The 114,883-nt window shown below is 71.7% G+C and carries 109 protein-coding genes and 1 riboswitch (1 of these 110 cut by a window edge); of the genes, 73 read left to right on the top strand and 36 right to left on the bottom strand.

What is annotated here, in order from left to right; translation table 11 throughout:
- The first annotated feature begins 7 nt into the window (after nt 1-7).
- The 3 genes from ctaC to BLW32_RS18905 all read left to right on the top strand — a co-directional run bounded on the left by ctaC (nt 8) and on the right by BLW32_RS18905 (nt 2,422).
- Nucleotides 8-1,138 carry an aa3-type cytochrome oxidase subunit II gene (ctaC, locus tag BLW32_RS18915; protein ID WP_435594888.1) on the top strand — a complete coding sequence of 377 codons (1,131 nt, stop codon included), beginning with the start codon at nt 8-10 and terminating at the stop codon, nt 1,136-1,138.
- A 3-nt stretch (nt 1,139-1,141) separates the two neighbouring features.
- Nucleotides 1,142-1,573 (top strand): cytochrome c oxidase subunit 4, encoded by a 432-nt coding sequence (locus BLW32_RS18910; RefSeq protein WP_068521058.1) that lies wholly within the window; start codon nt 1,142-1,144, stop codon nt 1,571-1,573.
- 126 nt (nt 1,574-1,699) lie between these two features.
- Complete coding sequence (locus BLW32_RS18905; RefSeq protein ID WP_068739209.1) at nt 1,700-2,422, top strand: hypothetical protein; 723 nt, start codon at nt 1,700-1,702, stop codon at nt 2,420-2,422.
- 1 nt (nt 2,423) lies between these two features.
- On the opposite strand, the gene BLW32_RS18900 is transcribed toward BLW32_RS18905, so the two are convergent.
- From BLW32_RS18900 to ctaE, 5 genes are all read right to left on the bottom strand, one after another.
- The gene (locus tag BLW32_RS18900; RefSeq protein WP_231857274.1) at nt 2,424-3,005 is read right to left on the bottom strand and encodes a nitroreductase family protein; all 582 of its coding nucleotides are present in this window, start codon (nt 3,003-3,005) and stop codon (nt 2,424-2,426) included.
- An 86-nt stretch (nt 3,006-3,091) separates the two neighbouring features.
- Nucleotides 3,092-4,717, bottom strand: a complete 1,626-nt coding sequence (gene qcrB / locus BLW32_RS18895; RefSeq protein ID WP_068521051.1) for a cytochrome bc1 complex cytochrome b subunit — start codon at nt 4,715-4,717, stop codon at nt 3,092-3,094.
- Nucleotides 4,717-5,898: a cytochrome bc1 complex Rieske iron-sulfur subunit gene (gene qcrA, locus BLW32_RS18890; RefSeq protein ID WP_068521049.1), complete on the bottom strand. Its 1,182-nt coding sequence runs from the start codon at nt 5,896-5,898 to the stop codon at nt 4,717-4,719. The genes qcrB and qcrA overlap by 1 nt, the downstream gene beginning before the upstream one ends.
- Nucleotides 5,895-6,812 carry a cytochrome bc1 complex diheme cytochrome c subunit gene (gene qcrC / locus BLW32_RS18885; protein ID WP_068739205.1) on the bottom strand — a complete coding sequence of 306 codons (918 nt, stop codon included), beginning with the start codon at nt 6,810-6,812 and terminating at the stop codon, nt 5,895-5,897. Before qcrC ends, qcrA begins: the two co-directional genes overlap by 4 nt.
- Before the next feature lie 38 nt (nt 6,813-6,850).
- On the bottom strand, nt 6,851-7,465 hold the full coding sequence (ctaE, locus tag BLW32_RS18880) for an aa3-type cytochrome oxidase subunit III (protein ID WP_074850712.1): 615 nt from the start codon (nt 7,463-7,465) through the stop codon (nt 6,851-6,853).
- A 266-nt stretch (nt 7,466-7,731) separates the two neighbouring features.
- On the opposite strand from ctaE, the gene BLW32_RS18875 reads away from it, so the two are divergent.
- From BLW32_RS18875 to BLW32_RS18855, 5 genes are all read left to right on the top strand, one after another.
- Nucleotides 7,732-8,064, top strand: a complete 333-nt coding sequence (locus tag BLW32_RS18875; RefSeq protein ID WP_068521042.1) for a hypothetical protein — start codon at nt 7,732-7,734, stop codon at nt 8,062-8,064.
- A gap of 23 nt (nt 8,065-8,087) precedes the next feature.
- Entirely contained in the window at nt 8,088-9,134 is a 1,047-nt protein-coding gene (gene trpD, locus BLW32_RS18870) for an anthranilate phosphoribosyltransferase (RefSeq protein ID WP_068739203.1), read from the top strand.
- The gene (locus BLW32_RS18865; RefSeq protein ID WP_225535782.1) at nt 9,131-9,598 is read left to right on the top strand and encodes an aminoacyl-tRNA deacylase; all 468 of its coding nucleotides are present in this window, start codon (nt 9,131-9,133) and stop codon (nt 9,596-9,598) included. The genes trpD and BLW32_RS18865 overlap by 4 nt, the downstream gene beginning before the upstream one ends.
- 71 nt (nt 9,599-9,669) lie before the next feature.
- On the top strand, nt 9,670-10,521 hold the full coding sequence (locus tag BLW32_RS18860; protein WP_068521038.1) for an HpcH/HpaI aldolase/citrate lyase family protein: 852 nt from the start codon (nt 9,670-9,672) through the stop codon (nt 10,519-10,521).
- A 22-nt stretch (nt 10,522-10,543) separates the two neighbouring features.
- Nucleotides 10,544-11,458, top strand: coding sequence for a hypothetical protein (locus tag BLW32_RS18855; protein WP_068739201.1), 915 nt, complete (start codon nt 10,544-10,546; stop codon nt 11,456-11,458).
- Nucleotides 11,459-11,462: 4 nt separating this feature from the next.
- Here the strand turns inward: BLW32_RS18855 and BLW32_RS18850 are convergent, their stop codons facing one another.
- Both BLW32_RS18850 and BLW32_RS18845 read right to left on the bottom strand, forming a co-directional pair.
- A complete protein-coding gene (locus BLW32_RS18850) occupies nt 11,463-11,738 on the bottom strand; it encodes an Lrp/AsnC family transcriptional regulator (RefSeq protein WP_068521033.1) in 276 nt (91 codons plus the stop codon).
- Nucleotides 11,739-11,771: 33 nt separating this feature from the next.
- Nucleotides 11,772-13,601 (bottom strand): DEDD exonuclease domain-containing protein, encoded by a 1,830-nt coding sequence (locus tag BLW32_RS18845; protein ID WP_068739686.1) that lies wholly within the window; start codon nt 13,599-13,601, stop codon nt 11,772-11,774.
- Nucleotides 13,602-13,722: 121 nt separating this feature from the next.
- On the opposite strand from BLW32_RS18845, the gene BLW32_RS18840 reads away from it, so the two are divergent.
- From BLW32_RS18840 to BLW32_RS18820, 5 genes are all read left to right on the top strand, one after another.
- Nucleotides 13,723-13,968, top strand: coding sequence for a hypothetical protein (locus BLW32_RS18840; RefSeq protein ID WP_068739198.1), 246 nt, complete (start codon nt 13,723-13,725; stop codon nt 13,966-13,968).
- Nucleotides 13,969-14,089: 121 nt separating this feature from the next.
- A riboswitch (cyclic di-AMP (ydaO/yuaA leader) is annotated at nt 14,090-14,239 on the top strand.
- Between the two features lie 14 nt (nt 14,240-14,253).
- The gene (locus tag BLW32_RS18835) at nt 14,254-14,931 is read left to right on the top strand and encodes a C40 family peptidase (RefSeq protein ID WP_068521028.1); all 678 of its coding nucleotides are present in this window, start codon (nt 14,254-14,256) and stop codon (nt 14,929-14,931) included.
- A gap of 60 nt (nt 14,932-14,991) precedes the next feature.
- Entirely contained in the window at nt 14,992-16,035 is a 1,044-nt protein-coding gene (locus BLW32_RS18830) for an NlpC/P60 family protein (RefSeq protein WP_139286263.1), read from the top strand.
- A 43-nt stretch (nt 16,036-16,078) separates the two neighbouring features.
- Nucleotides 16,079-17,797 carry an acyl-CoA dehydrogenase family protein gene (locus BLW32_RS18825; protein WP_068739196.1) on the top strand — a complete coding sequence of 573 codons (1,719 nt, stop codon included), beginning with the start codon at nt 16,079-16,081 and terminating at the stop codon, nt 17,795-17,797.
- A gap of 36 nt (nt 17,798-17,833) precedes the next feature.
- On the top strand, nt 17,834-18,964 hold the full coding sequence (locus BLW32_RS18820) for a glycosyltransferase family 4 protein (RefSeq protein ID WP_068739194.1): 1,131 nt from the start codon (nt 17,834-17,836) through the stop codon (nt 18,962-18,964).
- 72 nt (nt 18,965-19,036) lie between these two features.
- Here the strand turns inward: BLW32_RS18820 and BLW32_RS18815 are convergent, their stop codons facing one another.
- Nucleotides 19,037-20,839, bottom strand: a complete 1,803-nt coding sequence (locus BLW32_RS18815) for an AMP-dependent synthetase/ligase (RefSeq protein ID WP_068521021.1) — start codon at nt 20,837-20,839, stop codon at nt 19,037-19,039.
- A 122-nt stretch (nt 20,840-20,961) separates the two neighbouring features.
- Here BLW32_RS18815 and BLW32_RS18810 point away from each other — a divergent pair, with 122 nt between their 5' ends.
- From BLW32_RS18810 to BLW32_RS18775, 8 genes are all read left to right on the top strand, one after another.
- Nucleotides 20,962-21,354 carry a hypothetical protein gene (locus BLW32_RS18810; RefSeq protein WP_068521018.1) on the top strand — a complete coding sequence of 131 codons (393 nt, stop codon included), beginning with the start codon at nt 20,962-20,964 and terminating at the stop codon, nt 21,352-21,354.
- On the top strand, nt 21,347-21,811 hold the full coding sequence (locus tag BLW32_RS18805) for an SRPBCC family protein (RefSeq protein WP_074850709.1): 465 nt from the start codon (nt 21,347-21,349) through the stop codon (nt 21,809-21,811). Before BLW32_RS18810 ends, BLW32_RS18805 begins: the two co-directional genes overlap by 8 nt.
- On the top strand, nt 21,811-23,040 hold the full coding sequence (locus tag BLW32_RS18800) for an ArsA family ATPase (RefSeq protein ID WP_068739193.1): 1,230 nt from the start codon (nt 21,811-21,813) through the stop codon (nt 23,038-23,040). The genes BLW32_RS18805 and BLW32_RS18800 overlap by 1 nt, the downstream gene beginning before the upstream one ends.
- Nucleotides 23,033-23,494, top strand: coding sequence for a hypothetical protein (locus BLW32_RS18795; protein WP_068739191.1), 462 nt, complete (start codon nt 23,033-23,035; stop codon nt 23,492-23,494). The genes BLW32_RS18800 and BLW32_RS18795 overlap by 8 nt, the downstream gene beginning before the upstream one ends.
- Nucleotides 23,491-24,441, top strand: coding sequence for an ROK family protein (locus BLW32_RS18790; protein ID WP_068739189.1), 951 nt, complete (start codon nt 23,491-23,493; stop codon nt 24,439-24,441). The genes BLW32_RS18795 and BLW32_RS18790 overlap by 4 nt, the downstream gene beginning before the upstream one ends.
- A gap of 74 nt (nt 24,442-24,515) precedes the next feature.
- Nucleotides 24,516-25,226 (top strand): lysophospholipid acyltransferase family protein, encoded by a 711-nt coding sequence (locus BLW32_RS18785; protein WP_068521010.1) that lies wholly within the window; start codon nt 24,516-24,518, stop codon nt 25,224-25,226.
- An 11-nt stretch (nt 25,227-25,237) separates the two neighbouring features.
- Complete coding sequence (locus BLW32_RS18780; RefSeq protein WP_068739187.1) at nt 25,238-25,714, top strand: polyadenylate-specific 3'-exoribonuclease AS; 477 nt, start codon at nt 25,238-25,240, stop codon at nt 25,712-25,714.
- 27 nt (nt 25,715-25,741) lie between these two features.
- A complete protein-coding gene (locus BLW32_RS18775) occupies nt 25,742-27,139 on the top strand; it encodes a class II 3-deoxy-7-phosphoheptulonate synthase (RefSeq protein WP_068521006.1) in 1,398 nt (465 codons plus the stop codon).
- Here the strand turns inward: BLW32_RS18775 and BLW32_RS18770 are convergent, their stop codons facing one another.
- Nucleotides 27,140-28,096, bottom strand: a complete 957-nt coding sequence (locus tag BLW32_RS18770; protein WP_068739185.1) for a DUF998 domain-containing protein — start codon at nt 28,094-28,096, stop codon at nt 27,140-27,142.
- A 147-nt stretch (nt 28,097-28,243) separates the two neighbouring features.
- On the opposite strand from BLW32_RS18770, the gene BLW32_RS18765 reads away from it, so the two are divergent.
- Complete coding sequence (locus tag BLW32_RS18765; protein WP_068739184.1) at nt 28,244-30,118, top strand: acetate--CoA ligase; 1,875 nt, start codon at nt 28,244-28,246, stop codon at nt 30,116-30,118.
- Between the two features lie 2 nt (nt 30,119-30,120).
- On the opposite strand, the gene BLW32_RS18760 is transcribed toward BLW32_RS18765, so the two are convergent.
- From BLW32_RS18760 to pknB, 3 genes are read right to left on the bottom strand one after another with little or no spacing between them, the layout of a single operon-like run.
- Nucleotides 30,121-31,230: a YdcF family protein gene (locus BLW32_RS18760; RefSeq protein WP_068739182.1), complete on the bottom strand. Its 1,110-nt coding sequence runs from the start codon at nt 31,228-31,230 to the stop codon at nt 30,121-30,123.
- A gap of 40 nt (nt 31,231-31,270) precedes the next feature.
- Nucleotides 31,271-32,038: a GTP pyrophosphokinase gene (locus tag BLW32_RS18755; protein ID WP_068739180.1), complete on the bottom strand. Its 768-nt coding sequence runs from the start codon at nt 32,036-32,038 to the stop codon at nt 31,271-31,273.
- Between the two features lie 16 nt (nt 32,039-32,054).
- Nucleotides 32,055-34,265, bottom strand: a complete 2,211-nt coding sequence (pknB, locus tag BLW32_RS18750; protein ID WP_068520997.1) for a Stk1 family PASTA domain-containing Ser/Thr kinase — start codon at nt 34,263-34,265, stop codon at nt 32,055-32,057.
- A 98-nt stretch (nt 34,266-34,363) separates the two neighbouring features.
- Here pknB and BLW32_RS18745 point away from each other — a divergent pair, with 98 nt between their 5' ends.
- Complete coding sequence (locus BLW32_RS18745) at nt 34,364-34,744, top strand: Rv2175c family DNA-binding protein (RefSeq protein ID WP_068523178.1); 381 nt, start codon at nt 34,364-34,366, stop codon at nt 34,742-34,744.
- 168 nt (nt 34,745-34,912) lie between these two features.
- Here BLW32_RS18745 and BLW32_RS18740 read toward each other — a convergent pair whose 3' ends face one another.
- The 7 genes from BLW32_RS18740 to BLW32_RS18710 form a co-directional block, all read right to left on the bottom strand.
- Nucleotides 34,913-35,470: a LysR family transcriptional regulator gene (locus tag BLW32_RS18740; RefSeq protein ID WP_068739178.1), complete on the bottom strand. Its 558-nt coding sequence runs from the start codon at nt 35,468-35,470 to the stop codon at nt 34,913-34,915.
- A gap of 290 nt (nt 35,471-35,760) precedes the next feature.
- Nucleotides 35,761-37,269, bottom strand: coding sequence for an alpha-(1->6)-mannopyranosyltransferase A (locus BLW32_RS18735; protein ID WP_068739176.1), 1,509 nt, complete (start codon nt 37,267-37,269; stop codon nt 35,761-35,763).
- A gap of 27 nt (nt 37,270-37,296) precedes the next feature.
- Nucleotides 37,297-38,091 carry an iron ABC transporter ATP-binding protein gene (locus BLW32_RS18730; protein WP_231857273.1) on the bottom strand — a complete coding sequence of 265 codons (795 nt, stop codon included), beginning with the start codon at nt 38,089-38,091 and terminating at the stop codon, nt 37,297-37,299.
- Entirely contained in the window at nt 38,088-39,116 is a 1,029-nt protein-coding gene (locus BLW32_RS18725) for an iron chelate uptake ABC transporter family permease subunit (RefSeq protein WP_173677335.1), read from the bottom strand. The genes BLW32_RS18730 and BLW32_RS18725 overlap by 4 nt, the downstream gene beginning before the upstream one ends.
- A complete protein-coding gene (locus BLW32_RS18720) occupies nt 39,103-40,068 on the bottom strand; it encodes an ABC transporter permease (RefSeq protein ID WP_068739682.1) in 966 nt (321 codons plus the stop codon). Before BLW32_RS18720 ends, BLW32_RS18725 begins: the two co-directional genes overlap by 14 nt.
- Nucleotides 40,069-40,121: 53 nt before the next feature.
- On the bottom strand, nt 40,122-41,114 hold the full coding sequence (locus BLW32_RS18715; protein ID WP_068739172.1) for an ABC transporter substrate-binding protein: 993 nt from the start codon (nt 41,112-41,114) through the stop codon (nt 40,122-40,124).
- A gap of 123 nt (nt 41,115-41,237) precedes the next feature.
- Nucleotides 41,238-42,326: a polyprenyl synthetase family protein gene (locus BLW32_RS18710; protein WP_068739170.1), complete on the bottom strand. Its 1,089-nt coding sequence runs from the start codon at nt 42,324-42,326 to the stop codon at nt 41,238-41,240.
- Nucleotides 42,327-42,410: 84 nt separating this feature from the next.
- Here BLW32_RS18710 and metF point away from each other — a divergent pair, with 84 nt between their 5' ends.
- Both metF and BLW32_RS18700 read left to right on the top strand, forming a co-directional pair.
- Nucleotides 42,411-43,283, top strand: coding sequence for a methylenetetrahydrofolate reductase [NAD(P)H] (metF, locus tag BLW32_RS18705; protein WP_231857289.1), 873 nt, complete (start codon nt 42,411-42,413; stop codon nt 43,281-43,283).
- 226 nt (nt 43,284-43,509) lie between these two features.
- Nucleotides 43,510-43,932, top strand: a complete 423-nt coding sequence (locus BLW32_RS18700; protein WP_068739168.1) for a hypothetical protein — start codon at nt 43,510-43,512, stop codon at nt 43,930-43,932.
- A 13-nt stretch (nt 43,933-43,945) separates the two neighbouring features.
- Here the strand turns inward: BLW32_RS18700 and BLW32_RS18695 are convergent, their stop codons facing one another.
- Genes BLW32_RS18695 through BLW32_RS18685 form a run of 3 tightly spaced genes read right to left on the bottom strand, consistent with a single transcriptional unit; the run spans nt 43,946 to nt 46,838 of the window.
- Nucleotides 43,946-44,656, bottom strand: coding sequence for an LppM family (lipo)protein (locus BLW32_RS18695; protein ID WP_139286262.1), 711 nt, complete (start codon nt 44,654-44,656; stop codon nt 43,946-43,948).
- The gene (locus BLW32_RS18690) at nt 44,653-46,227 is read right to left on the bottom strand and encodes a phytoene desaturase family protein (protein WP_068739164.1); all 1,575 of its coding nucleotides are present in this window, start codon (nt 46,225-46,227) and stop codon (nt 44,653-44,655) included. The genes BLW32_RS18695 and BLW32_RS18690 overlap by 4 nt, the downstream gene beginning before the upstream one ends.
- Nucleotides 46,224-46,838, bottom strand: coding sequence for a GNAT family N-acetyltransferase (locus BLW32_RS18685; RefSeq protein ID WP_068520979.1), 615 nt, complete (start codon nt 46,836-46,838; stop codon nt 46,224-46,226). The genes BLW32_RS18690 and BLW32_RS18685 overlap by 4 nt, the downstream gene beginning before the upstream one ends.
- A 230-nt stretch (nt 46,839-47,068) precedes the next feature.
- Here BLW32_RS18685 and BLW32_RS18680 point away from each other — a divergent pair, with 230 nt between their 5' ends.
- The 22 genes from BLW32_RS18680 to BLW32_RS18575 all read left to right on the top strand — a co-directional run bounded on the left by BLW32_RS18680 (nt 47,069) and on the right by BLW32_RS18575 (nt 73,476).
- Nucleotides 47,069-47,482: an SAV_6107 family HEPN domain-containing protein gene (locus tag BLW32_RS18680; RefSeq protein WP_082791155.1), complete on the top strand. Its 414-nt coding sequence runs from the start codon at nt 47,069-47,071 to the stop codon at nt 47,480-47,482.
- A 106-nt stretch (nt 47,483-47,588) separates the two neighbouring features.
- A complete protein-coding gene (locus tag BLW32_RS18675; RefSeq protein ID WP_068523172.1) occupies nt 47,589-48,008 on the top strand; it encodes an SCO2097 family morphological protein in 420 nt (139 codons plus the stop codon).
- A 757-nt stretch (nt 48,009-48,765) separates the two neighbouring features.
- Complete coding sequence (mraZ, locus tag BLW32_RS18670; RefSeq protein ID WP_068523171.1) at nt 48,766-49,197, top strand: division/cell wall cluster transcriptional repressor MraZ; 432 nt, start codon at nt 48,766-48,768, stop codon at nt 49,195-49,197.
- Nucleotides 49,198-49,350: 153 nt separating this feature from the next.
- A complete protein-coding gene (rsmH, locus tag BLW32_RS18665; RefSeq protein WP_068739163.1) occupies nt 49,351-50,358 on the top strand; it encodes a 16S rRNA (cytosine(1402)-N(4))-methyltransferase RsmH in 1,008 nt (335 codons plus the stop codon).
- The gene (ftsL, locus tag BLW32_RS18660) at nt 50,355-51,209 is read left to right on the top strand and encodes a cell division protein FtsL (RefSeq protein ID WP_068520971.1); all 855 of its coding nucleotides are present in this window, start codon (nt 50,355-50,357) and stop codon (nt 51,207-51,209) included. Before rsmH ends, ftsL begins: the two co-directional genes overlap by 4 nt.
- On the top strand, nt 51,206-53,176 hold the full coding sequence (locus tag BLW32_RS18655) for a peptidoglycan D,D-transpeptidase FtsI family protein (protein WP_082791154.1): 1,971 nt from the start codon (nt 51,206-51,208) through the stop codon (nt 53,174-53,176). The genes ftsL and BLW32_RS18655 overlap by 4 nt, the downstream gene beginning before the upstream one ends.
- A gap of 24 nt (nt 53,177-53,200) precedes the next feature.
- A complete protein-coding gene (locus tag BLW32_RS18650; protein WP_068520969.1) occupies nt 53,201-54,739 on the top strand; it encodes a UDP-N-acetylmuramoyl-L-alanyl-D-glutamate--2,6-diaminopimelate ligase in 1,539 nt (512 codons plus the stop codon).
- The gene (locus tag BLW32_RS18645) at nt 54,736-56,259 is read left to right on the top strand and encodes a UDP-N-acetylmuramoyl-tripeptide--D-alanyl-D-alanine ligase (RefSeq protein ID WP_068520966.1); all 1,524 of its coding nucleotides are present in this window, start codon (nt 54,736-54,738) and stop codon (nt 56,257-56,259) included. The genes BLW32_RS18650 and BLW32_RS18645 overlap by 4 nt, the downstream gene beginning before the upstream one ends.
- A complete protein-coding gene (gene mraY, locus BLW32_RS18640) occupies nt 56,256-57,335 on the top strand; it encodes a phospho-N-acetylmuramoyl-pentapeptide-transferase (RefSeq protein WP_068520964.1) in 1,080 nt (359 codons plus the stop codon). Before BLW32_RS18645 ends, mraY begins: the two co-directional genes overlap by 4 nt.
- Nucleotides 57,336-58,805, top strand: a complete 1,470-nt coding sequence (murD, locus tag BLW32_RS18635) for a UDP-N-acetylmuramoyl-L-alanine--D-glutamate ligase (protein WP_068739161.1) — start codon at nt 57,336-57,338, stop codon at nt 58,803-58,805.
- Entirely contained in the window at nt 58,802-60,496 is a 1,695-nt protein-coding gene (gene ftsW, locus BLW32_RS18630; RefSeq protein ID WP_068739158.1) for a putative lipid II flippase FtsW, read from the top strand. Before murD ends, ftsW begins: the two co-directional genes overlap by 4 nt.
- Nucleotides 60,490-61,587, top strand: coding sequence for an undecaprenyldiphospho-muramoylpentapeptide beta-N-acetylglucosaminyltransferase (gene murG, locus BLW32_RS18625; protein ID WP_068739156.1), 1,098 nt, complete (start codon nt 60,490-60,492; stop codon nt 61,585-61,587). Before ftsW ends, murG begins: the two co-directional genes overlap by 7 nt.
- 44 nt (nt 61,588-61,631) lie before the next feature.
- Nucleotides 61,632-63,071, top strand: a complete 1,440-nt coding sequence (gene murC / locus BLW32_RS18620) for a UDP-N-acetylmuramate--L-alanine ligase (RefSeq protein ID WP_068739154.1) — start codon at nt 61,632-61,634, stop codon at nt 63,069-63,071.
- Entirely contained in the window at nt 63,068-63,772 is a 705-nt protein-coding gene (locus BLW32_RS18615; RefSeq protein ID WP_068626850.1) for a cell division protein FtsQ/DivIB, read from the top strand. Before murC ends, BLW32_RS18615 begins: the two co-directional genes overlap by 4 nt.
- A 180-nt stretch (nt 63,773-63,952) precedes the next feature.
- The gene (gene ftsZ / locus BLW32_RS18610; RefSeq protein ID WP_068520955.1) at nt 63,953-65,116 is read left to right on the top strand and encodes a cell division protein FtsZ; all 1,164 of its coding nucleotides are present in this window, start codon (nt 63,953-63,955) and stop codon (nt 65,114-65,116) included.
- Between the two features lie 59 nt (nt 65,117-65,175).
- The gene (gene pgeF, locus BLW32_RS18605) at nt 65,176-65,919 is read left to right on the top strand and encodes a peptidoglycan editing factor PgeF (protein ID WP_068739152.1); all 744 of its coding nucleotides are present in this window, start codon (nt 65,176-65,178) and stop codon (nt 65,917-65,919) included.
- A 122-nt stretch (nt 65,920-66,041) separates the two neighbouring features.
- Nucleotides 66,042-66,716, top strand: coding sequence for a cell division protein SepF (locus BLW32_RS18600; protein ID WP_068739150.1), 675 nt, complete (start codon nt 66,042-66,044; stop codon nt 66,714-66,716).
- A gap of 22 nt (nt 66,717-66,738) precedes the next feature.
- Nucleotides 66,739-67,029 carry a YggT family protein gene (locus tag BLW32_RS18595; RefSeq protein ID WP_068739148.1) on the top strand — a complete coding sequence of 97 codons (291 nt, stop codon included), beginning with the start codon at nt 66,739-66,741 and terminating at the stop codon, nt 67,027-67,029.
- Between the two features lie 163 nt (nt 67,030-67,192).
- Entirely contained in the window at nt 67,193-68,017 is an 825-nt protein-coding gene (gene wag31 / locus BLW32_RS18590; RefSeq protein ID WP_068520947.1) for a DivIVA-like cell division protein Wag31, read from the top strand.
- A 35-nt stretch (nt 68,018-68,052) separates the two neighbouring features.
- Entirely contained in the window at nt 68,053-68,655 is a 603-nt protein-coding gene (locus BLW32_RS18585) for a hypothetical protein (protein WP_068739146.1), read from the top strand.
- A 269-nt stretch (nt 68,656-68,924) separates the two neighbouring features.
- Nucleotides 68,925-72,041 carry an isoleucine--tRNA ligase gene (gene ileS, locus BLW32_RS18580; RefSeq protein ID WP_068739681.1) on the top strand — a complete coding sequence of 1,039 codons (3,117 nt, stop codon included), beginning with the start codon at nt 68,925-68,927 and terminating at the stop codon, nt 72,039-72,041.
- 82 nt (nt 72,042-72,123) lie between these two features.
- Nucleotides 72,124-73,476, top strand: coding sequence for a DNA polymerase IV (locus BLW32_RS18575; RefSeq protein WP_231857288.1), 1,353 nt, complete (start codon nt 72,124-72,126; stop codon nt 73,474-73,476).
- A gap of 1 nt (nt 73,477) precedes the next feature.
- On the opposite strand, the gene BLW32_RS18570 is transcribed toward BLW32_RS18575, so the two are convergent.
- The 4 genes from BLW32_RS18570 to BLW32_RS18555 form a co-directional block, all read right to left on the bottom strand.
- A complete protein-coding gene (locus BLW32_RS18570) occupies nt 73,478-74,080 on the bottom strand; it encodes a hypothetical protein (RefSeq protein WP_068739145.1) in 603 nt (200 codons plus the stop codon).
- Between the two features lie 35 nt (nt 74,081-74,115).
- Nucleotides 74,116-75,732, bottom strand: coding sequence for an HNH endonuclease signature motif containing protein (locus tag BLW32_RS18565; protein WP_074851035.1), 1,617 nt, complete (start codon nt 75,730-75,732; stop codon nt 74,116-74,118).
- Nucleotides 75,733-75,822: 90 nt separating this feature from the next.
- A complete protein-coding gene (locus BLW32_RS18560; RefSeq protein WP_068739141.1) occupies nt 75,823-76,218 on the bottom strand; it encodes an SRPBCC family protein in 396 nt (131 codons plus the stop codon).
- A gap of 9 nt (nt 76,219-76,227) precedes the next feature.
- Nucleotides 76,228-76,863, bottom strand: a complete 636-nt coding sequence (locus BLW32_RS18555) for a hypothetical protein (protein ID WP_068739139.1) — start codon at nt 76,861-76,863, stop codon at nt 76,228-76,230.
- A 57-nt stretch (nt 76,864-76,920) separates the two neighbouring features.
- Between BLW32_RS18555 and BLW32_RS18550 the strand changes: the two genes are divergently transcribed.
- Both BLW32_RS18550 and BLW32_RS18545 read left to right on the top strand, forming a co-directional pair.
- Nucleotides 76,921-77,586 carry a DUF6891 domain-containing protein gene (locus BLW32_RS18550; RefSeq protein ID WP_068739137.1) on the top strand — a complete coding sequence of 222 codons (666 nt, stop codon included), beginning with the start codon at nt 76,921-76,923 and terminating at the stop codon, nt 77,584-77,586.
- Between the two features lie 113 nt (nt 77,587-77,699).
- Entirely contained in the window at nt 77,700-78,848 is a 1,149-nt protein-coding gene (locus BLW32_RS18545) for a CaiB/BaiF CoA transferase family protein (RefSeq protein WP_068739135.1), read from the top strand.
- 7 nt (nt 78,849-78,855) lie between these two features.
- Here the strand turns inward: BLW32_RS18545 and BLW32_RS18540 are convergent, their stop codons facing one another.
- The 3 genes from BLW32_RS18540 to BLW32_RS18530 are packed head-to-tail and all read right to left on the bottom strand — an operon-like array spanning nt 78,856 to nt 81,854.
- Nucleotides 78,856-79,503: a potassium channel family protein gene (locus BLW32_RS18540; RefSeq protein ID WP_173677389.1), complete on the bottom strand. Its 648-nt coding sequence runs from the start codon at nt 79,501-79,503 to the stop codon at nt 78,856-78,858.
- A gap of 19 nt (nt 79,504-79,522) precedes the next feature.
- Nucleotides 79,523-80,884, bottom strand: a complete 1,362-nt coding sequence (locus BLW32_RS18535; protein ID WP_068739133.1) for a TrkH family potassium uptake protein — start codon at nt 80,882-80,884, stop codon at nt 79,523-79,525.
- Nucleotides 80,885-80,909: 25 nt separating this feature from the next.
- The gene (locus BLW32_RS18530) at nt 80,910-81,854 is read right to left on the bottom strand and encodes an asparaginase (RefSeq protein WP_082791153.1); all 945 of its coding nucleotides are present in this window, start codon (nt 81,852-81,854) and stop codon (nt 80,910-80,912) included.
- 104 nt (nt 81,855-81,958) lie between these two features.
- Between BLW32_RS18530 and BLW32_RS18525 the strand changes: the two genes are divergently transcribed.
- Nucleotides 81,959-82,456 (top strand): WKL family lipoprotein, encoded by a 498-nt coding sequence (locus tag BLW32_RS18525; protein ID WP_139286259.1) that lies wholly within the window; start codon nt 81,959-81,961, stop codon nt 82,454-82,456.
- A 4-nt stretch (nt 82,457-82,460) separates the two neighbouring features.
- Here BLW32_RS18525 and BLW32_RS18520 read toward each other — a convergent pair whose 3' ends face one another.
- A complete protein-coding gene (locus BLW32_RS18520; RefSeq protein WP_074850705.1) occupies nt 82,461-83,441 on the bottom strand; it encodes a hypothetical protein in 981 nt (326 codons plus the stop codon).
- Nucleotides 83,442-83,468: 27 nt separating this feature from the next.
- On the opposite strand from BLW32_RS18520, the gene lspA reads away from it, so the two are divergent.
- The 10 genes from lspA (at nt 83,469) to dnaE (ending at nt 97,009) form a co-directional block, all read left to right on the top strand.
- Nucleotides 83,469-84,059: a signal peptidase II gene (gene lspA / locus BLW32_RS18515; protein ID WP_068520925.1), complete on the top strand. Its 591-nt coding sequence runs from the start codon at nt 83,469-83,471 to the stop codon at nt 84,057-84,059.
- Nucleotides 84,052-84,978 carry an RluA family pseudouridine synthase gene (locus BLW32_RS18510; RefSeq protein WP_068520924.1) on the top strand — a complete coding sequence of 309 codons (927 nt, stop codon included), beginning with the start codon at nt 84,052-84,054 and terminating at the stop codon, nt 84,976-84,978. Before lspA ends, BLW32_RS18510 begins: the two co-directional genes overlap by 8 nt.
- Nucleotides 84,975-85,628, top strand: coding sequence for a hypothetical protein (locus tag BLW32_RS18505; RefSeq protein ID WP_068739125.1), 654 nt, complete (start codon nt 84,975-84,977; stop codon nt 85,626-85,628). The genes BLW32_RS18510 and BLW32_RS18505 overlap by 4 nt, the downstream gene beginning before the upstream one ends.
- Before the next feature lie 30 nt (nt 85,629-85,658).
- Nucleotides 85,659-86,243: a hypothetical protein gene (locus tag BLW32_RS18500; RefSeq protein WP_068739123.1), complete on the top strand. Its 585-nt coding sequence runs from the start codon at nt 85,659-85,661 to the stop codon at nt 86,241-86,243.
- 85 nt (nt 86,244-86,328) lie between these two features.
- Nucleotides 86,329-87,696 (top strand): DUF1731 domain-containing protein, encoded by a 1,368-nt coding sequence (locus BLW32_RS18495; protein ID WP_074850701.1) that lies wholly within the window; start codon nt 86,329-86,331, stop codon nt 87,694-87,696.
- Nucleotides 87,697-87,781: 85 nt separating this feature from the next.
- The gene (locus BLW32_RS18490) at nt 87,782-88,414 is read left to right on the top strand and encodes a TetR/AcrR family transcriptional regulator (RefSeq protein ID WP_068739121.1); all 633 of its coding nucleotides are present in this window, start codon (nt 87,782-87,784) and stop codon (nt 88,412-88,414) included.
- Nucleotides 88,411-90,144, top strand: a complete 1,734-nt coding sequence (locus BLW32_RS18485) for an ABC transporter ATP-binding protein (RefSeq protein ID WP_068739119.1) — start codon at nt 88,411-88,413, stop codon at nt 90,142-90,144. Before BLW32_RS18490 ends, BLW32_RS18485 begins: the two co-directional genes overlap by 4 nt.
- The gene (locus BLW32_RS18480) at nt 90,141-91,970 is read left to right on the top strand and encodes an ABC transporter ATP-binding protein (protein WP_068739117.1); all 1,830 of its coding nucleotides are present in this window, start codon (nt 90,141-90,143) and stop codon (nt 91,968-91,970) included. The genes BLW32_RS18485 and BLW32_RS18480 overlap by 4 nt, the downstream gene beginning before the upstream one ends.
- 99 nt (nt 91,971-92,069) lie before the next feature.
- Entirely contained in the window at nt 92,070-93,374 is a 1,305-nt protein-coding gene (locus BLW32_RS18475) for a serine/threonine-protein kinase (protein WP_068739115.1), read from the top strand.
- A gap of 80 nt (nt 93,375-93,454) precedes the next feature.
- Nucleotides 93,455-97,009 carry a DNA polymerase III subunit alpha gene (gene dnaE / locus BLW32_RS18470; RefSeq protein WP_068739113.1) on the top strand — a complete coding sequence of 1,185 codons (3,555 nt, stop codon included), beginning with the start codon at nt 93,455-93,457 and terminating at the stop codon, nt 97,007-97,009.
- A gap of 7 nt (nt 97,010-97,016) precedes the next feature.
- On the opposite strand, the gene BLW32_RS18465 is transcribed toward dnaE, so the two are convergent.
- The 3 genes from BLW32_RS18465 to BLW32_RS18455 form a co-directional block, all read right to left on the bottom strand.
- The gene (locus BLW32_RS18465; RefSeq protein WP_068739111.1) at nt 97,017-98,501 is read right to left on the bottom strand and encodes a MutS-related protein; all 1,485 of its coding nucleotides are present in this window, start codon (nt 98,499-98,501) and stop codon (nt 97,017-97,019) included.
- Nucleotides 98,498-100,012 carry a MutS-related protein gene (locus BLW32_RS18460; protein WP_068739109.1) on the bottom strand — a complete coding sequence of 505 codons (1,515 nt, stop codon included), beginning with the start codon at nt 100,010-100,012 and terminating at the stop codon, nt 98,498-98,500. Before BLW32_RS18460 ends, BLW32_RS18465 begins: the two co-directional genes overlap by 4 nt.
- 128 nt (nt 100,013-100,140) lie before the next feature.
- Entirely contained in the window at nt 100,141-100,392 is a 252-nt protein-coding gene (locus BLW32_RS18455; RefSeq protein WP_068739677.1) for a hypothetical protein, read from the bottom strand.
- An 80-nt stretch (nt 100,393-100,472) separates the two neighbouring features.
- On the opposite strand from BLW32_RS18455, the gene aroC reads away from it, so the two are divergent.
- Genes aroC through aroB form a run of 3 tightly spaced genes read left to right on the top strand, consistent with a single transcriptional unit; the run spans nt 100,473 to nt 103,411 of the window.
- Nucleotides 100,473-101,678, top strand: a complete 1,206-nt coding sequence (gene aroC, locus BLW32_RS18450; RefSeq protein ID WP_082791180.1) for a chorismate synthase — start codon at nt 100,473-100,475, stop codon at nt 101,676-101,678.
- On the top strand, nt 101,678-102,295 hold the full coding sequence (locus BLW32_RS18445) for a shikimate kinase (protein WP_068739107.1): 618 nt from the start codon (nt 101,678-101,680) through the stop codon (nt 102,293-102,295). The genes aroC and BLW32_RS18445 overlap by 1 nt, the downstream gene beginning before the upstream one ends.
- Before the next feature lie 3 nt (nt 102,296-102,298).
- On the top strand, nt 102,299-103,411 hold the full coding sequence (gene aroB, locus BLW32_RS18440; protein WP_068520897.1) for a 3-dehydroquinate synthase: 1,113 nt from the start codon (nt 102,299-102,301) through the stop codon (nt 103,409-103,411).
- Nucleotides 103,412-103,414: 3 nt separating this feature from the next.
- Here aroB and BLW32_RS18435 read toward each other — a convergent pair whose 3' ends face one another.
- The gene (locus BLW32_RS18435) at nt 103,415-103,735 is read right to left on the bottom strand and encodes a hypothetical protein (RefSeq protein ID WP_068739105.1); all 321 of its coding nucleotides are present in this window, start codon (nt 103,733-103,735) and stop codon (nt 103,415-103,417) included.
- Nucleotides 103,732-104,400, bottom strand: a complete 669-nt coding sequence (locus BLW32_RS18430) for a TetR/AcrR family transcriptional regulator (protein WP_068739103.1) — start codon at nt 104,398-104,400, stop codon at nt 103,732-103,734. Before BLW32_RS18430 ends, BLW32_RS18435 begins: the two co-directional genes overlap by 4 nt.
- Before the next feature lie 109 nt (nt 104,401-104,509).
- Here BLW32_RS18430 and BLW32_RS18425 point away from each other — a divergent pair, with 109 nt between their 5' ends.
- The 7 genes from BLW32_RS18425 to nusB all read left to right on the top strand — a co-directional run bounded on the left by BLW32_RS18425 (nt 104,510) and on the right by nusB (nt 110,984).
- Complete coding sequence (locus BLW32_RS18425) at nt 104,510-104,965, top strand: nitroreductase/quinone reductase family protein (protein WP_068739101.1); 456 nt, start codon at nt 104,510-104,512, stop codon at nt 104,963-104,965.
- Nucleotides 104,966-105,005: 40 nt separating this feature from the next.
- A complete protein-coding gene (locus BLW32_RS18420) occupies nt 105,006-107,762 on the top strand; it encodes a helix-turn-helix transcriptional regulator (RefSeq protein ID WP_068739099.1) in 2,757 nt (918 codons plus the stop codon).
- A gap of 79 nt (nt 107,763-107,841) precedes the next feature.
- Nucleotides 107,842-108,207 (top strand): YciI family protein, encoded by a 366-nt coding sequence (locus BLW32_RS18415; RefSeq protein ID WP_068520888.1) that lies wholly within the window; start codon nt 107,842-107,844, stop codon nt 108,205-108,207.
- Between the two features lie 37 nt (nt 108,208-108,244).
- The gene (locus BLW32_RS18410; RefSeq protein WP_068739096.1) at nt 108,245-108,781 is read left to right on the top strand and encodes a YceI family protein; all 537 of its coding nucleotides are present in this window, start codon (nt 108,245-108,247) and stop codon (nt 108,779-108,781) included.
- A 46-nt stretch (nt 108,782-108,827) separates the two neighbouring features.
- Nucleotides 108,828-109,907: a M24 family metallopeptidase gene (locus BLW32_RS18405; protein ID WP_068739094.1), complete on the top strand. Its 1,080-nt coding sequence runs from the start codon at nt 108,828-108,830 to the stop codon at nt 109,905-109,907.
- A 15-nt stretch (nt 109,908-109,922) separates the two neighbouring features.
- Nucleotides 109,923-110,486, top strand: a complete 564-nt coding sequence (gene efp, locus BLW32_RS18400) for an elongation factor P (RefSeq protein ID WP_068520882.1) — start codon at nt 109,923-109,925, stop codon at nt 110,484-110,486.
- On the top strand, nt 110,487-110,984 hold the full coding sequence (nusB, locus tag BLW32_RS18395) for a transcription antitermination factor NusB (protein WP_068520880.1): 498 nt from the start codon (nt 110,487-110,489) through the stop codon (nt 110,982-110,984).
- A gap of 4 nt (nt 110,985-110,988) precedes the next feature.
- Here nusB and BLW32_RS18390 read toward each other — a convergent pair whose 3' ends face one another.
- Complete coding sequence (locus BLW32_RS18390; protein WP_170181072.1) at nt 110,989-112,986, bottom strand: FAD-dependent oxidoreductase; 1,998 nt, start codon at nt 112,984-112,986, stop codon at nt 110,989-110,991.
- Between the two features lie 69 nt (nt 112,987-113,055).
- On the opposite strand from BLW32_RS18390, the gene pyrR reads away from it, so the two are divergent.
- The 3 genes in view from pyrR to BLW32_RS18375 are tightly spaced (at most 52 nt apart) and all read left to right on the top strand, a layout consistent with a single transcriptional unit that may run on beyond the window.
- A complete protein-coding gene (gene pyrR / locus BLW32_RS18385; RefSeq protein WP_074850698.1) occupies nt 113,056-113,643 on the top strand; it encodes a bifunctional pyr operon transcriptional regulator/uracil phosphoribosyltransferase PyrR in 588 nt (195 codons plus the stop codon).
- Nucleotides 113,640-114,596: an aspartate carbamoyltransferase catalytic subunit gene (locus BLW32_RS18380; RefSeq protein ID WP_068739091.1), complete on the top strand. Its 957-nt coding sequence runs from the start codon at nt 113,640-113,642 to the stop codon at nt 114,594-114,596. The genes pyrR and BLW32_RS18380 overlap by 4 nt, the downstream gene beginning before the upstream one ends.
- Nucleotides 114,597-114,648: 52 nt before the next feature.
- Nucleotides 114,649-114,883 carry the 5' end (the start) of a dihydroorotase gene (locus BLW32_RS18375; RefSeq protein WP_068739089.1) on the top strand. 1,079 nt of this gene lie beyond the right edge of the window, so 235 of the gene's 1,314 nt are visible here — the first part of the coding sequence; its start codon is at nt 114,649-114,651; its stop codon lies beyond the right edge, outside the window.

The following is a 114,883-nucleotide window of genomic DNA, read 5'->3' as shown; positions in this document are numbered from 1 at the left end:
ACTGACCGTGTTTCAGCAGGAAGGCGCGACATTGGCACCCGGAAGTAACGCCCACGGTGGGGCCGCGTCCTGGCGTAAGCGCCTGGTTCTGGCCGCCGGGCTCGTCGCTGGCATGTTCGCTCTGGCGGGCTGCTCGGCCGACGAGGTGATGCGTTTCGGTTGGCCCGAGGGTGTGACCCCCGAGGCCCGTGACATGACTGAGCTGTGGAGCTGGTCCGTCGTCGCCGCCCTCATCATGGGTGTCCTCGTCTGGGCCCTCACGTTCTGGACCATCACGTTCCACCGGCGCAAGGCGGACTCGCCCGATTTCCCCCGGCAGACCGCGTACAACGTGCCGCTGGAGCTGCTGTACACCGCGATCCCGTTCCTCATCATCGCGGTCCTCTTCTACTTCACCGTGGTCGTGCAGACCAAGGTCGAGAAGATCGAGGACAACCCCGGCGTGACGGTCGACGTCACCGCCTTCCAGTGGAACTGGCGTTTCGCGTACCGCGAGGTCACCCTCGACGGCAACAAGATCAAGCTCGAGCGGGAGAACCCGTACGGCAAGCAGCCCGACATCGCGAAGCTCAACGAAGAGGCTGCGAAGATGAAGGAGCACGGCCACATCGAGGTGCAGCCCGAGCGCGGCCCGAACCACGGCCGTTTCCAGGAGATCCGCGACTACCTGAAGTTCAGCACCGTCGAGGTGCAGGGCTCGTCCGCCGAGATCCCCGTGCTGGTGCTGCCGACCGACACCCGCGTCCAGTTCGATCTGGCCTCGGCCGACGTCGTGCACTCCTTCTACGTCCCGCAGTTCGCCTTCAAGCGCGACGTCATGCCGAACCCGGTGCAGAACCACACCCAGAACAAGTTCCAGGTGTCCAGCATCGACCGGCCCGGCGCCTTCGTCGGCCGCTGCGCCGAGATGTGCGGCGACTACCACTCCATGATGAACTTCGAGATCCGCGCCGTGACGCCGGAGAACTTCAAGAAGTACATCGAGGCGCGTCAGGGCGGCAAGGACAACGTCGCCGCGCTCGAGTCGATCGGCGAGGTGGGCGTCTCCACCAGCACGTTCCCGTTCGACACCCGCCGCACCGGCCGCACCCCGTCGGGCAACAGCACCGCGCCCGTCAACGCAGAAGGAGCGAACTGACCCATGAAGGTCGAAGCGAAACTCTTCGAGTTCCTCACCGCGTTCTTCTTCCTCGCGGGCATCCTGTACACCGTCGCGACCGCGATCTGGGGCCCCGGCTACGGCTACGGCGCCGTCGAGTGGGTCGGCGTCACCGGCATGTTCCTCACGGGCGGCCTGACGCTGATCATCGGCACGTACTTCCGGTTCGTGTCCAACCGCGTCGACACCCGCCCCGAGGACTACGAGGACGCCGAGGTGTCCGACGGTGCCGGCGAGCTGGGCTTCTTCAGCCCGCACTCGTGGTGGCCCATCCTGCTCTCGGCCTCGGTCGCCGTGGTCGGCATCTCCGTCGCCCTGCAGCTCTACTGGCTGTGGTTCTTCGGCGGCCTGCTCGTCGTCGGCGCCGCGTGGGGCCTCGTCTTCGAGTACCACAAGGGTCCCGAGAAGCACTAGGACACGGTCTTCAGCGACGCCCGCCCCGGTTCTGAGAAACTCAGTTCACCGGGGCGGGCGTCGCTCGTTCGGCGGTGTTCACCGCGGCGTCTCCTGCGGGTCGTCTCGGCCTGATTGCATGCACCCATGACGCAGGCCAGGGCCGGGCTGTCCGTACGCAAACTCACCGCCGACGAGGTGCGCGGCAGGGGAGGGACCGTCGCTCCGCAGAAGACGAAGTACGACTTCTCCGAGGCGGAGCCCGAGGCGTACGGCGGAGGGGCGTACGGCACCGTCGGGCACATCGGTGTGGTCGTCGCCCCTGAGCGCGCGTATCTGGCCGTCGACACCGTCGGCAGCCCCCGCACCTCCGAGGACTTCCGCGCGGCCGCCGAGGCCCTCTACGCGGCCGCCTACGGTGTGAAGGTGCGCAACAAGGCCCTCTACCGGCGCGGCACCCCGGGCGCCGACGACGCCGACCGCAGCGACTTCCGGATGCCCCCGCTCGAGCGCCTCCGCGGCGAGGTGGCGCCCCACGACACCGACACGGCCCGCTGGACACTGCTCCTGCGCCGGCCCGCGTGGATCGACGAGGCCGAGGTGGGCGACGTGCTCGAACAGCTCGAGGTCAGCAAGGGCCTGAGCCTCGCCCGCGTGCGCTGCCTGGACCTGCCGGCAGCGTCGTACCTGCAGACCCGCGTCGACGGCCGGTGGTCCGCCGCGCTGCTCCCGACCGCGAAGGCCTTCGCCGTGCAGCTGCGCGAGCAGAGCCTGGCGGCCGTCGACGGTGCGTGGCACGAGGTCTGCCTCGGCGAGCCCGGCGCTCCGGTGGGGGAGAACAGCTACCTGCTGCGACTGCGCCTGGCCTGAATCACCGGGGTTCGTCGGCGCGGACGCGCGTCCAGGTCACGTCGCCCCGGCTGCGCCGCTCACGTGCGACCCCGGCGACGGTGCCCGCCGCGTGCGCCGCGACCCCGAACGCCGTCATCGACGTGACCTCCCACTCCCGCGGCACCGCGAACTCGGCGGCGACGGCTTCGCGGTCGAAGGCCCGGAACTGGTGGGCGTCGATGCCGATCGACAGGGCCTGCAGCGTCATGTGCGCGACGGCCTGGCCGAGGTCGTAGCGGGAGAACTCCGAGTACTCCCAGTCCGTGTCCTCGACGAGCACCCGGGCGAGGTTCACGACGATCGCGGAGGCGTCCGGCGCCCACCGGGCGGAGCTCCCGGCGAGATGGCGCACGATGCGCGCGTGCACGGCATCGCCGTGGCGGCCCACGACGAACGCCCACGGCTGCGAATTGCCCGCGGAGGGCGCGAGGCGGCCGGCATCCAGGATCGTGTCGAGCGCGTCGTCGCTGATCTCCGCCCCGGGCTCGAACGCCATCGGGCTGTGCCGACGGAGGACGGCGGGATGGATCGCCGGCACGACCGGGATCTCGCAGGTACTCACGGCGTCCATTGTGCGCGCCGGGCCCCCGGAAACGACTGCGGCCCCTCCCCCGCGTGGGGGAGGGGCCGCAGTGGCGTTGTCAGGACCTACTCGACGTCGATCTTGCCGCCGTTGTCCTGGACCTTCTTGAGGGCCTCGAGCGCCTTGACCTCGTTCGCGTGGTCGCGGGCGGCGTTGTCGCGCTGCTCCTCGGGCGAGTCGGCCCGCAGGAACGAGCCCGTGCCGGGCTGGCCGGCGGCGCCGAGCTGGTTGGCCTTGGTCGGGACGACCGCGCCCTCGTAGGGGAGCGGCACGGCGTGGCCGTGGTCGTCGATCGGGCCGAGCGGCTGGTGGAGCTCGATGAACTCACCGTTCGGGCGACGCACGATGACGCCGGTCTCGATGCCGTGCTCCAGCACCGCGCGGTCGGCGCGCTGCAGGCCGATGCAGAACCGGTAGGTCAGCCAGTAGGCGACCGGCGGCAGCACGACCAGGCCGATGCGGCCGATCCACGTCATCGCGTTGAGCGAGATGTGGAACTTCAGCGCGATGACGTCGTTCACACAGGACAGCGTGAGAACGATGTAGAACGCGAGGGCCATGGCGCCGATCGCGGTACGCACCGGCACGTCGCGGGGACGCTGCAGGATGTTGTGGTGCGCATCGTCGCCGGTGAGCTTCTTCTCGATCCACGGGTAACCGAACATCAGGCCCACGATCACGCCGATGATGATCGCCACGAACGCGGCGCCCGGGACGGTGTGGCCCCAGAAGTAGAGCTCCCACGCCGGCCACAGACGGGCCAGGCCGTCCGTCCACATCATGTAGACGTCGGGCTGGACACCCGCGGAGACCTTCGCCGGATCGTAGGGGCCGATCGTCCACACGGGGTTGATCGTGAAGATGCCCGCCATGAGGGCGAGGATGCCGAAGGTGGCGGCGAAGTACGCGCCGGTCTTGACCGCGAAGACGGGGAGGATGCGGACACCCACCACGTTCTCCTCGGTGCGGCCGGGACCTGCGAACTGGGTGTGCTTCTGGTACCAGACGAGGGCCAGGTGGCCCGCGATGAGCGCCAGGATGATGCCCGGGAACAGCAGGATGTGCAGCACGTACAGGCGCGGGATCAGCAGCTCGCCGGGGAAGTCCCCGCCGAACAGGGCCCAGTGGACCCAGGTGCCGACCACGGGGAGGCCGACGACGATGCCGGACATCGCGGCGCGGACGCCGGTGCCCGAGAGCAGGTCGTCCGGGATCGAGTAGCCGAAGAAGCCCTCGAACATCGCGAGCATCAGCAGCGCGCAGCCGATGACCCAGTTGGCCTCACGCGGGCGGCGGAACGCACCGGTGAAGAAGATGCGGGCCATGTGGATGATGATCGACGCGGCGAACATCAGGGCGGCCCAGTGGTGGATCTGGCGGACGAACAGGCCGCCGCGCACCTCGAACGAGATGTCCAGGGTGGTGGCGTAGGCGCGCGACATCGCGACGCCGTGCAGCGGCTCGTAGGCGCCCTCGTAGTGGACCTCCGACAGCGACGGGTCGAAGAACAGGGTGAGGTACACGCCCGACAGCAGCAGGATCACGAAGCTGTACAGCGCGATCTCGCCCAGCATGAACGACCAGTGCGTGGGGAAGACCTTGTTGATCTGGCGACGGATCCCGGGCGCGAAGTGGTACCGCGAATCCAGATCGTTGGCCTGGTGGCCGATCCGATCTCCGAGTGTGGTCATCAGTGCGTCGCCTCCCAGAAGGCCGGTCCGACCTGTTCGATGAAGTCGCCGTTGGCGACCATGTAGCCCTGCTCGTTGACCGAGATCGGCAGCTGCGCGAGCGCGCGGGCGGCGGGGCCGAAGACCGGCTTGCCGTACTCGAGCGCGTTGAACTGCGACTGGTGGCAGGGGCAGAGGATGCGGTTGGTCTGCTGCTCGTACAGCGACGTGGGGCAGCCGAAGTGGCTGCAGACCTTGGTGTAGGCCCAGTAGTCGCCGTAGTTGAAGCTCTCCTGGCCCTCACGCTTGATCGCGCGGACGGCGTCCTCGGGGCGCAGGCGGATCAGCATGACGGGGTTGCGGATGCCCTTGAGGCCGTGGAGCAGCTTGAGGCGCGACTCCTCGGTCTCGCCGAAGCCGTCCGAGACGCGCCACGGGAACACCGTCATCATGCCGCCGGCGTCGAGGTCCTCCGCCTTCACGAGCTTGACCTTGTAGGGATCGCCCACGTCGTTGCGCAGGAAGACCGGCTCGTGGTTGAGCTCGTTGGAGAAGTCGTTCTCGAGCGAGTTCCAGTACGGCGACCAGCCGGTGTGCCACAGCGGCGAGGCCTCGCGCTTGGCCCACGGGTTCTTGACGAGGCCGCCGATGAAGCCGGCCGCGGCACCGAGGCCGAGCACGCCGACACCGAATCCGGCCGAGGCCATGATCATCTTGCGGCGGGGGAGGGTCGAGGTCTCCAGCGCATCCTTGAACAGCGCGGCCGTGGTGGTCTTGTCCACCTTGGACGAGCCGCCCGCGTCATGCCGCTGCTGGACGGCGATCTCCTCGGGGATGAACTTCTTGGTGAACTGCACGGTGCCCGCGAAGACGCAGAGCAGCGACAGCCCGAAGGTGATGCCCAGCATCGGCGTGTACAGCGTGTACCACCAGTAGTGGGCGTCGTCGATGCCCTGGTACTTCCACGGCCAGAAGAGGAAGACACCCAGGAGCGCGGCGCCGAAGACGCCGGCCAGGACGAACCACAGGGCGACGGTGCGCTCGGCGCGCTTCTCGGCGCGGGTCCCGGGGACGGGCCAGCGGGGCTCGCGGTAGACCAGCTCGACACCGTCGAGGTTGGTACCGAGCTTCACCAGCTCCTCGTGGGACAGGTTGTCCAGTTCGTCGTCCGACGGGACGTTGTTCAACGGCTTGGCGGTCAATTCCTGCTCCCAACCCACATCGCGGCGCCGACGACGGCGATCATCCCGGTCACCCACATCACCATGCCCTCGGACGCGGTACCGAAACCGCCGAGGCCGTGGCCGCCGGGGGACTGGGTCTCGCCGACGTTCTTGATGAAGCCGATGATGTTCTTCTTCTCTTCAGGCGACAGTGCACGGTCCGAGAACTTGGGCATGTTCTGCGGGCCGGTCAGCATCGCGGCGTAGATCTCCTGCTCGTTGGCGGGATCCAGCGGGGGCGCGAACTTGCCACCGGACAGGGCGCCGCCCCGGCCGGTGAAGTTGTGGCACGAGGCGCAGTTGAGGCGGAAGAGCTCGGCGCCGGCGCCGAGGTTCTTGCCGCGCAGCGACTCCTGCGCGATGACGCGGTTGCCGTTCTCGTCGCGCTTGATCGAGCCGTCCGGGTTGTACTCCCAGACGATCGACGGGCCGCCGCCGATCGACTGGATGTAGGCGCCCATGGCGTCGATCTGCTTCGCGTCGAACTTGGCGGGCTTGCGCACGATCTGCGACGAGTTGACCGTCGCGGGCATGCGGCCCGAGTGCACCTGGAAGTACACGGCCGAATCGCCGACACCGACGAGGCTGGGACCGCGGTCCTTCACGCCCTCGAGGCTGGCGCCGTGGCAGCTGATGCACGAGGTCTCGTACAGGCGCTTACCGTTCTCCACCTGCGCGGCGTCGAAGTCGTCGGCGATCGCGACCTGCGGGGTCGGGCTGGCGATCGTGGCGACACCGCCCGCGGCGAGGAGGCCGCCGACCAGCAGCGCCGCGCTCGCGAATTTGCGGCGGAGCTTGCGCTGCTTCCGGGCCTTCTGTGCCGAGGCGACGGACGCGCGCCCGGCACCGTCGGGCTCGCCTCCCTCGGCGGGCTCAAAGTTGGCTGAACTCATCTGCTATCCCTCTGTGATGGCGACTGAGATAAACGTCTTTAGCGAATGATGTAAATGACGGCGAAGAGGCCGATCCACACCACGTCGACGAAGTGCCAGTAGTAGCTGACGACGATCGCCGAGGTCGCCTGGGCGGGCGTGAACTTCGAGGCGCGGCTGCGGGCCAGGATGAAGACGAAGGCCACGAGGCCGCCCATCACGTGCAGGCCGTGGAAGCCGGTGGCCATGTAGAACACCGAGCCGTAGACCGAGGAGCTGAGCGTGAGGCCCTCACCGATCAGGGTCTTGTACTCGTTGAGCTGGCCCGCGATGAACGCGGCGCCCATGATCAGCGAGATCAGGTACCAGATCCGGAACTTGAAGACGTCGCCCTTCTCCGCGGCGAAGACGCCCAGCTGGCAGGTGACCGACGAGGCGATCAGCACGATGGTCGGCGGCAGGGCCGCGGCCAGGCTGATGTTCGTGTCGGCGGGGGGCCATCCGTTCTCCCCAGCTCCGGCTCGCGCCACGAAGTACATGGCGAAGAGACCGGCGAAGAACATGAGCTCGCTCGACAGCCAGACGATGGTCCCGACGCTGACCATGTTGGGCCGGTTGAGTGAGTGCACGCGCTGGGTGATGGCTGTAGCTGAGGTCGGTGCGGCGCTAGTCACCTCGCAAGTATGACCGGTCGTAGTATCGAATGCCTACCCGGGTCGCAGATTGGGCGCGTCGAATATCGCGGGCAGGCTGGACGCCCTCCGCTCGTACACTCGAAACACCACGTCAACGGCCGGATCGGCATCGGCAGATAAGGCGGACCTTGCCCTACGACCTCAACGGCAGACCCGAACAGCGGACCCGGCTGGGTCGGTTGCTCGGCCACCTCTCCACGCGCACCGTCGAAGAGTTAACGCCCGGGCACCCCGGTTTGGTTCCCGTGGCCGAGTCGGGCGACGACGCGGCCGCCTCGTCGTCGGTCCTCGACGCGGCGGAGGGCTTCGATCCGGACGCGCAGAGCGTGCTGCTGCACGTCCTCGAAGTGCCGCCCGCGGAGGTCGACGAGGTGCTGCGGCTCGTCGGACAGGATCGCTACGAGCGGGTCGCGGCCGACGGTGCGCCGGGCCTTCCCGGGATGGAGACCGTCGCCGTCGCACGGGTGCAGAGGGTGGACGCGCTGCACGTCTCCCAGGAGCGTTCGCGGATGGCGGGCGTGACCGCGCGGCACGGCGGCAGCGCCGTGCTGTGGCAGGTGCTCCAGATTCCTGCTTGACCGCCCCGATTACAGTTGCGGCCATGGATTGGCCGACGGTTCTCACCGAGCTCACCTCTCAGCGCGACCTCAGCGCGGAGCAGGCCCGGTGGGCGATGTCCGAGATCATGAGCGACGGGGCGACCCCGTCGCAGATCTCCGCGTTCGGCGTCGCCATGAAGATGAAGGGCCCGTCGCCGGTCGAGGTGCGCGCGCTGGCCGACGTGATGCTCTCGCTCACGACCCCGGTGCCCTTCGACGCCCGCGCCGTCGACATCGTCGGCACCGGCGGCGACCGCTCGCACTCGGTCAACATCTCCACGATGAGCTCGATCGTCGTGGCCGCGGCCGGCGTCCCCGTGCTCAAGCACGGCAACCGGGCCGCGTCGTCGAAGTCGGGCGGCGCGGACTGCCTGGAGGCGCTCGGCGTGGCGATCGGGCTGAGCGCCGACGGCGTCGCGCGCACCACCACCGAACTGGGCATCGGCTTCTGCCTAGCCTCCGTCTTCCACTCGGGCCTGCGCTTCGCCGGCGCCACCCGCAAGGAGATCGGGATCCCGACCGTCTTCAACGTGCTCGGCCCGCTCACCAACCCGGGGAGGCCCTCCGCCGGGCTCATCGGCTGCGCGTTCGCCGACCTCGCGCCCGTCGTGGCGCAGGCGTTCGCCGACCGCGGCGGCCAGGACCACGTGATCGTCGTCCGCGGCGACGACGGGCTCGACGAGCTGACCACCACGTCGACCTCCACCGTCTGGCGCGTGCAGGAGGACGGGGTGGGCGTCGAGTCCGTCGATCCCCGCGAGCTCGGGCTGGCCCGGGTCGCGATGGAGGACCTGCGGGGCGGCGACGCGACCGTCAACGCCGCGATCGCCCGCTCCTTCCTCGCCGGGGAGACCGGCCCGGTGCGCGACGCCGTGCTCCTCAACTCGGCCGGCGCCGTCGCCGCGTACGAGGGGCTGATCGCGGGGGAGCCCGTGCAGGACGCGCTCGCCGCGCACCTGCCGCGCGTCGCCGAGGCCGTCGACTCGGGCGCCGCGGCCGCGCTGCTCGACCGCTGGATCGCGCTGTCGCAGGAGATCGCGGGCGCGTGAGCGAGTCGGGTCTGGACCGGATGCGGGCCGACGCCGCCGCCCGCGGCCTGACGGTGACGGTGCGCGAACGCCCGGCGGCGCGGAGCCTCGAGGAGGCGGCCGCGCTCATGGACCTGCCGCCGTCGCAGCTGGTGAAGTCGCTCGTCGTGCGCAGGGGCGAGGGGGCCTACCTGTTCGCGCTCGTCCCCGGCGACCGCTCGATCGCGTGGCCCAAGCTGCGCGCCGTGGTCGGCGTGAACCGGCTCGCGATGCCGCCCGCCGACGAGGCCCTCGAGGCCACGGGGTACGAGCGCGGCACGATCACGCCCGTCGGGGCCCGGGGCGGCTGGCCGGTGTACGTCGACGAGCGGATCGCCGGCGCGACGGTGGCGCTCGGTGCCGGCGCACACGGTCACAGCGCGATCGTGGACGCGGACGCGCTCATCGCGGCGTACGGCGCGACCGTCGCCGACATCGCCGAGTAGGTGCCCGCGAACAGAACGCACAAAATTCCATTCCGTGGAATTCGGCGTTCCGCCCGCCTAACCTTGTCGGCGTGAGTAAGCGCACAGTCTCCCCGCAGATCGCCCGTTCCTGGCTGCTCGTCCCGGCCTCCCATCCCGAGTCGTTCGCCGTCGCGCAGGCCAGCGAGGCCGACGCCGTGATCATCGACCTCGAGGACGCCGTCGCCGCGAAGGACAAGGAGCAGGCGCGGGCGGACACCGTCGAATGGCTGTCGACCGGCCATCGCGCGTGGGTGCGCATCAACGATGCGGCGAGCGAGTACTGGAGCGCCGACTGCGCCGCGCTCAAGCAGTGCGCCGGGCTCGAGGGCGTGATGCTCGCGAAGTCCGAGGGGTCGAGCCACCTCGACGACACCGCGGACCGGCTGCCCGACGGTACGCCGATCCTCGCGCTCGTCGAGACCGCCCGCGGGATGCAGAACGTCGCGCGGATCGCCTCCGCGCCGTCGACCTTCCGGATCGCCTTCGGCACGGGCGACTTCAAGCGCGACACCGCCGTCGGCGAGGATCCGATCGCCCTGGCCTACGCGCGGTCGCAGCTGGTGATCGCGTCGCGGGCGGCGCGGCTGCCCGCGCCGATCGACGGCCCGACGCTCAACATCGCGCACCTGCCCACCGGCACCGCCCTGGCGAAGGAGATGGGCATGTCCGGGAAGCTGTGCCTCACGCCGGAGCACGCCGGCGTCATCAACAGCGGCCTCAGCCCGAGCGAGTCGGAGGTGGCGTGGGCGCACGGCTTCATCGACGCCTTCGAGAAGTCGGGCGGCAAGATCACCGACGGCTCCGACCTCCCGCGCCTCGCCCGCGCCCAGAAGATCGTGCAGCAGGCCGTCGACTTCGGCATCGAGGTCGAGGCCGCGGAGGTCAGCCACAGCGGCTACTGAGAGTGGGGCCTACTCTCGGGGCATGGGGTTGTTCGGGAGGAAGAAATCGGTCGACGATCAGCCGGACCCGTACCTTGAGCTGCTGACCATTCGCGATGCGGATCGGCTCCGCGCGCTGTCGCGGACCGTGCTGGCGGAGAAGGGGTTCGAGGCGGAGGTCCGCGGCGATCACGTGCTGACCGCCGACGGCCGCACGTTCGGGCTCGACAACCTCATGCGCAAGGTTCGCGGCGCCGGGCCCGCCGAGTGGGACGGAGTCGTCCGCGAGCACTTCGCAGCGATGCTCCGCCCGCCGGACGAGGAGCCGGACGAGGCGCAGATGCGCGAACGGATCATCGCGCGGCTCTGGGACGTCACCGCGACGGACGGCCGGATGAGCTTCGACTACGCGCTCGAGTGGCAGCCCGGCGTGGCAGAGCTGCTCGCCGTCGACTACCCGGACCGGGTCAGCATCCTCAGCGACGGCTCCGTGCGGGAGATGGCGCCACTCGGTCCCTGGTACGACCGCGCGCGGCGGAACCTGTGGCGCGAGCTGACCGAGACGGCCGAGGTCCGCGTCGAGACCGTGGAACACGACGGGCACCGGTTCCAGTGCGCCCTCAGCGAATCCGTCTACACCGCCAGCGGCGCGTTGCTGCTGGCGGACCTGCTGTCGCGCTGGGTGCCCGGCATCGACCTGAGCGGAGGCGTGCTGTTCGCCGTGCCCTTCCGCAACCAGCTGGCCTTCGCCGCCTGCTCGAGCGCGGAGGCCGCGCTCGGCGGGCTCATGCTCCTGCCCGTGTTCGCGGCCAACGGTTACTCCGACGGGGTGGGGCCGGTGTCGCCGAACGTCTACTACTGGCGCGACGGCACCGTGACGCAGATCAGCAGCATCTCCGACGACGCGCTGAACGTGACTCCGCCGCCGGAGCTGCTGGAGATCATCAACGGCGGATGAGCCCTCAGTTCCCGATGTCGAAGCCCGCGTCGACGTCCGCCGAGGCGTACTCGCGGAAGGCGATGTGGGTGGAGGTGCTCGCGACGCCGTCGATCCGGTTGATCTTCTCGGTGACCACCTCGGCGATCTGATCGTGCTCGCGCACGCGCACCTTCGCGATGAGGTCGATGTCGCCGGCGCACGAGTACACCTCGGTGACGCCCTCGATGTTCGCGACGGCCTGCGCGGTCTCGGGGATGCGGTGCACGTCGGCGTTGATGAGGACGATCGCGGTGATCACTGCGGGGCCTTCCGGTCGATCTGGCGCTGGCGCTCACGCGGCGTGCGTGGCCTCCTCACTGTATTGCCTGGCGGGCCCGCGCGGATGCGCCGCCGCCGCACGGGCGTCGCGGCCCGCCTCGGAGGCCCGCCCGGCCCACGCGAGCCAGCGCCCGGCGCCCGCCACCGGTTCGCCCCACATCCCCTGCACGTCGACGATGCGGGTGCCCGGGCGCAGTGCCCAGCGGCGCAGGAGCGCGGCCTCCTCGGGGCTGGCGCCGTGCAGGGTGTCGGAGGGGAAGAGGGTGTCGGGCACGTCGGGCGCGGCGCACGCCTCGCCGTGCGCCGCGTACACGGACTCGGCGCCCGCGCGCAGCCGGTCGAAGACGGGCATCGGCGGCACGCCGCGCGGCGCCACGCCCGCCGCGGCGAGGCGGCCGTGGCGCACGATCGACAGTTCCCACCCGCCGGCGCCGTCGGGGTGCGCGATCGACAGTTCGGGGACGTCCGCGAAGGCGACCAGCGCGTGCGAGCGGGCGACCGCGTCCACCAGCTGCGCGGTCCGATCGCGCAGGCGGGCCGCCGACTCGAAGAACTCCCGTTCCGCGAGGGTCGCCAGGCGCGCCTCCAGCGCCGTGAAGACCTCCGAGGAGCGACCGGTGAGCGCGGCGGCCGCCCGGTCGGCCCGCGGCCGGTACAGGGCCGCGGGCTCGGGCAGCGCGACGGACGCCTGGCATCCGCCGAGGGGACGCGCACCGTCGGGCCCCAGGGCGCAGGTGTGGACCGCCCCGGCCCGCAGCCGGGTGGTGCACGTGCGGAGGCCGCACGCCTCGGCGAGCAGCTCCGCGAGATCGGCGGCGTCGGTCCGCGAGCGCACCGGCCCGATGCACGCGGCCCCCGCCGGCGCGGAGCGCTTCACGGCGAGCCGGGGGAAGGCCTCGGCGGTGAGGCAGATCCACCAGCCGCGCTTGGGGTACTTCGACCGGCGGTTGTACGGGGGAGTGTGCGCGGCGATGAGCCGCAGTTCGCGCGCCGCCGCCTCGAGCGCGTGCGCGCATTCCACGTGGTCCACCCGCTCCGCGAGGCCCACCATCTCCTTGATCCGGCCCCGCGTCTCGCCCGACGTGAAGTAGCTGCGCACCCGGCGCCGCAGGTTCCCCGACGTGCCGACGTACAGCACCTCGTTCCCCGGCCCGCGGAACAGGTACACGCCCGGCCGTTCCGGCAGCGGATCCGCGAGGTGGCGCTTGGCCCGCTGCTGCGGCGTCACCGACGGGAGGTGCCCGCGCAGCTCCCCGAGCGTGTGGATGCCCAGGTTGCCCACGCGGCCGATCAGCCCGTGCAGCACCTCGACGGTGGCCCGCGCGTCGTCGAGCGCGCGGTGCGTGGGGGTGGTCTCGGTGCGGAACAGGCGCGCGAGCTCGCTCAGCTTGACCGACGGTGCCTCGTCCCGAGTGAGCACGCGCCGTGCCAGCTGCACGGTGCACAGCGACGCCGGCTTCGGCCACGGGGTGCCGGTGGCGGCCGCGGCGGCCTTGAGGAAGCCGAGGTCGAACCGGGCGTTGTGCGCGACCAGGACGGCGCCGTGCGCGAACTCGAGGAACGAGGGGAGGACGGACTCGATCCGCGGTGCCCCGGTGACCATCGCCGTGGTGATGCCGGTGAGATGGGTGATGTGCGGGGAGATCCCGCAGCCCGGGTCCACCAGCGTCGCGAACTCGCCCAGGACCTCGCCGCCGCGCACCTTGACCGCGCCGATCTCGGTGATCGCGTCCCCACCCTTGGGGGAGCCGCCCGTGGTCTCCAGGTCGACCACGACGAACGTCACCTCCCGCAGGGGCGGGTCGACGATGCCCGTCTCGCAATCGTCCAGGCTGAGCTGCATGCCGAGACCGTAGAACACCCCACCGACAGGTTTTCGCCGCCCGAACGCGCACTCGAAAGTTGTCGGTGGGCGGCATTAGCGTCGCCGGCATCGAGACCCCGACAACGACAGGGACAACGCCATGACACTGCACGTCGACTGCTCCACCTGCCCCGCCAAGCCCCGCGCCTGCGGCGACTGCGCCGTGGGCTTCCTCCTCGGCCCGGTCGTCATGGCCGCACCGCCCGTCCCGGGCGCCGCCGAGAGCCGCGGAGGCCCGTCGGTCACGGCGGAACCCGGCCTGAGTGACGCGATCGCGGCCTTCGCGAACGAGGGAATGTTGCCCCGTCTCAGGGTGGTCCCTGACCAGGCGAAACGTGCCGGATAGGGGGTCGTTCAGGGGTGCCTCGGGGTGGTTCCCCGGCGCGTCCGGCTAGACAGGCGCGTTTCCGTTTCGTAATCTTTCTGAGACCTTGCGGAGGAGCCCGGAGCGAAAACCGCCCCGTCTCCCGAGGTCACCGCCTAAGAGGCCGCGAGGCCTCGCCGGGGACCCACACGTGTTATCCGGGGTGAATCGCCGGAGGTCTCGACCTCCGGGGTAGGGCATCTTCCTCGCCCGAACCCGTCAGCTAACTCGGTCGGCGGTCGGGAAGAAACTTAGGAGAATCGCTTCGTGGCGAAACACCGACTTCAGCCGCAGCCCAGCAAGGGTGCCACCGTCGCCCGCGGTGCGCTCGCAGCGGGCGCCGTGACCATCGGTACGCTCGCGGCCCCCACGGCCGCCTTCGCAGCGCCCGCCCCCGCGGCGCCGGCGCCGGTCGCGCCCAAGGCGAAGCCCGCACCCGCGCCGGGCGTGAAGCCCGCCGTCGCCGCCGGGAAGGCCAAGCCGGCCGCGAAGCCCGCGCAGAGCGTCGCCAGCCGCAACACCGCGGCACGGCCCAACGTCGTCAGCGGCGTCGCGATCGCCCCGAAGCCGGGCGTCACCACCGTCGCCGGCGCGCAGCCGGGCGGCGCGAAGGCCAAGGTCGTGCAGGCCGCGCTGTCGCGCACCGGCCTGCCCTACTCGTACGGCTCGGCGGGCCCCAACTCGTTCGACTGCTCGGGCCTCGTCTACTGGTCCATGAAGCAGGCAGGCATCACCGTGCCGCGCGACAGCTACGGCCAGCTCGGCGGCGGTCGCTCGATCCCGATCTCGGACCTCCAGGCCGGCGACATCGTGATCTACAACGGCGGCAGCCATGCGGCGCTGTACATCGGCAACGGCAAGGTCGTGCACTCGGTGAACTACGGCATCCCCGTCAAGGTGAGCCCGCTCAACGAGATGTCGGTCTACTCCGCTCGTCGTTACTGACGTAACCTGGCAGTGATTGCGTTCGCAATCGTGCTCCAGCTTGGAAGGACCAGCTCGGCCGTGTCATCGACCTCCCCCTCCCGCTCGCTCGTGCTGCGCGGTTCCGCCGCGTCGGCCGTGGTCGCCCTGGTGGCCGGGCTGACCGTCACCGGTAGCGCGACCGCGGACCCCGACACCGCCGACGCCGCGCTGAAGCAGTACGAGGCGCTCTCGGAGCAGGCCTCCGGCACCAACGAGGCCGCGAAGGCCGCGCAGGAGGACGCCGAGAAGGCCACCGCCGCCAAGCGTGCGGCCGACGCCACGCTCGTGGCGGCGAAGCGCGAGGTCGCCGCGGTCCAGGCGCGGAAGGCCGCGCTGCAGCCCCAGATCGATGCGGTCGTCGTCGCCAACTACAAGGGCTCGCGCACCAATCGCACGTACGCGCTGCTCGTCAGCGATTCGCCGCAGCAGATGCTCGACCAGATGTCGACGCTCGACTTCGTCAACCGCGACGTCGTCGCCACCGTCGACGCCTACAAGAAGTCGAAGGCCGCGGCCGATTCCGCGGCCACCCGCGCCGCAGACGCCGCCAAGTCGGCCGAGGACACCCGCACCGAGGCCGAGCGCAAGGCCGCCGATCTCAAGCAGAAGAAGTCGCGGCTGGCGCAGGAGATCGCCCGGATCAAGGCGATCTACGACCGGCTCACCGGCGCCCAGCGGCAGACGCTGATCGGTCCTCCGACGCCGTTCGACCCCAGCAAGGTCCCGCCGGGGAGCACCGCCGAGCTCGCCGCCGTGCGGGCCGCGCTGACCCGTGTCGGCAGCCCCTATGCGTGGGGCGGCACCGGCCCCGGCCAGTTCGACTGCTCGGGCTTGATGGTCTGGGCGTACCAGCAGTCCGGCAAGTCCCTGCCGCGCACCTCGCAGGCGCAACTCAACGGCGGCCGCCAGGTCTCCCGCGGCGAGTTGCAGCCCGGCGACATCATCGTCTACTACTCCGCCGCCACCCACGTCGGCATGTACGTCGGCGACGGAAAGGTCGTGCACGCCTCGACCTTCGGCGTCCCGGTGCAGGTCGTTCCGATCGACGCCGCGGGCCCGTACAACTCGGCGGTCCGCTACTAGGCTTCCGCGATGCGGGCGGCGCTCACGGGGCTACAGTGAGCCCATGTCCGCTTTCCTGCTGAACCCGCAAACGGCCGACTACGCGCACTTCGATGAGGAGACGCGCCGCCTGCTCCGGGCGACCGTCGACTTCTTCGAGTCCTACGGGAAGCAGCGGCTCCTGCAGGCGGACCTGGACGCCGACTGGGTCACGGACTTCCTCGCGTTCGAGAAGCGCGAGAAGCTCTTCGCCACGTTCCTCACGCCCGCGGCCTACGCCGACGGCGACCCGAACCGCCGCTGGGACGCGGCGCGCAACGCCGCGCTCAGCGAGATCCTCGGCTTCTACGGCCTGTCCTACTGGTACGCCGAGCAGGTCACCATCCTCGGCCTCGGCCCGATCTGGATGAGCGCCAACGAGGACGCCAAGCGCAAGGCCGCGCGACAGTTGGCCGACGGCGGCGTCATGGCCTTCGGGCTGTCCGAGCGCGCGCACGGCGCCGACGTCTACGACACGGACATGATCCTGACCCCGACGGGCGACGGCGGCTTCACCGCCTCGGGCACCAAGTACTACATCGGCAACGGCAACGTCGCCGGGATGGTCTCGGTGTTCGGCCGGCGCGCGGACGTGGAGGGGCCGGAGGGCTACGTCTTCTTCGCCGCCGACAGCGCCCATCCCGCCTACGAGCTGATCGACAACGTCGTCCACTCGCAGATGTTCGTCTCGACCTTCGCCCTGCACGACTACCCGGTGACCGCCGCCGACGTCCTGCACACCGGCCCCGACGCCTTCGCCGCCGCGCTGAACACCGTCAACGTCGGCAAGTTCAACCTCTGTCACGGCGCCATCGGCATCGGTGAGCACGCCTTCTACGAGGCGATCACCCACGCCAACAACCGGATCCTCTACGGCCACCCCGTCACCGACTTCAGCCACGTGCGTGCCAACTTCGTCGACGCCTACGCGCGGCTCGCCGCCATGAAGCTGTTCAGCGACCGGTCCGTCGACTACTTCCGCAGCGCCAGCCGCGAGGACCGCCGGTACCTGTTGTTCAACCCGATGACGAAGTCGAAGGTCACGTCCGAGGGGGAGAAGGTCGTGACCCTGCTGCTCGACGTGATCGCGGCGAAGGGCTACGAGAAGACGACGTACTTCCACCAGGCCAACCGGTACATCGGGTGGATGCCCCGGCTCGAGGGCACCGTGCACGTCAACGTCGCGCAGATCCTCAAGTACATGCCCAATTACCTGCTCAATCCGGCGGAGTACCCCGGGATCGGCACCCGTCTCGATCCCGCCGACGACGCGTTCTTCTTCGCGCAGGGCCCGCTGGGCGGCGCGAGCAAGGTGCCGTTCGCGGACTGGACGACGGCGTACGAGGCCGCGGCCGACGAGCCCAACGTCGCGATCTTCTACGAGCAGGCGAAGGCGCTGCGCGAGTTCCTGCTCACCGCGGCGCCCGACAAGGAGCAGGCCGAGGACCTCGACTTCGTCCTCAACGTCGGCCACCTCTTCTCGCTCGTCGTCTACGGCCAGCTGATCCTGGAGCAGGCCGCGCTCACGGGACTGGATCGGAGCCTGCTCAGCCGCATCTTCGACCTGCAGATCCGCGACTTCTCGGCGTACGCCGTCGGCCTGTACGGCAAGCCCGGCGCCACCCCGGCGCAGCAGCAGTGGGCGCTCGACGCGGTGCGGCGCCCCGTCGCCGATCCGGCGACCTTCGACCGGGTGTGGGAGCAGGTCGCCGCCTACGACGGCGCCTACGAGATGCGCCCCTGAGCGGCGGGCGGGCGGCGGCCCAGTACGGTTGACGCCATGCCGCGCACGCTGCTGGTCACCAACGACTTCCCGCCCCGACCCGGAGGCATCCAGACCTACCTGCAGGCCTTCGTCCGGCAGCTGCCCGCCGACGAACTGGTGGTCTACGCCTCGCGCTGGCGTGGCAGCGAGGAGTACGACGCCGCGCAGCCCTTCGAGGTGGTCCGCCACCCGACGACGCTGCTGCTGCCCACCCCCGACGCCTTCTCCCGCGCCCGGGACCTGGTGCGCTCCCGCGACATCGAGACCGTGTGGTTCGGCGCCGCCGCGCCGCTCGCCCTGCTCGGCGCCCCGCTCAAGGACGCCGGCGCGCTCCGCACCGTCGCGTCCACCCACGGCCACGAGGTGGGCTGGTCGATGCTGCCGCCGTCGCGCGCCTGCCTGCGCCGCATCGGCGACACCACGGACGTGACCACCTACGTCAGCAAGTACACCCGCGGCCGGTTCGCCGCGGCCTTCGGCCCGCGGGCCGCGCTGGAGCACCTCCCGCCCGGCGTCGACACCGACGTCTTCCGGCCCGACGATGCCGCCCGCTCGGCCCTGCGCGCCCGCTACGGCCTCGGGGAGGACGAGCCCGTCGTGCTGTGCCTGTCGCGGCTGGTGCCGCGCAAGGGGCAGGACATGCTGATCCGCGCCCTGCCGCGGATCCGGGCGCAGGTGCCCGGCGCCAAGCTGATGATCGTGGGCGGCGGGCCGTACGCGGAGACGCTGCACACGCTCGCGCGCCGGACCGGCGTCGACGAGCAGGTGATCTTCACCGGATCCGTGCCGTTCGACGAGCTCGCGGCGCACCACAACGTCGGCGACGTCTTCGCCATGCCGTGCCGCACCCGCGGCGCCGGCCTCGACGTGGAGGGCCTCGGCATCGTCTTCCTCGAGGCGTCCGCGACCGGGAAGCCCGTCGTGGCGGGCGATTCCGGCGGCGCGCCGGAGACCGTGTGGGAGGGCGAGTCGGGCCACGTCGTGCCCGGCCGTGACGTCGAGGCCATCGCCGACGCCGTCGCGGGCCTCCTCGCCGACCCCGACCGGGCCGCGACGATGGGCGCTCGCGGGCGCGAGCTGGTCGCCGAGCACTTCGACTGGCGCCGCCTCGGCCACCGCCTCCAGACGCTCCTCAACCCGTTCTGACCCGCGGACAGCTGGACAGAAGAACAGAACCGCCGCACCGGGATCCGGTGCGGCGGTTCTGCGTTCGAGGGTCTACTTCGCGTACAGCTCGGCGATGTCGTCGGCGTACTTCTGCGAGACGACGTTCCGCTTGACCTTCATGGTCGGCGTCATCTCGCCGGTCTCCTCCGAGAAGTCCTCGGGCAGGATGCGCACCTTCTTGATGGCCTCGGCCTTGGAGACGGTCTCGTTGGCGGCCGCGACCGCCTTGTTGATCTCGGCCAGCAGGTCGGGGTCGTTGCGCAGGTCGGTGACGGTGGCCGACTCGGGCTTGCCGTTGGCGGCCTTCCACTGCGGGAAGGCCTCCGGGTCGATGGTGACCAGCGCGGCGATGTAGGGCTGCGCGTCGCCGACCACCATGGCCTGCGAGATCAGCGGGTTGCTGCGCAGCGCGTCCTCGAGCCCGGCGGGGGAGACGTTCTTGCCGCCCGCGGTCACGATCAGCTCCTTCTTGCGGCCGGTGATCGACAGGTAGCCATCGTCGTCGATCGAGCCCAGGTCGCCCGTGTGGAACCAGCCGTCCTCGATGGCGCCCTTGGTCGCCTCCTCGTTGTGCCAGTAGCCGCGGAAGACGACGGAGCCCTTGAGCAGGATCTCGCCGTCCTCGGCGATCTTCGCGGCCTGGCCGGCCAGCGGACGCCCGACGGTGCCGATCTTCTGCGCGCCCGCGACGTTGACCGTGATGGCCGCAGTGGTCTCGGTGAGGCCGTAGCCCTCCATGACCGTGACGCCCACGCCGCGGAAGAAGTGGCCGAGCCGCGCGCCCAGGGGTGCGCCGCCGGAGATCGCGACCTTGCAGTTCCCGCCGAGCGCGGCCTTGAGCTTGCCGTAGACCAGCTTGTCGAACAGGGTGTGCTTCGCCTTGAGGAGCAGGCCGGCGCCGCCGGTGTCCTGCGCCTGGCTGTACTCGATCGCGGTCTGCACGGCGGCGTCGAAGATCTTGCCCTTGCCGCCGTCGACGGCGCTCTGCTGCGCGGAGGCGTAGACCTTCTCGAAGACGCGCGGCACCGACAGGATCAGCGTGGGCTTGAAGACGGAGAACTGCGGCACCAGGTTCTTGGTGTCGTTGAAGTGGCCGACCAGCGCGCCGCCCTTGAAGCAGGCGATGTTCACGGCGCGCGCCAGCACGTGCGCCAGCGGCAGGAACATGACGTTGGAGCCGCCGCGGATGGCGTCGCCGAACGGCGAGCTGAGGATCGCCTCGGCCTCGCTCATGAGGTTGGAGTGGGTGAGCTCGCAGCCCTTGGGGCGGCCGGTGGTGCCGGAGGTGTAGATCAGGGTGGCGAGGTCCTCGGCCTTGACGTCCGCGCGGCCGGCGTGGACCTGCTCCTCGGTGATCTCCGCGCCCTCGGCGGTGAGCGTCGCGACGGCGCCCGGGTCGTCATCGGTGGGATCGATCTGCAGGACGCGCTGCACGTTGTGCAGGCCCGTGAGCTCCGCGACCTCGGCGGCCTGCTTCGGGCCCTCGATGACCATCAGGACGGCGTCCGAGTCCTCCAGGATCCAGTCGATCTGGCCGGACGAGCTGGTCTCGTAGACCGGCACGGTCACGGCGCCGACGGCCCAGATGGCGAAGTCGATGAGCGGCCACTCGTAGCGGGTGGACGAGACCAGCGCGACGCGGTCGCCCGGCTTGACGCCCTGCGCCACGAGCCCCTTGGCGACGCCGAGGATCTCCTGCTCGTACTGCTTGGAGGTCACCGGTTCCCAGTTCCCCGCGACGAGGCGCTTGATCCGGACGCTGTCCGGGTCCGTGCGGGCCACATCGAAGACGACGTCGACCGTGGAGGCCGAGGGGTCGATGGTGTAGTTGGCGGGAACGCTGATCTCGCGCACGAATCCTCCGGGTCGCAAACGGTGGTGTTGTGGTGAACCTTACACCGCTGCTTGAGGCGCGTTCCGGGCCCGAACGGACCCGGCACCGTCCGCCTCGGGGCCGGATGTGTGAAGCTTAGGAGGTGAGCACCATCCAAGTGGCCGACGTCGCGTTCGTCGCCGCCCACCCGAGTGCCGTGGCCGCCGCGATGGCGGGCGCGCAGCGGTGGCGCGGCTGGTTCCCCGACCTGCGACTGACCGTCACCGAGGACCGGGGCGACCTGGGCATCCGGTGGAAGGTCGACGGTGCCGTCACCGGCACCTCGGAGTTCTGGATCGAACCGCATCTCGACGGGAGCCTGCTCCACTACTTCCTGCACGCCGAGCCGACGTCGCCCATGACGCCCGAGCAGATCGTCGCCGATGTGCGCGAGCGCCGGGTCCACGGCCACGACGTGATGTTCGACGTGAAGTTCACGGCCGAGAACGGCCGCGTCCTGGGCGGTCCCGCCGCCGGGGAGGTGGAGCGTGTCTGACGCGGAGCGCACCCGCGAATCCATCGTCATCGCGGCGCCGCCCGAGCGCATCATGGCCGCGATCTCGGCGTTCGACCGCTACCCGGAGTGGGTCTCCGCGGCGCGCGAGGTCACCGTCCTCGAGACCACGTCCGACGGGCGGCCCCGGCGGGTACGGTTCGTGCTCGAAGAGGGATTCCTGCGCGACACCTACGAGCTCGAGTACCGCTGGGCACCGGGCGGCCGGTCCGTCGAGTGGGACCTGGCGGCGAGCACGCTGCAGAGCACCCAGCACGGCCGGTACGACCTCACCCCGACCGCCGACGGCGCCGGCACCACCGTCACGTACACGCTCGAGGTGACGCTGCAGATCCCGATGCTCGGGATGCTCCGCCGCAAGGCGGAGAAGGCGATCACCGACACCGCCCTCAAGGAGCTCAAGCGCCACGTCGAGGGCGAGTCGGCGGCCGAATCCTGATGTCCGGGGAGGGCACCGCGACCCGCCTGCTGCTGGTGTCCGGAGCCGGGGGAGCGGGACGGACGACGCTGGCGACCGCACTCGCGGCGCGCGCCGCCGGCCGCGGTCGCACGCTGCTCGTCACCGTCGGACGGGTCGTCGACCCGCTCCTCGTGGACGGGACCGGGCCGTTCGACCACGTGCACCTCAATCCCGTCGACCTGCTCGCCCAGTGGTGGGAGGGCCTGTCCGCCACCGTTCGCGCCGGCCGGGGCCTCGCCGGAGACGCCGCCGACGCCGCGAGCGCCGGGTTCGACCCCTTCGCGCTCGAGCCGCCCGAGCTGACGGGGCTCGCCGACGCGGAGCACGTCCTCGTGCTCCGCGCGATCGTCGGGCACGTGGAGTCGGGCGCGTACCGCACCGTCGTCGTCGACGGGCCCGCCTTCGACGGCCTCGTCTCGCTGCTCACGGCCCCCGCGTCGCTGGCGGCGTACCTCGAGCGGGTCTGGCCGCGGCACGTCCGGCTCTCGAGTCCCGCCACCGGGCCCGCCGCGGGGTCCCTCGCCGCGCTGCTGCTCGCCGAGCCCGTCGCGGGGCTCGCGGACCGGCTGTCCGCGTTCGTCGCCGACCGCTCGGCGCTCGCGCTGGTGCACGTCGTGACCGGTGACGCCGGCCGCGCCGCCCGGGCGCGGGAGGAGCTGGCCGCGCTCGAGGTGCTCGGGCTGCGCCCGGTCGCGCTGGTGCTCAACCGGCTGATCGACGTCGATGACCGGTTCGCGCTGGACCTGCCCCACCCGGCGGTGCGGCTGGTCCGGTCGCGGGTCGCCGGGCAGGACGACGCGCGGGAGGCCCTCGCCGAGGTGTCGACGGTCCTCGACCGCCCCGTCATCGAGGCCGCCGAGGCGGCCGATCCGGTGCTGACGCCCGCCGCGGCGGCCGCCGTGAGCTGGGACGCGGACGCGATCCTCGACGCGGAGCCCGCGGTCGTGCCCGTGCCGGACGTGCGGCCGACGGGCGGCGCCGGCCTCGACGCGCGGTACGAGTGGTCGGTCGCGCTGCCGCTGGTGGACCCCACCACGATCGGGCTCGGCCGGGTCGAGGAGGACGTCGTCGTCGAAGCCCAGGGTGTGCGGCGCCGGATCCGGCTACCGTCGGTGTTGCGTCGCTGCGTCGTTGCGGGCGCCACGTACGAGGAAGGGGAGTTGCGCGTGAGTTTCGTCCCCGACCCGGAGGTGTGGCCCCGTGGCTGATCCCACTCCGGACCCCTCCGAGGAGTTCCTGACCTCCGCGGCGCGCCTGTTCGAGACGGCGCGGCCGTGGATCGCCGCGGCGCTCGCCGAGCACTCGGCGCACCCCGACGGCGAGCCCGGCGCGTGCCGGCTGTGCGCGCTCGGCGGTGCCGTCGCCCGGCACATCGAGCCCTTCGCCGCCGAGGCCTCGAAGTCCTTGGGCCACTTCGCCGACGAGGTGCTGGCCGACCTGTTGCGACTCGCCGAGGAGCTGCTCGGCAGCGCGCGGATCGCCGCCGCGGCCGTCGCCGCCGACTACCTCGCCACCGTGGGCCACGAGCCGCCGGGGACCGCGGGAGCCGCGGACCCGGTCGCGCCCGACCATGCGGAGCCCGCGGCCCCCTCGTCGCAGGCCGGCGGCTACGAACGTATCGACATCCGGCTCTCGGCCCCCGGGGAGGACCAGCCTCAATGACGCTGACGATCGGCATCGACATCGGCGGCACCTCGGTCCGCGCGGGCGTCGTGACGGACGACGGCACCGTCGTCGACACGGCGCGGGCGGAGACGCCGCGCAGCGCCGCCGCGCTCGAACGCTGCCTCGACCGGGTGGTGCAGGAGCTGTGCGTCGAGCACGACGTGAAGGCCGTCGGCCTCGCCGTCGCGGGCTTCCTCGACCCCGCCCGGCAGCAGGTCGCGTTCGCGCCGCACCTGCCGTGGCGCGACGCCGCGGTGCCCGCCGAGATGACGAGGCGCATCGGCCTGCCCGTGATCATGGAGCACGACGCGAACTCCGCCGCGTGGGCGGAGTTCGTCCACGGGCCGGCGCGGCAGTCGAAGGTCACCTGCGTCGTGGCGCTCGGCACCGGCATCGGCGCGGGCCTGCTCATCGATGGGCAGCTCTACCGCGGCGCCTACGGTGTCGCGCCCGAGCTCGGCCACCTGCAGGTGGTGCCCGACGGCCGGCCGTGCGACTGCGGCAAGCGCGGCTGCTGGGAGCGGTACTGCAGCGGCACCGCCCTGGTGGAGACGGCGATCGACCTGATGGGGCCGAAGGGCTCGCGCGGCGTCCTGCTCGCGCGGGAGCTCGCCGATGATCCGGGGTCGCTGACGGGCCGCAAGGTGGCCGCCGCGGCGGAGGCCGGCGACCCCGTCGCGCAGGAGGCGGTGGGGGAGCTCGCCCGCTGGCTGGGCGTGGGCCTGGCGATGGTCAGCGACGTCTTCGACCCGGACCTGATCGTTCTCTCCGGCGGCGTCGGCGCCTCGTCGCGCCTGTTCCTCGACGACGCCCGGGATCAGTACGCGCAGCAACTCACGGGCGGCAAGTACCGCCGCAAGGCCCGCATCCGCGCGACGGAGCTCGGCGAACGCGCCGGCATGCTCGGCGCCGCAGCGCTCGCCCGGGACGCCGTGCGGGCCTGATCGCCCGGCGCGCGCCGCGCGCCGTCGGTAGAGTGAGGCGCAGCACGTCGGGTCGGGTATCAGGAGCAGGTCACATGTGGTGGATGGTCTTCAAGTGGGTTCTGATCGGACCCGTGCTGCGACTCCTGGGACGCCCGCGCGTGGTCGGCGTCGAGAACCTGCCGAAGGACGGCGCGGCGATCCTCGCGAGCAACCATCTCGCGGTGATGGACTCGTTCTTCCTGCCGCTCATGGTGCCCCGGCCCATCAAGTTCCTCGCCAAGAACGAGTACTTCACCGGGAAGGGCCTCAAGGGCGCGTTCAAGAAGTGGTTCTTCTCCTCAGTGGGCTGCATCCCGATCAAGCGCGGCAGCGCGAGCGCGGCGCAGGACGCGCTCGACGCCGGAGTCGGCGCGCTCCAGGACGGGCAGCTCCTCGGGCTGTACCCCGAGGGCACCCGCAGCCCCGACGGCCGGCTCTACAAGGGCAAGACGGGCATGGCCCGCATGGCGCTGGACACCGGCGCCCCGATCATCCCCGTCGCGATGGTGGACACCGAGAAGTTCAACCCGCCCGGTTCCACCCTGCCGCACCCGACGAAGGTGCAGATCCGCATCGGGAAGCCGCTCGACTTCTCCCGGTTCGAGGGGATGTCCGGCAACCGGTTCATCGAACGCGCCATCACCGACGAGGTCATGTACGAGCTGATGAAGCTCTCCGGCCAGGCGTACGTGGACGTCTACGCGCAGGACGTCAAGGACGGCGTGGTCGTCCCGGGCGAGGATCGCGAGGCCGGCGCCGCGTAGCCTGACTGCCCATGCGCTACTTCTATGACCTGGAATTCATTGAGGACGGCAGGGTCATAGACCTGGTCTCGATCGGCATCGTCGGCGAGGACGGGCGCGAGTACTACGCCGTCTCCACCGAGTTCGATCCGGAGCGGGCCGGGCCGTGGGTGCGCGCGAACGTGCTGCCCAAGCTGCCGCCCCCGGCGAGTAAGACCTGGCAGTCGCGCGCCGCGATCCGCGACGGGATCCTCGACTTCCTCACCGCCGGGCCGGGCGACATCGAGCTGTGGGCATGGGTCGCCGCCTACGATCACGTCGCGCTCTGCCAGCTGTGGGGCCCGATGACGGCGCTGCCGCGGTCCATGCCGCGGTTCACCCGCGAGCTGAAGCAGTTGTGGGACGAGCGGGGCCGGCCGCACCTGCCCCCGGCACCGTCGGACGCCCACGACGCGCTCGCCGACGCGCGCCACAACCTCGCGAAGTACCGGGCGATCACGGGCGGATAGCCCCGGCGTAATCTCTCTCACGTGGCAGTGAACTGGACCGTCGACGTCCCCATCGATACCCTCCCCAAGCTCCCGGCGCTCCCGGGTGACCTGCGCGAGCGCCTCGACGACGCGCTGGCGAAGCCGGCGCTGCAGCAGCCGAGCTGGCCGCGGGAGCAGGCGGACGCGATGCGCACGGTGCTCGAATCGGTGCCTCCGATCACCGTGCCGCCGGAGATCCAGTCGCTGCAGGACCAGCTGGCCGAGGTCGCCCTGGGCCGCGCCTTCCTGCTGCAGGGCGGCGACTGCGCCGAGACCTTCGTCGACAACACCGAGCCGCACATCGCCGCCAACATCCGCACCCTGCTGCAGATGGCGGTGGCGCTGACCTACGGCGCGTCGATGCCCGTGGTCAAGGTGGCGCGCATCGCCGGCCAGTACGCCAAGCCGCGCTCCTCGGACACCGACGCACTGGGCCTGACCAGCTACCGCGGCGACATGGTCAACGGCTTCCCGCCCGAGGAGGCCGTCCGCAAGCACGACCCGTCGCGCCTGATCCGCGCCTACGCCAACGCGAGCGCCGCGATGAACCTGGTGCGTGCGGTCACCGGTTCCGGCATGGCCGACCTGCACAAGGTGCACGAGTGGAACCGCGAGTTCGTCGCGAACTCGCCCGCCGGCGCCCGGTACGAGGCGCTCGCCGCCGAGATCGACGGCGGCCTGCGGTTCATGGCCGCGTGCGGCGTGGAGGACCGGAACCTCAAGTCCGCGACCATCTTCTCCAGCCACGAGGCGCTGGTGCTCGACTACGAGCGCGGCCTGCTGCGCCTGGCCGACGATCCCGAGGACCCCGAGGCCCAGCAGGTGCTCTACAACCTGTCGGCGCACTTCCTCTGGGTGGGGGAGCGCACCCGCCAGCTCGACGGTGCCCACATCGCCCTGATGGAGCTGATCCAGAACCCGATCGGCGTGAAGATCGGTCCGACGACCTCGCCCGAGCTGGCGGTCGAGTACGTGAAGAAGCTCGACCCGCACAACAAGCCGGGCCGGCTCACCCTGATCTCCCGCATGGGCAACGGCAACGTGCGCACCGCGCTGCCGCCCATCGTCGAGGCCGTCGAGGCGACGGGCCACAAGGTGATCTGGCAGTGCGACCCCATGCACGGCAACACCCACGAGTCCTCGACCGGCTACAAGACCCGCCACTTCGACCGCATCGTCGACGAGGTGCAGGGCTTCTTCGAGGTGCACCGCGCCATCGGCTCGCATCCGGGCGGCGTGCACGTCGAGCTCACGGGCGAGAACGTCACCGAGTGCCTCGGCGGCGCGCAGGACATCTCCGACGCCGACCTCGCGGGCCGCTACGAGACCGCCTGCGACCCGCGCCTGAACACCCAGCAGAGTCTCGAGCTGGCCTTCCTGGTCGCGGAGATGCTCCGGGGCTAGTCACACCGTGTAGCGGAGCTCCCGCGCGCCTTCAGTGACGGAGGGGGAGCCGTCGTCGCCGCAGGGCACGAGCGAGAGGGCGTCGCCCCGCGCGACGCCCATCCGGATGTCGGACAGCTCCCGCTGCGACCACGGCTCGCGGCGGAAGAACATGTCGTCGAGGCCCTTGACGAACCACGAGGCCGAGAACGCCAGGATGCCGACGACCTCGGCCACCCAGAGCGGGCCGAGGTGGAGCGGCAGCGTCGCGCCGGTGCGCGCCGCGAGCAGGCACAGCGCGCTGACGGCCACGATCGTCGCCGCGCACGCGAGGTGGAACCGCCACCCGGCCCGGTTGGACACCTGCGCGAGGAGGCTCCGGACCCGCCCGCTGCCCGGCGGGGCGATGGCCGGCCGCAGGAAGGGGTTCCTCCGGTCGTGCACCGCCGTGGTGACGCACATGAGCGCGAACATCGTGAACACCACGAGCGCCGCGATCGCGTGGACGAGGGCGGTCCTGTCCGCGCCGAAGGCGAGTTGGAGAGGCGTCGCGACCGGCGGCGCCGCGCCGGCACCGCACTCGCCCGCGGGGATCGGGCCGGGCAGCCGGGTGGGGAAGGCGGCGACGGCGATCGCCGCGACACCGGCGACGGTGCTCAGCGCGTTCGCGGCCGATCGCCGGTTGAGCTTGTAGGAGAACAGCAGGAAACCGACGATGCCGAGGCCGATGACGAAGATGTCCCGGGCCCCGGAGTGGTAGTAGACGCTGAGCGAATCGCGCACCCGCACGCAGTACTCGCCGGACGTGGCGAAGTCGACCGCGATGAGCGCGAACGGAAGCAGCAGCCCCACGGCGCCGCCGTAGAACCGGATGATGAGCAGCGACCGCACGGAGTTCGACTCCTCGATCGCCCGCCGGTCCTCGGCGGGCATGGTGTCCAGGGCGCAGCGCCGTCGCGCGCCGTTCGTCTCCGTCATCGCGACTCCCGTCCGCCGTACCGGCCCGCAGGTGCGGTCGTCCGGAGGCTAACAAGGCGCCGCGCGGAGTGCCCGGCTTCCCGATGACGCGGACCACAATCGACCGAATCGCCCACCGCGACATCGGCGTCCTGGGACCATGCCCCTATGGGTGCCTACGCCGACGAGTACCAGCGCAGCATGTCCGATCCGGAGGGGTTCTGGGCCGAGCAGGCCGCCGCGATCGACTGGATCAACCCGCCCACGCGGATCCTCGACGGTGCGGACGCGCCGCTGTACCGCTGGTTCCCGGACGCGGAGCTGAACACGTGTGTGAACGCGGTGGACCGGCATGTCGCGGCGGGGCGGGGCGATCAGCCGGCGGTGATCCACGACTCGGCGATCACGGGTGAGGTGCGGACCCTCACGTACGCGCAGCTGTTGGAGCGGGTCGCGAAGTTCGCGGGCGTGCTCAGCGGTCTCGGGGTGGGCAAGGGTGACCGCGTGGTGGTCTACCTGCCGATGATCACCGAGGCCGTGGTCGCGATGCTGGCGTGCGCGCGGATCGGGGCGGTCCACTCGGTGGTGTTCGGCGGCTTCGCGGCGCCGGAGCTCGCGGCCCGGCTCGACGACGCGCAGCCGAAGGCCATCGTCACCGCGTCGTGCGGGCTCGAGGGCAGCAAGGTGCTGCCGTACCTGCCGATCGTGCACGCGGCGATCGACGCGGCGACGGCGAAGCCGGACGCGGTGGTGGTGTGGCAGCGCCCGCAGCTGACGGCGGAACTGGGCCCGCGCGACCACGATTGGGCCGCGGCGGAGGCGGCGGCGCGGCCCGCCGACCCGGTCGCCGTGAAGGCCACGGACCCGCTCTACATCCTCTACACCTCCGGAACCACGGGGAAGCCGAAGGGCGTGGTGCGCGACAACGGCGGTCACGCCGTGGCGCTGGCCTACTCGATGCGGGCGATCTACGATGCGCACCCGGGCGAGGTGTGGTGGACGGCCTCGGACGTGGGCTGGGTCGTGGGCCACAGCTACATCGTCTACGCGCCGTTGCTGATCGGTGCCACGACGGTGGTCTACGAGGGCAAGCCGGTCGGCACCCCGGATGCGGGCGCCTTCTGGCGGGTGATCGAGCGGCACGGCGTGAGCAATCTGTTCACCGCGCCGACGGCGCTGCGCGCCATCCGCAAGGAGGACCCGGACGCCGAATTCCTCACCCGCTCCGACGTCTCCAGTCTGCGCACCCTGTTCATGGCGGGGGAACGGCTCGACCCGGACACCTACGAGTGGGCGGCGGCGAAGCTCGGCGTGCCGGTGATCGACCACTGGTGGCAGACGGAGACGGGCTGGCCCATCGCGGCCAACCTGCGGGGCGTGGAGCCGATGCCGGTCAAACCCGGCAGCGCCACGGTGCCGGTGCCCGGGTTCGGGGTGCGGATCGTCGACGACGCCGGGCAGGACGTGCCCGCGGGCGCCGAAGGCGCGGTGGTGATCTCGCTGCCGCTGCCGCCCGGCACGCTGCCGACGCTGTGGGGCGCCGACCAGCGCTACATCGACTCCTACCTGAGCACGTTCCCGGGCAACTACCTCACGGGCGACGGCGGCTACCTCGACGACGACGGCTACCTGTTCGTCATGGGCCGCACGGACGACGTGATCAACGTGGCCGGGCATCGGCTCTCGACCGGCGCGCTGGAGGCCGCCATCGCCGGGCACCCGGCGGTCGCGGAGTGCGCAGTGATCGGCGTGGCGGACCAGCTCAAGGGGCAGCTGCCGCGGGCGTTGGTGGCGCTCAAGGCCGGCGGCGACTGGGACCACGACGCGGTGCGCGCGGAGATCGTGCAGCAGGTGCGCGAGACGATCGGTGCCGTCGCCGCGCTCAAGGAGGTCGCGATCGTCGCGGCGCTGCCGAAGACCCGGTCCGGGAAGATCCTGCGGCGCAGCATGCGCGCCATCGCGGAGGGCCGCGACGAGGCGGTCCCGTCGACCATCGAGAACCCGGCCGTCCTCGACGACCTGCGCGGCGTGCTCCGCGGCTAGCCTCAGCGCTGCAGCAGCGGCGCGCTGCGGTAGCTCCACAGGCCGATCGTGCTCAGGGCGTCGCGGTAGATGCTGCGCAGCTCGTCCGTGGAGGGCGTCGCCAGCTCGGCGAGCGGCTTGTCCACGGCCGCCACGGAACTCACCGTGAACGTCGCGGGCAGGTTCTCCCGCGCCGCCAGCATCAGGTCGACGGCGCCGCGCCGCACGTGGCTCGCGGAGCTCACCACGATCGCGTGCTCGACCCGCTTCGTGGCGAGGACGTACGAGCTGTACAGCGCGTTCTCGACGGTCGTGCGCGCGAAGTTCTCGTCGGTGATCCGCGCGGCGTCGACGCCCCGCTCCACGAGCCAGTTCTTCATCAGCGCGCCCTCGGTCCTGCCGGCCTGCTCCACGCCGCCGGTCACCACGATCGGCGCCGCGGGCAGGGCGCGCGCGACATCCAGGGTCTTCTCCAGGCGCTGGATCAGCGGCGCGTCCATCGTTCCGTCCTTCTTCAGCGCGTAGCCGAGTACGACGATGCCGGTGGCCGGCGGGGCGATCCGTGGCGCGACGTCGGTGATCGGGGTGCGCACGGCACCGTCGATCGCGGCGAACAGCGCCTCGACCTCCGGTACCCGGTCGGGCGCGACCCGGCGCAGCTGCTCGACCTCCGCGGCCGAGCCGGCCGCGTCCCCGAGGAAGCGGTTCCACGCCGCCAGGTAGGTGTGCGCATCGTCGTCATCGGGCGCGAAGGTGAGGACCTTGCGGTAGAGCTCCACGGCGCCGGGCACGTTCTTCTGCGCGATCCGCGCCGACGCCGCGCTGAACAGCAGGTCGGCCCGGTACGGCGCGAGCGCGGAGGCCTCCAGCAGCTTCTGCTCGACGACGGCCATGTTGTCGACGGTCTTGTCGGTGTTGCCCGCGGTGGACGTGCGGGTGGGGTTGTCGAAGGCGTCCTTGGCCTCCGCGAGCAGCGTCGCGACCTGTGCGGCGACGCCGCGGGCGGCCGCGGAGGAGGAGGCCGCGGGGGAGGCCGGCGCACCGTCGGAGGAGTTCGACGTGCAGCCGGCGAGGGTGATCGCGCCGATCGCGGCGAGGGCGACCGCGCGGGTGAGAACGGAGGTCCGGTCCATGGGGCCCAGGCTATCCCGCCCGCCGGGGCCCCGCCGGGGATCAGTCCGCGCGCTGGGCGAGCTTGAGCAGGCGGCCGAGCAGTTCGTCGCCGGCGAGCTCGGTCTCCGCGGCGTCGCGGTCGCGGGCGGCCTCCGCGTCGTGCTCCCCGTGCACCTGCGTGTGCAGCTGTTCCATCCGCCGGTCCAGCTGCTCGGCGACGGCCGCGGCCGCCGAGAGCTCGTCCAGCAGGTGGGTGGGGACGGCACCGTCGTACTTGTAGAAGATCTTGTGCTCCAGGCTGGCCCAGAAGTCCATGGCGATGGTGCGGATCTGCAGTTCCACGGGCACGTGCACCGGGCCGGTGGAGAGGAAGACGGGGATCTCGACGATCGCGTGCAGGCTCTTGTAGCCGTTGGGCTTCGGCTCGGCGATGTAGTCCTTGACCACGACGACGCGGACGTCGTCCTGCGCGGTGATGGTGTCCAGGATCCGGTAGGTGTCGGCGATGAAGCTGCACGTGATCCGGATGCCCGCGATGTCGGTGATCGCCTCGCGGATCAGCGGCAGTTCCGGCGCGATGCCGCGGCGGGCGACCTTCTTGACGATGCTCTCGGGCTTCTTGATCCGCGAGGTGACGTGCTCGATCGGGTTGTACCGGTGCAGCTGCAGGAACTCCTCGCGGAGGATCGTGACCTTGGTGAGCACCTCCTTCACCGCGAACTGGTACTCCATGAGGAAGCGGGTCAGCTCGTCGCGCATGCGCCGCGCCTGCGCGAGCGTCGCGGCGTCCGGCACGTAGCCGGGTTCGAACGGTGCGGGGCTGCTCATCGACGGTCCCCGTGCGTCACGGCAGGGCCGTGACGGTCACCGTCGACCCGGCCTGCACGCGCGTGCCGCCGCCTGGGTCCTGCCAGATGACCTGCGACTTGTCCGAGGCGAAGATGCCGTTGACCTTCACCTGTAGCCCGGCGTCGCGCAGTACGGAGCGGGCCTGCCCGACGTTCATCCCGGTGACCGACGGGACCGTGACCCGGGAGGCCATCGTGACGGTGACGCGCTTGTTCGCGGGGTCGACGCGGCCGCCCGCGGACGGGCTCGTCGAGGTGACCACGGAGCCCGAGCCGGTCTCGCCCGTGAGCTCGGCGACGAGGCCCGCGCGCTGCAGCAGCTGCTGCGCCTCGGCCGCCGTCTTGCCGGTCACGTCCGGCACCGTCAGAGCGTTCGAGACGAGCAGCGTCACGCTGCCGCCCTTGTTCACCTGGCCCGACGGGTCGGTGCCGAAGACCTTCCCGGCCTCGGTCCCGGAGTCGAACTGCTGCGTGGTCTCCTTCACCGTCAGGCCGGCCGCCCGCAGCAGCGCCGTGGCCTCGTCGGGGGTCCGGCCGCGCACGTCGGGGATGTCGACGGGTTCGTTGCCGGCGGAGGCGACGACGGTCACCGTCGCGCCGACGGAAACGCGCGTGCCCGGCGTGGGCGAGAGGCCGATGACGCCGCCCTGCGCGATGTCGCGGCTGAACTGCGCCGGGCCGCGCTTGGGCACGAGGCCGTTGTCGCGCAGCTGCTTCTCGACGTTCTCCGGGCTGTCGCCGGGGCGGAACTGGGGGACCGTGGGCCGCCCCCGGGAGTACTCGATGGTGACGGTGCCGAACCTGCTGATCCGGCTGCCGGCCGACGGGTCGAGGCGGGTGATCGTGTCCTCGGTGATGTCGTTGCTGTAACTGCCCGCCAGCTCGACGTCGAGGCCGGCGTCCTTGATGGTCTTCTCCGCCGCGGGGCGGTCCATGCCGGTCACGTTGGGGACCGTCGTGTACTGCCCGGACGCCAGCCACCAGCCGCCGAAGGCGAGGAGCAGCGAGACCACGGCGATGAGCGCGACGATGATCCACGACTTCGCGCGGTTCTTCCGGGGCGGTGTCCACGGCTGTGCCGCGGTCTCGGGCGGCAGCGGCTCGTGCATGGTCTCGGCGCGGGTGTGCTGGACCGGGGTGGGCGGCACGGCGGGCTGCGCGAGGGTCGGCGCCGGTGTCGCGGGCGGGGCGCCCGGCACCGCCTGTCCGGGCCGGTTCGCGCCCGGCAACGGCTGGCCGGGCATGAGCGCGCCGGTGGGCTCCGCCGCGGCGGGGATCAGCGGCTCGCCGCGCTGCGCGTACATGGCGGCCGCGGCGCGCTGCTCCGCGCTCGACTGGGGCGCGGGCACCGTGAACGGTGGCAGGTCGAGGTCCTCGGCGATGGCGCTCAGCGCCTCGGCCATCGCGAAGCCGTCGGCGTAGCGGCGCGCCGGGTCGCGGTCGGTGGCGCGGGCGACGAACTCGTCGAACTCCGGCGGCACGCCGGCGATGGCGGCGCCGGGCCGCGGGACGTCGTTGTGCAGGCGCTGGTAGGCCAGCGAGATCGCGGTGTCGCCGGTGAAGGGCACCTGGCCGGTGAGCAGCTCGTAGACGAGGATGCCGCTGGAGTAGACGTCGGAGCGGGCGTCGGCGTTGCCGGATTCCACCTGCTCGGGCGAGAGGTAGGCGGCCGTGCCGAGGATCACCGACGAACTGGTCACCGACGCCGCCGCGATGGCGCGGACGAGGCCGAAATCGGCGACCTTGACCTCGCCGCCGTCGGAGATGAGGACGTTCTCGGGCTTCACGTCGCGGTGCACCAGGCCGGCGCGGTGCGCGGTGCCCAGCGCGGTGAGCACGGGGCCCATGACGGCGGCCACCGCGTGCGGCGGCATCGGGCCGCGCTCGCCGAGCAGCTCGCGCAGCGTGCCGCCGGTGACCAGCTCCATCACGAGGAAGGCCAGCTCACCGTCGACGCCCTGGTCGTAGACGGCGACGAGGCCGGGGTCCTTGAGCTTGGCGACGGCGCGGGCCTCGAACTCGAAGCGGGAGACGAACTGGGCGTCGGCCGCGTACTTCGGGTCCATCACCTTGATCGCGATGGGCCGGTCGAGCCGCAGGTCGAGACCCATGTACACGGTGGACATGCCGCCGCGCGCGATCACCGCATCGATGCGGTAGCGGCCCTCGATGCGGGCACCGATCAGCCGGTCGCGCGGGGTGTTCACCTTCTCCGGGTCCTCTCGATGAGTGCGGGTGTCGACAGTTCAGCCTAGCGACCCCGGGGGTGGAAGGGCCGAATCCGCGGCCTCGGTACAGTGTGACGGTGAGCTCCGTCCCCTATCTCAGCGACGATCTGCTGCCCGAAGGCACCGCCACGTACAACCTCGCCACGGTTGCGAAGGGCCTCGGCGTGTCGCAGTCGAAGGTGCTGCAGCTGCTGCGCGATCGCCAGCTGATCGCCGTCCGGCGCGGCGGCGACTTCCACGTCCCGCGGCTGTTCTTCGGCGAGGTCGACGGGCGCTTCTCCATCGCCAAGCACTTCACCGGGCTGCTCAGCGTGCTCCGCGACGGCGGCTTCGACGAGGAGGAGATCCTGCGCTGGCTGTTCGAGCCGCAGGAGGACCTGGGCGCCCCGCCCGCCGAGCTGCTGCACACCGACTCTGCGCGCGAGATGATCCGCCGCGCGCAGTCGATGGCGTTCTAGCGGCGCCCGGATCCGACCGGCGCGGCACGACGGAACTCCGCGTTCGCGGGCATCGGAGATCGAGTGTGTTCCTCCTCGTAGGATATGCGGATATTGCTAACCGGATATGTGCAGTTCAGAGTGTATTTCTGCTTCGTGGGATATGTCGATCCTGCATAGCGCCGGGGCTCATGACAGGGCGTCGACGACCGCGCGCGCCTGCGGCCTCACGTCCGGCCTGTTCAGCAACTCGACCCGCCGGCCCCGCGACCACAGTCGCACAGGGACGGCCTCGAACCCCTCGAGGCGCGGCCCCGTCACCACGGCGACGGCGAGATCGGACTCGCCCGAGCGCAGGGCTTCGACCGGGTCGTCCACGATGCGGTACTCGATCTGCAGCTCGTGTTCCCGGTTCCACCGCGCGACCGCGCCCTCGAGGTGATCGGGGAGGCCGATCTCCGCGGTGCGGCAGAGGGTGACGGACTGCTGCGCGGTCCCGCTCAGCGCGCTCAGTTCGTCGATGTCCGCGACGATCCGTTCGATGATCGCGAGCGCCGGGAGACCGGCCGGCGCCGGTGAGGCGCCGCCCGGCCCGCGCTCGAACAATGCGAACCCCAGCGTGCGTTCGGTCGCGGCGACGTACCGCGTCACGGTGGACTGCGCGATCCCGTGCGCGCGTGCGGCCATGTTCATGCTGCGCGTCCGGGCCACCGTCGCGACCACCCGGAACCGCTCGATATCCGACATGTCCGGACGGTAGCCCCGGGCACCGACATGTCGGAGAACGAGGTGTCGGGCGGGTGCGGTGATGCTCGGCGCCCCGGCACTCGCGGGGCCGCGCGCAGGACCGACCGTGCCGCGCTCGGAGCGCCGAGCGATGCTCGGTATGCCGAATCCGCAGAGCTCCATGTCGTCGCGACACTCTGACCTGCGTATTCACGGTATACCGAAACTGCATAGCTCGTTCGACGCGACACGTCACCACTTCCGGCGTGGCAGATCCGTTTCTGCGCCCGCCCGCTCTCGGGAGCTCGCGTCTACACCGCGGGGGCCAGGCCGAGCTTCGGCCGCACCTTGAGCGGGTCCGGGCCGAGCAGCGACCAGCCCGCCAGCGCGCCGAGGGCGACCGCGAGGGCGACGTTCCAGAGCGAGTAGAGGCCGATGGAGCCGGTCGGCATGAACACGACCATGAGCCACACCGACAGGCCCGCGATGATCGCCAGCGTCCGCCGCGACCACGTGAACGCGCCCGCCACGGCCAGCGGCCACGTGTAGTACCAGGGTAGCGACGCGGGGGAGAGCACGCACACGGCGAGCAGCCCCAGCAGGATGCCCATGACGTTGCGCCGCTCGTTCTGCCGGAATCGCCACCACAGCACCACCAGGGTCAGCGCGAGCAGCACGATGCCCAGGGCGCGGGTCACCACGAGGATGGGCGCGAGGTGCAGGTCGGTGAACGGGGCGGCGAGGAACGCGGTGATCTGCGCGAGCGCGGTCGGCAGGGTGATGTAGTTGATGATCTTGATCGATCCGGCGAGCGCCGTCATCCAGCCCAGCCCCACGCCCGCGATGACGGTGAACGCCGCGAACAGGGCGACGAAGACTCCCACGGAGGCGGCCAGCACCGTGCCGAAGGCCTTCGCCGTCGACTCCTCCGGGTTCGCCTCGCGCCGGTGATGGAACCAGATCCAGACCACGAAGGGCAGCGCGATCGCGGCGGTGCCCTTGACGGCGACCGCGGTCACGATCACCGCGACCCCGAACAGGTGCTGCCGGTCGAGCACCATCGCGATGCCCGCCACCATGAGGCCCACCATGAGCGCCTCGTTGTGCACGCCGCCCACGAGGTGCACGATCACCAACGGGTTGAGCACCGCGAACCACAGCGACACCGCCGGCTTCGCCCCGAAGTGCCGGGCCAGCTTCGTCACGCCCCACACCGACAGCGCGATGCCCGGCAGCATGGCGAACCGCAGCGCGATGACGCCGGCGAGCACGTTGTCGCCGCACAGTTGCGTGATCCACTTCGCGATGAGGATGAACAGCGGGCCGTACGGCGCGGTGGTGGTGGTCCAGATGCCGCTCACGTCGTCGAGGAGGCCGTTCGGGTTCACGACGGGGCCGTCGACGTACGGGTCGAAGCCGTCGCGCAGCAGCGCGCCCTGCGCGAGATAGGAGTACGCGTCGCGCGAGTACAGGGGCACGGCCACGAGCAGGGGAGCGATCCACAGGCCGACGGTGCCGGCGACCTGCGAAACCTCCAGCCGTCCGCCGAGCGCGGCGCGGCCGAGCCGGATCCACGCGATCACCAACAGCGCGATCCCGGTCCAGAACAGGATCGAGCTCAGCACCAGGCCGTGGCCGAAGCGCAGCCACGACAGGTGGGCAGCTTCGAGGGTGGTGTCGTGCACGCGGATCGCGCCCGCGCCGAAGCTGCCCAGGGTCGTCAGGACGGCGCCGAGGAGCCCGAGCAGGGCGGGACGGCCGTCGCTGGACCGCAGGAACGTGCTGTAGCCGCGCAGCGCGGACTGAACTGATCCGGACATCCCCGCCAGTCTAGGCGGCGCGCACCGTCAGGCCAGCCCCGCGTACACGGCGACCGGGCCCCCCTCGAGGACGTGCACGGCGACGGGGGTCTCGAAGATCTCGGTGAGCAGCTCGCCGGTCATGATCTCCGACGGTGCGCCCGACGCCGCGATCGCGCCGTTCTTCAGCGCCACGATGCGGTCGGAGTAGGCGGCGGCGAAGTTCAGGTCGTGCACCACCAGGATGATCGTCTTGCCCAGCTCGTCGGCCGCGCGGCGCAGGCGACGCATCATGCCCACCTGGTGGCGCATGTCGAGGTTGTTCAGCGGCTCGTCCAGCAGGATCACGTCGGTGTCCTGCGCCAGCGTCATCGCCACGTACGCGCGCTGGCGCTGCCCGCCGGAGAGCTCGTCGAGGAACCGGTCGGCGAGCTCCGTCAGGCCCAGGAAGCCCAGGGCCTCGTCGACGTGCCGCACGTCGTCGGCGGTCATGCGGCCCTTGGTGTGCGGGAACCGGCCGAAGGCGACGAGGTCGCGCACCGTCAGGCGGGCGTTGACGCCGTTCTCCTGCCGGAGGATGGCGAGCTTGCGCGCGACCTCCGTCGGCTTCATGGAGCGGATGTCGGTGCCCTCGAGCAGCGCCGTGCCGGAGTCCGGGGTCAGGAGGCGGCCCAGGATGGTGAGCAGCGTCGACTTCCCGGCGCCGTTCGGCCCGACGAGCGCGGTGACGCCGCCGCGGGTGAACTCCCCGGAGACCGGGCCCAGCACGACGGTCTCGGCGTAGGTCTTGGTGAGGTCCGTGAACGCGATCGCGGGGATCGTCTCGGTCAGGTTCTGGGTCACATCGTCCCCCTTCGGCGGAACAGCATGGCGAGGAACAGGATTCCGCCGACGAACTCGATGATCACCGTGAGCATCCCGTTGGCGTAGAAGATGTTGTGCAGGATGAACTGCCCGCCGGCGAGCATGATCACGCCGATCAGGAAGGCCATCGGCAGCGTCGCGCGGTGCCGCCAGTCGCCCGCCAGCTGGTAGGCGAGCGTGGCGATGATGAAGCCGAAGAACATCATCGGTCCCACGAGCGCCGTGCTGATCGAGACGAGGACGGCGATGAGGACCAGCGCCAGCGTGAGCTCGCGCTGGTGGTTCACGCCGAGTCCCATCGCGGGATCGCGGCCCAGCAGCAGGACGTCGAGCACGCGGCGTCGCCGCCACACGATGACGCCCACCACGATGCACGCGACGGCGGCGATCGGCAGCAGGTCGGCGTTCACTGCGGTGAGCCGGCCGTAGAGCTTGATCGACAGTGCGTCGAACTCGGTGGGGGAGAGCAGGCGCTGCAGGAACTCGGCGAACGCGCGGAAGGCCAGGCCCAGAACGACGCCCGCCAGCAGCAGCAGGAACAGGCTCGCGAAGCGGCCGGAGAACAGCCAGCCGTAGAGCACGGCGGCGAACATCACCATGGCCGCGGTCTGGGCGACGAACTGCGGCACGGAGTCCCCGTTGTCGACGAACTTGCCGCCCACGATGTAGACGCCCACGGTCTGGATCAGCACGTACAGCGAGTCCAGCCCGATGATCTGCGGCGTCAGGATCCGGTTGTGCGTCACGGTGTGGAAGAGCACCGTCGAGAGGGCGCCGCAGAACGCGGCGATGAGGATGGCGGTGGCGGTGCGCAGGCGCCGCTCGAAGGACAGGCCGAACTGGAAGTCCCAGCGCAGCACGTCGTCCGCGCCGGTGCGCATCAGCAGGTACACGGCCAGGCACGCCGTGGCGAGCGCGGCGGCGATCGCCATCCGGGCGCGCCAGCCCACGCGGCTCGTACTCCCGGCCACCGCGGGAGCCGAGACGGCCTCAGAGAGCGACACGGTTCCTCCTGGTGAGCAGGATGGACAGGAAGGTGACGGCGCCGACCACCCCCATGATCACGGACACGGGGATCTCCATGGGCCGCACGACGACCCGGCCGATGAGGTCGCAGCCGACGATCAGAACAGTCGCGAGCACCGCCACCCAGGGGAGCCCGCTGCGCACGTCGTCGCCGCGCAGCGCGCTGATGATGTTCGGCACCACGAGGCCGAGGAAGGGGATGAAGCCGACGACGACGCTGGTGACGCCGGAGGCCAGCGCGACCATGGTGACGCCGATGCCCATCGTGAGGCCGTACCGCAGGCCGAGCGAGGTCGCGACGTCCTTGCCGAGCCCCGCGATGGTGAAGTAGTTCGCGAGCAGGAAGGTCGCGACCGCGATGATGGCGACCGCCCACAGCGGCTCGTAGAAGCCGCGGACGATGTGCGCGAAACCGCCGGAGCGCCAGCTCACCACGGCCTGCAGCAGGTTGGCGCCGATCGCCAGGTAGGTGGTGATGGCGCTGACCACGGCGCCCAGCATGAGGCCGACGAGCGGCACGATCGCGGAGCGGCGGGCGCGGATCCGGGAGATGAAGCCGAGGAAGACGAGGGTGCCCAGGAAGGCGGTCGCCGTGGCGGCGACCATCCGGACCATGGGCGACGCACCCGGGATGTAGAGCATGCACAGCAACACGCCCAGGCCCGCCCACTCGGCGGTGCCGGCGGTGGTCGGCTCGACGAACCGGTTCTGGGTGAGTCGCTGCATGATCACGCCGGAGAAGCTCATGGCGAGGCCCGCGAAGACCAGGGCCGCGGTGCGCGGGACGCGGGAGATGAAGAACATCCGCCACATCTCCTCGTCGCCGGCGAGGAGCCCGGCGAGGGTGATGTGGTACTCGCCGGTCATCAGCGAGGCGAACAGGAGAGCCACGCACGCGAGCGCGAGGAGGGGGAGCGTGACGCGACCCAGGCGGGTCCCCGTCCGGGGACCCGCCTGGGGCGGTGCGTCGGTGTCGGTCGTCGTCACTTCTTAGCGGCGAAGGCCTCGGCCAGCTTGGCGTAGTTCTCGCCGTAGTCCTGGATTCCCTCGCGGATGTAGAAGTCGTTGTCCAGGTAGAAGATCCGGTCCTTCTGCTGGAACTCCACGTTCGCGAACGCCTGCTGCGCCTTGAAGGTCTCGGCCGCGGTCTGCGGCTTGCTGCCGTCGGTCGGCGGGACGGCGGCGTCGCGGTCCATGACGATGACCCACTGCGGGTTCGCCTGCGCGATGGCCTCCGGCGTCAGGCCCGAGTTGGTGTGGTGATCGCCGGCCTGGCCGCCGAAGACGTCCTTGAGGTTCAGCGGGGCGATGAACGGCTGCATGCGCTTGGCGCCGTTGTCGATCTTGCCGCCGTTGACGATCGAGAGGAAGACGCTCTGGCCGGTGGCCTGCGCCTTCGCCGCGTCGAGGCTCTTGTCGAAATCGGCGACGATCTGCTTGGCCTGCTCGTCCTTGCCGAAGATCTTGCCGAGGGTGATGGTCGAATCGCGCATGGTCTCGACGCGGCCCTTGGGCGCGCCGTCCTCGGCGGCGATGTCGATGAAGGCGGCGCCGGTCTTCTCGGCGATCTTCTTGATGTCGCCCTCGGCCTTCGCGAAGCGGTAGCCGCCGATGATGAGATCGGGCTTGACGTCCTCGATGACGTCGAGCTTCGGCTCCGCGTGGGTGCCCGTGTCCTTGATGTCCGCGTTGGAGATCCAGTCGCCCAGCACGCTCTTGGCGAACAGGCCCTTGGGGATCGCGACCGGGGTCACGCCCATGGCCTTCACGGTCTCCGCGCTCGTGTTGTCGAGGACCACGACCCGCTTCGGGTTCTTGGGGACCTGGACGTCGCCCTTGTTGGTGCTGACGGTGATCTTCTCGCCGCTGGCGGGCTTGTCCTCATCGGCGCTGGTGGTGGAGCAGCCGGCGAAGACGAGGCCGGTCGCCATCAGCGCGGCCGCGACGGGCGCGGCCTTGCGGAAGCGGGTGAACATGCGGGGGTGACTCCATTCTCGTTCTTGCTTCAAGACGGGCACCGTAAGCCGTAGGTAAAGAGGCTTAGGTAAACGGAACCATACCCAGGGGTGGCTAGGTTTGCCTAACTCTGCTGATCGCGATCAGGCCGCGCGGTCCACGAGGACCGCCGCGAGCCCGGCCAGGACGGGCCGCGCACCGTCGTCGATCGGCGCCTCCGCCAGGGCGGACGTCGCGCGGGCGGTGAGCTCCTCGACCCGCGCCTGCATGGCCGACGGTGCCCCCGTCTCCCGCAGCGCGGCGCGGGCGCGCTCGACGCCCGCGTCGTCGAGGTCGGTGCCGACGAGGCCGCGCAGCTCGGCCGCGGCGTCACCGCCGGTGGCGAGGGCGTGCGCGAGCATCGGCGTGTGCTTCCCGGAGCGCAGGTCGTCGCCCGACGGCTTGCCCGTCACGGCCGGATCGCCGAACGCGCCCAGCAGGTCGTCGCGCAGCTGGAACGCGACGCCCAGGTCCACGCCGATCTCCCGCAGCGCCGCGATCGCGGCGTCGGACGCCCCGGCCAGCGCCGCGCCCACGTGCAGCGGCCGCTCCACGGTGTAACCCGCGGTCTTGAACCGGACCACGCGCTCCGCGGCGTCCTCCGACTCGTCGCGGGAGGCCTCGCTCACGATGTCCAGCAGTTGGCCGCCGAGCACTTCGGTGCGCATGGCAGCCCACGCGCGCGCGGCCCGCAGGTAGCGCTCGGGCGCGAGGCCGGCACCGAGGAACATGTCGTCGGCCCAGGCCAGCGCCAGGTCGCCGAGCAGGATCGCCGTCGCCTCGCCGAACTTCTCCGACGAACCAGACCAGCCGCGCTCGGCGTGCAGCTGCGCGAACTCGCGGTGGGTGGTGGGGAAGCCCCGTCGGGTCAGCGAGGCGTCGATGATGTCGTCGTGGATCAGGGCGCACGCCTGGACGAACTCGAGCGACGCGCAGGCCCGCAGCGCCGACCGCGCGACGTCGCCGGCGGCCTCGCCGCCGCCCGCCAACCACCCCGCCCAGGCGAAGGCGGGGCGAATACGCTTACCGCCGCGCAAAACGAAGCGCTCCAGCCCTGCGGTGGCCTCCGTGAACACCGGACCGACGGGTTCGACCAGGTCACGGCGCTCATCGAGGAAGGATTCGAGCGCCGGCTGCACGGCCGCCGCGATGTCCTGGAGGGAGGTCTGAGGCGGGGCGACGGGCAGCGTCATACCTGGAAATCTATTCTCATAGGTGTGAGTGAACAAAGCCGGACCGTACTCGACCGTCTCGACGCCGTGCGCGCGAGCGGCCGAATGCCGTTCTCGGTCGAGTTCATGCCTCCGCGCGACGAGGAGGGCGAGGCCCGGCTGTGGCGCGCCGTCCGCACGTTCGAGCGGATGGACCCCGCCTTCGTCTCCATGACGTACGGCGCGGGCGGCTCGACGCGCGACCGCACCGTCCGCGTGACCGGCGAGATCGCTGAGACCACGACGCTCCTGCCGGTGGCCCACCTGACCGCCGTGAACCACAGCATCTCGGAGCTGCGTGCGCTCATGGGCTCGTACGCCGACCAGGACGTGCGCAACGTGCTGGTGCTGCGCGGCGACCCGCCGGGCGACCCGATGGGCAAGTGGGTGCGCCACCCCGAGGGCCTCAAGTACGCGAGCGAGGTCGTCGAGCTGGTGCGCGAGCTGGGCGACTTCCACGTGGGCGTGGCCGCCTTCCCCGAGGGGCACCACCGCTCTCCCGACCTGGACACCGACGTGCGGTACTTCGCGAACAAGCTGCGCGCGGGTGCCGACTACTCGATCACCCAGATGTTCTTCGACGTCGACGACTACCTGCGGCTGCGCGACGCCGTGGTGGCCGCCGACCCGGAGCAGGGCGCGAAGCCGCTGATCCCGGGGATCATGCCGATCACCTCGCTGAAGTCGGTGGTCCGCATGGCCGAGCTGTCGAACGCGAAGATCCCTGAGTCGATGCGCGCCGAGCTGCGCGCCGCCGCGGGCGACGGGCCCGAGGAGAACCGGGCCGCCGTGCGCGCCGTCGGCATCGACATCGCCACCCGCATGGGGGAGCGGCTCATCGCCGAGGGCGCGCCGGCGCTGCACTTCTGCACGCTGAACTTCGCCAAGGCCACCTCCGAGGTGCTCGAGAACCTCGGGATGCTGCCGGTCGGCGTCTAGTGCCACGATGTTCGGTCATTCGTTCCATTGATCTCGAGGACAATTGACCTGACATTCGCGCGCTACACTCCGGACAGCGCTACCCCGCGTAGCCACCCGGAGTCGACGCACCCGTGCTGCAGTCGGCGCTGATCGGGCAAGGTCCTCAGGATCCGCGGATGCGAAACCCTGTCATCCTCGTACGAGTGCGATGTCGGGCGCGGGCCGCGTCGCTGAAGGACGAACGATGACGATCGATTCCGCGGAGAAGCGCGCCGCCCGGGCCCTCGCCCGGCAGGAGGGTGTGTCCTACCGACACGCATTGGCGGCGGTGCGGGCGCGGCGTGCGTCGGACCGCATCGACGAGGTCACGAGACTTGTGATGATCGAGGCGATCGAGGGGTGTGGGATCCGGCACTGGGCGCGGACGACCTTCTGGGACGGGGTCGACGCAGCGACTCTCGTGGATCTGGGCGGCGAGGAGTATCGAGTCGATCTGGCCACTGTGCGACCGCTGGTGGCAGAGCTGATCGAGCGCGAGCCGGAGCTCGACGTTCGAGACGTCGACGGCGACGTCGCCGACGGGTTGGTGCAGTCGGCGGTGTTCGGGCTGATCCTGTACCGGCCGCTCGTTCGGCACCGCCCGGGGACGGCGCGGTACGACGGCTGACCCACGTGAGCCGTCAGCGGTTGAGCTTCTCCCGGAGCCACTGGGGCAGCTCGATGAGCGACTCCGGTTCGGCGGACTCCTGGCCCGGCTTGGGGCTGCGGTCGCGGCGGACGTAGGCGGCGCCGGCGACGATCGCGGCGGCGAGGAACGAGGTCAGGGCGGTGATCCACGCCCACTTCGTGAACGACGCGATCGACGGGTCGGCGTACTCGGCCTCGGCGGTCAGCGCCGCGGAGGTGCCGGCGTTGAGCGTCCAGGTCACGAGGTCGTCGGCCTCCTGCTGGCCGTTGGTGGCGGTGACCGGGCCGGGGAACTGCAGCGAGACGACGATGACGCCCGAGTTCGGGGCCAGCGACGAGAGGTCGGCGGTGCCGGAGAGGATCACCGTGCCGCCGGTGCGCTGCACGCGCATCTTGATCGACGCCGCCGAGGTGTCGAAGGCCTGCGAGACCACGTCGCCGACCTGGTTGAACTGGCCGAAGGTGATGTTCTGGAAGATCATCTGCGTGCCGACTTTGCCGTTCGAGTCGTACGGCTTGACCTCCGCGAGGCCCTTGAGCTCGCCGGGTGCCGCGATCTGCGGGCCCTGCGGGTTGGCGGCCGGGGTCTGCGCGGCGACGATCTTGCCGGACATCCGGTCGCCCGGGCCGGGGCTCGAGCACGCCGCGGGGGCGGCGACCAGCAGCAGGACCGCCAGCGCCGCGAGCATCCTTCGGAGAGTCACGACCGCCATCGTGCCAGGTGTCCCAGGTCGCGGGCGAGCAGCCGCGCCGCGATCCGCCCGCTCGATCCGTTCACCCCGCCTCCCGGGTGCATCGACGCGCCCGCCAGCGCGAGGCCCGGAGCGCCAGGCACGCGTCCGCCCGCCAGCTCCGGGACGGGCCGGAACAGCAGCATGTTGTGCAGCGCCATCTCCACGTGCATGACGTTCCCGCCGAGCAGGCCCAGCTCGGCTTCCAGGCTCGCGGGGGTCTGCACGAAGCGGTGCTCGATCGACGCCGCGAAGCCGGGCGCCCAGCGCTGCGTCTCCGCCACGATCCGGTCGGCCTCCGCCTCGGCGACGGCGGCCCAGCCGTCGGGGTGGCCATGCAGGGCGTACGGGTACCACTGCGCCCACAGGGTGGTGTTGTGCCGCCCGTCGGGCGCGATCGACGGGTCCAGGCCGGAGAAGGTCATCGCCAGCACCGCGGGCCGACGGGGCGCGTCCCCGGCCAGCATGTCGCCGCGGGCGCGGGCGAGGTGGCCGCGGTCGGCGACGAGCAGTCCCAGCCCCGACTGGTCCGCGAGCGGCACACCGGCGAAGGCCGGCGGTGCGGTGGTGCCCAGGCGCAGCACCATCCCCACGCCGGGCCCGACCTGGATGCCGCGGCGCCAGCGGGCGACCCGGCCGGCGTCGTAGCCGCCGCGGGCCAGCAGGTCCAGGGTGGTGAGCACGTGGCAGCCCGCGAGCACGGTGCGGGCCCGGACGGTCCGCGCACCGTCGGGCCCGCCGACGGTGACCTCCCATGCCCGGCCCGACCGGCGCAGCGCGGTGACGGGCGTCCCCAGGGCGACGGTGGCGCCGTCGGACGCGAGGCGGGAGAGGAGGGCGGCCGTGAGCGCGCCGCTGCCGCCGACCGCGCGGCCCGGCGGCAGGGTGTGCAGGAGGGCGGCGAAGCCGACCATGGGCGCGGTGCCGGGCTCGCTCATCGCGGGGCCGGACTGGGCGCCGAACCAGGCGAGGGCGGCCTTGAGTCGCTCGTCGTCGAAGTACTCGTCGAGCAGCTGGTCGCCCGAGGCGAGGTAGGTGCGCGACAGCTGCGTCAGGCTCGCGCGCCCCTTCGTGGGCCAGAAGGCGCGGCCGAGCCGCGGGGCGCTGGGGGAGGAGCCGAAGGCTGCCATGGTCGCCCGTGCGCGGGGCGCCCACTCGGCGACGAACCGGCGGTAGGCCGCGGCCTCCCGGTCCCCGCAGGCCGCGGCGATCGATGCGGTCGTGGCGTCGAGGTCCTGGCGGAAGACGATCGGCGGCTCCGTGGAGCCCGGCGGGGTGGGGGCGAAGGCCCAGGGGTCGCAGTCCAGGTAGCGCAGCCCGTGCGCCGCCAGGTCGAGTTCCTCCGCGATGCCGGTGTGCCGGAACATCAGGTGCGCCGACGAGCCGCGGTCCACGCGATAGCCCGGAAAGCGTTCGACGGTGCTGACCGCCCCGCCGGGCACGGTGTCGGCTTCGAAGACCGCGACGGAGCGGCCCTGCGCCGCGAGGTACGCGGCGCCGACCAGCGCGTTGTGGCCGGAACCGACGACAGCGACGTCGATCACGGCGCGGGCGGGACGAAGGGCAGGTCGTGGCCCAGGACGGCGAACGGGCGCGGGTCGCCGGAGAAGCGGAAGTCGCGGAGCACGTCGTAGAAGCCGGTGCGGCGGTACAGCCGCCACGCGCGGTTCTGCTCGGCGGCCACCTCCGGGGTGGAGAGCAGAACGCGCGGTTCGGGCCGGCCGGCGAGCAGTGCGCCGAGCAGGGCCGCGCCCACGCCGTGCCCCTGCGCCGCGGGGTGCACGTGCAGCTCGGTGAGTTCGAAGTAGTCGGCGGCGACGGCCTCGACCTGCTCCTGCGGCAGGCCGCGCCGGCCCAGGCCCACGCGGAGCTGGCGGTTCCACCACTGATCGCCGGCGCCGCTGTAGCCGTAGGCGATGCCGACCAGGTGGTCGACCATCCGGCCGTCGTCGGTGCGGAGCGCTTGCACGGCACCGAAGGCCGCGTATCCGGGCCGGTTGAGGTGCTCGCGCCACATGGGCAGGCGGTGCGATTCCGTGCCGGCGGGGTAGTCCATCGCGGCCACGTAGATCTGCAGGGCGGCGGGCAGCCACAGCGTGGCGTCCTGCGGCGACAGGGCGTGGATCCGTGGTTGCTGCGTCGGCACTGCGGTCACGGCTTCCTCTCCCTTGACGTCACGCACACTCACGCTATATTAGAAGTGATCGAATAATTGTTCGATCGCGGACCATCGGATTGGCGCGCATGTTCTGGCGCCGGGGCGGGGTGTCGATCCCGGTCCGCCGGGCGGGGCTGGCGCGGAACGAGGGAAGCGTTACGTGTCAGTCCCGTCCGGTACAACTCGCGGTAACAGGGTGAAGAGGCCCACGGAGCAGGAGGAAGGTCATGGTCGAATCGAAGGCACGGATCGATCTCGTCGGTTCCCGTCGCCACATGGGCGAGTCGGGCGCGGCGCGCATCCTCGATCGTGCGGATCAGTTCCTCGCCCGGGCCGGCGGCTCGCCGGCTCCGGCCGACCAGTACCGCGAGATCTACCACGCCGCGCTGCGCGGCGCGGCCGCCCTGCTGGCCGAGCGGGAGACGGGCGTTCGGCGCCCCACGCGCAACGCCTGGCTGCGGCTCGCCAAGGCGGCCCCGGGCTACGCGGAGTGGGTCGCCTACTTCACGTCGGTGTCCGGCGTCGTCGCGGCGCTCGAGACCACGGCTCGCACGGTGAGTGCCGACGAGGTCGCCGTCCTCCACGCCCGCGTGCAGACTTTCCTGAACTCCGTCGAAGCGGATCTGTGCCGGGCTGCATGATTTCTCACAGCGAACGCTCATTCTTCGACGGATGGTGGTCGTCGGGTCGCAAGCCTCGTATCATGAAGGGAGGAGTTGGACCCCATGAGTGCTGAAGGAGGGGAACGTGCCACTCTCCGAGCACGAACAGCGCATGCTCGACCAGATCGAGAGCGCGCTCTACGCCGAGGATCCGAAGTTCGCGTCGAACGTCCGCGGCGGTCGGTTCGGCGGCGCGTCGGGTAAGCGCCGCGTCATCGCCGCGATCGGCTTCGCGGTCGGATTGATGCTGCTCATCGCGGGCATGCTGCTCGGCAAGGTCGAGTACACCGTGATCGTCGGTCTCGTCGGCTTCCTGCTGATGTTCGGTTCCGTGATCTACGCGCTGTGGTCCGGTCCCTCTGCCAAGGGCCCTCGCGGCACCGTCGAGGACGACGGCTCCGTGCGTTCCCGATCGGGCCGCGGCCGCAGCGCCGGCGGTGCCCGCGCGTCCGGGCAGTCTTTCGTCGCCCGCATGGAAGAGCGCTTCCGCCGCCGCTTCCCCTGAGTTCGCAGAGCCGATGAAGCCGCCGACCTGATGGTCGGCGGCTTTTTCGTTGCGCTGTGAGCGAAATCGGCGATCGCCCACCGCGGTCGCGACGAGCCCTCGGCGGCGCCGCGGACCACTTGCGTCGTGTGCGCTTGCCGGCTCCTTGGTGAGGGTCCGGCCCTCCCGCGAGCGTTTCTGCTTCGTCATCCCGTTGCAACGCAATGACGAGGCGGAAACGTTCGCGGGAGCGGATGGGTGCGATCCGATGGGGGCGAACCGGCGTCGTACGTCGCCCATTCGCGCCGCCCTCCAGCTGCACCGCCGGCCCTGGTGCGACGCCCCCGCTGTGAATGCGCGGCTCAGCTCGACGGAGGGCCGGATTCGGTCTCGCGTGCATCGGAGCCGTGGATTCGCCGGAACGGCCTGCGCCGGACCGTCCTGTCGCCCATTCCCCACTTCTCCCCACCGGGATTCCCCACTTCTCCCCACGGCCGGCCATCCCGGCGTCCGCCATGTCTCATGAGTCCCAACCGTCGCGCAGATCGCGCGTGATCGCGCAGGTGTGACGAAGTCCGCCACGCCGGTGCGCGCCGCGTCCCCCACTTCACGCCACGGTATTGACCTGCGTCGATTCTGAGAATCCGCCGCGAAACGCGCCGCGATGTGGTTGAAAGTGGTGAATGGTGGGGTAATGTGGGGCGCACTGGAGAAAGACGCGCTAGTCTGAAGTCTCGATCCAGTGACAACCCCTCGGGGTAGGCGGGAGGTGGCCGTGATGTTCACGGGTACCTACACGCCGAAGCTCGATGACAAGGGACGGCTCACCCTCCCCGCGAAGTACCGCGAGGAACTGGCGGGTGGGCTGACGATCACGAAAGGACAGGATCGAAGCCTCACGGTGTACCCGAAGGCGGAGTTCGAGCGCATCGCCGAGAAGGCGGATGCCATCGAATGGACCGACCCCGCGGGACGCGCCTTCTACCGCAACTTCTTCGCCAGCTCGGACGACCAGCGTCCCGACTCCCAGGGTCGGATCTCGCTCTCGGCCGATCACCGTCGCTACGCAGGCCTGACCAAGGAATGCGTCGTCGTCGGATCGCGGAGGTTCCTGGAGATCTGGGACGCGGAGGCGTGGGAGCACTACCAGGCACAGCACGAAGACGACTACGCACAGCCGCAGTCCGAATCGCTCAAGGCGATCTTCTGACAACCGCGCTCTCGCGCGGCCCGGTCGAGGTGGACCGAGGCCTGCGCCCGAACCGGCCCTGACGTACTTCCCCAACGCCAGGTACGGGTCGGGCGGGGACCCCGCTCCATCCGCCAGAAACCATCGAACGCCATCGTGTGCCCTGGAGGAGTCATGTCCGACGAGTTCTTCGGTCACGTGCCGGTCCTCGCGACCCGCGTGCGTGAGCTCCTCGCCCCGGCCCTGCAGCACGACGGTGCCGTCTACGTCGACGCGACGCTCGGTGCCGGCGGCCACTCCGAGCTCATCCTCGAATCCTTCCCGCAGGCCCGCGTCGTCGGCCTCGACCGCGACAACGACGCCCACGCCATCGCCGGCGAACGGCTCGCCCGCTTCGGCGAGCGCTTCATCCCCGTCCACACCCGCTACGACGGCATGGCCGACGCCCTCGACGAACTGGGGCTCTCGCTCGCCTCGGGCGGCCCCGGCGTCGACGCGATCCTGTTCGACCTCGGCGTCTCGTCGATGCAGCTCGACCGGGTCGAGCGCGGCTTCGCCTACTCGGTGGACGCGCCGCTGGACATGCGGATGAACGCGGACGACCCGCTCACCGCGGCCGATGTGCTCAACACCTACTCCCACGGCGACCTCGCGCGGATCCTGCAGCGCTACGGCGACGAGCGATTCGCCGGCAAGATCGCCTCCGCCGTGCTCAAGGAGCGCGAGAAGGAGCCCTTCACCACCAGTGGCCGCCTCGTGGAGTTGCTCTACGCCACGATCCCCGCGCCCGCGCGGCGCACCGGTGGGCACCCGGCCAAGCGCACCTTCCAGGCGCTGCGCATCGAGGTCAACGCCGAGCTCGCGTCCCTCGAGGCCGCGGTCCCGCAGGGCCTCGACGCGCTGGCCCCCGACGGCCGGATCGTCTTCCTCAGCTACCAGTCGCTCGAGGACCGCATCGTCAAGGCCGCGCTCGCCGAGCGCACCCGGTCGACCACCCCCGCCGGGCTGCCCGTCGACCTGCCCGGCACCGGCGCGACGTTCGAACTGCTCACCCGCGGCGCCGAGCGCGCCACCGACGACGAGATCGCGGAGAACCAGCGGGCGGCGCCCGTGCGCATGCGCGCGGCCCGCCGCCTCGACACCCCCACCGACCGGACCCGCAGCACGAGGAGCGCGCGATGACCGCACCGAACGCGACCCAGGCACCGTCGACGCCGGACACCCGGACCCGGCGGGCCCCCGCGCGCCGCGACGACCGCGACACCTCCCGGCCCCGGTCGAGCTCGGCGCAGCGCGCGCTGGACCGCCGGCAGAAGCGCCTCGAGCAGCAGCGGGCCGTCCTCGACGCGGGCGGCACCCTGCGCGAGACGCCCGCCGAGCGCGCCCTGCGCCGCCACCGCGACGGCGCCGCCGCCGCGGGGCTCCTCGCGCGCCTGCCCCGGCCGACCGGGATGGTGCGCCGGGTGCCGTTCGTGCTCGCGCTCATCGCCCTGGTCTGCGCCGGTCTGGGCATGACCCTGTGGTTGTCGACGGGCAGCGCCGAGAACTCCTACGAGCTGACCCGCCGTGAGGCCGTGAACAGTTCGCTCGCCGAGAAGAAGGCGGCGCTGGAGCGCGACGTGAAGTCGGGGGAGAGCGCCCCGGGCCTCGCCGAGCGCGCCACCGCGCTCGGCATGATCCCCGCCGGCACCGTCCCTGTCCTGGTCGGCAAGGAGGGCGGCAAGGTCGCCGTGGTCGGCAAGCCCGCGCCCGCCACCGGCGCGGCCAAGCCCGCGCTCAACCCGCCCGCGCAGCGGACGGGCGACCCGAGCGGCGCCACGTCCGACGGATCCGGCACGCCGGTCGCCGGGAATTCCGGGCCCGCACCGGCAGGCGGGGAACAATTGGTCACCATGAACCCCGGCAGCCCGACCGTCGTGAACGCGCCGACGCCCGCACCGTCGGCGGCCACCCAGACCCCCGCGCAGACCCCGGCCCAGACCCCCGCCCCGAGCCCGGCGCCGCAGGCTCCGGCCCAGGGGACCGCCCGGTGACGCGCTCGCAGCGTCCGCCGACGAAGACGCGGCCCACGGCCCGCTCCGGGGCGCCGCAGCGCGGTGCCGCGGCCCCCAAGGCCGGCCACCAGTCGGCCCGCGCCCGCGTCAAGGGCGGCCGCGCCCCCGAGGTCTCCACGGCCTTCACCGGCCGCGTCCGCATCGGCGGCTGGGTGATCGTCGCGGTCTTCACCGTCATCGCCGTGTGGCTCGGCGTCGTCCAGTTCGTGCAGGCCCCGAGCCTGTCCGCGAAGGCCGAGAGCCAGCGCCAGGTCAAGGAGGTGCTGCCGGCCGTCCGCGGCTCGATCACCGACCGCGCGGGGCAGCCGATCGCCTTCACCATGGAGGCCAAGTCGCTGACCCTGCAGCCCGTCGCGGTGCGCAAGCAGATCCAGGAGAAGTACGACAAGGACGTCGAGCTGGTCAAGGAGGGCGGCGACGCCGCGAAGGGCGTGACGCCCGTCGGCGTCGACGACCGCCTGCAGCAGATCGCCAAGAAGATCGTCTCCGTCCTCGGCGACTCCGTGAACGAGCAGAAGCTGCTCGAGCAGATGCGCGGCAACGACACCTTCGTCTACCTGGCCCGTGGGGTCGACCCGGCCAAGGCCTCGGCGATCACCGACGAGTACTCCGAGGTGGGCGCCGAGCGGCAGTCGATCCGCAACTACCCGGGCGGCTCGCTCGCGGCGAACATCGTGGGCACCACCGGCTTCGAGGGGCAGGGGCTCATCGGCCTCGAGTCCTCGCTGGACTCGATCCTCGCCGGCACGGACGGCTCGCGCACGTACGACCGCGGCTCCGACGGCGCCGTCATCCCCGGCAGCACCCGCGACATCCACCCCGCCGCCAACGGCGCCCGCGTCGTGCTCACGCTCGACAACGACGTGCAGTTCTTCGTCCAGCAGGCCGTCGCGCAGGCGAAGGCCAAGTCGGGCGCGAAGAGCGTGCAGGCCGTCGTGCTCGACTCCAAGACCGGCCAGGTGCTGGCGATGGGCGTCGACAACACCTTCAACCCGTCGCACGGGATGAACAATCAGCCGGACTCGGCGCGCACCGGCAACCTCGCGGTGACCACCCCCTTCGAGCCGGGCTCGGTGAACAAGCTGATCACCGCCGTGGCCGCGATCGACGGCGGCAAGACCAAGCCCGACGAGGTGCTGCAGGTCCCCGGCCAGATCCGCATGGCCGGCGTCACCGTCAAGGACGCCTGGGCGCACGGCACCGAGCCGTACACCACCACCGGCGTCTTCGGTAAGTCCTCCAACGTCGGCACCCTGATGCTCGCGCAGCGCGTGGGGGAGAACGCCTTCGCCGACTACGTCGACCGCTTCGGCCTCGGGCGCTCCACCGGTGTGGGCCTGCCCGGCGAGTCCGGCGGCGCCGTGCCCGCCCGCAACCAGTGGTCGGGCGGCACCTTCGCCAACCTGCCGATCGGTCAGGGCCTGTCGATGACGGTGCTGCAGATGGCCGGCATGTACCAGGCCCTCGCCAACGACGGGGTCCGGATCCCGCCGCGCATCATCAAGGAGGTCGACGGTGCCGCCAACCCCGCGTCCGGCGCCGAGCCGGTCCGCGTGATGAGCTCGGAGACCGCCCGCACGGTGCTCGACATGTTCCGCGCGGCGCTGCAGCGCGACCCGATGGGGTACCAGCAGGGCACCGGCGCGCCGGGCTCCGTCGAGGGCTACCAGATCAGCGGCAAGACCGGCACCGCGCAGCAGGTCGACCCGGTGACCAAGGCGTACTCCAACTCGCTGTACAACATCACCTTCGCCGGCGTCGCGCCCACGAACGATCCGCGCTTCGTCATCGGCCTGATGATGGACGCGCCCACCCGGAGCTCCGACGGCACCGGCGGCCAGTCCGCGGCGCCGCTGTTCCACGACATCGCCTCGTTCCTGCTGCAGAAGTACGGCGTCCCGCTCTCGCCGCCGTCGAAGCCGCTGACGCTGGTGGCCGGTAAGTAGTTAACCGGCGGGTAGGATCTACCGGTGCCCGAATCGACTCTCACACGCCCCGCCCACCCCCGCGGAGCCACGCCGGCCGAGGTCGCGGCGCAGGTCCCGGGCGTCACCGTCGCGGGTGCCGACGCCGGCGACCTCCGGCTGACCGGGGCCACCGTCCGCGCCCAGGACGCGCGTCCCGGCGACCTGTTCTGCGCCGTCCCCGGCACCGCGACGCACGGCGCGCGGTTCGCCGCCGGCGCGATCGAGGCGGGGGCTGTCGCGGTCCTCACCGATCCCGACGGTGCCGCCCTCCTCGCCGAGGACGGCCACGACGTCCCCGTCCTGCTGCACGACGACCCGCGCCGCGTCCTCGGCCCCGTCGCGGCCGTCGTCTACGGCGCACCGTCGACCCGGATGACGCTCGTCGGCATCACCGGCACCTCCGGCAAGACCACCACCAGCTACCTGGTCGAGGCGGCGCTCGCCGCGGGCGGCAATCCGACGGGCCTGATCGGCACCGTCGGCACCCGCATCGCCGGCGTCGACGTTCCGACCACGCTGACCACGCCCGAGGGCTCCGCCCTGCAGGGGCTGTTCGCGTCGATGGTCGAGCGCGGCGTGACCGCCGCCGTCATGGAGGTCAGCTCGCACGCGCTCGCCCAGAACCGGGCGGGCGGCACCCGGTTCGCCGTCGGCGCGTTCACGAACCTGAGCCAGGACCACCTCGACTACCACCCGACGATGGAGGACTACTTCGCCGCGAAGTCGCTGCTCTTCCTCGGGCCGGGGGCCTGCGAGCGCGCGGTGATCTGCGTCGACGACGAGTGGGGCCAGCGGATGGCCGAGCTGCGCCGCGCGGCCGATCTGCCGCTGGTGACCGTCGCGACCACCGGGCCCGCCGACTGGACCGCGGGCGAGGTGGCCGCGTACTCGGACGGCACCCAGCGGTTCACCCTCAGCGGGCCCGACGGCCAGACCTTCTCCGCCGTCGTCGGCCTGCCCGGGGCCTACAACGTCGCCAACGCTGCGCTGGCGCTCGTCATCGCCCACGAGGCGGGCATCCCGCTCGCGGACGCGGCCCGCGGCATCGGCGCCGTCGCCGTGCCCGGCCGGGTGCAGCGCATCGACCGCGGCCAGGACTTCCTCGCCGTCGTGGACTACGCCCACAAGCCGGCCGCGCTCGACGCGGTGATCGCGACGCTGCGCGGCCAGACCGCCGGCCGCATCGCCGTGGTCGTCGGCGCGGGCGGCGACCGCGACCGCGGCAAGCGCCCGCTCATGGGCGAGGCCGCGGCGAGCGCCGCCGAACTGGTGATCGTCACCGACGACAACCCCCGCACCGAGGACCCCGCCGCGATCCGCGCCGCCGTGGTCGCGGGCGCGCGTGCCGTGTCCGGCGGTGGCGAGGTCCGCGAGATCGGCGACCGCCGCGCCGCCATCGTCGAAGCCGTGAACTGGGCCCGCACCGGCGACGTCGTGCTCATCGCCGGCAAGGGCCACGAGGCCGGCCAGGAGATCAACGGCGTCAAGCACCCCTTCGACGACCGCGACGAGCTCGCGGCCGCCCTGGAGGCGCGCGCATGATCGACCTGACCCTGCGTGAGGTCGCCGCGATCGTCGGCGGCACCCTGCACGACGTGCCCGACCCCGAGGCGAGGGTCACCGGCACCGTCGAGTTCGACTCCCGCGAGATCGGCCCCGGCGGCCTGTTCCTCGCATTGCCCGGCGCCCGCGTCGACGGCCACGACTTCGCCGCGACGGCGATCGACAAGGGCGCGGTCGCCGTGCTGGGTGCCCGCCCCGTCGGCGTCCCCGCGATCGTCGTGCCCGTCTCCGGCGAGACCGACAACCGCGTTATGGCGCTGGAGAACGACACCGACGGCGCGGGCGCCGCGGTGCTCACGGCGCTGGGCGACCTGGCGGCGCACTGCACGAAGACCCTGGCCGCGGACGGTCTGACGGTCGTCGGCGTCACCGGCTCGGCCGGCAAGACGTCGACGAAGGATCTCATCGCCGCCGTGCTCCGGCCGCTCGGCGAGACCGTGGCACCTCCCGGCTCCTTCAACAACGAGATCGGCCACCCGTGGACCGCGCTGCGCGCGACCGCGTCGACGAGGTTCCTCGTGCTGGAGATGTCGGCCCGCGGCGAGGGCCACATCGCGGCGCTGGCGAAGGTCGCGCCGCCGCGCATCGGGGTCGAGCTCAACGTGGGCACGGCCCACCTAGGGGAGTTCGGGTCCCGCGAGGCCATCGCCCGCGCGAAGGGCGAGCTGGTCGAGGCGCTGCCCGCGGAGGGCGTCGCCGTGCTCAACGCCGACGACGCCGCGGTGGCCGCGATGGCCTCCCGGACCGGCGCGCGCGTGGTGTTCTACGGAACGGGTGAGGCCGAGATCGCGGCGGAGGACGTGCGCATCGACGCGCAGGCCCGCGCGACCTTCACCCTGCGCACCCCGGCGGGCACCGCGCCCGTGGCGCTCAAGGTCCACGGCGAGCACCAGGTGCACAATGCATTGGCCGCCGCGGCGGTCGGCCTCGAGTGCGGCGCGACGGTCGCGCAGGTCGCCGAGGCGCTGTCCGGCGCCGGCGCCGCCTCGCCGCGCCGGATGGACGTCTTCACCACCGACGACGGCGTCACCGTCGTCAACGACACGTACAACGCGAACCCCGACGCGATGCGGGCCGCGCTCCGCAGCCTCGTGCTCATGTCCGAGCACGACGAGGCGGGGGAGCGGCTGCCCGGCCGCGAGCGGCGCCGCACCTTCGCGGTGCTCGGCGAGATGGGCGAGCTGGGCGACGAGTCGATCGTCGAACACGACCGCCTCGGCCGGTTCCTCGTGCGGCTCGACATCACCTCGACGATCTGCGTCGGCACCTCCCGCGCCGTCCACGCCCTGTGGCAGGGCGCCGTGATGGAGGGCTCGTGGGGCAGCGAGGCCGTGCGGGTGGACACCCGCGCGGAGGCCGTGGACCGGCTCCGCGAGGAGCTCCGGCCGGGCGACCTCGTTTTGGTCAAGGCGTCGAAGTCCGAGAAGATGTGGGAGGTCGCCGAGCACCTGGGCACGGCGAGCGCGGTCAACAACGAGAACGGGGAGTCACCGAAGTGATCCAGATCCTGTTCGCGGGCGGCATCTCGCTGGCCGTGGCGATCCTGCTCACGCCCGTCCTGATCCGGGTCTTCTCCCGGCAGGGCTTCGGTCAGGAGATCCGCGTCGAGGGGCCGCAGAGCCACCAGAAGAAGCGCGGCACCCCGTCGATGGGCGGCGTCGCGATCGTCGTGGCCCTGTGGGCCGGCTACCTCGGCGCGCACCTGCTGGGCTGGAACTCCGGCCCCGGCCCCAGCGCCTCGGGCCTGCTGGTGCTCGGCCTCGCGACCTCGCTCGCGATCGTCGGCTTCCTCGACGACTTCATCAAGGTGCGCAAGCAGCGCAACCTGGGCCTCAACAAGACCGCGAAGACCGTCGGCCAGACCGTGGCCGCCCTGATCTTCGGCGTGCTCGTGCTGCAGTTCCCCAACGCCGACGGGGTGCGCCCGGCCAGCGAGTTCCTCAGCTACACGCGCGACATCAATACCATCTCGATGGGCGCGATCGTGTTCGTGATCTTCTGCTGGTTCGTCGTCTCCGCCTGGTCGAACGCGGTGAACTTCACCGACGGCCTGGACGGCCTCGCCGCCGGCTCCATGGCGATGGTGCTGGGCAGTTACGTCCTGATCAGCTTCTGGCAGTTCCGCTACGCCTGCGAGACCAAGCAGGTCGCCGGCTGCTACGACGTGCGCGACCCGCTCGACCTCGCGCTCATCGCGGTCGCCGCGGGCGGTGCCTGCCTCGGCTTCCTGTGGTGGAACGCCGCGCCCGCGAAGATCTTCATGGGCGACACCGGCTCGCTCATGCTGGGCGGCCTCCTGGCGGGCCTGTCGATCACCACCCGCACCGAGCTGCTCGCCGTCGTGCTGGGCGCGCTGTTCGTCGCCGAGATGGTCTCGGTGGTCATCCAGATCGCCGTCTTCCGCTCGACGGGCCGCCGGGTCTTCCGGATGGCGCCCTTCCATCACCACTTCGAGCTGTCCGGGTGGGCCGAAACCACGGTGATCATCCGGTTCTGGCTCCTCACAGCCATCTCCTGCGGCCTCGGCCTCGTGCTGTTCTACGCCGAGTTCCTCGGCTCGGGCGCGGTCGGCTAGATGGCGACGATCCCCGGCCCCGGCGCGCACGTCCTCGTCGCGGGCGGGGGTGTCACCGGCCCGGCCGTCGCCCGGGCCCTGCTCCGGCTCGGGGCCGTGGTCACCGTCGCCGACGGCAAGCCCGCGGCGCGGGAGAAGATCGCCGGCGAGGTGCCGGGCATCGTCGTCGCCGATCTCGACGGACACGACCCGTCCGGCTACGACCTCGTCGTGGTCGCGCCCGGCTTCCGGCCCACCGCACCCGTCGTCGTGGCCGCCGAGGCCGCCGGCGTCGAGGTGATCGGCGACGTCGAACTGGCCTGGCGCATCGACCGCTCCGGCGCCTTCGGCGCGCCCCGCGACTGGCTCGTGGTCACCGGCACCAACGGCAAGACCACCACCACCCAGATGCTCGAGTCGATCCTGCTGCACGCCGGCGTGCGCGCGGTGGCCTGCGGCAACATCGGCCGCCCGGTGATCGACGCGATCGGCGACGACGCCGACCCGCGCGTCCTCGCCGTCGAGCTGTCCTCCTTCCAGCTGCACTGGGCCCCGTCGGTGCGCCCGCGCGCCGGGGTCGTGCTCAACGTCGCCGAGGATCACCTCGACTGGCACGGCTCCATGGCCGCGTACACCGCCGACAAGGCGCGCGCCCTGTCCGGCGAGCTCGCCGTCATCGGCCTCGACGATCCCGTGGCCTCGGGCCTGCGCGGGGAGGTCACCGTCGGGTTCACCACGGGCACGCCCGGGCCGGGCGAGTACGGCGTGCGCGAGGGCGTCCTGGTCGACGGTGCCGGCGCCCCCGTCCTCCCCGCCGACGCGGTTTCGCCGCCCGGGCCCGCCGGGATCGCGGACGGCCTAGCCGCGACCGCGCTCGCGCAGGCCGTCGGCGTGACCGCCGCGCAGGCGGGGGAGGCCCTCGCCGCGTTCCGGGTGGGCGCGCACCGCGCAGAGCCCGTCGCGACGGTGCGCGGCATCACGTACATCGACGATTCCAAGGCGACCAACCCGCACGCCGCGCTCAACTCGATCGAGGCGCACGAGCGCGTGGTGTGGGTCGCGGGTGGCCAGCTCAAGGGCGCGGACATCGCGCCGCTCGTGCAGCGCGTGGCGCCGCGGCTCGTGGGCGCGGTGCTCCTCGGGCTGGATCGAGACGAAATCGCGGGTTCACTGGCGCGACACGCGCCGGATGTCCCCGTGGTTCGGGTGTCCTCGGGCGAACATAGTCCTGTGTCTCCTATGACTAATGATGCGAATCGTTCTGTAGGGACGACTGGGGCTGGCGATGTGCGAGTGTCCGGCGATGCGGATGCGGTGATGGCCGCCGTCGTCGCCGAGGCCTCCCGGATCGCCGAAGCCGCAGCGCACGACGGTGCCGCCCCCGTCGTGCTGCTCGCGCCCGCCGCGGCCTCGCTCGACATGTTCACCTCGTACGGGCACCGCGGCGACGCCTTCGCGGCCTCCGCCCGTGCGCTCGGAGACGCCTCGTGAACCGCGCCGGCAAGGCCGCCGCCGCTTCCGACACCGATTCCGATCTCGCCCCCGGCGGCGTCAACGCCCCGGAGAGTACCGAGTTCGACGCGCAGCCCCAGGACGGCGACGGGCCGGCGACGGGCTCGCGCGGCGCGGCGGGTGCCCGTGCGGCATCCACGGCGCGCACCGGCGCGGACGTCGCCCGCACCGGCGCCTCCCTGCTGCGGGGCGGCGCCGTCGGGCTCGCGACGGCCCTGCGCCGCCCGCTCGCGTCCTTCCACCTGGTGCTCGGCCTCACCGCCGTTCTCACCGTGATGGGCCTGATCATGGTGCTCTCGGCCTCGTCGGTCGAGGACATCAGTGCCACCGGCTCGCCGTGGGGCAAGTTCACCAGCCAGCTGATCTACGTCAGCCTCGGCGTGGTCGCGTTCGTCTTCGCCCTGTACCTGCGCCCCGCGCTGCTGCGCCGGGTGGCGCTCGGCGGCGTCCTCGTCTCCATCGCGCTCCTCGCGGCCGTCCTCGTGCCCGGCGTCGGCACCATGGTCGGCGGCGCGCGCCGCTGGATCGACGTGGGCGGCTTCACGCTGCAGCCCTCGGAGATCGCCAAGGTCGCGCTCATCGTCTGGGGCGCGCACCTGCTCGCGGACCGCGGCCGCAAGGGCAACATCAAGGAACTGCTGCTGCCGCTCGGCCCCGTCGTGGTGCTCATGGCGGCTCTCGTCGTCGCCGAGCCCAACCAGTCGACGGCCATGATCATCGTCGCCGTCGGCGCGATGCTGCTGTACTACGCCGGGCTGTCCTCGAAGCTCATCGCCTCGCTGCTGGTGGTCTTCGCCCTGCTCGGCATCTTCTTCGCGCTCGCGGAGGGCTACCGCTCGGCCCGCGTGCAGGCCTGGCTCGGCCGCACCGACGACGCCCTCGGCGCCAACTACCAGTCGAACCAGGCGCGGTACTCGCTCGCCGACGGCGGCCTGTTCGGCGTGGGCCTGGGCAACTCGACGGCCAAGTGGAGCTACCTGCCGAACGCGCACAACGACTTCATCTTCGCGATCATCGGCGAGGAGCTGGGCTACCTCGGCGCCGGCGTGGTCATCCTCATGTTCGGCATCCTCACCTGGGTGGGCATGCGGATCGCGCGCCGCGTCGCCGATCCCTTCCTGCGCCTCATGGCCGCTTCGATCACCACGCTCGTCGCGCTGCAGGCGATCATCAACATGGGCTACGTCGTGGGGCTGCTGCCCGTGACCGGCATCCAGCTGCCCCTGCTCTCCGCGGGCGGCAACTCGGTGATCCTCGTGCTGTTCATGATGGGGCTGCTCGCGAACGCCGCCCGGCACGAGCCGGAGGCGATCGCCGCGCTGGCCGGCGGCCGCGAGGGCCGCACCGGCCGGCTGCTGCGCCTGCCCAAGCCGCTGCCCTACATCCCGCCCCGCCCCGAGCGTCCCGCAGGCCGCGGGCCCGCCCCGCGGCAGGGCCGCCCGGCGCCCGCACGACGTGGGCCTTCGCAACCCGCGGCACCGTCGCCGTACGATCGACACCCGTACGGTGACGAGAGCCTGGGCCGACGCCGGGCACCCCGTCGGGACCTCCCGCCGATGCGGCCGCAGGGCCGCGGCGGGGATCCCTGGCGGGGCGAGCGCGCCGGACAGCAGCGGAACGCGCCGCAGCAGCGGCGCCGAGGACAGGAAAAGGGCAGACGGGCGTGGTGAGTTCTTCTCGAGCGGTTTCGGTGGTGGTGGCCGGTGGCGGCACCGCAGGACACATCGAACCCGCCCTGGCGGTGGCCGACGCCGTCCGGGCACTGCGCCCCGACGCCGAGGTCACCGCTCTCGGCACGCCGAAGGGGCTCGAGGGCCGCCTCGTCCCGGAGCGCGGCTACCCGCTCGCCATGATCCCGCCGGTCCCGCTGCCGCGGAAGCCCGGCAAGGACCTGGCGAAGCTGCCCTTCACGCTCGCCGGCGCGGTCCGCCGCACCCGGACGGTGCTCCGCGAGACGGGCGCCGACGTCGTCGTCGGTTTCGGCGGCTACGTCGCGCTGCCCGCGTACCTCGCCGCGCGCAGCATGGGCGTGCCCATCGTGATCCACGAGGCCAACGCCAGCGCGGGCGTCGCGAACAAGGTCGGCGCGAAGCTCGCCACCAAGGTCTTCGCTGCGGTCCCCGGTTCCGGCGTGCCCGCCGAAGTGGTCGGCATCCCCGTCCGCGCCTCCATCACCGGGCTCGACCGCGCGGCCCTGCGCGCCGAGGCCCGGGCCCACTTCGGGCTCCCCGCCGACGGGCCCGTCGTGCTCGTCTTCGGCGGCAGCCAGGGCGCGGTCCGCCTCAACGACGGCGTCGTCGGCGCCGCCCGGGACCTCGCCGACGCCGGCATCGGCGTGCTGCACGCCTACGGCCCCAAGAACTCCGTCGACGTCGACGTGCCCGGCTACGTCGCCGTCCCCTACCTGTCCCGTATGGACCTCGCCTACGCCGCCGCCGATCTGGCCGTGTGCCGGTCGGGGGCGATGACGGTGGCGGAGGTCGCCGCCGTCGGGCTGCCCGCGGTCTACGTGCCCCTCGCGCACGGCAACGGCGAGCAGGCCCTCAACGCGCAGCCGGTCGTCGCCGCGGGCGGGGGACTGCTCGTCGACGACGCCGCCTTCACCCCGGAACTCGTGCGCGAGACCGTCGTCCCGCTCGCGGGCGACGCCGAGCGGCTCGCCGCCATGAGCGCCGCGGCCGGCGGCACCGGGCATCGCGACGCGGCGGGCACCGTCGCGGCGGCGGCGCTGGCACTGGCACAGGAGAGGCGGACGCGGTGACGGAGTCGACAGGAGCGCTGCCCGATCGGCTGCAGCGCGTCCACATGGTGGGCATCGGCGGCGCCGGCATGTCCGGCATCGCGCGGATCCTGCTGGCCCGCGGCGGGCAGGTGTCGGGTTCCGACGCCAAGGAGTCGCGCGGCGTCATCGCGCTCCGGGCTCGCGGCGCGCAGGTCCAGGTGGGGCACAGCCCCGAGGCGCTCGACCTGCTGCCCGGCGGCCCGACGGTGGTCGTGACCACCCATGCCGCCATCCCGAAGGACAACCCCGAGCTGGTCGAGGCGCAGCGCCGCGGCATCCCGGTGATCCTGCGGCCCGAGGTGCTCGCCGACCTCATGGACGGCTACCGCACCCTGCTGGTGAGCGGCACCCACGGCAAGACGTCCACCACGTCGATGGCGGTGGTGGGCCTGCAGCACTGCGGCGCCAACCCGTCCTTCGCCGTGGGCGGCGAGCTCAACGAGTCCGGCACCAACGCCTTCCACGGCACGGGCGACGTCTTCGTCGCCGAGGCCGACGAGTCCGACGGCTCGCTGCTGCAGTACGCGCCCGACGTGGTGGTCGTCACCAACGTCGAGGCCGATCACCTCGACTTCTTCGGTTCCGAGGAGAAGTACGTCGCCGTCTTCGACGCCTTCACCGAGCGGATCCGCCCCGGCGGCACCCTCGTCGTGTGCCTCGACGACCCGGGCTCGGCGGCGCTCGCGCAGCGCACGCACGCCGCGCTGCGCGCCCGCGGCGTCCGTGTGCTCGGCTACGGCGAGGGCGTCCACCGCGACCTCGCGCCCGACGTGACGCTGATCGCGCAGCTGCTGGACTACAAGCCGCGCGCCGAGGGCGGCATGCTCAAGGTCCGCTTCTCCGACGAGAACCGGGACGTCACCGAGCGGGCGATCCTGCTCTCCGTGCCCGGGAAGCACATGGCGCTCAACGCGATCGCCGCGACGATCGCCGTCGTCAGCACGGGGCAGCCCACCGCGAAGGTGATCGAGGGCATCGAGGCCTTCGGCGGCGTGCACCGCCGGTTCCAGCTGCGCGGCACCGAGCAGGGCGTGCGGGTCTTCGACGACTACGCGCACCATCCGACCGAGGTGCGCGCGGTCCTCACCGCGGCGGCGGAGATGGTCGCCAAGCAGACCGGGCCGGGCCGCGTGATCGTCGCCTTCCAGCCCCACCTGTACTCGCGGACCGAGCAGTTCGCCGCCGAGTTCGCCGAGGCGCTCAGCCTCGCGGACGAGGTCGTGGTGCTGGACGTCTACGGCGCGCGCGAGGCGCCGCTGCCGGGCGTCACGGGGGAGCGGATCGCCGAGAAGGTGACCGCCTCCGTGCACTACGTGCCGAGCCAGGCCGAGGTGGCCGGCGTGGTCGCCGGCCTCGCGAGCCCGGGCGACGTGGTGATCACCATGGGCGCGGGCGATGTGACCATGCAGGGCCCGACGATCCTCAACACGCTGGCGCAGCGCGGCGCCGAGGCGGGCGCGTGAGTTCTCCTGCGACGCGCAGGCGCGTGCCGGGGCTGCGGCGTCTGCTGCTGGTCCTGCTCGCGCTCGCCGTGGTGGCGGGACTCGCTGCGGCGGCGTACTTCTCGCCGCTGCTCTCGGCGCGCGACGTCTCCGTGACCGGTGCGACCAACGCGCCCGCGGATCGGGTCGCGAAGGTGGTGGAGCCGCTCAAGGGGCGTCCGCTGCTGCAGATCACGCCCGGCCAGCGCGACGCGTACGCGGCGCAGGTTATCGCGGTGAGCCCGTGGATCGACCGCGCCACCGTCACCGTGTCGTACCCGTCGACACTGGTCGTCGAGGTCACCGAGCGCGAGGTCGTGGCCTACGCGCAGAGGCCCGCCGGCACGGTGCTCGTGGACGCCAAGGGCGTGCCCTTCATCAAGGTGGGGGAGCCGCCCATCCTCACGCCCAAGCTCGTCGTCGACGACCCGAAGACCGACGACCCCGCGACGGCCTCGTCGATCGCGGTCCTCAAGTCGCTGCCGCCGGACCTGCACGGGCAGGTCGTCGAGATCGGGGCGGATTCGCCGGCCAACGTGCGCTTCGTGCTGCGCGACAAGCGGGTCGTGTACTGGGGCGACGACCAGCGGGCCGCGGACAAGACCGCGGCGCTGCGCATGGTGCTGACGCGCCCCGGCAAGGAGTTCACCGTGATCAACCCGGACATGCCGACCACCCGCTGAGGGTGTTCTTCCCCTCACCGAGAACGTTTTTCCCGACACGCCCGCGCGCTTGCACGGCAAGCGGCGCACCGCCCTCTACCTTGGTTTCAGACCAGCTACTTGACATAACTTTAAGCCTTCTGTTGAGGTTTAGGGTTCGTCTCAGAAGCAACAGACTTCACATCAGGGGAAAGGCGAAACATGACCGCCGCGCACAACTACCTCGCCGTAATCAAGGTCGTCGGCATCGGCGGCGGCGGCGTCAACGCCGTGAACCGGATGATCGAACAGGGTCTCAAGGGCGTCGAGTTCATCGCGATCAACACCGACGCCCAGGCGCTCATCATGAGCGACGCCGACGTCAAGCTCGACGTGGGCCGCGACTCGACCCGGGGCCTCGGCGCCGGCGCCGATCCCGAGGTGGGCCGCAAGGCCGCCGAGGACGCCAAGGACGAGATCGAGGAGCTCCTCAAGGGCGCCGACATGGTCTTCGTCACCGCGGGCGAGGGTGGCGGCACCGGCACGGGCGGCGCGCCCGTCGTCGCGAGCATCGCCCGTAAGCTCGGCGCGCTCACCGTGGGCGTGGTGACCCGCCCGTTCACGTTCGAGGGCGCTCGCCGCGGCAAGCAGGCCGAGCAGGGCATCACCTCGCTGCGCGAGTCGTGCGACACCCTCATCGTGATCCCGAACGACCGGCTGCTGCAGCTGGGCGACGTCAGCGTCTCGGCGCTCGACGCCTTCAAGAGCGCCGACGAGGTGCTCCTCAACGGTGTCCAGGGAATCACCGACCTGATCACCACTCCGGGTCTGATCAACGTCGACTTCGCGGACGTCAAGAGCGTCATGTCGGGCGCCGGCAGCGCGCTCATGGGCATCGGCTCGGCCCGCGGCGAGGGCCGCGCGCTCAAGGCCGCGGAGGCCGCCGTGAACTCGCCGCTGCTGGAGACCTCGATGGAGGGCGCGCACGGCGTGCTCATGTCCATCGCGGGCGGCAGCGACCTGGGCCTGTTCGAGATCAACGAGGCCGCCTCGCTGGTGCAGGGCGCCTCGCACGAGGACGCGAACATCATCTTCGGCACCGTGATCGACGACAATCTGGGCGACGAGGTCCGGATCACCGTCATCGCCGCGGGCTTCGACGGCGGCGCCCCCGCGCGCCGCCCGGTCACCCGCATCGGCGGTCAGCACACCGCGGTCGAGCAGCAGCCGGCGGCCGAGCCGGAGGACGCGCGTCGCGGTAACCCGTTCGGCGCGCGCCCGGCCCGGGCCAACGACCCGTTCTCGGCCGCTCCTGCGGGCCGCGAGACGCGTTCGGACGACGACTTCGACCTCGACGTCCCGTCCTTCCTGCAGAACCGCCGCTGAGGTACTGACACCGACGGCGCTCCCGGCTCTGCCGGGGGCGCCGTCAGTAGTCTTGTGACATGACTGATCCCGCGAACGCTCCTGTCACTGCGCACCGCGTCCGGCGAGTGACCACCACTCGCGCGGGCGGTGCCTCGCAGGCCCCGTACGACACGTTCAACCTGGGCGATCACGTCGGCGACGATCCCGCCGCCGTCGCCGCCAACCGGCTGCGCCTCGAGCGCGAGATCGGCGTCGAGCCCGGACACGTGGTGTGGATGGAGCAGATCCACAGCCGGAACGTCACCGTCGTCGACGGTCCGCGTGCGGAGCCCGTCGAGGCAACGGACGCGCTCGTGACGACGGTGCCCGGACTCGCTCTCGCCGTGCTCACCGCCGACTGCGTCCCGATCCTGCTCTCCGACGACGAAGCCGGCGTGCTGGCCGCGGTCCACGCGGGCCGCGTCGGCGCCCGGATCGGCATCGTGCCCGCCGTGATCGACACGATGCGGGAGCTGGGTGCGCGCCCCGAGCGGATCGGCGCTTTCCTCGGACCCGCGGCCAGCGGCGCGAAGTACGAGGTCCCCGCCTCGATGGCCGCCGACGTCGAGCAGCACCTGCCGGGCAGCCGCTGCCGCACCGAGAAGGGCACCGACGGGCTCGACCTGCGCGCCGGCATCCGTCGTCAGCTGCAGGGACTGGGCGTCGCGGCGGTCGCCGAGGACCCGCGGTGCACCATCAGCGATCCCACGCTGTTCTCGCATCGCCGGGGCGCGCCGACGGGGCGCCTGGCCTCGGTGATCTGGATCGACACACCGAAATGACATCGATGGGATTCGTGCGCGTGTCGGAACCGCCATTCGCCCGTCTTCCCTACTAATCTCACTTCCATAACGACAGTCACAACCGTCACACCAGCCCATGCAGGCGCCGAGGAAGGGCAAAGATGAGCACTCTGCACAAGGTCAAGGCGTACTTCGGGATGGTTCCGCTGGATGCCTACGACGACGGATACGTCGACGAGGGCACCCCGCAGCCGCGCGGCCGCCGCAGCCTCGACGACGATTTCGACGACTACCGCGGCGAGCGCGGCTACGCCTACGACGGCCGCCGCGCCGACGAGTACGACGCGTACGAGCCCGCCTACGCGGACGGCTACGACGCCCGCGGCGCCGCCTACGACGATCGCTACGACGCCGGCTACGAGCGGGGCTACCGCGAGCCCGCCCGCGCGCCGCTGCCGCGCCTGGAGCCGCTGCGGGACGTCTCGCGCTCCGTCGCCCCGTCCACCCGCGGCGCGTTGGCGATGGACACCCGCGCCGATGTGCTGAGCCAGGAGAACCCGATGTCCCGCATCACCACGCTGCGTCCCACCTCGTACGAGGAGGCGCGCACGATCGGTGAGCGCTTCCGCGAGGGTATTCCGGTGATCATGGACCTCACCGCGATGGACAACGCCGACGCCAAGCGACTGGTCGACTTCGCCGCCGGCCTGACCTTCGCGCTGCACGGTTCGTTCGACCGGATCACCACCAAGGTGTTCATGCTGGCCACGGCCGACGTGGACGTCACGGCGGAGGACCGGGCGCGGATCGCGGAGACCGGCTTCTACAACCGCTGACGGATTCGGGCAGACTGTACAGGTGCAAGCATTCTGGCTCGTCGTCTACACGCTCCTCTCGATCTTCTGGTTCCTCCTCATCGTTCGGCTCGTGGTCGAGGTGGTGAAGTCCTTCGCGCGGGAGTGGTTCCCGAAGGGGATCGTCGCCCTGATCCTCGAAGCAGTGTTCACCGTCACGGATCCGCCGCTGAAGGCGCTCCGCAAGGTGCTGCCGTCTCCGCAGCTGGGGCCGATCCGGCTGGATCTGTCGTTCATCGTGCTGTTTCTGCTGGTCGCGATCGCGCAGCGGATCGTCGGCGGACTCGCGGTTTAGTTCGGTTCCGGCCGACTCCGACGCGGAGAATCGGACATTTCATTGCGTGATTGTTGGGTGATGAGGAACAAACGGGTCTGGTGTGACAGGATGTGCACTAGTTACAGTGTTGGTCCGAGTGACTTGAGATCTGTCGAGCAGCCGAATTGAGGGGAAACGACCTATGAAGCTGACACCCGCCGACGTGCGGAACGTGGCGTTCAGCAAGCCGCCGATCGGAAAGCGCGGCTACAACGAGGACGAGGTGGATCAGTTCCTCGATCTGGTCGAGACCGAGCTCGCTCGGCTGATCGACGAGAACAACGATCTGCAGCAGCGCAACACCGAGCTCGAGCGCGAGCTCGGCGAGGCCCGCGCCGGTGGCGGCGAGCAGCCGTCCGCGGATAGCACCGTCGCGTTCGCGTCGCCGACGCCGAACGCTCCGGCCGTCGCCGAGCCGGCTCCGGCCGCCGCTGCGGCACCGGCCACCACCGAGGAGGCGCACGTGCGCGCCGCCAAGGTGCTGGGCCTGGCGCAGGAGACCGCCGACCGCCTCACGAACAACTCGCGTTCCGAGGCCGAGAAGCTGGTCTCGGACGCGCGCGCCCAGTCGGAGGCCATGGTCACCGACGCCCGGCAGAAGGCCGAGGCCATGGTGGCCGACGCCCGCCAGCGCTCCGACGCGCTGCTCGCCGACGCGCAGACCCGCTCGGAGAACCAGCTGCGCCAGGCGCAGGAGCGCTCCGACGCGCTGCAGGCCGAGGCCGAGACGAAGCACACCGAGATCATGACCACCATCAACCAGCAGCGCACCGTGCTGGAGGGTCGGATCGAGCAGCTCAAGACGTACGAGCGCGAGTACCGCACCCGCCTCAAGACCTACCTCGAGGGGCAGCTCGAGGAGCTGCAATCGCTGCGCAGCGCCGCCCCGGTCGATCACGGCCAGGGTCGCGGTGGCGACTTCAACGATCCCGGCAACGCCGCCGGCGGCAACCAGCAGTACAAGTAGCCGCTGGTACCAGCCGGTACTAGGGCGGAGTTCTCATGCTGCTAGCCGCACTGGGGGCGACGATCATCGGGTTCATCCTGCTGATCGTCGCCCTGGTCACGGCCAATCTCTGGCTCGCCATCGCGTGCGTCGTGGTCTCGGTGATCGGCGTCGGCCTGCTGCTCGGCGACGTTCTCACCTACCGCCGCGGCGAACGCGACAAGGCGGACCGGGCCGCGCCCTGGAGCCCCGGCGACCGGGACGACGAGGACGCGGACGACGAGGACGCGGCGCCGTCGAGCCGTCCGGCTCGCGCCGCCACGCCGTCCACGAGCGACGACGAAGAAGAGGCCGCGCCGGCCCCCGTCGACGACGCGACGCGCGAGGCGGGCACCGTCGGGCACGAGGAGTTCGGTCACCACGACGACGACGCGAACCCGACCACGCAGTTCGCGATGGGCCCGCTCGGCGGGCCGACGGGCTGGGAGCACGAATCGCCGGCCGACACGGACGACGAGGCCACCCGCGGACTGTTCGCGCCGGGGAAGTACGACCCGGACATGACCGATCAGATCCCGCAGATCCGGATCGATCAGGCGTGGGGCACGGAGTGGACCCCGCCGCAGGAGCCGGAGTCGGAAGATCCCGGCAAGAAATGACGTTGCACGATTAGCTATCCTTGGTGGTAGCACTGCGTTGATCCGGCCATCACCGGGGAGCATCCGGAAGAACGGGCGGATTCCGCCCCAGTAGAACCGGACGGTGGGGCCCGTCACAGCCCGTGTCAAGAGCGGCGCAGCCCTTCCCGGGAGGCGCAAGCGGGGTGGTACCGCGGTACCCGGCCGAGGGTCGGGGATCGTCCCCGTGCTGGTAGTAGACGGCACGAGGAGTCACCGTGAGCAGCAAGCGCCCCTATCCGCTGGTCGACATGACCCGCGACGACGACAGCCCCGCCAAGACGGGTACGCCGTCGTTCCCCGACCTCGAGGAGCGCGTCCTCGCGTACTGGGCCGAGAACGACACCTTCCGCCGGACGATCGCGAACCGCGCCGACGCGGAGGAGTTCGTCTTCTACGACGGTCCGCCCTTCGCCAACGGCCTGCCGCACTACGGCCACCTGCTGACGGGCTACGTCAAGGACCTCGTCCCGCGGTATCAGACGATGCGCGGCAAGAAGGTCGACCGCCGGTTCGGCTGGGACACCCACGGCCTGCCCGCCGAGCTCGAGGCCGAGCGTCAGCTGGGGATCAGGGACAAGTCCGAGATCGAGACCATGGGCGTGGAGAAGTTCAACGACTACTGCCGCACCTCGGTGCTGCGGTACACCGAGGAGTGGCGCCAGTACGTCACCCGCCAGGCCCGCTGGGTGGACTTCGACAACGACTACAAGACGCTCGACCTGGACTTCATGGAGTCGGTCATGTGGGCGTTCAAGACCCTCCACGAGAAGGGCCTGATCTACCAGGGCTACCGTGTGCTGCCGTACTCCTGGTACGAGCAGACGCCGCTGTCGAACCAGGAGTCCAAGCTCGACGACGCCTACAAGATGCGGCAGGACCCGGCGGTCACCGTCGGGATGCCGTTGCGCACCAAGGGCACCCCGCTCGAGGCGCTCGACGGTGTCGAGGCGCTGATCTGGACCACCACGCCCTGGACGCTGCCGTCGAACCTCGCGATCGCCGTGCACCCGGACCTCGACTACGTGCACGTCACCGGCGCGGACGGCAAGGACTACCTGCTCGCCGAGGCACGGCTGGGCCAGTACGCCCGCGAGCTGGGGGAGTCGCCCGAGGTCAAGGGGACGTACAAGGGGCGTGACCTCGAGTTCGCCGCCTACGAGCCGCCCTTCGACTTCTTCGCCGGGCATCCCAAGGCGCACGTGACGCTGCTCGCCGATTACGTGACCACCGACTCCGGCACCGGCGTGGTGCACCTCGCGCCCGCGTTCGGTGAGGAGGACATGGACCTCGCCACCGGCAAATACGGCATCGAGGTCGTGCAGCCGCTGGACCCGGGCGGGAAGTTCACCTCCGCGGTGCCGCCGTACGAGGGGCTGCAGGTCTTCGACGCCAACCCGGTGATCGCGAAGGACCTCAAGGCCAAGGGACGGCTGCTGCGCCACGAGACCATCGAGCACAGTTACCCGCACTCCTGGCGCTCGGGCCAGCCGCTGATCTACATGGCCGTGCCCTCGTGGTTCGTCGAGGTCACCAAGATCATCCCGCGCATGCTGGAGCTGAACCAGGACATCACCTGGAACCCCGCGCACATCCGCGACGGCCAGTTCGGCAAGTGGGTCGAGGGCGCGCGCGACTGGAACATCAGCCGCAACCGGTACTGGGGCGCCCCCATCCCGGTGTGGGTGTCCGACGACCCCGCGTACCCGCGCGTCGACGTGTACGGCTCGCTCGACGAGCTGGAGCGCGACTTCGGCGTGCGCCCGACGAACCTGCACCGCCCGTACATCGACGAGCTGACCCGGCCGAACCCCGACGACCCGACCGGGAAGTCGACGATGCACCGCGTCCCCGAGGTGCTGGACTGCTGGTTCGAGTCGGGCTCCATGCCCTTCGCGCAGGTCCACTACCCGTTCGAGAACCAGGAGTGGTTCGACAGCCACTTCCCCGGCGACTTCATCGTCGAGTACAACGGGCAGACCAAGGGCTGGTTCTACAACCTGCACGTGCTGGCGACGGCCCTGTTCGACAGCGCCGCCTTCCGCACGGTCGCGGCGCACGGCATCGTGCTGGGCCACGACGGACTGAAGATGTCGAAGTCGAAGCGGAACTACCCGGATGTCAACGAGGTCTTCAACCGCGACGGTTCCGACGCGATGCGCTGGTTCCTCATGGCCTCGCCCATCCTGCGCGGCGGCAACCTCGTGGTGACGGAGCAGGGCATCCGCGACGGCGTGCGGCAGACGCTGCTGCCGCTGTGGAACGCCTACTCGTTCCTGCAGCTGTACGCGGAGCGGCCGGCCACGTGGCGCACCGACTCGCAGGACGTGCTGGATCGCTACATCCTCGCGAAGCTGGCGCAGACCCGCGACACGATGACCGAGGCCCTGGATACCTGCAACATCGCCGACGCCTGCGAGGAGCTGCGGCTGTTCGTCGACGCGCTGACCAACTGGTACGTGCGCCGCTCGCGGGCGCGGTTCTGGGACGGCGCGGACTCCGGCGCGTTCGACACGCTGTACACCGTGTTGGAGACCACGTGCCGGCTCGCGGCGCCGCTGCTCCCGATGGCCAGCGAGGCCATGTGGCGCGGCCTCACCGGCGGGGAGTCGGTGCACCTGACGGACTGGCCCGCGGCGTCGGACCTCCCGGCCGACCCCGAGCTGGTCGCCGCGATGGACGAGGTCCGCGACGTCTGCTCGGTGGCCTCCTCGGTGCGCAAGGCGAACAAGCTGCGTGTGCGGCTGCCGCTGCACACGCTCACCGTCGCCGGGCCGGGCGCGGAGAAGCTCGCGCCCTTCGCGTCGATCATCGCCGACGAGGTGAACGTGCGCGACGTGCAGGTCTCGCCCGACGCCGACGCGTTCGGCCGCGTCGAGATCGCCGTCAACGCCCGCGCCGCCGGGCCGCGCCTGGGCAAGGACGTGCAGACGGTGATCAAGGCCGTCAAGTCCGGTGACTACACCGTCGCCGACGGCGTCGTGACCGCCGCGGGGATCGCGCTGCAGGACGGCGAGTACACCCGCAAGCTGGTCGCGGCCGCGCCGGACTCCACCGCGGAGCTGCCCGACGGTGCGGGGCTCGTGGTGCTCGATCTCTCGGTCGACGCCGAGCTCGAGGCCGAGGGCTGGGCCAAGGACCGCATCCGCGAGTTGCAGGAGGCGCGCCGGGCCGCCGGCCTCGACGTGAGCGACCGGATCGCGCTGGTGCTCGACGTCCCCGCCGAGCACGCCGCGGCGGCACAGACGCACCGGGAGCTCATCGCGGGCGAGGTGCTCGCGACGTCGCTCGAGTTCGGTTCGCTCGACGGGGACGCCGACGCTGTCGACCTGGGCGACGGCGTGCGGGCCCGCCTGACTCGCGCCTGAGCGACGTCGCGCCGTGGCCGAGGCGGACCGGGTGGGGTCGGTCGATGCGGAGCGGAGCGCCCGGTGGGTGCTCCACTTCGACATGGACGCCTTCTTCGCGTCCTGCGAGCAGCTGACCCGGCCCACCCTGCGCGGTCGTCCCGTGCTGGTGGGCGGGCTCGGCGGCCGCGGCGTGGTGGCGGGGTGCTCGTACGAGGCGCGGGTCTTCGGCGCGCGATCCGCGATGCCGATGCACCAGGCGCGCAGGCTCGTCGGCGCGGCCGCGGTGGTGCTGCCCCCGCGCGGCGCGCTGTACGGGACGGTGAGCCGGCGCGTCTTCGCGACGGTGCGGGAGCTCATCCCCGTCGTCGAGACGCTGTCGTTCGACGAGGCCTTCGGCGAGCCGGTCGAGCTCGCCGGGGCCTCCACCGATGAGGTGACCGCCTTCGCCGAGGAGCTCCGGCGCCGGATCCGCGAGGAGACGGGGCTCGTCGCCTCCGTCGGCGCGGGGGCGGGGAAACAGGCCGCGAAGATCGCCTCCGGTCTCGCCAAGCCCGACGGGGTGTCCGTCATCCCACCCGCCGCCCAGGAGGCGATGCTGTACCCGCTGCCGGTGCGCAAGCTCTGGGGCATCGGTCCGGTGGCGGGGGAGCGGCTGTCCCGCTTGGGGATCGACACCATCGGGCAGTTCGCGGCGATGAGCGAGGTCGAGGTGGTCTCGGTCCTCGGCGTCACGCTGGGGCCCGCGCTGCACCGGCTGGCCCGCGGCGAGGACGACCGGCCGGTGGCGGTGAACGGCGAGGCGAAGTCGATCAGCGCGGAGCACACTCTCGAGACCGACGTGACCACCATGAACGCGCTGCGGCGGGAGATCGACCGCAGCGCCGAGCACGCGCTGCGGCGGCTGCGCCGGGACGGGCGCGGGGCGCGGACCGTCGTGCTCAAGCTCAAGCGGTCCGACATGTCCCTGCTCACCCGGTCCGCGACCCTGCCGTCCGCCACGACCGACGGTGCCGTGCTCACCGCGACCGCCCAGCGCCTCGCGCTCGACCCGATGGAGATCGGCGGCCTGAGGCTCGTCGGTGTCGGCTTCTCCGGGCTGAGCAGCGTGGAGCAGTTCGCGCTGTTCGGTGACGAGAGCGACAGGAACGACGAGGCCTCCGGGGCGGCGGACGAGGTCGCAGACGACGACGGCGGTGTCGACCCGGCCGAGGTCCAGATACCTGTCGTGGGGTGGCGCCCCGGCATGGACGTGCGCCACCCCGAGTTCGGCCACGGCTGGGTGCAGGGCGCCGGCCACGGCGTGCTGTCGGTGCGCTTCGAGACCCGGAGCTCCGGCGCCGGCCGCATGCGCAGCTTCAAGGCCGACGACCCCGACCTGCGCGAGGCCGACCCCCTCGACTCCCTCGACTGGCCCGCCGAACACCTGCGTGTCGACGAGGACGACGAGGACTGAGTCATTCGCCGTACGCTGCGAACCCGGCGTCGATCGTGCGCCTCAGCTCGGCCCGCTCGGGTTCCTTCATCCAGTCCATGAGGGCGAACTTCTGGTAGTACGTGTCAGCGGTGAAGTCCTGGCCGAGAAGATAGGGCCGGGTGCAGTAGTCGAAACCGGATTCTCCGATGTACACGTCGTTTTCGGCGCAGTATCTCGTGAGGCCCTCGGCGATGTGCCATACGTCGCCGTCGAACCAGAAGACTCCGCTTGCGACGAGTACGGTGCCGAGCGATTCGTCGGAGAAGTCGATGAAGCCGGTAGCGGCGGAGTCACGCAGAACGAGCTCCATGAGATCGGTCGGCACCCCGTCGTAGAACCCCCGCTGGACGATCAGCTCCTCATTGATGACGTTGAGGAGCCCCTCGTGTTCATACGTCAGGAGCAGGACCCGTCCGTCGTCGGAGAATTGCCACGCCGTGTTCTGACCACCGCCGTCCTCCCATACGAACAGGCCATTCTCGACGGGAGATGGCTCGAGGAAGTCATCGATCATCTCGATGAGCGCGGCGCGGCGCTGGAGCTCGGGGATGGGCGTCCGTTGCAGTGCGTCCCAGTTGTCCACTCGACGATCATGCCGGACCACGCCGGCGCGCACCGTCACGCGGCACCATCGAGTTCGGTCGGTGCGGCACTGTGCCAGGCGTCTTCCTGGTCGTGCTCCTCAAGAAGTGATTCGAGGATGGGCGGGCCATGAGGGCCGTCGAGGATCGCGGCGATGTCGTCGTGGATCGTGCCGACGCACTTCTCGTACCGGACGCGGAGTTCCTCGCTGCGCCACAGGTTCCGGAGCTCGGCGCACCGGGCGCGCCACCGTTCGAGGGCGTGCCGGTAGAGCTCGTCGGCGTGGTGCGTGTGGTTCACCCGGTGCTCGTGCGACGGGTCCGCGGTGCGGCGCCAACCGGTGCGGCCGGCGAACTCACCTGCACGGACCGTGATGGTGTCCCAACCCCGCGGGAAGTCGCCGGTGTCGGGGGTGACCTTCCCGTGGTGCGCGTCGCAGGCCAGCGTCAGGCAGGTGATGTCGGTGGCGCCGCCGTCGGCCCACTCGGTGATGTGGTGCACCTGGCAGCGGGTGGCGGGCGCGTCGCATCCGGGTGCGGTGCAGCCCTTCTCGGCGCCGTACAGCGCGATCCGTTGATCAGCAGAGGCGAGGCGCTTCTCGCGCCCGAGGAACAGCGGCCGCGACGCGAGGTCCAGGACCAGGACGTACTTCGGATTGGTGCCCATCATGCGCAGCGCGTCGGCGACCGGGAGCCTGCCGCCGGTCGCGGTGGTGGCGACGCCGGTCTCCGTCTCGAGCTGGTCGATGCCGAGCGTGATGATCGGTACACAGGGCACGCCGCGATGCTGCCCGAGCCCGCCGGACGCGATGGCGAGCCCCAGCGCGGTCACCAGTGCGTCGTGGTTGCGTTGCGGGGTGGTGCGCCGGTCGCGCTTCGCCGCCGCTTTCACCGCGTCCTGATCCGCCAGGTCCACGGGATCGTCCGCGTCCGCGGGATTGTTCACGCCGGGCCGCGCGAGCTTCTCCAGGATCGTGTCCAATAGTACGCGGCCCTCGGGGGTCAGGTCGCCGCCGAACGAGGTCATCAGGTCGTCGTCCTGCATGCCCACGGTGAGCCCGCGGGCGCGATCGACGACGTCGGAATCGGGCTCCGCCCCATCGGGATCGAGGTGTGCGAGCGCGAGGGCGCCGATCACGGCGAGGTCCTCGGGCGTGACGTCCGCGGCGGCGGTGACGAGCACGTCCTCGAGGATCGCGGCCTGGTCGGGCCGGATCGTCCTGCGGCACTTCGCGAAGACGTGCTCGATCGCGAGGGCGTGACGATCGGAGATCGTTCCGTCGCGCTGCGCCTCGGCGACGAGCGCATACCGCGGCTCGGGGCACACGCCGTGCCCGTGCTGGGGAGCGCGGTCCCGCGCGCCGTGGATCCGGTCCCGCGCCTCGCCGCCCGCGAGGCGGAGCCGCTGCACCAGCAGCTCCTTCATCCCGGTGTACCCGAGCTGCCCCGGCAGACCCTGTTCCACCGCGACCTGAGTGAGGAGGTGCTGGCTGAAGGGCACCTTCCGAACCGCTGTCTCCAGCCGCTCCAACGAGGCGAGAACGTCCTGTGAGTCGAGCATGACGGGGTCGGCCTGCGCGAGTCGCTCGGCCGCGTGTTCGAAAGAGGCGAGCGCATCGAGATACTCCGCTGCTGTGCAGGTAGAAGTGTTCATCTCGCCCCCCTCGGACACCTTCATTCTACCTCGATGTTCGATGGGACTGCAACGATTATCGATGAAAGGTTCGATGAAATGGTGTGGTCGTCAGGGCGCGAGCATCACCGAGCGAAGGCGCTCCAGGTCGGCGAGCACCGTCGCGCAGTCCCGGTCGAAGTCCGCGTCGCTGGCGCCCAGCCGCCGCACCGTGAACAACACCTCCGCACCGTCCGGTTGCGCCAGCACGCGCAGGGGATTGTTCACGACGGTGCCGTCGGGCAGCGTCACGTCGTGGTCGAGCACGCCGAACGGATTAGCCGCCGCGAACCGCACACGCACCTCGCCCATCGGCGAGTCCGTCAGCAGGTCGTCACCGTCGAACCGCACGCCGGTCGCGAGGCCGGCGGCCCAGCGGACCAGGTTCTCCGGATCGCGGGCGAAGGCGTACACCTCCGCGGCGGGGCGGGGGATCACGACGCTGATGTGGCGGGACTCCTCGGTCATCCCGCCACGCTACCGAGGGGCGCGGTCGTACGCTGCGAACACGGCGCGCAACCTCGCGAGCGCGGCCTCCTCCTCGCCCGGCTCCTCGTAGTAGCCGTTCGCCACCTGCTCGGCGATCAGCGCCTCGGCTGTGAACTCCTCGCCGAATCGGTAGTCGCCCAGGGCGTACTCGAACCCGACGTCGTGGCTGAAGACGCCGTCCGCGATCAGGGAGATGTCGTGGGTGGCGCAGTAGTCGACCAGGCCCTGCGCGACGTGCCATGCGGCGCCGTCGAACCAGAAGACGCCGCTCGCGTGGGGAAGCGTCTCGCCCTCAGTGTTCGCGATGGTGAGGAACTCGTAGTTCGAAGGTTGGTTCGCGACCATTGCTACGAGGTCCGTCGGGACGTCGTCGAAGACCGCGCGCTGACCCGCGTAGTCGTCGTCGTAGAAGTTGAGCGAGCTTTCGTGCTCGAACGTCAGCAGGAGTACGCGCCCGTCGCCGGCGAAGAACCAGCCGGCGGCCTGTCCACCCCCGTCGTTCCATGCGAACCGCACGCCACCGGGGACGTCGACGGGCTCGATGTCGTTCCACGTGTCCACGATCGCCGCGCGCCGCCGCACGTCGGCGATCGGCGTGCGCTGCAGGTCCTCCCAGGTGCTCATGACATCACTATGTCACAAGTCAGGGAACGTGAATCCACTCTGCGATATGGTGCAGAAGTGGGGAGTCGCTTCAGTCAGCAGAACAGTCAGGTGCCCGAGCGGTTGCGCGACGGGACGCTCGTGCGGACCCTGCCGGACAACAGACTCCGTGCCGCCTCGATTCTCGTCAACCCCGGCTATTTCACGGCGGGCCGGGTGGCGGAGCTGCTCGAGGCGTCCGGCGCCGGATCTGCGGAAGCGCGGGAAGCTGTCCGCGCGGCGCGTGCGGCGTACCAGGCACACCTCGACCGGTCGGAGGGCGAGGGCGACTGGGTGCGGTTCGACGCCGCGTGCGACGCGATCGCCGCGAAGGGGATCCTGGTGCGGCAGAACTTCACCTGCTGCCGCACCTGCGCCGACGCCGAGATCGGGGACGATCGTGCGGATGAGTGGGGCTACGTGTTCTTCACCCAGCAGGACGCCATTGCCCTTGCTTACGCAGAGCCGTCCGTCTACCTCGGTTACGGCTCCTTCGGTCCGTCGCCGTCGATCGATCCCGCCGAGCTCGCGAGGGCCGGGGGCGACGACGACCGGATGGCCGCGCTGTACGAGCGCACGTTCGACGATCTCGCTGCCGTGATCACGTCGGCTCTGGACGCCCAGGGGCTCCACTACGAGTGGGACGGTGACACCGAAACCCGGATCCGTGTCGTCGGGTTGGATTGGCGCAGGCCGCTTCCGTAGCACGACGGGGTCACGAGCACCCGGCCGGACGGAGCGGAGGGGCGGGGCGGTCCCCCGGCGATGTGCGGGGCACAATCCGAAGCGATCACGCACTCGACGGACGGAGGAGCACGATGGCATCGATACTCGACGGGATCGTGGTCGCGGACTTCAGTCGGGTCCTCGCGGGACCGCTCGCGACGGTGATGCTGGCGGACCTCGGCGCCGACGTGATCAAGCTCGAGCGCCCGGGCACGGGCGACGACACGCGGCGCTGGGGCCCGCCGTGGACCGACGGCACGAGCGCCTATTTCGAGTCGGCGAACCGCTCGAAGCGCAGTGTCGAGCTCGACCTCGACGATCCCGAGGATCGCGCGGCGGCCCGGGAACTGGCGCGCCGCGCCGACGTCCTCGTCGAGAACTTCCGCAGCGGATCGCTCGACGCGAAGGGCTTCGGCTACGAGGAGCTCGCCGCGGCGAACCCACGCCTGATCTACTGCTCGGTCACGGGATTCGGCTCGGATGCGGGCGCGGAGCTGCCGGGCTACGACTTCCTCGTCCAGGCCCTCGGCGGGCTGATGAGCATCACGGGCGAGCCGGACGGCGACCCGATGAAGGTGGGTGTCGCCCTCGTGGACGTCCTCACCGCCAAGGACGCCGTCGCCGGGATCCTCGCCGCCCTCTACGAGCGGGAGCGCTCGGGCCGGGGACAGCGCGTCGAGGTGAATCTGCTCTCGTCCCTTCTCGGTTCGCTCGCCAACCAGGGCGCGAACTTCCTCGCGACCGGCGCCACCCCGTCGCGGATGGGCAACAGCCACCCGTCGATCGCTCCCTACGAGACACTCCGCTGCCGCGACGGCATCCTCGCCGTGGCGTGCGGCAACGACGGCCAGTTCGCGCGCCTCGCCGCCACCGTGGGAGCCGCGGACCTCGCCGACGATCCACGCTTCGCGACCAACCCGGACCGCGTGCGCCACCGCGCCGAGCTGGTCCCGCTCCTCGAGCAGGGGCTCGCGGCGCACGAAGCGGAGGAGTGGGCCCGCCGGCTCACGGAGGCGGGGGTGCCGGCCGGCACCGTCGGCGACGTCGCCTCGGGATTCGCACTCGCCGAACGCCTGGGCCTGCGCCCACGGGTCACCGTCGGCGACAGTGCGATGGACCAGGTGCGCAATCCGATCGGCTTCTCCCGCACCCCCGTCGTCGACTACCGCAGGCCGCCGGGCCTGGGCGAGCACACCGAGGCCGTCCGCGCCGCGCTGAACTCCCAGCACCGGCGGGACTGACGCGCGGTCAGTTCACGTCCGCGAACGCCTCGACGGCCTCGTTGCGGCCCGCGACGATGAGCACGTCGCCCTCCTGCACCACCGTGTCGTAGTCGGCGTGCGTGAAGTCCTCACCCGGATGCTTGATCGCGACCACGGTGATCCCGTACTTGTGCCGCACGCCGGAGTCCTTGAGCGCCTTGCCGACGATGCTGCGCGGGGCGTGCGCTTTGACCATCGCGTAGTCCTGCTCGAACTCGACGTAGTCGAGCATCTTGCCGCCCGTCACGAGATGCGCCACCCGCTCGCCCATCTCGTGCTCGGGGAGCACGACGTGGTGCGCGCCGACCCGTTCGAGGATCCGACGGTGCTGATGGCTCGTGGCCTTCGCCCAGATGTTGGGGATCCGGAACTCCGAGAGCAGCGACGTGGTGAGGATGCCCGCCTCCAGGTCGGAGCCGATCGACACCACGGCGTGCGCGAAGTCGGGCACGCCCAGCTGCTTGAGCGCCTCCTCGTCGGTGGAGTCGGCGACCGCCGCGAAGGTCAGGTCGTCGGAGATCCGCTGCACGCGGCGCTCGTCGACGTCCAGCCCGAGGACCTCCGCGCCCTGCGCGATGAGCTCGCGCGCCACCGACGCGCCGAACCGTCCCAGCCCGATGACGACGATGCGCATCCCGGTGCGCTTGAGTGACTTAGCCAACGATCGGACGCTCCTCCGGCAACTCGTAGCGGCGTTCGCGCTCGCGCAGGGCGAGGGCGGACGCCACGGTCACGGGGCCGAGTCGCCCCGCGAACATCAGGACCACCAGCAGTATCCGCCCGCCGAGGGGCAGGTCGTCGGTGATCCCCGTACTCAGGCCCACCGTCGAGAACGCGGACACCACTTCGAACAACACCGCGTCGAGCTCGAAATGCGTCATCTGCAGCAGCGTCAAGGTGCCCACCATCACCGCGCCCACGCTCATCAGGGCCACCGTGATCGCCTGCCGCTGCACGTCCGCGGAGATGCGCCGGCCGAAGGCGTGCACCGTAGGCTCGCCGCGGACCTCCGCCCAGATGACGAACGCGAGGATCGCGAACGTCGTCACCTTGATCCCGCCCGCGACACCGCCGCTGCCGCCGCCGATGAACATGAGCACGTCGGTGGTGAGCAGCGACGTGGGGTGCATCGCGCCCACGTCGATCGTGTTGAAACCGGCCGTGCGCGGCGACACCCCGGCGAACATGCCCGTGAGGATCTTGCCCGGCACGTCGCGCGGTCCCAGCGTCGCCGGGTTCGACCACTCGAACGCGGTGATCAGCGCGACGCCCGCCACGAGCAGCGCGAAGTAGGTGACGAGGGTCAGCTTGGTGTGCAGCGACCAGCGGGTCAGCGCGGTGTCGCGGTTCAGGCGACGGCGCATCGCTCGCGTCACCTCGTAGATCACCGGGAACCCGAGGCCGCCGATCACGATCGCGGCCATGATCGGCACGACGATGCCGGGGTCCTCGGCGAACCGGGTCAGGCTGTCCGAGTAGAGGGCGATGCCCGCGTTGTTGTAGGCCGTGACGGCGTGGAACACCGCGAGATACGCGGCGCGGCCGAGGGAGACGTCGTAGCCCAGCGCGAACCGCGCGAACAGGAACAGCGCCGTCACCGCCTCCACGGCGAGGCTCATCCGGACCACGCCGAGCACCACGCGCTTGCTCTCGCCGAGCTCGAGGCTCTTGTTCTCCGCCTGCGCCAGGATCTGCAGCCGCAGCCCGATGCGGCGCGCCACCAGCAGCCCGAGGAGCGAAGCCAGGGAGATGATCCCGAGACCACCCACCTGCACCAGCACCATGATCACCACCTCGCCGAAGGTGGACCAGTGCGATTCGGTGTCGACCACCGCCAGCCCGTTCACGCAGACCGCCGAGGTGGCGGTGAACAGCGCCGTGCTCAGGGCGGTCCGCTGGCCGTCGGTGGCCGCGATCGGCAGCGAGAGGAGGACGGTGCCCAGCACCGTCGCCAGGCCGAACCCCAGGACGATCAGGCGTGCCGGCTGGGTCGGGCCGGCCATTCCGCGGGCCATCAGCCGAACCTACCGCGCCCCCGCGCTACCGCCCGAGGTACGCGCCGATCCACCGCGGGCCCACGCCGGCGGCCAGCAGGGCGAGCAGCACGATCCGCGCCTGCCCGGGACGCAGCCGACGCGAGAGCAGCGCACCGGCGGCGACGAGATCGGCCGCGCCGCCGCCCCCGCCGTACGCGGCGTCGACGGGGCCGGACGCGATCCGCGTCGAGACGACCACCACGACGCCCGCGTCGAGGGCGCGCCGCACAGCGTCGGCGAGCGCCACCGTCGTGTTCCCGCTCCCGGTGCCCGCCAAGACGATCCCGCGCGCCCCGGCCGCGACGGACGCGTCGACGAGGGCACCGTCGGCTCCCGGATAGGAGGCGACGACGTCGACCCGGACATCGGCGATCGGTGCCTGCTTGGTCAGCAGGCGGTGCGGCGCCGTGCCCTCCAGCTCGGCGACCGGCAGGCCGCCCGCGAAGGGCTGCGGCGCGACCGTGGAGACCTTCGCGAGCCCGCGCACCGTCTGCACGTTGCCGGCGAAGGAGAGCAGCACGCCGAGCCCCCGGTACGCGGGGTCGGCGGCGACGGCGATCGCCTCGGCGAGGTTCGCGGGGCCGTCGGCGGCGGGGGAGTCGGCGGGGTGCTGCGCGCCGGTGAAGACCACGGGCCGCGGGTCCGCGTGCGCGAGGTCCACGAGGAGCGACGTCTCCTCCATGGTGTCCGTGCCGTGCGTCACCACGACGCCCGCCACATCCGGGTCGCCGAGGGCGTCGGTGACCGCGGCGCGGATCTCGTCGAGCTGGTCGAGCGTCAGGGCGGAGGAGTCCGTGGCGGTCACGTCGCGGACCGTCACGTCGACGCCGGGCACGGCCCCGGCCGTCGCCACCAGCGCCGCGCCCGCGTCGGCCGGGACGGCGGCACCGGAGTCGTCGTGGCGGCTGGCGATGGTGCCACCCGTGGCGAGCACGATCACTGCAGGCATGCGAAGCAGCATCGCATGCCGGGCGCGGGCTGCGGTGGCGCACCGCGCCACGTTTGGCATAGTGGAGGCGGCGAAGCAGCGGCCGGACGGAGGTGACTTTCTCGATGCGCGCACGGGTCCTCATGGCCCCTGTCGCGGTACTCGTGGGCCTGGCCTGCGGAGCCTGCAGCGGGGAGAACACCGAATCCCGGTCGAGCACACCGTCGGCCGTCTCCGTTCAGGTGACGGAGGCCCCGTCGAGCACTCCGGACCGCGCTCCGTCGACGCAGCAGCTCGAGGAGATGCTCAGCCGGGCGGTCGACCCGAAGGTCCCGCTCGAGGAGAAGGTGCAGCTGGTGCAGGGTGCGACCCCTGCCGACGGCCCGCTGTTCGACGAGCTGGTCAAGCTGCGCAGCGACAACCCTCAGGTCAGCTGGCACATCGGCCGGCCCGTGCTGGAACAGCCGGGCCTCGCCAAGGCGCAGTTCTCGGTGCTCATGGGAGGTACGAACCAGCTCGCGTACGCGACCCTCGCCTTCGACGAGGGCCGGTGGAAGCTGCAGCGCTCCTACGCCTGTCAGATGATCGTCCAGGTCGGGCGCGATTCGCCCTCCTGCCACTGACGCCCTACTTCGGCCCGAACCGGTAGACGCTGCCCGTCTTCTGCGTGAGCTTCTTCGCGGGATCGTCGCCGACCAGCGTGCGGCCGCCCTCCAACTGCACCCCGCCCTGCCCGAAGGCACGCGCCGGGTCGATCTCGATGGTGCCGTTGCCCTCGGACGTGTAACTCTCGATGGTCAGGGTGCTGCCGCTGCCCGGCACGCGGAAGACGGAGTCGTCGGGCGACTCGTCCACCTTGGCCTTCAGTTCGGGGCGCAGGGTGGTGCCGCCGAGCGTCACCCGCATCGTCTGGGTGAGAGTGCTGTCGGCGCGGATGGACCGCGTCACCGTCCACGTCGCGCCGGGGGCGACCGGCTCGGAGGGCAGCGGCACGAGCCGCAGGAAGGTCTGCAGCAGGGCCTGCTCGAACGCGGACTGCGCCTCGGCGGAGACGCCGGGCGGCGCCGCGAGGGTGAACGAGCGCACCTCACCGCTCGCCGCGAGCTTCACGCGCGCGACGGACCCGGCCTCCACGTCGAGGGCCTTCGTCGTGGCGGCGTCCGTGGACCGCGGCGCGTCGAAGAACAGGTAGACGTCGAGCGGGTCGGCGCACGCAGGCTGCGCGACCAGCGGCAGCGTCACGTCGCGGTTGCCGCCGGTCGGCTGCTCGCCCGCGACCTGGGAGACCTGCAGCGAGTTGGTGAACAAGGCGTACTCCGCGACCGCGGTCGGGCGGACCGTCAGCGCGCGGGGTGCGCCGGTGCCGGGGGAGTCGAGCACGACCGTCGCCTGCGGCACGTCGACCGTGACCGCGTGCGAGGGGAGCGCGGGCGGATTCGCGGCGCAGCCGGCCTCCGCCGCGGGGGCCGCGACCGACTGTCGCGCGGGTGCCGAGGACGAGGCCCCGGCGCCGGTGGAGTCACCGTCTCCGCACCCCGCGAGGGCGGTGACGAGCACCACCGTCGACGTCGCCACCACCGGGACCAGCCGCAACCGCTTGCCATGCACACCGCCACCGTAGTGGATGATGGAGTCATGGATTCCCCCGCAACCGCACGGCCGAGCTGGTATCGGAACCCGCGCATCCTCCTGGCGGTGGTCGCGGTCGCGGTCTTCCTCATCGACCTGGCGGCCAAGACCACGGTGGTCCGGCACATGGACTACGGCGAGAAGATCCACGTGCTCGGCCCGTTCAGCCTGTACTTCGTGAAGAACCCGGGCGCCGCCTTCTCCATGGCGACCGGATACACCTGGGTGCTCACGCTGATCGCGGTCGGTGTGGTGGTGTGGATCGTGCGGATGGGCTCCAAGCTGACCTCGCTGCCGTGGGCCCTCGGCCTGGGCCTGGTGCTCGGCGGCGCGCTGGGCAACCTCGCCGACCGGATCTTCCGCGCCCCCGGCGTCTTCCGCGGACACGTCATCGACTTCTTCTCCGTGGGCGACTGGTTCCCCGTCTTCAACACCGCCGACAGCGCGATCAGCGTCGCCGCGGTGCTGCTCGTCGCGTTGACCCTGTTCGGGCGCGACCCCTACGAGGGCTTCGGCGAGAAGCGCACCCGCACCGATCAACCCCGCACCACCGACGACAACGCCCGCACCACCGGATCGGAGGCGACCGATGCGTGAGTCGCGCACCATGCCCGTCCCCGACGGGCTCGACGGCCTGCGGGTCGACGCGGGCGTCGCCCGCCTGCTGGGCCTCTCCCGCACCGTCGTCTCGGAGCTCGCGGCGGAGGGCTCCGTCACCCTCGACGGGGTCGCGGTCGGCAAGTCCGACAAGCTGCACGCCGGCGCCCTGCTCGACGTCACGCTGCCCGAGCCCGCGCGGCCGCTGGAGATCGTGGCCGAGCCGGTGCCGGGGATGAACATCCTCTACTCCGACGCCGACATCGTGGTCGTCGACAAGCCCGTCGGCGTCGCCGCGCACGCCTCGGTCGGCTGGACCGGCCCGACGGTGATCGGCGGCCTCGCCGCCGCGGGCTTCCGGATCTCCACGTCCGGCGCGCCGGAGCGGCAGGGCATCGTGCACCGCCTCGACGTCGGCACGTCCGGCGTCATGGCCGTCGCCGTCTCCGAGCGCGCCTACACCGTGCTCAAGCGGGCGTTCAAGCAGCGCACCGTCGACAAGCGGTACCACGCGCTGGTGCAGGGCCACCCGGACCCGATGTCCGGCACCATCGACGCGCCGATCGGCCGGCACCGCAGCTCCGACTGGAAGTTCGCGGTCACCAAGGACGGCAAGCCGTCGATCACCCACTACGACACGATCGAGGCCTTCCAGGCCGCGACGCTGCTGGACGTGCACCTGGAAACCGGACGCACGCACCAGATCCGCGTGCACTTCGCGGCGCTGCACCACCCGTGCTGCGGCGACCCGACCTACGGTTCCGATCCGGTGCTCGCGAAGAAGTTGGGCCTGGACCGCCAGTGGCTGCACGCCCGCACCCTCGGCTTCACGCATCCCACGCAGGGGGAGTACGTCGAGTTCACCTCGCCGTACCCCGACGACCTGCAGCACGCCCTGGACGTCCTGCGGGACGCGTGAGTCGCACCCTCGCGGGCTGGGCCGCGCTGCTCGCCGTGGCCCTCGGCCTGTCCTTCTGGCTCGGGTCGGAGACCCCGGTGCGGGTCGTGCGGCCCGACGGTGACCGCCTCGGCCCGCAGTCGGGTCAGGCCGTCGCGGAGTACCTCGGCGACGCCCGCGCCTCCCTGGCCGCGGCGCCCGCCGGAGAGCGGCGCTGGGCGCTGGTCTCCCCGGCCGCGGAGTGGACGCCCGACGAGGTGTGGGCCCGTGCCGCGGGCCTCGACCGCGTGGGCCGGGTGCTGGTCCGGGTGCGGATCCCCGGCGTCGCGACCCCCACCGCGACGGTGCCGACGGGCCAGAGCATCGAGGGCGTGCGGGCGGCGAGCGAGCTGGCCGCCCTGGCGATGCCGACGCTCGTCGCGCCCGGCGACCGGGGCGACGCGATCGCCCGCGTCACCGCGGCCCGGCTGCGCGCGGGCGTGCCCGCGGTGGTCGGCGTGGTGGTGTGGGGCACCGGCGATGCACTGCGTGCGGTGTCCGGTCGGCCCGGGGTGCGGTCCGTCCAGGTCCTCCCGCGCGCCGGTGCCCGCTTCGGCGTCTCCGCCCTGCTGCCGTCGTCGACGGTGACCGCCGCCCCCGGCCCCGACGACCGTCCGGTGCCGCCGCGATAAATTACTGCTCTGCATCGGTATCGTGTTGGAATGAATCGATCGTGGGCGAGGCTGCCCGGGTGCGCTGTCCCCGTTGTCGCCGCCGCGGCCGTGCTGGCCGTCTTCGTCTTCGTGGTCGCCTCGTGTGTGACCTTCGGTGACACGACGCGCCAGCTCGATGCCGACGGGGTTCGGGCGGTCGTGAAGAGGTGGACGGGTGCCGCGCTTCCGGAGTCGATCACCGTCGTCACGGCGCAGGAGTACGTGTCACGGGATTCGTCGATGTACGCCGTCTTCGACACCGTGACCGGTGGGCTCGACGGCTTCCTCTCGCAACTCGGTGAGCGCACTGTCCGTGAGCTCGCCGCGGACTGCCGCGACCCCACGCGGCAGGTCGGGTTCAGAGAGATTCCCGGCTCCGTGCGCATCGTCGATGCGGCGCCGGGATCGCGCTTCGAGCGGGACGGGAGCAGTTGGGAGTTCCTCGTGACGCAGGCGGTGGAGCAGGGCCGGCTCGACAGGTGTCGCGCTGTCGTCGCGGTGTCCGCGAGGCCGACGGATCCGTACGTGTACGTCCTCATTCAGGCCGGCGGCGCTGGTCTCAGCCGATTGGTTCTCAGTCTGGTCTACACCTGACTAACACGAGAGGCATCTCACGATGTGAGAAAGCTCTCCGTGATCGCACAGTGAATCCGCGTCATCGCGAACTAGCGTCGAAGCCATGGCAACCGTGCATCGCAGCAGTGGATTCATCGCCCTTCCGGCGCGTGCGCTCTGGGACGTCCTCCTCGACCTGGAGCGCTTGCCGCTGTGGCAGCCCTTCGTCACCTCGGCGCCGCTGCGCGACCCGGTCGCCCTCGGTGCCCGTCTCGATTGGGTGCCGGATCTCCGCGCGGCGTGGGTGCACCGCCGGTTCGCGGCGCCCGCCGTCGTCACCGAGTTCGCGACCGAGAGGGCCCTCGCCGTCACGCAGGACGAGCCGGGCGGGATCACGACGCTCCGGTGGACGCTGCGGCCGGCCGCGGGCGGCACCGTCGTCGAACAGACCGTGACCTCGTCCGGTGCGTCCGGGCCGTTCTTCGACCGGCTCGTCGCCCGGCGGTTCGCCGCCGACGCCGATACGGCTCTGGCGCGATGGGCGATGCTTGCCGGTCCGCCGCGCGCCGCTGAACCGCTCAACGTGGTCATCGCAGGCGGCACCGGGGCGCTGGGCCGGCGGGTCGCGGCCGACCTCGTCCGGCGCGGCCACGACGTCACGATCCTCACCCGCTCGATCCGCCGCGACCTGCCCTTCGCGCAGGTCGCGTGGGACGGGCGCACCGTCGGGGCGTGGGAGGCGGTGCTCGACGCGCCGAACACCGCGGTGATCAACCTCGCGGGGAAGCTGGTCGACTGCCGGCCCACGGCGGCGAACATCGCGGCGCTCACCGCGAGCCGGGTGGACGCGACGCGGGCCCTCGTCGCCGCCGCGCGGGGCAAGGGCGTCCGCCGGTGGGTGCAGGCGAGCACGACCGCGATCTGGAGCGACGCGGGGGAGCGGTGGTGCACGGAGGACACCCCGGTACCGGAGCCCGGTCTGCCGCAGATGACGGGCGTCGCCCGCCCCTGGGAGGAGGCGGCCGCCGATGCCGAGACGGAGCACATGACCGTGCTGCGCACGTCGATCGTCCTCGACACGGACTCGCCCGCGATGGCGAAGATGGTCGGTGTCACCAGGGCCTTCCTCGGCGGCAGCCTGGGCGACGGCCGCCAGTGGTTCAGCTGGATCCACCGGGACGACTGGCTCGCGATCGTCCGCGCGGGCCTCGGGATCGAACCGGGCGTCGACCTGCCCGGCGGGGTCGTCGTCGCCGCCGCGCCGCACCCCGTGCGTAACGCCGACCTGATGCGCGGGCTCCGGCGCCACCTGCGCCGCCCGCCCGCGCCGCCGACGCCCGCGCCGGTGCTGGCGCTGGGAGCGATCGGGATGCGCAGCGACCCGGCGCTCGGCCTCACGGGACGCCACGCCACGTCGACGGTGCTGCCGGCCTCGGGCTTCGGTTTCGCGTACCCGGACCTCGACGCGGCCCTCGGTGACCTCCTCGACTGACGGCCGCGCCCGCAATCGACCGATTCGCCGGAGGCGAACGGAAAATCAATTGTGAGTGGGCGCTCACATCTGTAGTCTCGAAGTCGTGCCCGCGGCTAACGACACCCGATCCCGCGCACCGCACCTCCCGCCGGAGGAGCGGCGCGCGGCGCTGATCGCCGCCACGCGCGACGCGCTCCTGGAACACGGCACGGTCCCCACGACCAAGCAGATCGCCGCCGCCGCGGGCGTCGCGGAGGGCACCATCTTCCGGGTCTTCGACTCCAAGGAGGACCTGCTCGACGCGGTGATGACGGAGTCCTTCGATCCCGCGCCGCTCCTCGCCGAGATCGACGCGATCGATCCCGCACTGTCGCTCCGCGATCGGCTCTACCGGTTCACCGAGCTCGTCCAGGCGCGGTTCCAGCGGATCTTCGGTCTCATGGACGCCCTCGGGCTCGTCGCCCCGCCGCACCGGCGCGACCGGGACGCGGACCGTCGGGCGAAGGACGGCGGCCCCGCGCTCGTGACCCGCCTCCGCGGCGTGATCGGCGACGACGCCGACCAGCTCTCCGTCCCACCGGAGGAGGCGATCCATCTCCTGCGCCTGCTCACCTTCTCCGGCAGCCACCCCCACATCAGCGACGGGCACGTCCTGTCGCCGCGCCGCATCGTCGACGTCCTGCTCGACGGCATCTCCGCCCAGCCCTCCACCGCGCGAAGGAACAGCCCCCCGTGACCCTTCTCAGACTCATCGCCGCCCACCTGCGGCCCTACCGGCCCTGGCTGCTCGCCGTGGCCGCCTTCCAGCTCGTCAGCGTCGTCGCCAATCTGGTGCTGCCCAGTATCAACGCCAAGATCATCGATCTCGGCGTCACGACCGGCGACACCGGCTACATCTGGCGCATGGGCGGGATCATGCTGGCCATCACGCTGTTCCAGGTGGTCGCCGCCGGCGGCGCCACCTACTTTGCGTCCCGCAGCGCCATGGCCTTCGGCCGCGACACCCGGCGGTCCCTGTTCGGCCGGGTCCGCACCTTCTCCGGCCGCGAGGTCTCCGGCTTCGGCGCCGCCTCGCTGATCACCCGCACCACCAACGACGTGCAGCAGGTCCAGCTGCTCGTACTGATGACGCTGTCGATGATGATCCAGGCGCCGTTCATGGCCGTCGGCGGCGTCTTCATGGCGCTGCGCGAGGAGCCGGGCCTCGCCTGGCTCATGGTCGTGGCCGTGCCCGTCCTCGGCGCGGTCCTGGGCGTCGTCATCGCCAAGATGATCCCCGGCTTCCGCGTGGTGCAGACGCGTCTCGATGCGGTCAATCAGGTGCTCCGCGAACAGCTCACGGGCGTCCGTGTGATCCGGGCGTTCGTCCGCGAGCCCGTCGAGCGGGAGCGGTTCGACGGTGCCAACACCGCCCTCACCGGCGCCTCCATCCGCGTCATGCGGCTCATGGCCGTCATGTTCCCGTGGGTCATGCTCGTGCTCAACCTCTCCACCGTCGCGGTCTGGTGGTTCGGGGCGCACCTCATCGCCGACGGCACCGCCCAGATCGGCTCCGTCACCGCCTACATGCAGTACATGATGCAGATCCTCATGTCGGTGATGATGGCGACCTTCATGGTGATGACGGTGCCGCGCGCCTCCGTCGCGGCGGAGCGCATCACCGACGTGCTCACCACCACCTCCACCGTCGCGCCGCCGGAGCGGCCCGATCCGCTCCCCGCGATCACCGGCACCGTCGAACTGGACGACGTCACGATGTGTTACCAGGGCGCCGCGAAACCGGTGCTGCAGAACGTGAACCTGTCGGCCCGGCCGGGGGAGACCGTCGCCATCATCGGGTCCACGGGGTCGGGGAAGTCGACGCTGATCAACCTGCTGGCGCGGCTGTTCGACGCGACCGCGGGTGCGGTGCGCTACGACGGCGTCGACGTCCGGGACCTCCGCGCCGACGCCCTGTGGGGGCACGTCGGGCTGGTGCCGCAGCGCGGCTACCTGTTCAGCGGCACCGTCGCGAGCAACCTGCGCTTCGGCAATCCCGACGCGACCGACGACGAGCTCGCCGAGGCCCTGCGCATCGCGCAGGCGGAGGGCTTCGTCGCCGAGCTCGGCGGCCTCGACGCGCCGATCGCCCAGGGCGGTACCAACGTCTCCGGCGGCCAGCGTCAGCGGCTCGCGATCGCCCGCGCGCTCGTCGCGAAGCCGGCGATCTACCTCTTCGACGACAGCTTCTCCGCGCTCGACCTCGCGACCGACGCGAAGCTGCGCGCCGCGTTGCGCCCCTACACGCGGGAGGCGACCGTCTTCATCGTGGGCCAGCGCATCTCGACGATCGCGGGCGCCGATCAGATCCTCGTGCTCGAGGACGGCGAGGTGGTCGGCCACGGCACCCACGCCGAGCTCCTCGAGACGTGTCCCACCTATCAGGAGATCGCCGGCAGCCAGGCGACGGCGGGGAGTGCAGCATGACCGGACCCGGAGCACGGGCCGCCGCCGCGGCGACGGCGGGCTCGCCCACCCAGAAGCCGATGACCTTCTGGCCCTCGCTCAAGCGTCTCCTCGGCCGCCTGCGGGAGCAGCGCTCGGCGATGACGGCGGCGGTGCTGCTGTCGGTCGGCTCGGTCACGGCGGCGGTGATCGCCCCGAAGGTGATCGGCAGCGCGGTGGACGCGATCTACGACGGCTTCCGCTCGCAGTTGCAGCACGGGCCGGGCATCGACTTCTCCCGCGTCGGAACGATCCTCGCCTGGGTGATCGCGCTGTTCGTGGCGAGCGCGGCGCTGCAGTACGCGCAGGGCTTCCTGCTCAACGGCGCGGTGCAACGCGTCATGTACTCGCTCCGGCGGGAGGTCGAGGAGAAGCTGAACCGGCTGCCGCTGAGCTACTTCGACAAGCAGCCCCGCGGCGAGCTGCTCTCCCGCGTGACCAACGACATCGACAACCTCGGCCAGTCGCTGACGCAGGCGCTGAGCCAGCTCATCGTCTCGGCGTTCACCGTGATCGGCGTGCTGATCATGATGCTCGTCGTGTCGCCGCTGCTCACCGCCGTCGCGGTCGTCGTGATCCCGCTGATCGTGATCTTCGCGGGCCAGATCATGAAGCGGAGCCAGAAGCACTTCGTCGCGCAGTGGAAGTCCACCGGCTCGCTCAACGCCCAGGTCGAGGAGGCCTTCACCGGGCACGATCTGGTCACCGTCTACGGCCGCGGCGACGCCCTGCAGGAGCGTTTCGCGACGGAGAACGACGCTCTGATGAACGCGAGCTACAAGGCGCAGTTCCTGTCCGGCCTGGTGATGCCGATCAGCATGTTCGTCGGCAACCTGCAGTACGTCGCCGTGTGCGTCGTCGGCGGGCTGCGGGTGGCCGCGGGCGGCATGAGCCTGGGCGACGTGATCGCCTTCATCCAGTACTCGCGGCAGTTCACCCAGCCGGTCACCCAGATGGCCTCGATGGTGAACATGCTGCAGTCGGGCGTCGCCTCCGCGGAGCGCGTCTTCGCCATCCTCGACGCCGAGGAGCAGACCGCCGAGCGCACCGGCGCACTGCCGAAGCCCACGCGGGGCCGCGTCGCCTTCGAGGACGTCTCGTTCGGGTACAAGCCGGACGAGCCGCTGATCGAGGGCCTGAACCTGGTCGCCGAGCCGGGCCGCACGGTCGCCATCGTCGGCCACACGGGCGCGGGCAAGACCACCCTGGTCAACCTGATCATGCGGTTCTACGAGCTCAGCGGCGGCCGGATCACCATCGATGGGGTCGATATCGCCGAGGTCGAGCGCGCGGACCTGCGCCGCAGGATGGGCATGGTGCTGCAGGACACCTGGCTGTTCGAGGGCACGATCCGGGAGAACATCCGGTACGGCCGCCTCGACGCGACCGACGAGGAGGTCTACGCCGCCGCGCGCGCCACCTTCGTCGACCGCTTCGCGCACTCGCTGCCCGACGGCTACGACACCGTGCTCGACGACGAGTCCGGCAGCGTCTCCGCGGGCGAGCGTCAGCTCATCACCATCGCGCGGGCCTTCCTCGCCGAGCCGGCCATCCTCATCCTCGACGAGGCGACCAGCTCGGTGGACACCCGCACGGAGGTACTGCTGCAGCAGGCGATGCACGCGCTGCGCGCGGACCGCACGAGCTTCGTCATCGCGCACCGCCTGTCGACCATCCGCGACGCGGACGTCATCGTCGTCATGGATCACGGGCGGATCGTCGAGCAGGGCTCGCACGACGAGCTGCTGGCGTCCGGCGGGCACTACGCCGGCCTCTACCGGGCCCAGTTCGAGGGCGTCGAGATCTGACGCGCGAGTCGGCGAAGGGCTCGCCACCGGGGCGACGGTCCGCGAGCGGGTTACGCTGGTGCTCGACGGAACGGACGATATGGGGCAGAAGCGACCGACATGAGTGACGAACTCGCACCCGGGACGGTGATCGGCGGTTATCGGATCGAGCGGCGCCTCGGTTCGGGCGGCATGGGCTCCGTCTACCTCGCCAAGCACCCCGAGCTGCCCCGGTACGACGCGCTCAAGGTCCTGGGCGCCGGGTACTCGGGCGACGAGGCCTTCCGCAAGCGCTTCCTACGGGAGGCCGAGCTCGCCGCCCGGCTCGACCACCCCAACGTCGTCACCATCTACAACCGCGGCACCGAGGGCGCCCGGCTGTGGATCGCGATGCAGTACGTCGAGGGCGACGATTGCTCGGTGCTGCTCAAGCGCAGCCCCGGCGGACTCGATCCGGCGGTCGCCGTCGAGATCATCGGCCAGATCGGCCGCGGGCTGGACCGGGCGCACCGCGCCGGCCTGCTCCACCGCGACATCAAGCCCGCGAACATCCTGGTCGCGGCCGCCGACGATGAGGACGACGGCGACGAGCGGCGGGCGCTGCTCACCGACTTCGGCGTGGCGAAGGGCGGCGAGGACACCTCGCAGCTCACTGCCGTCGGCACCGTGCTCGCGACGCTCGCCTACGCCTCCCCGGAGCAGCTGTGCGGCGAGGAGCTCGATCCGCGCTCGGACCAGTACTCGCTGGCCGCGACGTTCTTCCACCTGGTGACGGGCAAGGTGCCGTACACGGGTGCGAGCACCGACGCGGTGATCGACGCCCACTTCAACGCGCCGCCGCCCCGCATCTCGCAGATCCGCGAGGGCGTGCCGCCCGCGGTCGACGCGGTGGTCGCGCGCGGCCTCGCGAAGACCCCGGCGGAGCGGTTCGCCACGTGCAAGGAGTTCGCGACCGCGCTCAAGTCCGCGTTCTCGGCCCCCGTCGGCCGGCCCGCGCCGCGCCCGGTGCCGCGCCCCGCGCCGCCCGGGTACGTGCCCGGCCCCGGGCATCCGTCCGGGCCGCAGGCCCCGGCCACGGCGGGACGTCCGTCGCTGCCCGCGACCGCGGGGCGTCCGTCGGTGCCCGTGCAGCGCACCGTCGCGCCCGGTATCCGCGGGCAGGCGCACCGGGCCGGCTACCCGCCGGCGCGGCCCGCCCCGCAGCCGTCGGCTCCGCAGCCCGCCGCGCGGCAGTCGGCCGCCCCGCAGCCGCTGTACGGTGCGAACGCGGGCGCCCGGTCCGGCGCGGTGCCGCGCCCGCCGGCGCCGCGCGCGCAGCCCGCGAAGGCCCCCTCCGCAGGCGGGATGTCGCCCGCGGTCCTGGTGCTGGTGGGGGTGGCGGTGGTCGCGTTGCTGGTGTTGATCCTGGTCATCGCCTTCGGCTGACGATCCGCGAGACGTGTCGGTGGAGGGGCCTACACTGCCTAATGACAGCGATGAGATTCTTCACCGGAGGTGAGTAGCCCATGACGTCCGCCGCCGGCTCGTTCGTCCATCTGCACAACCACACCGAGTACTCGATGCTCGACGGTGCGGCCAAGGTCGATCCGCTGTTCGCGGAGGCCAAGCGCCTCGGCATGACCGCGGTGGGCATGTCCGACCACGGCAACATGTTCGGCGCCTCGGACTTCTACAACACCGCGGTGAAGTACGACATCAAGCCGATCATCGGTATCGAGGCGTACATCGCGCCGGAGTCCCGGTTCTCCACCAAGCGTGTGCGCTGGGGCGACCCGTCGCAGAAGAGTGACGACGTCTCGGGCTCGGGCGCGTACACCCACATGACGATGGTCGCCGAGAACGCGACCGGCCTGCGGAACCTGTTCAAGCTGAGCTCGCTGGCCTCGATCGAGGGGCAGTTGGGCAAGTGGTCCCGCATGGACGCGGAGCTCATCGCCGAGCACGCCGAGGGCATCATCGCCACCACGGGCTGCCCGTCGGGCGAGGTGCAGACCCGGCTGCGCCTGGGCCACGACCAGGAGGCCCTCGAGGCCGCGGCGAAGTGGCAGGAGATCTTCGGCAAGGACAACTTCTACCTGGAGTTGATGGACCACGGCATCGACATCGAGCGCCGCGTCCGCGAGGGCCTTCTCGACATCGGCCGCAAGCTGGGGATCAAGCCCCTGGCCACCAACGACTGCCACTACGTCACCAAGGACAAGGCGGAGTCGCACGGAGCGCTGCTGTGCATCCAGACCGGTAAGACCCTGTCGGATCCGACCCGGTTCCAGTTCGACGGTGACGGCTACTACCTCAAGTCCGCCGATGAGATGCGCCAGTTGTGGGACTCGCAGGTCCCCGGGGCGTGCGATTCGACCGTGGAGATCGGGGAGCGGGTCCAGTCCTACAAGGAGGTCTGGGAGCACAAGGACCGCATGCCGCGGTTCCCCGTCCCGGAGCACCACACGCAGGAGTCCTTCCTCGAGTCCGAGGTCATGGACGGCCTGGACCGCCGTTTCCCCGACGGTCCGCCGGCCGACTACGTCGAGCGCGCCAAGTACGAGCTGTCGGTCATCAACGAGATGGGCTTCCCGGCGTACTTCCTCGTCGTCGGTGACCTCATCGCGCACGCGCACGAGGTCGGCATCCGCGTCGGCCCCGGGCGTGGTTCCGCGGCCGGCTCGCTCGTCGCGTGGGCGCTCGGCATTACCAACATCGACCCGATCCCGCACGGCCTGCTGTTCGAGCGGTTCCTCAACCCCGAGCGCGTGTCGATGCCCGATATCGATATCGACTTCGATGATCGTCGCCGCGGCGAGATGATCACGTACGCCTCGGAGAAGTGGGGCTCGGACAAGGTGGCCCAGGTCATCACGTTCGGCACCATCAAGACGAAGGCCGCGATCAAGGACTCGGCCCGCGTCATCTACGGCCAGCCGGGGTACTCGATCGCCGACCGCATCACCAAGGCGCTCCCGCCGCCCATCATGGCCAAGGACATCTCGGTCAAGGGCATCACGGACCCCTCGCACGAGCGGTACAAGGAGGCCGTCGAGGTCCGGCAGCTGATCGAGACGGACCCGGACGTCTCCAAGATCTACGACATGGCGCTCGGGCTCGAGGGCCTGATCCGCAACGCCGGCGTGCACGCCTGTGCGGTGATCATGTCCTGTGACCCGCTCACGGACGCGATCCCCGTGTGGAAGCGCGCGCAGGACGGCGCGATCATCACCGGTTGGGACTACCCGTCGTGCGAGGCCATCGGCCTGCTGAAGATGGACTTCCTGGGCCTGCGCAACCTCACCGTCATCGGTGACGCGCTGGACAACATCAAGCACAACCGCGGCATCGACCTGAACATGGACGAGCTGCCGCTCGACGACGAGACCACGTACCAGCTGCTGCAGCGGGGCAACACGCTCGGCGTCTTCCAGCTCGACGGCGGCCCCATGCGCGATCTGCTGCGCCGTATGCAGCCCACCAAGTTCGAGGACATCGTGGCGGTCGGCGCGCTGTACCGCCCCGGCCCGATGGGCATGAACGCGCACAACGACTACGCGGATCGCAAGAACGGCCGGCAACAGGTCAAGCCGATCCACCCGGAGCTCGAGGAGCCGCTCAAGGAGATCCTCGCGGACACGTTCGGCCTGATCGTGTACCAGGAGCAGATCATGCACATCGCGCAGAAGGTCGCCGGGTACAGCCTCGGCCAGGCCGACATCCTGCGCCGCGCGATGGGTAAGAAGAAGAAGGAAGTCCTGGACGAGGCCTACGGCGGCTTCCAGCAGGGCATGCTCGACAACGGCTTCTCGCAGGCGGCTATCACCGCACTGTGGGAGACGGTGCTGCCCTTCGCCGGTTACGCGTTCAACAAGTCGCACGCCGCCGCGTACGGCCTGGTCTCCTACTGGACGGCGTACCTCAAGGCGAACTACCCGGCCGAGTACATGGCCGCGCTGCTCACCTCCGTCGGTGACGACAAGGACAAGGCCGCCATCTACCTGGGCGACTGCCGCCGCCTCGGCATCACCGTGCTCCCGCCGGACGTCAACGAGTCCTTCCACGCCTTCACCTCGGTCGGTGAGGACATCCGCTTCGGCATGGGCTCGGTCCGCAACGTCGGCGAGGGCGTGGTCGCGTCCATCGTGAACACCCGCAAGGAGAAGGGGAACTTCACCTCGTTCTCCGACTACCTCGCCAAGATCGAGGTCGCGGCCTGCTCCAAGAAGGTCACCGAATCCCTCATCAAGGCGGGCGGTTTCGATTCGCTCGAGCACCCCCGCAAGGGCCTGCTCCTCGTGCACGCCGATGCCATCGAGTCGGTGCTGTCGACGAAGAAGGCAGAGGCCGTGGGCCAGTTCGACCTCTTCGGGTCGATGGGCGAGGAGGACGGTGCCGCCGGCCCGATCGACGACGTCTTCACCATCAAGGTCCCCGACGAGGAGTGGGACGGCAAGCACAAGCTCGCCCTCGAGCGCGAGATGCTGGGCCTGTACGTCTCCGCGCACCCGCTCGACGGCGTCGAGCACGTCATCGCGGCGCAGACCGACACCCCCATCCCGGCCATCGTCGAGGGCGACGTCAAGGACGGCACCCAGGTGACCGTCGGCGGCATCCTGCAGTCGGTGAACCGGCGCGTGAACAAGAACGGCGCCCCCTTCGCATCCGCGCAGATCGAGGATCTGTCCGGTGGCATCGAGGTCTTCTTCTTCCCGCAGGCCTACGCCGCGTACGGGGCCGAGGTCGTGGAGGACGCGGTGGTGCTCATCAAGGCGCGCGTGAACTTCCGCGACGACAAGGTCACCCTGATCGCGAACGACATCGCGCCCATCGATCTGTCCCAGATCGGCGTCGCGAAGCCGCTGTCGCTCACCATGCAGACGCGGGTGTGCACGCAGGACAAGGTCTCCGCGCTCAAGCAGGTGCTGCAGCGCCACCCCGGCGTCTCCGACGTGCACGTCAAGCTCGTCAGCGGCGACAAGGCCACCACGCTGCGGCTCGACGACACCCTTCGGGTGAACCCGTCGTCGTCGCTCATGGGCGACCTGAAGGCGCTGCTGGGCCCCAACTGCCTCGCCTGAGCCCGGCTCAGACGCCGGCCTCGGCGCCGAAGATGCGCTCGAACAGGTCCTCGCCGTGGCTGGTCGACAGGGGCCGGCCGGGCAGCACCCGGAAGGTGCGGTCGCCGGAATCGAGGCGTTCGGCGCGGAGGAAGGCGTGCCGCGGATCGTCGGCGTCGGCGAGTCCGCGCGCGAGCTCGTACATGTGGGTCACGTAGACGACCGTGATCCCGCAGTTCCGCACGGTCTCGACGATCTGCCGCGCCAGCGCCGCACCCTCGCGCTCGTTCGTCGACGCCAGCGACTCGTTGCACAGCAGCAGTGCTCCGGGGCGGATCACGTCGGCGATGGCGCTCATCCGGCCCAGCTCCTCCTCCAACCGGCCCGCGGTGTCGCCGCCGTCGCGCTCCTCGCCGCCGAAGTGCGTGAACACCTGCGGGTGGACAGGGCCGCGGTACGCCCGCGCGGGTACCGGCATGCCGCAGCGCAGCATGAGCTGGGCGGTGCCGATACTGCGCAGCAGCGTGGTCTTCCCGCCGTGGTTCGCGCCGGTGATCATCGTGACCGAGGCTTCCTCGGTGTCGATGTCGTTGCCGACCAAGGGGTCCCGCGACTCCAGGGCGAGCGCGGGGAGGTAGAGGCCCCGACACGTCAGGCCGCGCTCGGTCGGCTCCGGGAGGCACCACGGGGCGCCGCGTTCGTCGAGCGCGGCGAGGAGGTTCATGACGGCGCGGTAGAAGCCCAGCTCGTCGGCGATGGTCCGGAAGTACGCGGCGACGTGCTCCGCCGCCTGCGCGACGGCGTCCGCCGCGGTCCGGATGCCGCGGCCCGCCAGCACCGTCAGGGCCTCCGCGGCGGCCGGGTCGTCGACGTCCAGGTCGATCGCCCCGTCGCGCCCGCGCAGCCGTCGCCACCCCGTGCGGTCCGGGTGCCGCAGAACGTGGTCCGTCCCGTGCGCTCCGGCGCCCAGCCGCACGCTGATCAGCTCGCCCTTCGCGAACCGGAGCCCCTCGAGGTGCTCCCGCACCGTCGCCAGGTAGGCGTCGTCGAGGTCCGTGGCGATGCACGAGAAGAACGTGTCGAAGCCGGCCGAGGAGAAGCCGCCGCGCCACCGGTCGCAGGCCGCCCGCAGCTCGGTGAAGGCCTCGAGGAACATGTCCAGCACGTCGAGCGACCGGTAGAGGACCTTGTCGGGCGTGGCGCGCGTGAACAGTCCGAAGTAGTTGTGCCGCTCCCGCTCGACCGCCCGCGCCGCGATCCGCCGCAGGTCGTCGACCGCGCCGGGGTGGGCGAGGCAGTCCCGCAGGACCTCGTGGCGGTAGCGGATGTCGTCGGCGGAGGCGACGTCGCCGAGCAGTACCGCCTCCGCGACGCGGTACAGCGCGTCGTCCCCGGCCGCCATCGTCGGGAGCAGCCGGTCCAGCCCCAGGTTCCGGCGCAGCTCCTCGGTTCGTGGGGGAGCGGCCGAGGCGTCGCGCAGGTCCCGGTCGCGGTACAGCAGGCGCGTCCTCATGACGCGATCCTGCGGCGCAGGGTCTCGGCGTCGAGGCCGTGGCGGCGGGCGAGCGCGGCGGCGTGGGCGAGGCCCTGCGGACGACCCCGGCGCACCCGGAACGTGCGGGCGGACGGCGCACCGGGGACGTCGGCGGTCATGCTCACGACGCCGTCGCCGAGCAGGGCGATCTCGTCGACGAAGGTGACGTAGACGCACCGCACGCCCCTGTCCACCAGCCTGCGGACGACGGCGGAACCGAGGCGGGCGCCGTCCTCCAGGGACGTGGACGCGAAGGTCTCGTTCATCACCACGACGCTGTGTCCCGTTGCCGCGGTCAGGATCTCGCGCATGCCGACGATGTCGGCCTCCAGTCTGCCGCGCCGGTCATCGACGGACTCGGGGCGCTCGAACTGCGTGAACAGCGCGTCGAAGAGCCCGATCTCCACGGCGGTCCCCGGAACGGGGAGGCCGAGCGCCGCCAGCTGGTGGATCTGGCCGAAGGCCCGGGCGAGCGCGGTCTTGCCACCGTGGTTGGGGCCCGTCACCACCAGCACGCGCTCGTCGGCGCCGAGCCGGAGATCGTTGCCCACGACGTGCTCCCCGCGGTGAACCAGCTCCGACGCCATTGCGAGGTCGACGGTGCCGTGCGCGTCGAGGACCGGTTCGTCGACGATCACCGGGAGCGTGAACGGCACACCCGTCGCCTCCAGTCGGGCGACGAAGTCCAGGTAGGCCAGGTACCAGCGGATCTCGAGATCAGCGCGGGCCACGACCGGGTCGCCGGCGCCGGCGTGCCGCTCCCGGAACCGGGCGAGGGCGCGGAAGGTGTCGGGGAACAGGGCCGTGACGTCGGTGAGGATCGCCGCCTCGACACCGTCGAGCCCGGGCCGCACGGGAACGTCCTCCGCCCGGCGGGCGGCCCCGTCGACCCGGAACCGGTCGAAGACGGCGGCGACCTCCGCACCGTAGTCCGGCTCGCCGTGGTAGCGCCCGACGCGCACGTCGGACTTCTTGATCCGCACGGTGTACTCGACCGCGTCCATGAGTGCCGCGGCCTCCGCCGCGTCGTCCGCCAGTGCTCGGTGCTCGGGCGATTCGGTCAGCGCATCGAGGTGGGCGCGCAGGTCGCGCACCGCCGCGGGCGGGTCCGTGGCGTCGGCGAGCGCGGCCCGCAGCCCGGCGACGGCGGCCAGGTAGCGGCGCGCGCCGTCGAGGTACCAGGCGTCCCGCTCGGGGCGCAGGCGCAGCCGCTCGGCGTTCGCCCGGGCCTCGCGCATCGACGCCATCGTCGCGCCGAACCGCCGCAGTCCGGTGGCGAGGTCCGTGTCCTGCCGCAGGGCTCGGCAGAACTCCTGCCGGTACCGTGCGGCCGCCACCGACGGGGCCGGCGCGCGGAAGAGGGGAGCGGTCTCGGGGTCGTGCGCCGTGACCTCGCCGACGACGCGGTCCAGCCCCAGGTCGGCGAAGTGGTCGGGGTCGCCCGCAGGAGCGTCGGCGACGGGCGTGCCCAGGAGGGAAGGGGGATCCACGACGCACCTCCGCTCTCGTCCGTGTGTCACGGGCTGACCGGCGGGTGTGGCGGCGGCGCCTCACGAGGTTCGCCGGTTCTTCGACCGTACGTCCGCGATGAACGCGGGAGCAAGAGTCTCGCGGTCGGCTAGCCGCGCGCGTGCAGAGTGCGGGCAGCCCACCACACGGCGACGCCAGCGCCGGTTGCGGCGAGAACGGCGGGCGCGAAGGAGGCGGCGCCGGTGGCCAGGGTGAGCACGGCGCCGAGGGCCAGGACGAGCAGCGCGGCGACCAGCGCTTCCGCCTTGTAGCGGGGCCACGCGACACCGAAAACGTCGACGGTGGACCGCTGCGCTGCGGCACGGCGGTCGGAAGTCGAGGATGCGGCGACGGTGGTCATGGTGTTCACCGTACCCTGTGACCGAGATTTCGGCCACCCGAACTCACGGTCCGGCGGGTCGATCTGGGATGATGGGACGCGTGTTGCGCTGGATCACCGCAGGAGAATCGCACGGCCCCGCCCTCGTGGCCCTCGTGGAGGGCATGGTCGCGGGCGTCGAGGTCACGTCGTCGGACATCGCCGCCCAGTTGGCGCGGCGACGCCTCGGCTACGGCCGTGGTGCGCGCATGAAGTTCGAGGCCGACAAGGTCACCATCCTCGGTGGCGTCCGGCACGGCCGTACCCAGGCGGGCCCCGTCGCCATCGAGATCGGGAACACCGAGTGGCCGAAGTGGGAGCAGGTCATGTCGGCCGACCCGGTCGACCAGGAGCTGCTCGACGGCATGGCCCGCAACGCGCCCCTCACCCGGCCGCGGCCCGGCCACGCCGACTACTCGGGGATGCTCAAGTACGGCTTCGAGGACGCCCGGCCCGTGCTGGAGCGCGCGAGCGCCCGCGAGACGGCCGCGCGCGTCGCCGCCGGCACCGTCGCCCGGAACTTCCTGCGCCAGGCCTTCGGCGCCGAGGTGGTCAGCCACGTCATCTCCATCGGGGCGTCCGAGCCCTACGTCGGCCCGACCCCGTCGGGTACCGACCTCGACCGGATCGACGCCTCGCCCGTGCGCGCCTTCGACGAGGCCGCCGAGCGGTCGATGATCGCCGAGATCGAGGCCGCCAAGAAGGACGGCGACACTCTGGGCGGCGTCGTCGAGGTCGTGGTCACGGGCCTGCCCGTCGGCATCGGTTCCGTCGCCTCCGGCGACAGCCGCCTCGACGCGCGGCTGGCCGCGGCGCTCATGGGCATCCAGGCGATCAAGGGCGTCGAGGTCGGCGACGGCTTCGAGACCGCCCGCCGCCGCGGCAGCGCCGCGCACGACGAGATGCTGCCCGACAAGGGCGGCGTGCTCCGCTCGACCAACCGCGCGGGCGGCGTCGAGGGCGGGATGACCAACGGTGAGGAGCTGCGCGTGCGCGCGGCCATGAAGCCGATCTCCACGGTCCCGCGCGCGCTGCGCACCATCGACATGCAGACCGGCACCGAGGCCGTGGCGATCCACCAGCGCAGCGACGTCTGCGCCGTGCCCGCCGCCGGCGTCGTGGCCGAGGCCATGGTGGCGCTCGTCGTCGCGCAGGCGGCACTCGAGAAGTTCGGCGGCGACAGCCTCGCCGAGACCCGCAGCAACATCGAGCGGTACTCCGAGCAGGTGGCGGCGCGGTTGCAGCGGGTGACGCCCGAGGCGATCTGATGGGCACCGCGCCCGGCCGCGAGCCGGGGCCCGCGGCGATCCTGATCGGCCCGCCCGGGGCGGGGAAGACGACCATCGGCCGTCGGCTCGCGCGCGCCCTGCGCGTGGAGTTCCTCGACGTCGACGAGGAGATCGAGCGCCGCGAGGGCCGCTCCATCCCGCAGATCTTCGCCGGCGACGGCGAGCCCGCCTTCCGGGCCATCGAGGAGCACGTCGTCGCCGACGTGGTCGCGCACCATCCCGGCGTCGTCTCCCTCGGCGGCGGTGCGGTGCTCTCCGAGACGACCCGCAGCCTGCTGCGGCGGCACCAGGTCGTCTACCTCGAACTGACCGAGGAGGAGGGGATCCGCCGCACGGTGAACCCGGCCGCGTCGAACCGCCCGCTCCTGAAGGGCGACGACCCCGCCGCGGCGTACCGCGCGCTCATGGCGCGGCGCACGCCGATCTACCGTGAACTCGCGACGATCCGCGTCTCCACCGTGGGGCGCGCGCCGTCGTCCGTCGTCCGGCAGGTGCAGCGGCGCCTCAAGGACACCGCACCCGGGCGGGAGCGCCGCGGCCCCTGGCCGAAGCTGCCCGCCGTCCTCCGCACGTCCGCCAAGAATCGATCGGAGTAGTAGATGAGCGAGAACCCGGTGAAGGTCCGCGTCGACGCGGGCAGCCCCTACGACGTGGTGATCGGCCGTGGGCTGCTCGACGAGACCGTCGCGGCCGCCGGTGAGGCGACGAAGGCCGCGATCTTCTACCAGCCGACCCTCGCCGAGACCGCCGAGGCGCTGCGGCAGGCCTTGGCGGACAAGGGGATCGACGCGCATCGCATCGAGCTGCCGGACGCCGAGGCCGGCAAGGACCTCCAAGTCGCCGGTTTCTGCTGGGAGGTGCTCGGCCGCATCGGACTGAGCCGCCAGGACGTGATCTACAGCCTCGGCGGCGGCGCCGCGACCGACGTCACCGGTTTCGTGGCCGCCACCTGGATGCGCGGCGTGCCCGTCGTGCACATCCCGACGACGCTGCTCGCCATGGTCGACGCGGCCGTCGGCGGCAAGACCGGCATCAACACCGACGCCGGCAAGAACCTGGTCGGCTCCTTCCACGAGCCGCGCTCGGTGATCGTCGACCTGGTGACGCTGGAGACGGTGCCGCGCAACGAGATCGTGGCGGGCATGGCCGAGGTCATCAAGACCGGCTTCATCGCCGACCCGGTGATCCTCGAGCTCATCGAGAAGGACCCGCAGGCCGCGCTCGACCCCACGGGCGACGTGCTGCCCGAGCTGGTCCGCCGCTCCATCGAGGTCAAGGCGAAGGTCGTCTCCGCCGACCTCAAGGAGTCCTCGCTGCGCGAGATTCTCAACTACGGCCACACCTTGGCCCACGCGCTGGAGCGTCGCGAGCGCTACCGCTGGCGCCACGGCGCCGCCGTCTCCGTCGGCCTGATCTACGCCGCCGAGCTCGGCCGCCTCGCCGGCCGCCTCGACGACGAGACCGCCGACCGGCACCGCCGGGTCCTCGAATCCGTCGGCCTGCCCACGAGCTACGACGCCGACGCGTTCGGGCAGCTCCTCGAGTACATGGGCAAGGACAAGAAGAACCGTGCGGGCATGCTGCGGTTCGTCGTGCTCGACGGCCTGGCCCGCCCCGGCCGGCTCGAGGCCCCGGACCCGTCGCTGCTGGTCGCCGCGTACTCCGCCGTCGCCAAGGAGGGCACGCAGCCCACGGGCGCCGTCCTGCTCTGACCGCTACCAGCAGAGCCTTCCGGGCTCGAGGTAGGTGCTGACGGCCAGCCACACCCCGGCGCCGGCTATCAGCGCCGCCGCGAGACCGGCCCACGCGTTCCCGCGCCGCACGGCCCACGCCGCGAGCGGCGCGGCCCAGGCGACGCCGGCGAACCCGATCGCCGCGACGCCCGCGAGGTCGCCCCGCGCGCCGCTGATGCACGTCGTGTCGACCGCGGTCCAGACGCCCCACCAGGCGACCCAGCCGCACAGGGCCGTCCACGCGATGTACGCGAGCACGCCCAGCGCGACCCGCGTCGCCCGGTGATCGCGTCCCGTCGTCATGACAGCCCGAGCAGATCGGCGGTGCGCTCGAGGGTGTAGTCGAAGAGCGCGTCCGCGGGCTCGAAGGTGTTCGCGTACTGGCCGAACAGCTCGAAACTCACGGCGCCGAAGAGCTGGGTCCAGGCGAGCACGCCCAGCGCGAGCTGCCCCGGCTCGGCGTCGGGGGCCACGACCTCGGCCGCGGCCCGCATCTGCGCGTCGAGCCCGCCCGACGGTGCCGGGGCGCCCGCGTGCCCGCACGTCGCGATGCGGGCGAAGGTGCCGGAGGTGCGGATCGCGGCGGCCGTCGTCTCCGCGGGCGCGTGGTACCCGGGCACGGGCGAGCCGTACAGCAGCGTGTACTCGTGCGGGTGCGCCCGCGCCCAGGTCCGCACCGCGTGACCCGCCGCGAGCCAGCGTTCCCGCGGGCCATCGGCCGCCGCGTCCGCCGCCTCGACCGCGTCGCCGAGGGCCGTGTACGCGTCCGTGATCAGCGCCGTGAGCAGCGCGTCCCGGCTGGGGAAGTAGCGGTACACCGCCGACGAGGCCAGTCCCAGGTCCCGGGCGACGGCGCGGAGCGACAGCGCGGCGGCGCCGACTTCGCGGAGCTGGTCCCGCGCGCTGCGGGTGATCTCGGCGGTGAGCTCGGCGCGGGCGCGCTCGCGCGCGGTGAGGGAGGCGTTCACCCCTTGATCATTGCACTGATCCGAAAAGAGAGCACCGCTCTTGACAATGGCGCGACGCCAGCGGAGCATGGGATTGAAACGAGAGCACTGCTCACACTTGGAGGATCTCATGACCGCACCCGCCGCCGACCACGTCCGGCCCGGCCGCACCGCGACCGCGTTCAACAACGCCGTCGCCTGGCTCGCGCGACGCGGGATCTCCCTCTACGGCAGCAGGGAGCTCGCGGTCCGCGGGCGCACCTCCGGGGAGTGGCGCACGGTCCCCGTCAACGTCCTCGTCGTCGACGGTGCCGAGCATCTCGTCGCGGCCCGCGGCGTCACCCAGTGGGTGCGGAACATGCGCGCCGCGGGCGCGGGGGAGCTCCGGCTCGGGCGCGCCGCCGTGCCGTTCACCGCCACCGAGATCACGGACCCGGCCGCCAAGGTGCCCGTGCTGCGCGCCTACCTGCGCAAGTGGGCCTGGGAGGTGGGCGCCTTCTTCCCCGGCCTCTCCGCCGACAGCACCGACGACGAGCTCGCGGCCGCCGCGGTCCGCTACCCGGTGTTCGCGATCCACCGCGCCTGACCGGCCCCGCGCCGCCCGCCGGCCCCGATAGGGTGGCCGCGTGGCGCTGGTGGGCAGGGACGGCGAGAGCGCGCGGATCGACCGGTTGCTCGCCGGCGCGCGCGCCGACCGCGGCGGCGCCCTCGTCGTCCGCGGCGAACCCGGCATCGGTAAGTCCGCGCTCCTCGAGCACGCCGCGCAGCGGGCGGAGGCGACGGGCATGCGGGTGATCCGCGGCGCCGGCATCGAGTCCGACGCCGAACTGGCGCACGGCGGCCTGCACCAGCTGCTGCGGCCGCACCTGTCGCGACTCGACGCGCTCCCCGCGCCGCAGGCAGCCGCCCTGCGCACGGCGTTCGGGCTCGCCGAGGGCGAAGCGCCCAACCGCTTCCTCGTGTCGGCGGGAGCACTGGCACTGCTCGCCGATCTGTCCGACGAGGCACCGCTTCTGGTCGTCGTCGACGACCTGCAGTGGCTCGACCGCGGCTCGGCCGAGGCGCTGCTCTTCGCCGCGCGCCGGTTCGCCGCCGACCCCGTCGCGCTGCTGTTCGCCGTGCGCGAGACGTCGATGCCGTTCGCGACCCCGGGCGTGGACACGATCCCGCTGCACGGCCTCGACGCCCGCGAGTCCGCCCGCGTGCTGGACGCCCACGCGCCGGGGATCGACGATCTGCTGCGGGCCCGCGTCCTCGAGGAATCGGCGGGCAATCCGCTCGCGCTCATCGAGCTCGGGGCCGTGCCGCGGTCGGCCGACGGCGCACCGTCGGACACCGTCGGCCCGGTGGGCGCGCTGGCGGCGCCGCTGCGCGTGCAAGACGCCTTCCGCGGGCAGATCGCGGCCCTCCCCGAACCCGCGCGCCGGGCGCTGCTCGTGGCCGCGGCGGACTCCGCGGCCCCGCTGGGCACGATCGTGCGGGTGATCGAGGACCTCGGCGGCGCGATCGCCGACCTCGCGCCGGCGGAAGCGGCGGGCCTGGTCCGGATCTCCGAGCGGATCGACTTCCGGCACCCGCTGGTCCGGTCCGCCGCCTACCGCGGCGAGCCGCTGCCCCAGCGCCTCGCTGTGCATCGCGCCTACGCGCGGGTGACGGCGGGTGACGCGGACCGGAGGGCCTGGCACCTCGCCGCCGCGACGCCGACTCCGGCCGAAACGGTCGCCGCCGAGCTCGACGGCGTCGCGGAGCGCGCCCGCCACCGCGGCGGCGCCATGGCCGTGTCGATCGCCTACGACCGCGCGGCACGGCTCAGCGAGGACGGCGAGCGCAGAGCGGCGCGGGTCGCGCTGGCGGCGCAGGCCGCCTACGACGGCGGACGCCCCGACCGCGCGCAGCGACTCGCCTCCGAGGCCCTCTCGCTGAGCGGCGACGCCGGAGTGCGCGCGGACGCGACGTACGTCCTCGGCGCCGTCGCCTACGAACGGGAGTCCCCGCGCGCGGACGCCGAGCTCACCCTCGCGGCGGCGCGGTCGACGCTCGACGACGATCCGCTCCGCACCGCGCTCGCCCTGTACGAAGCCGGGCACGCCGCCCGGCACGGCGCAGCGGGCGACCTGCTCCAGGAGGTCGCCGCGGTGCTGCGCGACTTCATCCCGCCCGAGGAGTGGCGTGGCGTGGTGGATGCGCTCCTGGGCTGGGCCGAGCTCGCCGACGGTCGCCCGGGACTCGCCGTCGCCCGCATGCGCCCGCCCGGGACGGACGGCGGCGGCCCGCTGACCCACGCCATCACTGCGGCGATCACCGGTCTGCTCACCGCGCGGGAGGACGAGGTCGTGCCCGTCGTCGAGGCGATGCTCGATGCGGCACGCGCGGAGGGCGCCCTGGGCTGGATCCCGTACTGCCTCGGTGTCCAGGCCGTCGCCAGGCTGCTCCGCGGGGAGTTCGCCGATGCGCGTGCCTGCGTCGCGGAGGGCGCCGCGGTGAGCGAGGAGCTGGGGAACCGCACGGAGTGGCTCGCGCACCGCTCGCTCGAGGTGTGGCTGCTCGCGGTCGCGGGGGAGCAGGAGGCCTGCCGAGCCCTCGCCGAACGGGTCCTGCCCGAGGCGCGGAGCCGGCACCGCGTCGACGCCGACATCGGAACGTGGGGGATCGGCGTGCTCGACCTCGCCGCGGCGCGGTACGCGGACGCGCTGATCGCGCTGGAGTCGGTGTGCACCGGCCCGGCCCGGCGCGACGTCCTGCTGCGGGCCGTCCCCGATCTGGTGGAAGCGGCCGTGCGCGTCGGAGCGCCGGAGCGGGCGGCCGCGCCGCTCGGCGAGTTCGCGGCGTGGGCCGGGGCCGTCGGCCGGCCCGTGACCGACGGCCTCGCGCTCCGCTGCCGCGCCCTGCTCGCCCCCGACGACGAGGCCGAGGACCTCTACCTCGGCGCGCTGCGGCTGCACGAGGACGCGGCCGGCGGATACGACGTGGCCCGCACCCGGCTGGCCCACGGGGAGTGGCTGCGCCGCCGGCGGCGCCGGACCGAGGCGCGGGCGCAGCTCGGCGCCGCGCTCGCCGGGTTCGAGGACATCGGTGCCGTGCTCTGGGCGGAACGTGCCCGCACCGAGCTGGCGGCCCTGGGCGACTCCGGGGCGGGGCGGCGCAGCGCCGGCCCCCTCAACCGGCTCACGCCGCAGGAGCTGCAGGTGGTGCGGCTCGCCGCCGCGGGCGGCACCAACAAGGAGATCGCGGCGCAGCTCTTCCTCAGCCCCCGCACGGTGGGCTACCACCTGTACAACGCGTACCCCAAGCTCGGCGTCGCCGCGCGCGGCGACCTGGCCGGGATCGTCGCGCAGGAGCACGGCCCCGTCGGTCCGCACCCGGAACCCGGTCATCGTGACTGATCCGCGGCGCGGCGCCCGCTCGTAGCGTTCTTCGTAGGGCGGAACCGCCCGCACCGGACACCGCGACCAAGGAGCGATCATGACCCAGTACTTCCTCAGCCTTCCGCACGACTCCGCCGCGGAGACGACCATGGCGGACATCGACCCCGCCGAACTGGAGGCCCTCATCGCCGAGGTCGAGGCGTTCAACACCGAGCTCCAGTCGACCGGGGCGTTCGTCTTCGCCGGCGGCCTGCATCCGCCGTCGACCGCGACGACCGTCGACGCGTCCGGCGACGCCCCGGTGTTCACTCCGGGCCCCTTCGTGGAGGCGCCCGAGTACCTCGGCGGCTTCTGGGTGATCGAGGCCGACAACGAGGACGACGCGATCGAGTGGACCAAGAAGGCCTCCCGAGCCCTCCGCAGCCGGGTGGAGGTCCGTGCCCTGCAGGAGGCCCCGGCGTGACCGGTGCCGGCGCCCGTCCGCCGGTACATTCGTCATCGTGAGCGATACCAGGACCATCGATCAGTCCAGCGGCGTGCTGGAGGTGCACACCGGGGTGGCCGGGCGGTCCGCCCGGCTCGGCCACCGCCTGGTGCTCGCGCCCACCGCGTGGCGGGCTGTCGTCGAGGTCGACGGCGACCGGCCCGTCTCCCTCGCGGTCACCGTCGACGCGGCCTCCCTGGAGGTCGTCTCCGGCGAGGGCGGGCTCACCCCGTTGAGCGCACCGGAGCGTGCGGTCGCGACCGCGAACGCGCACCGCTCGCTCAAGGTCAAGGCGAACCCGGCGATCGAGTACCGCTCCACCACCATCGAGGCCTCGGAGAACGGCTTCCGCGTGCGCGGCGAGCTGTCGATCTGCGGCACCACTCGGCCGTGCGACTTCGCCCTCGTCTACGAGGACGCCGTGCCCGCCCCGGCACTCGCCACCGCCGTCCCCGTGCGGCAGACCGACTTCGGGATCAAGCCCTTCTCCCTCATGATGGGCACCCTCCAGGTGACCGACGAGGTCACGGTCGTCGCGCGCGCGACGGTCTGACGCCGCGCGGCGGCGCGCGACCGTCGCGCCGCGATACCGTGGCAGGATGCCGCAGACCCACGACCACGCCCGCCGCCGCGACACCCTCCGCGCCGCCCTCGCGAGCCACGAGCCCGCCCTCGACGCACTGCTCGTCACCGACCTCGACAACGTCCGCTACCTCGCCGGGTTCACCGGCTCGAACGGGGCGGTCCTCGTCGGCGCCGATCCGTCCGGCGACGCGATCGCCACCGACGGCCGCTACCTCACCCAGGTCGCGGAGCAGTCCGGCGACCTGCGAGCCGTCATCGAGCGGGACGTCGCGAAGGCGCTCCTGGCGGAGGCGGACGGCACCGTCGGCTTCGAGGCGACGGCGCTGAGCTACGCCGACCACGCCCGGCTCGCGCCCGAGGCGCGCCTGGTCCCGACGACCCGCCTCGTCGAGGCGCTCCGCGAGGTCAAGGACGACGGCGAGATCGAGCTGCTCCGCCGCGCCTGCGCGATCAGCGACCAGGCGCTCGCCGCCCTCGTCGAGGAGGGCGCGATCCGCCCCGGGGCCACGGAGGCGCAGGTCGCGCGGCGGCTCGAGAACCTGATGTACGAGTTCGGCGCGGAGGCCGTCGCCTTCGAGACCATCGTCGCCGCCGGGCCGAACTCGGCGATCCCGCACCACCGGCCCACCGATGCCGTCCTCGCCACCGGCGACTTCGTCAAGATCGACTTCGGCGCCCGCTTCCGCGGCTACCACGCCGACGAGACGCGCACCTTCGTCCTGGGCGAGCCCGCCGCCTGGCAGCGCGAGATCTACGACCTGGTCCGCGCCGCCCAGACCGCCGGCCGGGATGCCCTCGTGCCCGGCGCCGACGTCCGCGCGATCGACGGCGCGGCGCGCTCCGTGATCGAGGCCGCGGGGTACGGCGAGCAGTTCCTGCACGGCCTCGGCCACGGCGTCGGCGTGCAGATCCACGAAGCCCCGACGCTGGGCAAACTCGGCAGCGGTACACTGTCCGACGGTGCTGTGGTCACCGTGGAGCCGGGTGTGTACCTCCCGGGTCGTGGTGGAGTCCGCATCGAGGACACCCTCGTGGTCCGTGCGGACGGGCCGGAACTGCTGACGCGCACCACCAAAGACTTGATCGCACTCTAGGAGAATCGACACACCGTGGCATCGACTGCTGATTTCAAGAACGGCCTGGTCCTCAACCAGGAGGGCCAGCTGTGGCAGATCATCGAGTTCCAGCACGTGAAGCCGGGCAAGGGCCCCGCCTTCGTGCGCACGAAGCTCAAGAACGTGGTCTCGGGCAAGACGGTCGACAAGACCTTCAACGCGGGCGTCAAGGTCGAGGTCGCCACCGTCGACCGGCGTGACTTCAGCTACCTGTACCACGACGGCACCGACTACGTCTTCATGGACGGCGAGACCTACGACCAGATCAACCTGGACGAGGCCAAGGTCGGCGACGGCGCGAAGTTCCTCCTGGAGAACATGCAGGTCCAGGTCTCGATGCACGAGGGTGAGGCGCTCTTCGTCGAGCTCCCGATCTCGGCCGAGTACGTGGTCCAGCACACCGATCCGGGCCTGCAGGGCGACCGCTCCACCGGCGGCACCAAGCCCGCCACGCTGGAGACCGGCGCCGAGATCAACGTCCCGCTGTTCATCAACACCGGCGACAAGCTCAAGGTCGACACCCGTGACGGCGGCTACCTGGGGCGCGTGAACTCCTAAGTGCCCGAGCAGTCTGACAACCGGCGCCCGAAGAAGTCGGGCGCCCGACACCGGGCGCGCAAGCGCGCCGTCGACCTGCTGTTCGAGGCGGAGGCGCGCGGCGTCACCGACCTCGACGGCCTGCTCGCCGAGCGGCGGCAGCTCGCCGCGGACGACGCGGCGGTCGCCCCGGTGTCCGAGTACACCGCCACCCTGGTCACCGGCGTGGGCCTCGACGGCGACCAGATCGATTCCGTGATCTCCTCGCACCTCACCGGCTGGACGCTCACGCGGCTCCCGGCCGTGGACCGCGCGATCCTCCGCATCGCCGTCTGGGAGCTCTTCAACGCCGTCGACGTGCCCCCGGCCGTCGTGGTCGACGAGGCCGTCGAGCTCGCCAAGGAGCTCTCGACCGACGAGTCGCCGACGTACCTCAACGGGGTGCTCGGCAAGGTCGCGACGCTCGCGCCGCAGGTCCGGGCCGCCGCCGCGGCCGAACCCGCCGACCGCGCGGAGTAGCCCGCTAGCCCTTGAGGCGGGCGGCCAGGGCCCGGGCGTTGCGCAGTGCGAGCGCCTGCACCACGCCGATCGGGTGGACGCCGCTCGCCGTCGGCAGGGCCGAGGCGTCGGCGATCACCACGTTCGGCACGTCCCACAGCGCGCCCTCCGGGTTCGCCGCGCCGCGGCGCTCGGAGGACGCCATCCGGGCGGTACTCATCGGGTCCTGCGCGCCGAGCGCGATCTCGCCGACGCCGTACCCGGCCGCGTGCGAGCGCTCGAGGAACTGTTCGACGGGGCGGTCGCCGGGCACGTGGTCGCCCCCGCGCTGCTGGCCAGTGAAGATCCGCCGTGCCCCGGCGGCCTCCAGAATGCGGACCGCGGTGTCCACGCCGGTCCGCAGGTTCGTCCGGTCGGCCTCCGCCAGGTCGTAGCGCACGGACGGCTCGCCGGAGGCGTCCATCGCCACCTCGCCCGCGCCCCGGTCGCGCAGCACGACCCGCACGATCGACAGGTGCGGGAACTGGCGCATCACGTTGAGGTGCTCGACGGGGTTGCGCCAGGGCACGAAGCTCGACGCCAGCGCGGGGGTGAGCGGCGCGGTCTCGTAGCGCACGCCGAAGCCCTTGCCGTCGAGGTTCGCGTGCGCGTCGCTGAAGCGCGTCGACGGTGCGCCCAGCCACGGGTCGACGACCTCGCCGAAGAGTCCGACCGCGGTGGCCGTCGGGTGCAGGTGCAGGTGTTTGCCCACGTGCTGGCCGCCGATGCCCGAGCGGGCGAGCAGCGCAGGGGTCTCGAAGCCGCCCGCGGCCACCACGACGGCGCTGCAGCGCACGGTGAGCCACGATCCGCCCGAGGTCCGCGCGATCACGGTGCGGGCGCGCCCGCCCTGCGTCTCGATCGACCGGGCCTGCGCGCCGGTCACGATGCGCGCGCCCTTCTTCTCGGCGTCGCGCAGCCAGGTGCGGCCGGCGTCCTGTCGCGCCGCGACCCGGCTGGACGGACCCCAGCGGCCCTCCGACTCGAAGTCGTCCGCCAGGCTCACGGACCGCACGGGCAGGTCGAGCGCGCGGCACCCCTTCTCGAGGATCACGTCGCGGGCCGAGGGCGTACCGGCACCGTCGGAGACCCCCGAGCGCTGCCACACCTCCGCGAGGGCGGCGTCGAGCGTGGGCCCGGTCTCGACGCCCCGGGCCGCCCAGTCCGCGCGCACCTCCTCGGGCGGGAGGAAGTAGCCGCCGTGCGAGACCGTCGTGCCGCCGCCGAGGCAGCGCGAGGTCAGCAGGTAGGACTGCGCGTTCTCGGTCCAGAACGGCCCCGGCGAGTACAGCTGGGCCAGGTTGTCGAGGTCGGAGTCACCGACCTCCGTGGGGGAGACGTACTCGCCGCGCTCGAGGACCAGCACGTCGAGTCCCGCCTCGGCGAGCGCGGCCGCGGCCACCGCGCCGCCCGCGCCGGAGCCGATCACCACCACGTCGCACGCGGTCGAGGCGTCGATCTCGTACCGCGCGGGGGAGAGGGGCCGCTGCGCGCGCAGGGCGCGGGCGCGCGGCTTCTTCATGGGTGCCTGCCGCGGGTACCCGATCGCGGCCATCAGCTCGGAACCCGGCCCGTGCTCGCCGTCGGCGCCGCCGGCGGCGTAGTAGGCGAGCAGCGCGATGTTGCGCAGGCGCTTGAACAGCATCCGCTTCTGCACGAACCGTGACCGGGACAGGTCGATCAGGACGCGCTCACGCTCGGCCGTCGAGAGGTCGGCGAAACGCTGCCCCCGGGTGCCCAGCACAGTGGTGCAGAACACGCGGTTGTCGAAGAGTGACAGGGACTGCGCGAGCGTGACCCCGTCGCTGTCGCGCGGGCTGCGGTCGGCGTAGGAAACGGCCAGGTCACCGGCCCGTAGATCGCTCGCGGAGGGGATGGCGACCCCGTCTCCCGGGGCGAAGGAGTCGACGATGGCGGACAGCGTCGTGCGTTGCCTGGTCGACAATTCCATGACCTGAACGTACTGGTATGCTTCGTCTTGCATCAAGGCATCCTTTTCAGTCCGTCCAGAGAGGCGGAGCGAGCCGTCCGGAGAGGCGGAGAAGGAGGTCACGTGGCTCGGGAACTCATGTCCGCGGCCGATGTCACCCGAACGGTGGCGCGGATCGCGCATCAGATCATCGAGAAGACGGCCTTAGACACCAGGGCCGCGGGTGATGAATCGCATCCCCGCGTCGTCATCTTCGGCATCCCTACGCGCGGTGCGGTTCTCGCCGCCCGGCTGGCGGCCGACATCGAGGAGTTCTCCGGCGTGGCGGTGCCCGTCGGTCACCTCGACATCACCCTCTACCGCGACGATCTGCGGCACAAGCCGCACCGCCCCCTCGAGCGCACCACGGTGCCGCCGCAGGGGGTCGACGGTGCGCTGGTCATCCTCGTCGACGACGTCCTGTTCTCGGGCCGGACGGTGCGCGCCGCGCTCGACTCGCTGCGCGACATCGGCCGCCCCGCGGCGGTCCAGCTCGCCGTCCTCGTCGACCGCGGCCACCGGCAGCTGCCGATCCGCGCCGACTACGTGGGCAAGAACATCCCGACCTCCCGCCAGGAGGACGTCCAGGTCCGGCTGCAGGAGAAGGACGGCGAGGACGCGGTGGTGATCTCCGAGCTGCCGGACCCGGAGACGAAGGAGGGCGCGTCGTGACCAAGCACCTGCTCTCCGCGGCGGACCTGAGCCGCGCCGAGGCCGAGGAGATCCTCGACGAGGCGGACCGGCTGCAGCAGGCGCTCATGGGCCGCGAGGTCAAGAAGCTGCCCACGCTGCGCGGCCGCACCGTGATGACGGTCTTCTACGAGAACTCCACCCGCACCCGCGTCTCCTTCGAAGTGGCGGGCAAGTGGATGAGCGCGGACGTGATCAACGTCTCCGCGTCCGGCAGCTCCGTCGCCAAGGGCGAGTCGCTGCGCGACACCGCCCTCACCCTGCACGCCGCGGGCGCCGACGCGCTCATCGTCCGGCACCCGGCCTCCGGTGCGGCGCAACAGATCGCCGCGTGGACCAACTCGGCCGCTGCGCTCGACGGCCTGCCCGGCCCCGTCGTCATCAACGCCGGCGACGGCATGCACGAGCACCCCACCCAGGCCCTGCTCGACGCGCTCACCCTGCGCCAGCGACTCGGTGGCCTCGAGGGCCACCGCGTCGTCATCGTCGGCGACGTCCTGCACAGCCGGGTCGCCCGGTCGAACGCGCTGCTGCTGTCGACGCTCGGCGCCGAGGTCGTGCTCGTCGCGCCGCGCACCCTGCTGCCGGTGGGCGTGGAGACCTGGCCGGTCACGGTCGCCGACTCGCTCGAGGCCGAGCTGCCCGGCGCCGACGCGGTGATGATGCTGCGCGTGCAGGCCGAGCGGATGAACGGCGGCTTCTTCCCCAGCGAGCGCGAGTACTCGGTGCGCTTCGGCCTCAACCCGCAGCGCGCCGCCCTGCTGCCCGACCACGCGGTGGTGCTGCACCCCGGACCGATGCTGCGCGGTATGGAGATCGGCTACTCGGTGGCCGACTCCGCGCAGGCCGCGATCCTGCAGCAGGTCAACAACGGCGTGCACGTCCGCATGGCGGTGCTCTTCCATCTTCTGGCCAAGGAAGGGGGTGCGGAATGACGACCGCTCATCCCGGCACTGCCCACTACTCGCGGGATGGAGGATCCCCCGAATGAGCCTGCTACTCACCAACGTCCGCCCCTACGGCGAGGGCGATCCGGTCGACGTCGCGATCGCCGGCGGCGAGATCACCGCCATCGGAACGTCTCTCGCGCCGGCCGACGGCGCCGAGATCATCGACGGCGGCGGCAGGGTCCTGCTGCCCGGCTTCGTCGACCTGCACACGCACCTGCGTGAGCCCGGCCGCGAGGACACCGAGACCATCGAGTCCGGTTCCGCCGCCGCCG

It is taken from the genome of Tsukamurella tyrosinosolvens, assembly GCF_900104775.1.
Classification (GTDB): domain Bacteria; phylum Actinomycetota; class Actinomycetes; order Mycobacteriales; family Mycobacteriaceae; genus Tsukamurella; species Tsukamurella tyrosinosolvens.
The sequence above is the reverse complement of the archived record's forward strand: the minus strand, read 5'-3'. Positions and strand labels throughout refer to the sequence as shown.

Coding starts and splice junctions, on each gene's coding strand:
- BLW32_RS18910 (WP_068521058.1), top strand. CDS start 1,142: ATGAAGGTCGAAGCGAAACTCTTCGAGTTCCTCACCGCGTTCTTCTTC.
- BLW32_RS18905 (WP_068739209.1), top strand. CDS start 1,700: ATGACGCAGGCCAGGGCCGGGCTGTCCGTACGCAAACTCACCGCCGAC.
- qcrB (WP_068521051.1), bottom strand. CDS start 4,717: ATGACCACACTCGGAGATCGGATCGGCCACCAGGCCAACGATCTGGAT.
- qcrC (WP_068739205.1), bottom strand. CDS start 6,812: ATGAGTTCAGCCAACTTTGAGCCCGCCGAGGGAGGCGAGCCCGACGGT.
- trpD (WP_068739203.1), top strand. CDS start 8,088: ATGGATTGGCCGACGGTTCTCACCGAGCTCACCTCTCAGCGCGACCTC.
- BLW32_RS18855 (WP_068739201.1), top strand. CDS start 10,544: ATGGGGTTGTTCGGGAGGAAGAAATCGGTCGACGATCAGCCGGACCCG.
- BLW32_RS18845 (WP_068739686.1), bottom strand. CDS start 13,601: ATGCAGCTCAGCCTGGACGATTGCGAGACGGGCATCGTCGACCCGCCC.
- BLW32_RS18840 (WP_068739198.1), top strand. CDS start 13,723: ATGACACTGCACGTCGACTGCTCCACCTGCCCCGCCAAGCCCCGCGCC.
- BLW32_RS18825 (WP_068739196.1), top strand. CDS start 16,079: ATGTCCGCTTTCCTGCTGAACCCGCAAACGGCCGACTACGCGCACTTC.
- BLW32_RS18820 (WP_068739194.1), top strand. CDS start 17,834: ATGCCGCGCACGCTGCTGGTCACCAACGACTTCCCGCCCCGACCCGGA.
- BLW32_RS18800 (WP_068739193.1), top strand. CDS start 21,811: ATGTCCGGGGAGGGCACCGCGACCCGCCTGCTGCTGGTGTCCGGAGCC.
- BLW32_RS18790 (WP_068739189.1), top strand. CDS start 23,491: ATGACGCTGACGATCGGCATCGACATCGGCGGCACCTCGGTCCGCGCG.
- BLW32_RS18785 (WP_068521010.1), top strand. CDS start 24,516: ATGTGGTGGATGGTCTTCAAGTGGGTTCTGATCGGACCCGTGCTGCGA.
- BLW32_RS18780 (WP_068739187.1), top strand. CDS start 25,238: ATGCGCTACTTCTATGACCTGGAATTCATTGAGGACGGCAGGGTCATA.
- BLW32_RS18770 (WP_068739185.1), bottom strand. CDS start 28,096: ATGACGGAGACGAACGGCGCGCGACGGCGCTGCGCCCTGGACACCATG.
- BLW32_RS18765 (WP_068739184.1), top strand. CDS start 28,244: ATGGGTGCCTACGCCGACGAGTACCAGCGCAGCATGTCCGATCCGGAG.
- BLW32_RS18760 (WP_068739182.1), bottom strand. CDS start 31,230: ATGGACCGGACCTCCGTTCTCACCCGCGCGGTCGCCCTCGCCGCGATC.
- BLW32_RS18755 (WP_068739180.1), bottom strand. CDS start 32,038: ATGAGCAGCCCCGCACCGTTCGAACCCGGCTACGTGCCGGACGCCGCG.
- BLW32_RS18740 (WP_068739178.1), bottom strand. CDS start 35,470: ATGTCGGATATCGAGCGGTTCCGGGTGGTCGCGACGGTGGCCCGGACG.
- BLW32_RS18735 (WP_068739176.1), bottom strand. CDS start 37,269: ATGTCCGGATCAGTTCAGTCCGCGCTGCGCGGCTACAGCACGTTCCTG.
- BLW32_RS18715 (WP_068739172.1), bottom strand. CDS start 41,114: ATGTTCACCCGCTTCCGCAAGGCCGCGCCCGTCGCGGCCGCGCTGATG.
- BLW32_RS18710 (WP_068739170.1), bottom strand. CDS start 42,326: ATGACGCTGCCCGTCGCCCCGCCTCAGACCTCCCTCCAGGACATCGCG.
- metF (WP_231857289.1), top strand. CDS start 42,411: ATGCCGTTCTCGGTCGAGTTCATGCCTCCGCGCGACGAGGAGGGCGAG.
- BLW32_RS18700 (WP_068739168.1), top strand. CDS start 43,510: ATGACGATCGATTCCGCGGAGAAGCGCGCCGCCCGGGCCCTCGCCCGG.
- BLW32_RS18680 (WP_082791155.1), top strand. CDS start 47,069: ATGGTCGAATCGAAGGCACGGATCGATCTCGTCGGTTCCCGTCGCCAC.
- mraZ (WP_068523171.1), top strand. CDS start 48,766: ATGTTCACGGGTACCTACACGCCGAAGCTCGATGACAAGGGACGGCTC.
- rsmH (WP_068739163.1), top strand. CDS start 49,351: ATGTCCGACGAGTTCTTCGGTCACGTGCCGGTCCTCGCGACCCGCGTG.
- ftsL (WP_068520971.1), top strand. CDS start 50,355: ATGACCGCACCGAACGCGACCCAGGCACCGTCGACGCCGGACACCCGG.
- BLW32_RS18645 (WP_068520966.1), top strand. CDS start 54,736: ATGATCGACCTGACCCTGCGTGAGGTCGCCGCGATCGTCGGCGGCACC.
- murD (WP_068739161.1), top strand. CDS start 57,336: ATGGCGACGATCCCCGGCCCCGGCGCGCACGTCCTCGTCGCGGGCGGG.
- murC (WP_068739154.1), top strand. CDS start 61,632: ATGGTGGGCATCGGCGGCGCCGGCATGTCCGGCATCGCGCGGATCCTG.
- ftsZ (WP_068520955.1), top strand. CDS start 63,953: ATGACCGCCGCGCACAACTACCTCGCCGTAATCAAGGTCGTCGGCATC.
- pgeF (WP_068739152.1), top strand. CDS start 65,176: ATGACTGATCCCGCGAACGCTCCTGTCACTGCGCACCGCGTCCGGCGA.
- BLW32_RS18600 (WP_068739150.1), top strand. CDS start 66,042: ATGAGCACTCTGCACAAGGTCAAGGCGTACTTCGGGATGGTTCCGCTG.
- wag31 (WP_068520947.1), top strand. CDS start 67,193: ATGAAGCTGACACCCGCCGACGTGCGGAACGTGGCGTTCAGCAAGCCG.
- BLW32_RS18585 (WP_068739146.1), top strand. CDS start 68,053: ATGCTGCTAGCCGCACTGGGGGCGACGATCATCGGGTTCATCCTGCTG.
- ileS (WP_068739681.1), top strand. CDS start 68,925: ATGACCCGCGACGACGACAGCCCCGCCAAGACGGGTACGCCGTCGTTC.
- BLW32_RS18575 (WP_231857288.1), top strand. CDS start 72,124: ATGGACGCCTTCTTCGCGTCCTGCGAGCAGCTGACCCGGCCCACCCTG.
- BLW32_RS18565 (WP_074851035.1), bottom strand. CDS start 75,732: ATGAACACTTCTACCTGCACAGCAGCGGAGTATCTCGATGCGCTCGCC.
- BLW32_RS18560 (WP_068739141.1), bottom strand. CDS start 76,218: ATGACCGAGGAGTCCCGCCACATCAGCGTCGTGATCCCCCGCCCCGCC.
- BLW32_RS18555 (WP_068739139.1), bottom strand. CDS start 76,863: ATGAGCACCTGGGAGGACCTGCAGCGCACGCCGATCGCCGACGTGCGG.
- BLW32_RS18545 (WP_068739135.1), top strand. CDS start 77,700: ATGGCATCGATACTCGACGGGATCGTGGTCGCGGACTTCAGTCGGGTC.
- BLW32_RS18540 (WP_173677389.1), bottom strand. CDS start 79,503: ATGCGCATCGTCGTCATCGGGCTGGGACGGTTCGGCGCGTCGGTGGCG.
- BLW32_RS18535 (WP_068739133.1), bottom strand. CDS start 80,884: ATGGCCCGCGGAATGGCCGGCCCGACCCAGCCGGCACGCCTGATCGTC.
- BLW32_RS18530 (WP_082791153.1), bottom strand. CDS start 81,854: ATGCCTGCAGTGATCGTGCTCGCCACGGGTGGCACCATCGCCAGCCGC.
- BLW32_RS18525 (WP_139286259.1), top strand. CDS start 81,959: ATGCGCGCACGGGTCCTCATGGCCCCTGTCGCGGTACTCGTGGGCCTG.
- lspA (WP_068520925.1), top strand. CDS start 83,469: ATGGATTCCCCCGCAACCGCACGGCCGAGCTGGTATCGGAACCCGCGC.
- BLW32_RS18510 (WP_068520924.1), top strand. CDS start 84,052: ATGCGTGAGTCGCGCACCATGCCCGTCCCCGACGGGCTCGACGGCCTG.
- BLW32_RS18500 (WP_068739123.1), top strand. CDS start 85,659: ATGAATCGATCGTGGGCGAGGCTGCCCGGGTGCGCTGTCCCCGTTGTC.
- BLW32_RS18495 (WP_074850701.1), top strand. CDS start 86,329: ATGGCAACCGTGCATCGCAGCAGTGGATTCATCGCCCTTCCGGCGCGT.
- BLW32_RS18480 (WP_068739117.1), top strand. CDS start 90,141: ATGACCGGACCCGGAGCACGGGCCGCCGCCGCGGCGACGGCGGGCTCG.
- BLW32_RS18475 (WP_068739115.1), top strand. CDS start 92,070: ATGAGTGACGAACTCGCACCCGGGACGGTGATCGGCGGTTATCGGATC.
- dnaE (WP_068739113.1), top strand. CDS start 93,455: ATGACGTCCGCCGCCGGCTCGTTCGTCCATCTGCACAACCACACCGAG.
- BLW32_RS18465 (WP_068739111.1), bottom strand. CDS start 98,501: ATGAGGACGCGCCTGCTGTACCGCGACCGGGACCTGCGCGACGCCTCG.
- BLW32_RS18455 (WP_068739677.1), bottom strand. CDS start 100,392: ATGACCACCGTCGCCGCATCCTCGACTTCCGACCGCCGTGCCGCAGCG.
- BLW32_RS18445 (WP_068739107.1), top strand. CDS start 101,678: ATGGGCACCGCGCCCGGCCGCGAGCCGGGGCCCGCGGCGATCCTGATC.
- aroB (WP_068520897.1), top strand. CDS start 102,299: ATGAGCGAGAACCCGGTGAAGGTCCGCGTCGACGCGGGCAGCCCCTAC.
- BLW32_RS18435 (WP_068739105.1), bottom strand. CDS start 103,735: ATGACGACGGGACGCGATCACCGGGCGACGCGGGTCGCGCTGGGCGTG.
- BLW32_RS18425 (WP_068739101.1), top strand. CDS start 104,510: ATGACCGCACCCGCCGCCGACCACGTCCGGCCCGGCCGCACCGCGACC.
- BLW32_RS18415 (WP_068520888.1), top strand. CDS start 107,842: ATGACCCAGTACTTCCTCAGCCTTCCGCACGACTCCGCCGCGGAGACG.
- BLW32_RS18405 (WP_068739094.1), top strand. CDS start 108,828: ATGCCGCAGACCCACGACCACGCCCGCCGCCGCGACACCCTCCGCGCC.
- BLW32_RS18390 (WP_170181072.1), bottom strand. CDS start 112,986: ATGCAAGACGAAGCATACCAGTACGTTCAGGTCATGGAATTGTCGACC.